Origin of the sequence: Cellulophaga baltica 18, assembly GCF_000468615.2 — a bacterium.
GTDB lineage: Bacteria > Bacteroidota > Bacteroidia > Flavobacteriales > Flavobacteriaceae > Cellulophaga > Cellulophaga baltica.
Genome location: NZ_CP009976.1, coordinates 57,672 through 173,014, shown reverse-complemented (window position 1 = coordinate 173,014; position 115,343 = coordinate 57,672). Strand labels below are relative to the sequence as shown.

79 protein-coding genes, 2 tRNA genes and 1 other RNA gene are annotated in these 115,343 nt (G+C 35.2%); 43 read left to right on the top strand and 39 right to left on the bottom strand.

Annotated features, from left to right (window positions below; translation table 11 throughout):
* Positions 1-414: 414 nt before the first annotated feature.
* A complete protein-coding gene (locus M666_RS00585; protein ID WP_029445396.1) occupies positions 415-8,415 on the top strand; it encodes a SpvB/TcaC N-terminal domain-containing protein in 8,001 nt (2,666 codons plus the stop codon).
* A 242-nt stretch (positions 8,416-8,657) separates the two neighbouring features.
* A complete protein-coding gene (locus M666_RS00580; protein WP_029445397.1) occupies positions 8,658-17,495 on the top strand; it encodes a Tc toxin subunit A-related protein in 8,838 nt (2,945 codons plus the stop codon).
* Between the two features lie 1,552 nt (positions 17,496-19,047).
* Here the strand turns inward: M666_RS00580 and M666_RS00575 are convergent.
* Together M666_RS00575 and ssrA are read right to left on the bottom strand one after the other, a co-directional pair.
* Positions 19,048-20,283, bottom strand: a complete 1,236-nt coding sequence (locus M666_RS00575) for a site-specific integrase (protein WP_029445398.1) — start codon at positions 20,281-20,283, stop codon at positions 19,048-19,050.
* Between the two features lie 234 nt (positions 20,284-20,517).
* Positions 20,518-20,914, bottom strand: a transfer-messenger RNA (tmRNA) gene (ssrA, locus tag M666_RS20155).
* Between the two features lie 163 nt (positions 20,915-21,077).
* On the opposite strand from ssrA, the gene M666_RS00570 reads away from it, so the two are divergent.
* A complete protein-coding gene (locus M666_RS00570) occupies positions 21,078-22,283 on the top strand; it encodes an NAD(P)-dependent oxidoreductase (protein ID WP_029445399.1) in 1,206 nt (401 codons plus the stop codon).
* A gap of 51 nt (positions 22,284-22,334) precedes the next feature.
* Here M666_RS00570 and M666_RS00565 read toward each other — a convergent pair whose 3' ends face one another.
* The 6 genes from M666_RS00565 to M666_RS00535 all read right to left on the bottom strand — a co-directional run bounded on the left by M666_RS00565 (position 22,335) and on the right by M666_RS00535 (position 26,694).
* Positions 22,335-22,733 (bottom strand): ribosomal maturation YjgA family protein, encoded by a 399-nt coding sequence (locus M666_RS00565; protein WP_029445400.1) that lies wholly within the window; start codon positions 22,731-22,733, stop codon positions 22,335-22,337.
* 387 nt (positions 22,734-23,120) lie between these two features.
* The gene (locus M666_RS00555; RefSeq protein ID WP_082007870.1) at positions 23,121-24,503 is read right to left on the bottom strand and encodes a DUF4153 domain-containing protein; all 1,383 of its coding nucleotides are present in this window, start codon (positions 24,501-24,503) and stop codon (positions 23,121-23,123) included.
* A 10-nt stretch (positions 24,504-24,513) separates the two neighbouring features.
* Positions 24,514-24,969, bottom strand: a complete 456-nt coding sequence (locus tag M666_RS00550; protein ID WP_029445403.1) for a Coq4 family protein — start codon at positions 24,967-24,969, stop codon at positions 24,514-24,516.
* Between the two features lie 54 nt (positions 24,970-25,023).
* Positions 25,024-25,263 (bottom strand): winged helix-turn-helix domain-containing protein, encoded by a 240-nt coding sequence (locus M666_RS00545; RefSeq protein WP_262486529.1) that lies wholly within the window; start codon positions 25,261-25,263, stop codon positions 25,024-25,026.
* Positions 25,264-25,319: 56 nt separating this feature from the next.
* A complete protein-coding gene (locus M666_RS00540) occupies positions 25,320-25,943 on the bottom strand; it encodes a hypothetical protein (protein ID WP_029445405.1) in 624 nt (207 codons plus the stop codon).
* 97 nt (positions 25,944-26,040) lie between these two features.
* On the bottom strand, positions 26,041-26,694 hold the full coding sequence (locus tag M666_RS00535) for a DUF1361 domain-containing protein (protein ID WP_029445406.1): 654 nt from the start codon (positions 26,692-26,694) through the stop codon (positions 26,041-26,043).
* 150 nt (positions 26,695-26,844) lie between these two features.
* Between M666_RS00535 and M666_RS00530 the strand changes: the two genes are divergently transcribed.
* Positions 26,845-27,315: a hypothetical protein gene (locus M666_RS00530; protein ID WP_025614085.1), complete on the top strand. Its 471-nt coding sequence runs from the start codon at positions 26,845-26,847 to the stop codon at positions 27,313-27,315.
* Between the two features lie 60 nt (positions 27,316-27,375).
* Here M666_RS00530 and kdsA read toward each other — a convergent pair whose 3' ends face one another.
* Positions 27,376-28,197 (bottom strand): 3-deoxy-8-phosphooctulonate synthase, encoded by an 822-nt coding sequence (gene kdsA / locus M666_RS00525; protein WP_025614086.1) that lies wholly within the window; start codon positions 28,195-28,197, stop codon positions 27,376-27,378.
* Between the two features lie 172 nt (positions 28,198-28,369).
* Between kdsA and typA the strand changes: the two genes are divergently transcribed.
* Complete coding sequence (gene typA / locus M666_RS00520; protein ID WP_024479456.1) at positions 28,370-30,169, top strand: translational GTPase TypA; 1,800 nt, start codon at positions 28,370-28,372, stop codon at positions 30,167-30,169.
* A gap of 109 nt (positions 30,170-30,278) precedes the next feature.
* Positions 30,279-31,181, top strand: a complete 903-nt coding sequence (locus M666_RS00515; protein WP_029445407.1) for a LolA-like protein — start codon at positions 30,279-30,281, stop codon at positions 31,179-31,181.
* Between the two features lie 77 nt (positions 31,182-31,258).
* Here M666_RS00515 and ppgK read toward each other — a convergent pair whose 3' ends face one another.
* From ppgK to M666_RS00500, 3 genes are all read right to left on the bottom strand, one after another.
* A complete protein-coding gene (ppgK, locus tag M666_RS00510) occupies positions 31,259-32,002 on the bottom strand; it encodes a polyphosphate--glucose phosphotransferase (protein WP_029445408.1) in 744 nt (247 codons plus the stop codon).
* Between the two features lie 67 nt (positions 32,003-32,069).
* Positions 32,070-32,885 carry an NUDIX hydrolase gene (locus M666_RS20825; RefSeq protein WP_029445409.1) on the bottom strand — a complete coding sequence of 272 codons (816 nt, stop codon included), beginning with the start codon at positions 32,883-32,885 and terminating at the stop codon, positions 32,070-32,072.
* Positions 32,886-33,007: 122 nt separating this feature from the next.
* On the bottom strand, positions 33,008-33,691 hold the full coding sequence (locus tag M666_RS00500) for a cell division ATP-binding protein FtsE (RefSeq protein ID WP_024479460.1): 684 nt from the start codon (positions 33,689-33,691) through the stop codon (positions 33,008-33,010).
* 196 nt (positions 33,692-33,887) lie between these two features.
* On the opposite strand from M666_RS00500, the gene M666_RS00495 reads away from it, so the two are divergent.
* The 6 genes from M666_RS00495 to M666_RS00470 all read left to right on the top strand — a co-directional run bounded on the left by M666_RS00495 (position 33,888) and on the right by M666_RS00470 (position 42,697).
* Positions 33,888-35,126, top strand: a complete 1,239-nt coding sequence (locus tag M666_RS00495; RefSeq protein WP_029445410.1) for a PAS domain-containing sensor histidine kinase — start codon at positions 33,888-33,890, stop codon at positions 35,124-35,126.
* A gap of 161 nt (positions 35,127-35,287) precedes the next feature.
* The gene (locus tag M666_RS00490; RefSeq protein ID WP_029445411.1) at positions 35,288-38,305 is read left to right on the top strand and encodes a tetratricopeptide repeat protein; all 3,018 of its coding nucleotides are present in this window, start codon (positions 35,288-35,290) and stop codon (positions 38,303-38,305) included.
* Between the two features lie 26 nt (positions 38,306-38,331).
* Positions 38,332-40,086 (top strand): TonB-dependent receptor, encoded by a 1,755-nt coding sequence (locus tag M666_RS00485; RefSeq protein ID WP_029445412.1) that lies wholly within the window; start codon positions 38,332-38,334, stop codon positions 40,084-40,086.
* 158 nt (positions 40,087-40,244) lie between these two features.
* Positions 40,245-41,336 carry an OmpA family protein gene (locus M666_RS19855; RefSeq protein ID WP_151198008.1) on the top strand — a complete coding sequence of 364 codons (1,092 nt, stop codon included), beginning with the start codon at positions 40,245-40,247 and terminating at the stop codon, positions 41,334-41,336.
* Positions 41,337-41,433: 97 nt separating this feature from the next.
* A complete protein-coding gene (locus M666_RS00475) occupies positions 41,434-42,000 on the top strand; it encodes a PepSY domain-containing protein (RefSeq protein WP_029445414.1) in 567 nt (188 codons plus the stop codon).
* A gap of 82 nt (positions 42,001-42,082) precedes the next feature.
* On the top strand, positions 42,083-42,697 hold the full coding sequence (locus M666_RS00470; RefSeq protein WP_025614095.1) for a Fe-S-cluster oxidoreductase: 615 nt from the start codon (positions 42,083-42,085) through the stop codon (positions 42,695-42,697).
* Here M666_RS00470 and M666_RS00465 read toward each other — a convergent pair.
* Positions 42,694-44,331, bottom strand: coding sequence for an ABC-F family ATP-binding cassette domain-containing protein (locus M666_RS00465; protein ID WP_029445415.1), 1,638 nt, complete (start codon positions 44,329-44,331; stop codon positions 42,694-42,696). The two genes, M666_RS00470 and M666_RS00465, sit on opposite strands and share 4 nt — an antisense overlap.
* 73 nt (positions 44,332-44,404) lie before the next feature.
* Positions 44,405-45,889 (bottom strand): malate dehydrogenase (quinone), encoded by a 1,485-nt coding sequence (gene mqo, locus M666_RS00460; RefSeq protein WP_029445416.1) that lies wholly within the window; start codon positions 45,887-45,889, stop codon positions 44,405-44,407.
* A gap of 173 nt (positions 45,890-46,062) precedes the next feature.
* Between mqo and M666_RS00455 the strand changes: the two genes are divergently transcribed.
* A complete protein-coding gene (locus tag M666_RS00455) occupies positions 46,063-47,685 on the top strand; it encodes an amidohydrolase (RefSeq protein WP_029445417.1) in 1,623 nt (540 codons plus the stop codon).
* On the opposite strand, the gene M666_RS00450 is transcribed toward M666_RS00455, so the two are convergent.
* Positions 47,682-49,934, bottom strand: coding sequence for an FUSC family protein (locus M666_RS00450; RefSeq protein WP_029445418.1), 2,253 nt, complete (start codon positions 49,932-49,934; stop codon positions 47,682-47,684). The two genes, M666_RS00455 and M666_RS00450, sit on opposite strands and share 4 nt — an antisense overlap.
* Before the next feature lie 117 nt (positions 49,935-50,051).
* Positions 50,052-50,597 carry a DUF2911 domain-containing protein gene (locus M666_RS00445; protein ID WP_029445419.1) on the bottom strand — a complete coding sequence of 182 codons (546 nt, stop codon included), beginning with the start codon at positions 50,595-50,597 and terminating at the stop codon, positions 50,052-50,054.
* Between the two features lie 245 nt (positions 50,598-50,842).
* Between M666_RS00445 and asnB the strand changes: the two genes are divergently transcribed.
* From asnB to M666_RS00420, 5 genes are all read left to right on the top strand, one after another.
* Positions 50,843-52,516 carry an asparagine synthase B gene (gene asnB, locus M666_RS00440; RefSeq protein ID WP_024479472.1) on the top strand — a complete coding sequence of 558 codons (1,674 nt, stop codon included), beginning with the start codon at positions 50,843-50,845 and terminating at the stop codon, positions 52,514-52,516.
* Between the two features lie 241 nt (positions 52,517-52,757).
* Complete coding sequence (gene gyrB, locus M666_RS00435) at positions 52,758-54,719, top strand: DNA topoisomerase (ATP-hydrolyzing) subunit B (protein ID WP_024479473.1); 1,962 nt, start codon at positions 52,758-52,760, stop codon at positions 54,717-54,719.
* Positions 54,720-54,793: 74 nt separating this feature from the next.
* Positions 54,794-55,807 (top strand): DUF6588 family protein, encoded by a 1,014-nt coding sequence (locus M666_RS00430; protein ID WP_029445420.1) that lies wholly within the window; start codon positions 54,794-54,796, stop codon positions 55,805-55,807.
* A 260-nt stretch (positions 55,808-56,067) separates the two neighbouring features.
* The gene (locus M666_RS00425; protein WP_029445421.1) at positions 56,068-57,864 is read left to right on the top strand and encodes a sensor histidine kinase; all 1,797 of its coding nucleotides are present in this window, start codon (positions 56,068-56,070) and stop codon (positions 57,862-57,864) included.
* Between the two features lie 3 nt (positions 57,865-57,867).
* Positions 57,868-58,278 carry a response regulator gene (locus tag M666_RS00420; protein WP_024479476.1) on the top strand — a complete coding sequence of 137 codons (411 nt, stop codon included), beginning with the start codon at positions 57,868-57,870 and terminating at the stop codon, positions 58,276-58,278.
* A gap of 106 nt (positions 58,279-58,384) precedes the next feature.
* Here the strand turns inward: M666_RS00420 and M666_RS00415 are convergent, their stop codons facing one another.
* Positions 58,385-58,744, bottom strand: coding sequence for a hypothetical protein (locus M666_RS00415; RefSeq protein WP_024479477.1), 360 nt, complete (start codon positions 58,742-58,744; stop codon positions 58,385-58,387).
* 243 nt (positions 58,745-58,987) lie between these two features.
* Here M666_RS00415 and M666_RS00410 point away from each other — a divergent pair, with 243 nt between their 5' ends.
* Together M666_RS00410 and secDF are read left to right on the top strand one after the other, a co-directional pair.
* Positions 58,988-59,914 (top strand): malate dehydrogenase, encoded by a 927-nt coding sequence (locus M666_RS00410; RefSeq protein ID WP_024479478.1) that lies wholly within the window; start codon positions 58,988-58,990, stop codon positions 59,912-59,914.
* Between the two features lie 146 nt (positions 59,915-60,060).
* Positions 60,061-63,054: a protein translocase subunit SecDF gene (secDF, locus tag M666_RS00405; RefSeq protein WP_029445422.1), complete on the top strand. Its 2,994-nt coding sequence runs from the start codon at positions 60,061-60,063 to the stop codon at positions 63,052-63,054.
* Between the two features lie 45 nt (positions 63,055-63,099).
* On the opposite strand, the gene M666_RS00400 is transcribed toward secDF, so the two are convergent.
* From M666_RS00400 to folE, 7 genes are all read right to left on the bottom strand, one after another.
* The gene (locus tag M666_RS00400) at positions 63,100-64,326 is read right to left on the bottom strand and encodes an ATP-binding cassette domain-containing protein (RefSeq protein ID WP_029445423.1); all 1,227 of its coding nucleotides are present in this window, start codon (positions 64,324-64,326) and stop codon (positions 63,100-63,102) included.
* Between the two features lie 18 nt (positions 64,327-64,344).
* Complete coding sequence (locus tag M666_RS00395; RefSeq protein ID WP_029445424.1) at positions 64,345-64,863, bottom strand: GNAT family N-acetyltransferase; 519 nt, start codon at positions 64,861-64,863, stop codon at positions 64,345-64,347.
* A gap of 11 nt (positions 64,864-64,874) precedes the next feature.
* Positions 64,875-65,360 (bottom strand): DUF192 domain-containing protein, encoded by a 486-nt coding sequence (locus M666_RS00390; RefSeq protein WP_029445425.1) that lies wholly within the window; start codon positions 65,358-65,360, stop codon positions 64,875-64,877.
* 5 nt (positions 65,361-65,365) lie between these two features.
* Positions 65,366-66,322 carry a prolipoprotein diacylglyceryl transferase gene (gene lgt / locus M666_RS00385; RefSeq protein WP_029445426.1) on the bottom strand — a complete coding sequence of 319 codons (957 nt, stop codon included), beginning with the start codon at positions 66,320-66,322 and terminating at the stop codon, positions 65,366-65,368.
* Between the two features lie 101 nt (positions 66,323-66,423).
* A complete protein-coding gene (yidD, locus tag M666_RS00380; RefSeq protein ID WP_024479484.1) occupies positions 66,424-66,645 on the bottom strand; it encodes a membrane protein insertion efficiency factor YidD in 222 nt (73 codons plus the stop codon).
* Between the two features lie 534 nt (positions 66,646-67,179).
* Entirely contained in the window at positions 67,180-68,661 is a 1,482-nt protein-coding gene (gene cysS, locus M666_RS00375; RefSeq protein WP_029445427.1) for a cysteine--tRNA ligase, read from the bottom strand.
* Positions 68,662-68,679: 18 nt separating this feature from the next.
* Complete coding sequence (folE, locus tag M666_RS00370) at positions 68,680-69,360, bottom strand: GTP cyclohydrolase I FolE (RefSeq protein WP_029445428.1); 681 nt, start codon at positions 69,358-69,360, stop codon at positions 68,680-68,682.
* 135 nt (positions 69,361-69,495) lie between these two features.
* Here folE and M666_RS00365 point away from each other — a divergent pair, with 135 nt between their 5' ends.
* Both M666_RS00365 and M666_RS00360 read left to right on the top strand, forming a co-directional pair.
* Complete coding sequence (locus tag M666_RS00365; RefSeq protein ID WP_029445429.1) at positions 69,496-71,283, top strand: T9SS type B sorting domain-containing protein; 1,788 nt, start codon at positions 69,496-69,498, stop codon at positions 71,281-71,283.
* Positions 71,284-71,425: 142 nt separating this feature from the next.
* On the top strand, positions 71,426-72,838 hold the full coding sequence (locus M666_RS00360) for a T9SS type B sorting domain-containing protein (protein WP_226989943.1): 1,413 nt from the start codon (positions 71,426-71,428) through the stop codon (positions 72,836-72,838).
* A 50-nt stretch (positions 72,839-72,888) separates the two neighbouring features.
* Here the strand turns inward: M666_RS00360 and M666_RS00355 are convergent, their stop codons facing one another.
* Together M666_RS00355 and M666_RS00350 are read right to left on the bottom strand one after the other, a co-directional pair.
* The gene (locus M666_RS00355; protein ID WP_029445431.1) at positions 72,889-74,397 is read right to left on the bottom strand and encodes an OmpP1/FadL family transporter; all 1,509 of its coding nucleotides are present in this window, start codon (positions 74,395-74,397) and stop codon (positions 72,889-72,891) included.
* A 30-nt stretch (positions 74,398-74,427) separates the two neighbouring features.
* Positions 74,428-75,651 carry a hypothetical protein gene (locus M666_RS00350; RefSeq protein ID WP_029445432.1) on the bottom strand — a complete coding sequence of 408 codons (1,224 nt, stop codon included), beginning with the start codon at positions 75,649-75,651 and terminating at the stop codon, positions 74,428-74,430.
* A gap of 96 nt (positions 75,652-75,747) precedes the next feature.
* Between M666_RS00350 and proS the strand changes: the two genes are divergently transcribed.
* The 4 genes from proS (at position 75,748) to rpsT (ending at position 77,803) form a co-directional block, all read left to right on the top strand.
* Entirely contained in the window at positions 75,748-77,223 is a 1,476-nt protein-coding gene (gene proS / locus M666_RS00345) for a proline--tRNA ligase (RefSeq protein ID WP_025614117.1), read from the top strand.
* Between the two features lie 78 nt (positions 77,224-77,301).
* Positions 77,302-77,373 (top strand) — tRNA-Glu (locus M666_RS00340).
* Positions 77,374-77,429: 56 nt separating this feature from the next.
* Positions 77,430-77,501, top strand: a tRNA-Glu gene (locus tag M666_RS00335).
* Between the two features lie 50 nt (positions 77,502-77,551).
* Positions 77,552-77,803, top strand: coding sequence for a 30S ribosomal protein S20 (rpsT, locus tag M666_RS00330; protein WP_024479492.1), 252 nt, complete (start codon positions 77,552-77,554; stop codon positions 77,801-77,803).
* A gap of 1,931 nt (positions 77,804-79,734) precedes the next feature.
* On the opposite strand, the gene M666_RS19850 is transcribed toward rpsT, so the two are convergent.
* The gene (locus M666_RS19850) at positions 79,735-80,442 is read right to left on the bottom strand and encodes a hypothetical protein (RefSeq protein WP_029445434.1); all 708 of its coding nucleotides are present in this window, start codon (positions 80,440-80,442) and stop codon (positions 79,735-79,737) included.
* Between the two features lie 216 nt (positions 80,443-80,658).
* On the bottom strand, positions 80,659-82,377 hold the full coding sequence (gene rho / locus M666_RS00315) for a transcription termination factor Rho (protein ID WP_029445435.1): 1,719 nt from the start codon (positions 82,375-82,377) through the stop codon (positions 80,659-80,661).
* A 189-nt stretch (positions 82,378-82,566) separates the two neighbouring features.
* Between rho and M666_RS00310 the strand changes: the two genes are divergently transcribed.
* Complete coding sequence (locus M666_RS00310; protein WP_024479498.1) at positions 82,567-82,977, top strand: DUF4293 domain-containing protein; 411 nt, start codon at positions 82,567-82,569, stop codon at positions 82,975-82,977.
* Between the two features lie 249 nt (positions 82,978-83,226).
* Here M666_RS00310 and M666_RS00305 read toward each other — a convergent pair whose 3' ends face one another.
* Positions 83,227-83,724, bottom strand: coding sequence for a metallophosphoesterase family protein (locus M666_RS00305; RefSeq protein WP_025614123.1), 498 nt, complete (start codon positions 83,722-83,724; stop codon positions 83,227-83,229).
* A 129-nt stretch (positions 83,725-83,853) separates the two neighbouring features.
* Here M666_RS00305 and truA point away from each other — a divergent pair, with 129 nt between their 5' ends.
* The gene (gene truA / locus M666_RS00300; RefSeq protein ID WP_029445436.1) at positions 83,854-84,606 is read left to right on the top strand and encodes a tRNA pseudouridine(38-40) synthase TruA; all 753 of its coding nucleotides are present in this window, start codon (positions 83,854-83,856) and stop codon (positions 84,604-84,606) included.
* Positions 84,599-86,365 (top strand): ABC transporter ATP-binding protein, encoded by a 1,767-nt coding sequence (locus M666_RS00295; RefSeq protein WP_024479501.1) that lies wholly within the window; start codon positions 84,599-84,601, stop codon positions 86,363-86,365. The genes truA and M666_RS00295 overlap by 8 nt, the downstream gene beginning before the upstream one ends.
* Here M666_RS00295 and M666_RS00290 read toward each other — a convergent pair.
* Genes M666_RS00290 through folP form a run of 3 tightly spaced genes read right to left on the bottom strand, consistent with a single transcriptional unit; the run spans position 86,362 to position 88,868 of the window.
* Positions 86,362-87,177 (bottom strand): DUF3667 domain-containing protein, encoded by an 816-nt coding sequence (locus M666_RS00290; RefSeq protein WP_029445437.1) that lies wholly within the window; start codon positions 87,175-87,177, stop codon positions 86,362-86,364. The two genes, M666_RS00295 and M666_RS00290, sit on opposite strands and share 4 nt — an antisense overlap.
* Before the next feature lie 27 nt (positions 87,178-87,204).
* Entirely contained in the window at positions 87,205-87,990 is a 786-nt protein-coding gene (locus M666_RS00285) for a diadenylate cyclase (RefSeq protein WP_029445438.1), read from the bottom strand.
* A 44-nt stretch (positions 87,991-88,034) separates the two neighbouring features.
* Positions 88,035-88,868 carry a dihydropteroate synthase gene (gene folP / locus M666_RS00280; RefSeq protein ID WP_029445439.1) on the bottom strand — a complete coding sequence of 278 codons (834 nt, stop codon included), beginning with the start codon at positions 88,866-88,868 and terminating at the stop codon, positions 88,035-88,037.
* A gap of 105 nt (positions 88,869-88,973) precedes the next feature.
* Between folP and M666_RS00275 the strand changes: the two genes are divergently transcribed.
* The 13 genes from M666_RS00275 (at position 88,974) to M666_RS00215 (ending at position 107,790) form a co-directional block, all read left to right on the top strand.
* The gene (locus M666_RS00275) at positions 88,974-89,519 is read left to right on the top strand and encodes a DUF1599 domain-containing protein (RefSeq protein WP_024479505.1); all 546 of its coding nucleotides are present in this window, start codon (positions 88,974-88,976) and stop codon (positions 89,517-89,519) included.
* A 4-nt stretch (positions 89,520-89,523) separates the two neighbouring features.
* Entirely contained in the window at positions 89,524-90,621 is a 1,098-nt protein-coding gene (locus M666_RS00270) for a BT_3928 family protein (protein WP_029445440.1), read from the top strand.
* Positions 90,622-90,680: 59 nt separating this feature from the next.
* On the top strand, positions 90,681-91,430 hold the full coding sequence (tpiA, locus tag M666_RS00265) for a triose-phosphate isomerase (protein WP_024479507.1): 750 nt from the start codon (positions 90,681-90,683) through the stop codon (positions 91,428-91,430).
* A gap of 72 nt (positions 91,431-91,502) precedes the next feature.
* Positions 91,503-92,345, top strand: coding sequence for a 50S ribosomal protein L11 methyltransferase (prmA, locus tag M666_RS00260; RefSeq protein ID WP_029445441.1), 843 nt, complete (start codon positions 91,503-91,505; stop codon positions 92,343-92,345).
* 103 nt (positions 92,346-92,448) lie between these two features.
* Positions 92,449-93,303 carry a M57 family metalloprotease gene (locus M666_RS00255; RefSeq protein ID WP_025614129.1) on the top strand — a complete coding sequence of 285 codons (855 nt, stop codon included), beginning with the start codon at positions 92,449-92,451 and terminating at the stop codon, positions 93,301-93,303.
* A gap of 156 nt (positions 93,304-93,459) precedes the next feature.
* Positions 93,460-93,735 carry an ATP-dependent Clp protease adaptor ClpS gene (locus M666_RS00250; RefSeq protein ID WP_024479510.1) on the top strand — a complete coding sequence of 92 codons (276 nt, stop codon included), beginning with the start codon at positions 93,460-93,462 and terminating at the stop codon, positions 93,733-93,735.
* 64 nt (positions 93,736-93,799) lie between these two features.
* Entirely contained in the window at positions 93,800-96,610 is a 2,811-nt protein-coding gene (locus M666_RS00245) for a helix-turn-helix and ligand-binding sensor domain-containing protein (RefSeq protein ID WP_029445442.1), read from the top strand.
* Positions 96,611-96,838: 228 nt separating this feature from the next.
* Positions 96,839-99,886: a SusC/RagA family TonB-linked outer membrane protein gene (locus M666_RS00240; protein ID WP_029445443.1), complete on the top strand. Its 3,048-nt coding sequence runs from the start codon at positions 96,839-96,841 to the stop codon at positions 99,884-99,886.
* A 4-nt stretch (positions 99,887-99,890) separates the two neighbouring features.
* The gene (locus M666_RS00235; protein ID WP_029445444.1) at positions 99,891-101,369 is read left to right on the top strand and encodes a RagB/SusD family nutrient uptake outer membrane protein; all 1,479 of its coding nucleotides are present in this window, start codon (positions 99,891-99,893) and stop codon (positions 101,367-101,369) included.
* An 18-nt stretch (positions 101,370-101,387) separates the two neighbouring features.
* Positions 101,388-102,986 (top strand): phage tail protein, encoded by a 1,599-nt coding sequence (locus M666_RS19845; RefSeq protein WP_029445445.1) that lies wholly within the window; start codon positions 101,388-101,390, stop codon positions 102,984-102,986.
* 18 nt (positions 102,987-103,004) lie between these two features.
* On the top strand, positions 103,005-104,654 hold the full coding sequence (locus M666_RS00225) for a glycoside hydrolase family 16 protein (RefSeq protein WP_034659465.1): 1,650 nt from the start codon (positions 103,005-103,007) through the stop codon (positions 104,652-104,654).
* Positions 104,655-104,750: 96 nt separating this feature from the next.
* Positions 104,751-107,015: a beta-glucosidase BglX gene (bglX, locus tag M666_RS00220; RefSeq protein ID WP_029445447.1), complete on the top strand. Its 2,265-nt coding sequence runs from the start codon at positions 104,751-104,753 to the stop codon at positions 107,013-107,015.
* A 7-nt stretch (positions 107,016-107,022) separates the two neighbouring features.
* Positions 107,023-107,790 carry a glycoside hydrolase family 16 protein gene (locus M666_RS00215; protein WP_029445448.1) on the top strand — a complete coding sequence of 256 codons (768 nt, stop codon included), beginning with the start codon at positions 107,023-107,025 and terminating at the stop codon, positions 107,788-107,790.
* On the opposite strand, the gene M666_RS00210 is transcribed toward M666_RS00215, so the two are convergent.
* The 6 genes from M666_RS00210 to galK form a co-directional block, all read right to left on the bottom strand.
* A complete protein-coding gene (locus M666_RS00210) occupies positions 107,787-108,839 on the bottom strand; it encodes a Gfo/Idh/MocA family oxidoreductase (protein ID WP_029445449.1) in 1,053 nt (350 codons plus the stop codon). The two genes, M666_RS00215 and M666_RS00210, sit on opposite strands and share 4 nt — an antisense overlap.
* A gap of 54 nt (positions 108,840-108,893) precedes the next feature.
* Positions 108,894-109,307 carry a DUF6691 family protein gene (locus tag M666_RS00205; protein ID WP_025614138.1) on the bottom strand — a complete coding sequence of 138 codons (414 nt, stop codon included), beginning with the start codon at positions 109,305-109,307 and terminating at the stop codon, positions 108,894-108,896.
* A 1-nt stretch (position 109,308) separates the two neighbouring features.
* Positions 109,309-109,866: a YeeE/YedE family protein gene (locus M666_RS00200; protein WP_029445450.1), complete on the bottom strand. Its 558-nt coding sequence runs from the start codon at positions 109,864-109,866 to the stop codon at positions 109,309-109,311.
* A 139-nt stretch (positions 109,867-110,005) separates the two neighbouring features.
* Positions 110,006-111,028, bottom strand: coding sequence for a LacI family DNA-binding transcriptional regulator (locus M666_RS00195; protein ID WP_029445451.1), 1,023 nt, complete (start codon positions 111,026-111,028; stop codon positions 110,006-110,008).
* 18 nt (positions 111,029-111,046) lie between these two features.
* Complete coding sequence (locus M666_RS00190) at positions 111,047-112,087, bottom strand: UDP-glucose--hexose-1-phosphate uridylyltransferase (RefSeq protein WP_024479522.1); 1,041 nt, start codon at positions 112,085-112,087, stop codon at positions 111,047-111,049.
* A gap of 2 nt (positions 112,088-112,089) precedes the next feature.
* On the bottom strand, positions 112,090-113,220 hold the full coding sequence (galK, locus tag M666_RS00185) for a galactokinase (RefSeq protein ID WP_029445452.1): 1,131 nt from the start codon (positions 113,218-113,220) through the stop codon (positions 112,090-112,092).
* 73 nt (positions 113,221-113,293) lie between these two features.
* Between galK and M666_RS00180 the strand changes: the two genes are divergently transcribed.
* The gene (locus tag M666_RS00180; RefSeq protein ID WP_029664859.1) at positions 113,294-113,995 is read left to right on the top strand and encodes an NUDIX hydrolase; all 702 of its coding nucleotides are present in this window, start codon (positions 113,294-113,296) and stop codon (positions 113,993-113,995) included.
* Here the strand turns inward: M666_RS00180 and M666_RS00175 are convergent.
* Entirely contained in the window at positions 113,992-115,323 is a 1,332-nt protein-coding gene (locus M666_RS00175; protein WP_029445453.1) for a sugar MFS transporter, read from the bottom strand. The genes M666_RS00180 and M666_RS00175 overlap by 4 nt on opposite strands.
* Between the last annotated feature and the right edge of the window lie 20 nt (positions 115,324-115,343).

Below are 115,343 nucleotides of genomic sequence, written 5' to 3'. Positions count from 1 at the left end.
ACGCTCACCGAATAGGTGACTTTATAGCTATTGTTTCGAAAACAATTATATTTTAAATAATTTGATGTTTATCCTAGCCATTTGTCACCTTCATATTAAGGTGTTAACTTTTGATAAATATTACAAACATACAGCGAATAAGAAATAAGTGTATTTCATCGAAAATAAAAATTTTTTTATTTTCGATTCAGTATTTTCAGTATATTTATTGTGAGATTCCCCCTTCTTTAGTTAGAATAACACAGATTGCTGAAATTACCTCATTGGATGATTTCCTAATCTGTTTGATTCATTCCCCCTTTTTAAGTTTTTTAGACACAATTCAGAAACAGTCGAATAATCTATTATTTCGCTACGAATTCGACACTTAAATTTAGTTTTCTGTTAAGTCTTTTTTCAATTTATTAAAATGGTATGGTTTTCGGGGACATTGGGATACAGGACCTTCAGTTAGAACATACACTTGATATAAATCCGTCCAATGGAAATGTATCAGGAATGGTCAAAGTTCCATTATCCGAAGGAAGAAATGGGTTTGGGGCTGCTTTGTCCTTACATTATGGTTCATCATCAAGAAATTCTGTTTTTGGAATGGGTTGGAGTTTAAGCGGTCTTCCGTTTATTGCTATTGATACAAAAAAAGGATTACCCAAATATGACGGAACAGACAACTATGCATTTAATGGGGCAAGTTCAGTAGTCCCTCAATTATTCAAGACTGGTAGCACATGGAATCACAAGATTGAAGAGAATGCAGCTTATTGGATTTACTGTTACAGAGCAAAGAATGAGGATGCATATACAAGATTTGAAAAATGGATAAAAAAATCAACCGGTGAGGTTCATTGGCGGACGAGATCAAAAAATAATGTGGTATCAGTTTATGGACTTGAGGCTTCCGGGTTAAACCAAATAGCTGATCCAGAAAATAAGAGCCGAATTTTCATCTGGTTGCTCGAAGCTCAGTATGATAACCTCGGAAATGCAATACAATATATTTACAAACAAGAAAATGGTGACAATATTGATTCTCTTAAATCTTATGAAAGCAATAGATTAAGAAAATTTTCGCGAACTAATTTTGCTCAAAAATATCCAGACAGGATACTTTATGGAAACACAATGCCATTGCAGGCTGATAGACCTTTACCAGCTAATAATAAATGGTTGTTTGAAGTTGTTTTTGATTATGGTGAATACCAAAACAGGCCATATAGTAATAGCCAACCTAATGCAGGAGTAAAATGGCACAAAAGACCAGACCCTTATTCTGTCAATAATTCTGGTTTTGAAATCAGGATCTATAGATTGTGTAAACGGATATTGATGTTTCATCATTTCGATGAATTAGCTGGAAAATCTTTGACTGGAATATTTGAATGCAAATACAACAAAAATCCATCAGGAACTACACTTCGGGGTTTAGCTTATACTGGAATAAGAAGAGATATTAATGCTGGCACCTATACAGAAAAGCAACTTCCTGAACTAACTTTCAAATATTCTGTGCCAACAGTTGGTGTGAGCTTCAATGCAACTATTCAAGAATCGAATGAAAACTTACCTCAAGGTTTTAACCACTTAAAGACTAGGTTAGTCGATTTGTTTGGCGAAGGACTTACTGGAATACTCACCGAATCAGCCAATGCATGGTATTATAAACCCAACTTGGGAGATGGCTTATTTGGCAAACAAGACATAGTCATTGAGAAGCCGTCTCAGGAAATGGGTATCTATTCTCTCGGAGATTTTGATCAGGATGGCAATCTTAATTTATTCTCTTTACAAGGTAGAACAGCAGGTTATTATGAATTTGACAGAGAAAGAGAGAAATGGTCTGGATTCAAAGCATTGCAGAACATTCCTCAGGTTGGTCATTCCAAATTCATGGATGTGGATGGCGATGGCTATCCTGATTTAGTAGTAGAGCGGGAAGATAAGATTATCTGTTACCCTTTTAAAGGCAAAGATGGATTTGAAAAGCCTTACGAATTTGCAAAGCCAATTTCGAATGGTGTTGTTTATGCTCCCACCATAGGAGAAAATCTATCGCTAGATTATTTTCAGGCGGATATGACGGGTGATGGCCTACCTGATCAGGTTAGAATAAAAAACGGAAGAGTTGAGTATTATCCAAATTTAGGGCACGGACATTTTGGCGAAGTTGTTCTCATGGAAGATTCACCAATAATTGATTTTGATAACACTTTTGATGCCAGCAGAATACGCCTCTATGATTTGGATGGCAGTGGTACTTCCGATATATTATATATTGGAAATGGTGAAATACGATACTGGCATAATGCATCTGGTAACAAATTTATATTTGGGGGAAGAATTACAAACCTTCCATATATTGACAATATAAGTTCAGCCATAGTCCTAGATTTTCTTGGACAAGGTACTCCATGCCTGGTTTGGTCGAATTCTTTGAGTTTTTCCCAAAACTCTTCTATTCAATATTTGGAATTGACCAATGGTATCAAACCAAGATTGCTAATTTCTCTCGAAAATGGACTAGGGAAAGAGGAACAGATAGAATATGGTTATTCAGGTAAACATTATTTAGATGCGAAAAAAGCCGGGAATCCTTGGATTTCTAAAATACCATCTCATTTTACAGTAGTAGACAAAAAAATAGTAATCGACCATATCACCAATAGCCGTTTTATTACTGAATTTAAATATCAGGATGGACATTATGATGGCAACGAAAGATCATTTGTGTCCTTTGGTTTGATTGAACAATACGATACTGAACTTTTTGAAAACGCTTCAATCACACATGATAAAGAATACACCCAACCTAGTTGTACCAGAACCTGGTTGCATAATGGTATTTTTGGTTGGGATAGCAGAAGAGCCGGACAGTTTTATAATAAAGATGCAAAACATCAATTATTATCGCCCCAGTCGTTTGAACATATGGATGCTCTGGAATCGAACGATTTTGAACAAGGATACAGAACCCTTGCAGGAAAAGTAATCCGTCAGGAAATTTATGCTACAACGCCTGTTGGCGAATTGGCCGAGCATCCCTATCAGGTTTCTCAGAATTCATACTCAATCAGGAAACTTCAGCATAAACACAAAAAAAACGATTCCTGTTTTTTTGCATACCAAACAGAGGCATTAAGCTATACTTATGAGCAAGAAGCTAATGATCCAAAAATAGCTCATCAGCTATCAGTTTTGGTAAACGAATTTGGGGATATGGAAAAAAGCTTGAATGTTGCTTATTCAAGAAGAAATTCTGCCATTGGAAGCTACCCTGCTCAAAATAGAGATTATATCACCTTAAGCAAGAACACCTATTTAAACAAAAACACCCTTGACAATTATCAAACCGGAATCCTATTTGAAGCTAAAGATTTTGAAGTTAATTTTATAGATAGAAATCCTGATGAAATTATAAGACTCAAAGATGTTCAAGCACTTTTTGACGGTTTGGCAGCCAATGCCATTGAATTTGATCGAGTGCTTTCGTCAGGAGGCGTTTCACAAGCACGACTTATTTCATGGGATAGGTCTTATTTTTGGAACAACAATTTTGATGATGTTTTGCCCCTCGGACAAACAGGTCATATAGTTTTTGCCCACCACGAAGAGACTGCTTGTTTCAATGATAACTTGATTAATCAGGCATTCATTGGAAAGGTTACGACTGTCATGCTTTCCGATAATGATGAAGGAAATTATATTCAAAACGAGGGCTACTGGTGGCAACAAACGGCAGTTAATTACTTCTTGGGAATGGATAAGTTTTTCAACCTCGATAAGGTTGAAAGAGCTGCCGGTAATATCACGACTTACCAATACGATAAGTACAATCTCAATATCATAGAAATTACTGACGCTTTCGGCAATATCACCAAAGGCGAAATTGATTATAATATTGTAGAACCCTTCCGTTTGATTGATCCAAATGATAATGTTTCTGAAGTGCTTTATGATCCTTTGGGAGTGCCTGTTGTCACAACGCATCAAGGTACGGTTTTAGATGATTCCAGTACGTTGCAGAAATATGGGAATAATCTGATTGGTGATTATGCAAAAAGAAATGACGAAAGCATCGTTAATATTCTTGCTAATCCCGCCAACTATCTTCAGCAAGCAGACAGTTTTCTTTTTTACGATGTTGATAGTTGGATAAATCAAGGCAAACCACTTCGCAGCATCAACCTAAACCGTGAAAATTTAGTTCATGACGGAAAAGGAACTATTGACAACAGTTTCAAGATTCAAATTGGGTTAGATTATCAAGATGGATTTGGACGGATCATTCAAAGCAAACAGAAAGTAGAATCAGGTTTAGCCATTCTAAGAAAACCAGATGGAGGTTTAGACTTAGATACAGGAGGTGAACCCATACTTTTGCACAGTAATGAAAGGTGGCTTGTATCTGGGCATGTCGTTTACAACAACAAGATTCAACCAGTACGACAGTTTGAACCTTATTTCTCTACTTTAGCAGATTTTGAAAACGATGAAGTTCTCGAAACTTTTGGGGTGTCTGCACAAAATTATTACGATGCTGTAGGCAGAACCTACCGCACAGATTTTCCAAACAGTACTTTTACTGAAATCAAATTTACGCCGTGGGAAGTTACCTCCTACGACCAGAATGATACGGTTGATCGTTCGTTTTATAAAATATTCAGAGAAATACTTCCAAATGATGCTCCTGAGCGAATGGCTTTGGATAAAAGTTTGGCCCACAAAGAGACACCAGCCATTGTAAAATTTGACCCACTAGGCAGAGAGATTGTCACCCTAGAACGAAACAATGACGGAGCAGAAAGAAGGATTGAAAACCGTTATGATATTAATGGAAACATCGCTGAAATCATTGATGCCAGAAATCTAGAGGCTTTTGAATACAAGCGTGATATGCTAGGCAGACAGCTCTATGAAAAAAGTATGGATGCAGGAGAAAAGTGGGCATTCCACAATAACCTTGACCAAACCATACATTTATGGGACAGTCGCAACATACACCAAAGAACCCGATATGATCATCTGGATCGAGTTACTACTGTACTTGTAGATGGTGCTTTGGGCTTAAATCAAATTACAGAACGATTTGTATATGGCGAAGATGCCTCAGTAGTTCAGGCTAAAGAGAAAAATCTAAGGGGGCAGTTGGTCATTTATTACGATCAGGCTGGTCTCCAAGAATTAAAAATTGCGGCACCAGGTGGCGTACCGCTTTTGGTGGAACGAAAACTATTACATCAATTCACAGCTGAACCCAATTGGAGCAATCCTGCAACAGTTGGCCTTGCTGCAGATACGTACACATCAAAATATAGGTATGATGCTTTGGGACGTCCTGATCAACAAGAACTACCTGACCAAACTACCCGAAAGTTTATTTTTAATCAGGGCGGTGGTGTACAAAAAGTATTGGTTTCCACCGCTGATGAGGAGATGAATGACGTTGAATTACTAAAAAACACCACCTACGATGCCAAAGGGTTAAGACAATCGGCTCTTTTGGGCAATGATGTAGAAACGTCATACAGCTATGACACCGAAACATTCCGCATGAAACGGCTTCGCTCAAGAAAAACAAGCGGAACGCCCCGAACATATCAGGATATATTTTATACCTATGACCCTGTTGGCAACCTCGTCCATTTGGTAGATGAAGCGCAGCAGCCAACATCGCCCAACCCTCATGTATTGCAGGGATTAAATGTATCGTCCCATTCTGAATTTGAATACGATGCCTTATACCAATTGAAAGTGGCCAAAGGCAGAGTGCACCAAGCATTGTTGCAAAACGACTATGCCGACCGCAGCAGGGAAGCAGGAGTACCGGCCAATTGGGGAAAAGGCACAAGACATATCACTTTGAATAACGGTGCCACCGTAGAACGCTTTTCCAGAACTTACCAATACGATGTAGCAGGAAATATAGAAAGCATCAGGCATAGCGGAGTATCACAAAACTGGAACAAACAAATCTGGACTTCCCCAAGCTCAAATCGTTCATTGCCACAAACGGATTTCAATGACGTTGCCATCTCCAATCCAGAAAGCCGGTTCGATGCAAACGGCAACTGTATTTACATGCCGCATCTGAGAAGTCTAGAATGGAACTACCGAAACAATATCTCCAAAGCTGTTGTGATAGACCGTTCTGCTCAAGGAAAACCGAACGATGAGGAATATTATGTGTATGGTGGCGATGGCATGCGGGTGCGAAAAATTACCCAAAGGGTTGTTGATGTGACTAATGACACTGTTGAACTTACCGAAAAAATTTACCTCGATGGTTGTGAAATTAAACGAATTACCAGAGGAGGAATTGAACTCATCAAACGACTCACATCTACGATCACCGATGGAACAAATACCATTGCCAAAATTCACTCCTGGGAAACGGACACGAATGCACGGGAGACGGATGACGTTACAAAGAAAAAAATCCATTACCAATTAGCCAACCATTTAGGCTCGGCTGCTTTGGAGCTGGATGAACAAGGCGCTGTAATTACTTACGAAGAGTATTTCCCCTATGGAGGCACTTCATTTATTGCAGGTAGAAACAAACGGGAAATCGACCTGAAAGATTACCGCTACTCAGGCAAAGAACGGGATGATTTTACAGGCTTGTATTATTTTGGCTATCGCTATTATGCCCATTGGATAGGTGGTTGGATTAATCCTGATCCTATAGGCCCCGAAGATTCCTTGAATTTGTATCTCTATGTGCATAACAACCCTATCAATTTGGTGGATCCGAATGGGTTGCAGAGTACTGAAATTCCAGAAACCGATGTGCCTACTTCTAGATCTTATAATAACATAACTGACGAACAAAGAAGATTACTTGGAGAAAGAAGTATAGAAGCTAGGTCGACACTTACAAACGAATTAAGTGGTCCGTTAACTACGCATTTTGGCAGTGGATATTTTGCATGGCACACTTCAAACGGTAAATGGATATGGTTTCATGGGGCTGAACCAGAAGTTGGAGAAGGGGAAATTGGTCCTTCAATATCACCTACTACTGACAATGATGCCCCAGAGGCTGAGCGAGAAGCACCACCACCAACAGCAGAACCCGAAGTATTAGAACCAGAGATAGAAACTCAGAATCATGAAGGAAACAATGGATCTCGAATACCTGGATCAGGAACTTCATATGCTGGCTCAGAATTAATATTCAGCAACCCAGAAGGTTTTACCCTAGAGGTGCCTAATAACTTTGATGATGATAAACTCAGAATGTACAGAGAAAGGATTCAAACAGATAGAGGTGTTGGAAATCGTTCCGCTTTAAATGCTGATTCTAACATAACTATTACTGATGCAGATGTGGATGCAACATGGCAGCAGTATCAGGAAGTGAATCCAAATGGCTCATTTGACAGGGTTAGAGTCCAACAGGAGTTAGAGGCTGGTAGAGTGCTCAATTCTGATACGGGTAGATTTAGGAATGCCAATCCTACATCCAGAAGTCCAGTGACAGATGATATCAGAGCAAATAATTCGATTTTACAAGAAAACTGGTTAGAAGCGGAAGATGCTGCTGGAAGAACAAGACCTTCAGGTCATCATGTAGATCATGGCGTTGAATTACAACATATAAATAGACCAAATGGGACTGGAGGTGCTGATACTGTCCGCTTCGAAGATCATAGGTTTCAGCAAGATAGCGTGAACACTTCACAAGGCTCAAGTGCAAGGCATACAAGGGAAAGGTCAGTGGCTGCGGGGGCACCAGAAAACGTTCCAGCAGGAGGAGTAGCTAGGAGTCGGGACATAGGCCTATTAAGAAATTCAGAAGGACTAAGAACATTTGGCAGAGGTGCAGGGCATTTATTTACCATTGGAGGTCCAATATTATCCTGGTATGGTGCAAGCCAAATTTCCGACCAGAGAGTTCGATATGCAGCTTATGCAACAGTAGGTGTCGAGAGCCTAGGAGTAGGAACATATTTTTATGGTAGATGGGCATTAAACGGTGCAAATGGCTTTGGTAATGGCCTTCGGGTTATGGGGACTGGTTCAAGATTTATGAGAATTGGTGGAGGTGCAGGTATGATAATTACTTCTGTTTACTCATGGGGGGAACATTTTCAGCAAGAAGAATATGGAGTTCTGGTCGGTGATACTGCTGGTACTGGGCTTGGTTATATGATGCTAACACAAACTGGATCCACGCCATTGGTAGCTTTAACTGGTACAGCTTTAGCAGCAAATTATGCAGGAGATTATGTTGAGTCTAGAGTTACACCTAGATACGGCAGGTCTGCCGGAATAACTGCAGGAACTGGGGTAGGTTTGGGGATTGGTGCTGCAGTTGGCGGAGGATTAGTATTTTTTGGGTTAGTTTCAAACCCTGTAGGCTGGGGGATTCTTGCAGTAGGTGGAATTGCTGGTTTTATAGGGGCCGTTTGGTAATATTTTTAATAGAATAAAACATGACAACATACTTCACTTCCATTCTCCGAACCGCCAAAGACCTTGAAAGTCTTTTTGGTTCTGTAAAGCACAAGCTGCTGAATAATCCTTTCGAGGCTTCAGCAAAATTGGAGGAAGTGATAAATGAATTCAGTAGAGTTAAAATTACTCCAAGCAAGCTTTATTGTTGTATCACAAACCGTTTAACAACAAGCTTCAAAAAATTTTAAAAATAAAATATCATGAATAAGCAAGAACTTCTCCAACTCGAAAAACTGGCATCACTCACGCCAAAGGAAATTGAAAAGCAGAAACCTGCTATGTTTTCAAAGTTGAGTGAACGGGCAAGCATCAGCCTCAAAAATACTATTGTGGCCAAACTGAAGGATGCTTCTCCGGAAATAAAAGCCAGTCTGAAAAAGATTGATTTCAGCCCTGCCAAGCTCGGTAAAGTTGATGTGAAGTCTGCTTTGGCTAAAAACCTCCTTGCCGGACGCATTCCTACGGAAAAGAAAAAGAAGTTGGAAGAGGTTGCTGCAAAACTTCCTAACCTTGGCAAACTGGATGATATCATCCAGCCAGAAATTCCTGTATTTATAAACCCTGCCTTTCAGAATGATTTAATGAAAGCTAAAGTATATCGTTTGAGCGATATAGTCGGCTTGTCCCAAATGAAAACGGATAAAGCCTTGGTCAAAGAATTTAGCCTGAATACTATTTCCAATGCGAAATTGGATGAATTGGTAAAGGATAAAATTCTTACTGAAAAAGAGGCAAATGGAATTGGTCTTGCCTCCAATCTTTATACGCTGTTCGATTCCAGTTTTGAATTAACGGAGCATATAAATAAATCAGGTACAGTTCAGTCCATTGAAGACCTGATTCGTTTAGATAAATCTGCTTGGAAAAAATTGGTAAAAGATTCTAAGGTAGAATTGCCTAAAGACTTGAAGCCAGATGATTATGCCGAAATTCTTTATAAAAAAGTAGAGAACTTATTTCCGGGCGAATCTCTAGTACATCGCATCAGTCAGGTGAAAGCAGATGTTTTAGCAAAAGACCTTGATGCTTTTAAACCCTTATTGGTAAAAAATAAAAAAATATTTGGCAAATCAAGCTTTGATGAATTAGATACAAAAGGGCTTTCGGCTGCTGAAGTTAAAAGTGCCAGAGTGCAATACGAACAATTGGATAGAATCATCAAAGTGAATCCGGGGCTAAAACTCAACGAATTACTGGATGATAAGAATTTAAACCCGACTGATAAGGGTAAAAAGGTAGTTGAAAGAATTGGATTATTAGATAAGTTCATAAAAAACAATGCCGAAGTTAATTATCTGGCAATCAGCTATACCCATGATAGTGAAGATGTAAAAGCACTTAATTTCCAGGGTTTCAAACCTGAAGAAAAAGCAATGGTGCTTAATTCAATAAAAACCTATCAACGGGTTTATTCTTTCACCAATGATATAGAAGACACCGAAACCATTATGGCCGCAGGGTTTCATTCTTCTTTCCATATCACATCGGTTACGCTTCCTGATTTTGTGAAAGCAACAAAATTGGATATAGCTATTGCCACCAAATATTTTGAAAATGCCCACATGGCCATTATTCGCACTACAGGTGTGATGGGTTCTATTTTGGATATTCTTACAGGTAGTTTTGATTGGACAGCCGTGGGTAATTCCAGTCCAGCAATTAAGGATTATCTGAAAGACATTCCCGGCTATCAGGATTTGTTCGGGGATTTGGCATTTTGTGATTGCGAACACTGCCAGTCCATCTATTCTCCTGCTGCCTACTTTGTAGATTTAATGCAGTTTGTGGAACGTTATATTATTTCTAAACATTTTACGGGTACAAAGGCAACTCATGTTTTAAACTTGAAAGTAAGAAGGCCTGATTTGTGGTCATTACCACTTACTTGTGAAAACACCAGTACGCTGGTTCCATACTTGGATATTATCAATGAAATACTCGAATCCTATATTGCAAAAAAGAAGGGGTATGCTGGAGATTTGAATGATCGAAGTTTGGTTGAAGAATTTGTTTATAAAGGAGAAATCGCATTGGAAAAACCAGGAGCCTGGAAAACCAGTGTTCATGCATTTACTCAGCCTTTTAATTTACCATTGGAGACTGTATCAACTTATTTAGGTCATTTTGAAAAAACAAGGGAAGATATAGCTATACTGTTGGGAAAACCACAAGATGAAATTTCAAAAGCAAGACTCAATCTATCAGAAAAAGAGTTTCAGCTAATCACAGTACCTGATAATACTCCTGCATTTATTAATAGAGCGTATGGAATTACATTTACAGTAACCGCCGGTAAAATTACCCCATTTAATGCTCAGCTATTATTAAAACCCATGGGCATTGACCGCAAGGAACTAGGACGGATTTTTAAAAGTCGATTTGCTACCAATAATGGAACGGATAACATTATCATCAAGGGAGAAAAGATAGATGCCACCAGTATTCAAAATGATATAGAAAGAGTTAAGAATCTAACGTATGATGCTCTCGATCGAGTTCATCGTTTTGTGAGGCTCTGGCGTAAAACCAGTTGGAGTATTGAAGAACTAGATTTGATATTGACTCACCTACATCATCCTGGTGTTGCAACTGACATTATTCCTGCAACCATATCGACCATTGGCAACCTTTTAAGACTACAGGATACCTTGAAGGTTTCTGTAGTGGAATTGTGTGCTATTCGGTATAGTATACCTACTTCGGTTTGGGAGGAAAACCAAAAACCTTTGTTTGACATCCTCTTTAATCATGAAGATGTTGTCACCTCGGAAGGTAGTTATCCTAAGGATGCCATAAAATTAATTCATCCTGCTTTGGTAATTGATAGTTCAACGGCCTCAGCAGAATTTTCATCTTCCCGTCTTATGGCCGGATTCAATCGGTCTGACGATGAAGTTTTGGCGTTGATACAAAACCTGACTCTGCCATTAGGAATTGTAAATATTTCTTCTGCAATTGAGAGCGAAAGAGGGTTTAATTTAACGGTAGCCAACCTTTCAGTTTTATACAGACATTCTAAATTCGCAGAGATTCTAAAACTCTCCATTGCAGATTTATTCATAGTTCTTAAACTGATTCCCACAATACCAAACAACCATATTGAGAACATCAACCACATATATGAAGTCATAAATTTTCATCATTGGTGGAAATCATCCTCATTTTCATTGGATGATCTCAATTTTATCGTTGAGAGCAACGACATTTCCATACCGGAGAACTTCAAAACAAAGGAAGAGATCACATCGCTTATACTCGATCAAACCCAAGCATCCAACAGTCTTGTATTTGCAGAAACAGTTTTTTCATCCTTTGATGATATAACAGAAGAGCTATCAAAAGCAATCATCAATGCAAACAACCCTCTAATTGAACCCTCACCTGATGGAACAAATTTTTGGTTAAAACCTTCTTTCAATCCAGCTGCGGCCATAACTATACCAGCCGGAATTACAAGACCCGAACCTGAGATCAGGGCACTATTAACCAAATACCATCCGCAATATTTAATACCATTCCACTTATCAGGTCAGTTGCAGTTATCCGAAGATGCAATCAGTCAAATAATTAGTGCTTTGGGAATAGATTTAGATACTGATTCTTTTGCTTTGGAATTACAAGGCATCACCAGTCCTGCTGTGGCCATTCCTGCATTGGTTGAAAAATTATTACCTCTAAGTATCTTGTTTAGGGATAAGAAGTTCAATACAGAAGCTTTGACCTACATTATTGACCACTTAGCTATATTTGGAATTGCTGATATAGACAACCTTTCCATTGAGAACATTCAAAAACTAACCACCTTCGCGCAATTCATTGTGCTTAATGAAGATGGTAGTCATAATATAGTACCACTAACGGAAGTGTTGGATTCCTTTGTCAATGCTACTCAATACCTAACAGCAGATCAGGTTAAACTTGCTACAGTTCTTCATACAAAGCAAGAACAATTTGCCACCATACATTCTGTAGTGATTTCTTCTACAAATGCCATTCAAGCCCTTGAACATTATAAAGATGTAGTAGAGGTTTGTAATTATATAGGTATTGGCGGAGATGTATTGCCAAAAATTATTTCACTCCAATATAATGAATTAAATGGGGCTACTAATGCCATACTTGCAGCCTTTCGTAGCAAGTACAAATCAGAAAGTGAAAGAAAAGAAAAACTGGAAAAATACCAGGATAAGCTGCGTGGTAGAAAGCGCGCATCTCTTACTACCTACTTGATTCACTCTGGATTTCCTCAATTTGAAAATGAAAATGACTTATTTCATTATTTCCTGATTGATACGGAATTGGAAGGTTGTGCGAGAACTTCCCGACTGGTAGCTGCTACCATGAGTATGCAATTATACATACACCGTATTTTATTGAATCTTGAGCAAGATGATCAAGAACCGGGCACTCTAGGAAGAGTAAATATTGGTATTAACCCTGAGAATCCAAATGACAAAAAGTATAAGCCGATTCCTGCTGATGAATGGGCTTGGAGAAAAAATTACCGGGTTTGGGAAGCAAATAGAAAGGTGTTTCTATATCCTGAAAATTATATTGAACCTGAATTAAGGGATGATAAATCACCCCTATTCGAAGATTTGGAGAATGAATTGCTGCAGCAGGATATCAATGCAGATACGGTCCTTGATGCTTATGCCAAGTACATGAGGGGCTTTGATGAAGTGGCTCATTTAAAAATCGCAGGATCTTATCATGAAAAGGATGTTGAAAGTGAAACGGATGTTTTGCACTTGTTTGGTGTGACAGCAGATGAGCCACCCATTTACTATTATAGAAGAATAGAAAATATTTACTATGCTGAGAAAAACGAAAACCGTGGAATAGTTTGGGGACCTTGGCAAAAAATTAATGTGCAAATCCCCGTTCGTAAAGTTGCACCCATTACGTATAATGGGAGGTTACATGTATTCTGGACTAGGGTTACTACCTTGGCAAATGCAGTTTTTGATAACAACCGCTCCATCTTCACAGGTTATAGCCATAAATTCTCCATTGAGTTTGCAACACTTAAATTAGATGGCACCTGGACTCCACCACAGAAATTGAATTTGAAGGATTGTTATCCGTTTGAGGGGAATGGAGTGGTTCAGGATCCTTTAGCAGATGATTATGAAATTCAGACTTTTAGAGCCCAGCTACCTTCAATATTAAGATCCACTCCTTTCTTTGAAATGTTATCTACATTTCAACCATCATTAAGAACTCCGAGGTATGATACTCAAATACATTGGGCACCAATAGATGAATACACTTTGGATGGATTTTTATGGGATCAAGTATATCCAGCCATTGACAGTGATAACAGGTTGAACCTTACAGGTGCTGGCTTTCAGTTAAGAGCTGCCATTGATTTTTACAATTTGAATATCCAAGATAATGCTGGGCGATTATCTAATATTACCAGTTTTGAAGATCCTGTAATGGAGAGTTTAAGGATAATTACTAAAAAAGCAGGAAAAATAGTGCTACGTAATGGTAATTCGCTGCACCGAGCAACCTCGCCTGGCGTGCAGTTGTTTGATAATTTTGCCTTTGGCTCCTTGGTTGTTAATACAATAAAATCAAATCCTTTATTAACAAGGCATTGGAATCAATGTACATTAGACCAAAGTTTTAATAATATAGAACAGGAGCAAATAGCCTCTCTTCCTGCCAGTAGTTTAGTCCAAATTATTAATGGGGCTTATGGCGATGCTATAATAGATGTACAAGGCGATTTGTTATTGTTACAGGGCACACCAGTTGATGGCAATGGATTTATTTTAAAAAGATTAGGCACTACTCTAAGCGAAACACTGACAAGAACATTATTTACCAGTGGAGTAGAAACAACACTAAGCATAGAAACTCAAAAAGCACTGAAAGAAGCTTCAGCTCCAATATCTATTACTCCTAACAAAATAGAAAATCTTGTAGTTAGGGATAAAATTGATTTTAAAGGCGCTTATGGGAATTATTATCGCGAAATTTTCTTCCACATTCCTTTCCTGCTTGCCAACTATTTAAACAGTCAGGGTAAATATGCTGAAGCTCAGAAATGGTATCATTACATCTTTAACCCTTCTGCGACTGAGGTAATTACATTCCCTGCGGGACTTTCAGCCGCACAGAAGAAAAAAATGGAATTGGACAGAAACTGGCAGTACCTGGAATTCAGGGAAATTAACACCCAAAAATTACGGGATCAGTTGAATGATAAGCAAGCCATTGAAGTATATAAAAAAGATCCATTCAATCCTCATGCTATTGCACGATTGCGGATGAGTGCCTATCAAAAGAGTATCGTTATGAAGTACATTGATAACCTTATTGACTGGGGCGATCAATTGTTCTCTCAGGATACGATGGAATCTGTAAATGAAGCTACTTTGCTTTACATTATTGCCAAAGAAATATTGGGCGATCGTCCTGCTCAAATTGGTGGATGCGGAGAAGGAACAGTCAACCCGAAAACATTTGAGAATATTCAGCCTCTTTTGAACAAAGGCTCTGAGTTCCTAGCTGAATTAGAGAGCTATACTTATGTTAAGACTCCAGGTAAAAAAGTGAGACCAAGTAAAGCTGGAATTTTAGACAACTCATTTATTTATGAGAAATCTAATAAAGTAGCTGCTGAAGTTAAATACAAAAGAGGTGTAACGTACAAAGCAGCAGGTTTAGGAATGACGATGATTCAGCTGGATCAAATGAAGGGGGTAGAAGCAAAATACCTGCCTGAGATACACATCAAACCTGTTGATGATAAGATTACGGGTGCCTTTGCGAAAGGTACAATCCGCGGTTTGGATTGGAAAAAGGACTCCATCTATGTAAAAGATAAGTACCGAATTCCTTCCTTTGGGATTAGTATCATTAAACATGTTTCTCCAGTGTTCTGTGTACCGGGTAATAAAGATTTACTTGATTATTACAACAGAGTGGATGACCGATTATTTAAAATCAGAAATTGCATGAATATGCAGGGTCAGAGAAGGCAGTTGGCATTGTTTGCACCTGAAATTGATCCAAGATTATTGGTGAGAGCAAGAGCAGCGGGACTTTCAATGGATGATATTCTCAATTCAGTCAGTGGCAATCTTCCGCCCTATCGCTTTGCTTACATCCTTGAGAGAGCTAAAGCTTTTACGTCTGTTGTGCAAAGCTTTGGTGCCTCTTTGTTAAGTGCTATTGAAAAGAAAAATGGAGAGGAGTTGACTTTATTGCGAATGACGCAACAGCAGAATATTCTTGAAATGGCCTCCAAGAGTCGAAAATTGGAGATTGATACAGCAAATGAAGGTATTAAATCTTTGAATGATAGAATTGAAGCGATTACTTATCAGATTGGGTATTACGATTCGCTCATTGGTGAAAACAGGAATCTTTGGGAAGTGGCACAGTCTTTTGCAAGACATTCGGCATCAGCTATTTACTTAACTGAATCAGTAATCGACACCCTATCTGCAATTTTGCACGTAATGCCTCAGCTTGGTTCACCTTTTGCAATGAAATATGGAGGTGTCGAGCTTGGTACAAGTACAAGAAGATTTGGGAATGCTATTCATGCAATTGCTCAAGGGTCTGAAGCTATATCCGCTTCAACAGGTCTAGAAGCAGGATTTGACAGAAGATCGGAAGGCTGGAAGCACCAAAAGAAATTACTGCAGTACGAGTTAAAACAAACCGATAAAAACCTCCTAGCATCTGAAATAAGAAGAGACATATTGATTGAATCTGAAAAAATTCATCTAAAAAACATCGAACACAACAAAGATGTGATGGAATTTTATGGTGAGAAATTCTCCAATCTTGGCGTCTACACCTATCTGTCAACCACGATGCAGCGTTTGTTTAAAGAAGCGTATAATAACGCACTTTCTATAGCCAAGTTAGCAGAACAGGCTTATCGTTATGAACGAGACGACAATAATATCTTTATTGACGGCACTTATTTTGAATCATCCCGTGCAGGTTTATTAGCTGGTGAACGTTTACAAATGGCTTTACAAACCATGGAGAGACGTTACCTGGAAACCAATTATAGGAAGAATGAAATTGATCAGGCCTTTTCACTTACGCAAATTGATCCGTCAGCACTCCTGTTACTCAAACAGACAGGAACATGTGATTTTAGTATTCCGGAAGTATTCTTTGATTTGTTCTATCCAGGCCAATACCGTAGGAAAATTCAATCAGTTAGATTGACCATTCCGTCTATTACTGGACCTTATACCAATGTAAGTGCTACCTTGTCATTAACAGGTAGTGAAATACGGATGGAACCTAATTTAGGAGCAGCCGAATTAAAAGAAGTACCCAAATCAAGGACAACCATTATTTCGACAAGTACCGCACAAAATGATGCAGGTGTATTCCAGTTGAATTTCCGGGATGATCGTTACATGCCTTTTGAAGGTGCAGGAGCTATCAGCTCCTGGAAATTATCACTTCCTAAAAACTTCAGGCAGTTTGATTACAGCACAATCAATGATACTATTATCCATGTGAGCTATACTGCTGAGTACGATGAGTTGTTCAGGGATAAAGTGGAAGCACAAAATGATGCGATTGAAGGAACGCTAATAAACATTCTTAAAAACAATTCGCTTTCACGAACATTTAGTTTAAGACAGGAGTTCTCGAATGCTTTCCACCGATTAACAGAACAGCCAGTTAATAATCCAGTCTTAATAAAAATTGAAAATAAGCACTTCCCTCTGTTTTTGAATGGAAGAAATCTTAAGGTATCTAAAGCTAAATTGATTTTGGTTACCTCTGTTGGTCAAACAGTCGCAAGTGTAAATATAAATGTCAATGGGACTTCACAAACTGGATTTGTAAAAGATCCGGCCCTAGGTAATTTATTTGCAAAGGATTTAGGAAATTTGTTCAATGCAGGTATTCTTAGAGATCATACAATTTCAATTATTGTAGGCGGTGATTTAGCACCAACAGCTCCTTTGCCAGGTCATATAAATGCTATTGATACGGAAAAATTAGAAGATATTATTTTATATGTGGAATATAAAATTGGTTAATACGGTGTTTTGGTAAAACATTTGTCATTAAAAAATGTATATATAATAAGTTAAAAAGAATTGGGCCTATTGTTTGAATTACCAACAAATAGCCCTTTTATAATCTTTCTTTTTATACTTAATAAATTTGTTGCTTTTGGTGTTTTTCTAATTAAAAATTCTAAAGTTTAGTTAGAGAAACACAAATTGCATTTAGATATAAACAACATGATATTTATTTTTTATATCTAACGCAGATACTCAGCCACTTTCCTTCATTTTATTTCGAAAAAAGGCATCGTTTTAAAAGTCTTGAACACCATTAATTTTAAGAAGAATAAATTTAATGAAGACCGCTTTGCATTTTGGCTAAATTTACTATTTAGTTGTTTTTTGAAAGATAAACCAAAGAATATCAAAACACATCAAATTATATGTAAGATACTGTATTATAGTAATTTAAGTATTTTAAGCCGTTCTCTCGAATTTTAACCAGTACCGATGATAAGAATACTTTGGAGGACTAAAAATGTCTGAAATCACACTTAAAACTCCCAAAAAGACTATGTCAGAATTAATTTTAAATTGCATTTTTTGAAAAAGAAATAATTATTAAATTAAAAATAAAGCCTGTCAGCCATTTGTATTTTATTTGTTTATGTTTTAAATAGTTTATTTAAAGACACCAGTGCTTGTCCAAATATTGGCCTACTGATGGGACGGTACATGTTCATATATGGGACAGTAGTGTACCAACACTTGTCTTAATTTTGGGATAGTGGGACACTGAGTGGTATGGCTATGGTACTGTTAAGATGGAATATAAAAAACAGAAATCTAATTAATATAAAATGAGTATTTGATTATCCCTTTCACACTTCCCATTCCCGATAACAAAGAGAACCGATTTGTTCCTAGACGGATTGCATAATCAGGCTATGCTTTTTTTATAAATCCTTACTAAGCCCAAATCGGTTGCGTAAAAAGTTATCGAAAAAGTGAAACGTGAAGGCTCTATGAGAAGTAAAAGGAATAATTTACAACCAATTCATTGGCATTTGATGTCAATGATTCCATTCTGTTATACCGAAAAAGTGATAACACTCTGGATATAAAAAATAAAAGATTTTTAATTTCCGTTGCTTGAATTTAATATTGAACCAAGGCGAGGAGCGTTTACATTTTGGAGGGAGCTTTTGCAAGTGAGAAATGTAAAGCAAGAGGGTAACACGCTAAAGCGATGTTATTTTTTTAACTATTTAATTTTCAGCTACTTATGCAACAATAAACTTTCAAATTTTTACAATTTTGCGACAAATCGGCTGGGAACCCCAGTAAACATTATAAAATTTGCGACAAAAATTGTTGCAGTTCATAAATTTAAAATATTAAGTGTCTGATAATTAGTAACTTCAATAATTAGTAGTATGCCAGTAAACTAATTTTTAAGAAGAAACAGTGTGAAGCCCTGTTTTAAGGCAAATTTTTTAGTAAAAAAGAAAATTTTAAATTTAAGGCGGTAGGATGTGCTAGAATTTTGGCACTTAAAACTAGGCAATTGATTTTATTGTTTTTAGAAAGCTTTTGCTTTAAATTGATTGGCGAGTTTGTCCTTTAATAGAGTCATATCCTCACCAATCTTTTTATTAATAATCTTAGCATAATGTTGCGTAGTCCGCAAGTTCTTATGACCTAACATCTTGCCAACGGTTTCGATCGGAACGCCATTAGAAAGGGTTACCGTCGTTGCAAAAGTATGGCGAGCTAAATGGGTGGTCAAATTCTTTTTAATGCCGCAGAGGTCGGCAATTTCTTTTAAATAGGCATTTGCTTTTTGATTACTCAGAACGGGAATTATACATTCATCGATAAGTACTTTGGGGTGATTTTTATATTTTTCTAAAACGGCTAAAGCATTTGGAAGTAAGGGGATGTTAAATTTAGCATTAGTTTTGGTTCGTTTGGCTTCAATCCATAAGTTACCATCAATATTTATAACAAGATTATCAGAAGTTAATTTTTGAATGTCAATATAGGCAAGCCCAGTATAGCAGCAAAAAACAAACATATCTCTGACCATATCCAATCGCTCAATTCGAATTTCTTTTTCTACTAAAGTTGCTAGTTCTATTGCGGAAAGAAACTCTCGTTCTGTATGGTTAAATTGGACTTTATAATTAAAAAATGGGTCTTTGGTTATCCATTCGTTGCCAATCGCAATCCGAATGATCTTTTTGAATAAGTTGATGTATTTTAGAGAAGAATTGTGATTGCATTTTTTAGTAATCTTTAAGAAGTATTCAAACTCTTTAATGAATTTTAAATCTACATCTTGTATGGGAATGTCAGTTTTTCGATATTGCTTATTTAAAAACTCTATAATGTGATTTAGTGTGGTGTAGTATCTTTTCCATGTAGCAATTGCAAATTCAATTCCAACCAATTTTTTCATTTGCTCGTTATGTTCGAAAAATACAGTAACTAACATTTTTGGTTGTATTTGTTTTCCGAGATATTTATCTTTTATATCATTTGCAGTAAAATGTTTGTCTTCATCTAATAAATGATGTTGTATTTTATTCACCTTGTGGCGTATAGTTGCCATGAACTTATTTAATTCTTCAGCCTCAACACCTTTACCCTTAATTTTGTTCATTCTAGCATCCCATTTTTCGGGATCAATCTTTCGGCTTAGGCTTATAGCTGTGCGCATTCCATTAACTGTAATTCTCAAGTAGAGTCCAGCTTTGCCATTCTTGTCAAGCCGTTTGTCTTTTAGATAAAATAGAGTAGAAAATGTATTAGCCATTTTTTGGGTATCGAATTAAGCTAAATAAAGGTAATATAAATTATTGAAATAATTTAATAATTATCTAAAAAACAGATAATTACATGAAAATCGACACCTCTTTTGAATTTGTCGAATAGGTATCGAATAGGTGTCATTTGTTTTGATATTAATTGCCATTAAATGATATGGAATAAAATTAAAAAACCTGTAAATCAGACGTTTACAGGTTTTTAATTTGTTTTGATACTTAAAAAGTGGAGCCGGGGAGAATCGAACTCCCGTCCAAACAAGCAATTACAATGCTTTCTTCATGCTTAGTTTTCATTTGGTTTTCGATGCACAACCGACTGAAAACCGCCTATTGTACACTTAGCTTCTGAAATTTTTGTGATACTACCAAAGCAATAGTACCCTTGTGTTGACATTTCTGGTGCTCCTAATAGAATCGCCGCCAACAAGGGCTATTCCGGAACATCTCGCTTCTCTACCTAGTAGAGACGAGGCTAATCTTACTATAATTCAGATTAAGCGGCAAGAGCGTAATTATTTTCGCCAATTAAAAGTGTGGAAAATGTGATTAACGAGCTGTAGCCCAGCGCTCGGCATGCTTACATCCCAATTGGTCTCGCTGTCAAAACCAGGCGGCCCCTTGGAAAATTTTCAATGAACTAATCCGCTTTCAAAAGAAATTTCTTTTTTCTAGCGGATGGCAAAGGTAGTTCAAAAACTATTCCAAAAAAAGTTTTGCTTGTCATCTTGTCATATGTTACATTTACAACTATTGAATCGGTATAAGTTATAAAATTGTATTTATGAAATTCGGAATCATTAGAGAACGTAAAAATCCGCCAGATAGAAGAGTCGTGCTATCTCCTGACGCATGTCAAAAATTACGAACAAAGTATCCTACGGCAGAAATTGCGGTCGAATCTTCTGCTATCCGAACGTATGCAGACGAAGATTATGAAAAAGCGGGACTTAGCTTAAGTGCCGATATGGAGGAGTGTGATGTTCTTTTAGGGGTTAAAGAAGTGCCGATAGAAGATTTAATTCCGAATAAAAAATACTTTTTCTTTTCCCACACGATAAAAAAGCAACCTTATAATAGAGAACTGTTACGAGCTTTTTTAGATAAAAATATAGAAATGTATGACCATGAAGTCATTACCAATGAAAAGGGACAACGTTTGGTTGCTTTTGGTAGGTATGCCGGGATTGTAGGTGCGTATAATGGTTTTAGAGCCTACGGCCTTAAGTATGATTTGTATGATTTACCCAAAGCAGAGACACTCATAGATCAACAAGCATTAATTGATGCGTTGAATAATATTAAATTACCTGCGATAAAAATACTTTTAACGGGTAAAGGCAGAGTAGGGAATGGAGCAAAAGAAATGTTAGATGCTATGGGGCTTAAAAAAGTAACGGTGGCAAATTACTTGTCTACCTCTTTTGAAGAACCTGTATACTGTCAGATTGATGCTTCAGAATATAATAAGAGAAAGGATGGTGTTCGTGGTAATAAGGCTGAATTTTTTAAGAACCCTGAATTGTATCAAACTAATTTTGTTCGTTTTACAAAGGTGACTGATTTTTTTATTGCGGGTCATTTTTATGGTACGGGGGCCCCTTATCTTTTTACGAGAGAAGATGCAAAAGATGAAGATTTTAGTATAAAAGTTGTGGCAGATGTAAGTTGTGATATTGATGGTCCCGTGGCAACGACCATTAGACCTTCAACCATTGCAGATCCCATATATGGGTATGATCCTCTAACGGAAAAGGAGGTAGATTTTAAATCGACAAACGCTATTGCTGTTATGGCGGTAGATAATTTGCCGTGTGAATTGCCTAGAGATGCTAGTGAAGGTTTTGGGGATGCTTTTCTGAAAAATGTTATTCCCGCATTTTTTAACAACGATAAAAATGGCGTATTAGAGCGTGCAAGAATGACACAAAATGGAAAGCTAACAGAACGTTATGCCTATCTGCAAGATTATGTAGATGGAAAAGAATAGCGGTATCTGATAAAATCTATAGCTATTGTTTAAAATGGGAGGTGGAGAAAGTTATCTTTTTTCACCTCCCATTTTATATGCATTTGATTTTTTGATATCGATAAAAGTTACCGCAAGTACTCCTAACGTATAAGCTACTAAATCCTGAATACTAAAGCTATTGCCAAAAATTAAGTTGGCCCATTTATTTTGATCTAAGCTTACAAGCTGTAAAAACGTGGTGCGTTGTAGAAACTCAACCGTATAAGAGAGAACTAATGTTATAACTGCAATTGATAATGGATTGGTTTTTATAAAGCTTCTGAGAAAACAATAGATAAGTATGACCACGAGAAAATCGCCCACAGTATGTCTTATGAAACCAATTTTTAAATAGTAAGCAATAGCAATCTCAAGAGCTAAAATTGTGCTAAAGGCAATAAAGTGAATGTTATTAAAAGTGAACTTCATGACGCTTATTTTATAATTGTTTTTATGAAAAATTAGTTGAAATAAATTGTCTTTTTTTTCAAGGTAAAGAACTGGGGAAATGATGATTAAAAACCGTGCATGACTTAGATGTAGAGGTAGATTATGCCTATTGTCAAATTAATAATGATGATCAGAAGCGTGCTAATGTTTTCTTCGTAATATTTGTAATTTATTAGGGTGTTAAAAAAAGCAGTGATTAACAGAATTACATTCATAAGACCAGTAATTACTGCAATAATAATTTTCAGCATTAAAATGGCGTCCACGGCCAAATTAATTAAAAAGAAAATTGTATTAATAAGAAAAGAATAGTAGGTGATTCTTACTACAGAACTATTAATTTTAAGGTTGAAATAAGACATCATTTTAATGGTAGATTAAGGAGTAAATGGAATATTCTTGCCAGCTTTTTTCTTTTTCCTGCTGTATAAATCGAAAATATTTAGTAGTAATGCTAGCTTCAAATGCCGTTTCTTTTTTCTCTTCGCTATACTTTTTTAATTGAATACTGTTGGTGTCGCCTAGGTCAATAAGGTATTGAATATCTACATTATCAATATTCTTTAAATTGTAATAAGTAATAGATTTATCCCAAGGAATTGTGGCGCTTACAAATAGCACTGCAAAAATAACAGCAACGTTTGATCGTATTAAATAGATGAAACTTTTGGTTTTTGATACTTTCAAGTAGGTAGTACATAAACCTGCTAGGATACATAGTAAGTATACAAAAACGCCAATTCTTTTATAAGTTAAACCTAAGGTGGCAACGTACATGTAATTTTTATACCACGTAAATAAGACCAGTATAAGATTCATGGCAATCCAGCTATAGCATAAGATCTTAATGTTCTGGCTTTTGGTGTAAAAATTAAGATCGCCTCTAAAGAAATATAATATAATAGCAATAGCGCAGATAATTGACAATAATAGGGCGTAGACTCCTTGATGTACAGATTTTGAGTATTCAGAATTTGTGCAGGTGTTAGCGCCTATCAAGTAGATGAAATCAGTTATTAGAAAGATAAAAAGTAAACTATTTAATGCTATAAATATAATACTGCCAAGGGTGTATTCTTCGGCTAGTTTTTTACTTTGTTCCAATGAAAAATTTGGCGTAGACCTTTTCAGTATATTGCTTTGTTCTGTATCTAAAGTTATTAGGGTCTCTGGGTAATAAGGCCTTAAAATATGTAAGAAAATGAAGTATCCAAATACCGTAAATAGAAGCCATGGAAAGCTTAAGAAATCAAAATTTATTGCAGAAATAAGACTACTGAAAACAGGATTAGACTTTTGATATAATAAAGAGAATAGTATAATTAATCCTATCGTGATACTCAGAGCTTTAAGGATAGTTTTAGTTTTAGAAGATATGGTAGTACTTTTAGGTTCCTCTTTTTTTAAAGAACTATTTAATTGATGAATAGAAGCCAATACCATATTGGTGAGCCCTATGAACCAACTTAAATACAAGGAGTTTTTGGGAGCAATAGTTTTTCCTATATAAATTAGAAATGCTAGAACATGAATAAAAATCTTGAAATTTGTAGGATCTAGAAAGACCATTAATGAAGTAAACAGATAGGCAAGTGCATATTTTATAGTTTCTTTTTGCCCTTTATGCTCAAGGAGTACGAAAGTGATAGTTACTAAAGAAAGAATCACAAGGTTAATTCCCATAGTCTTACTATAAAGTAGTAAACTAAACATTAAAGCGGCTAGAATTGATTTGATATGGATGTTCATAATATAATTTTTAGTGTATAGAGAAGGCTGTTCTGATGTTGTGAATTGGTAGATGTACTAATTTTTGAAAATCTATTTGATAAAACTTAGAGGAGCTCTTGCCTCTTTTATATTCCTGGCGGAACCTATTGAAATGAGAGCAGTAAAAAAGGGTGCCAATGGTGAGAACAGAAAAAAGGTATAAACTTCTTTTTCCATTGCCCCATAAATAATATTGCATACTAATCTCTTCTGGAACTGTGGTTCCTATGTTTGTTAGTACATGATAGATATCATGACTTTCTAATTTGGGTTGTAATTCAAAGCTGTGCTTGGTTAAAAAGTAGTGCAATTCTGCACCTAAAGAGCTGGGAGGTAAGGTTGCTAATTCTTTTACAGTAACTGTCCATGGCTTATTTTTCTTAAAATACTTCTGATATGGTTTTTTGCTAATTTCATAAAGCTGTTCAAATATAAATGCTTTCATAATTCAGATATTAAAAGTGCTTTGAATTTCAAAGTGAATAGATAAAAAAATAGATTAGAATTTCTTGATTAAATTTTCTAGTGCATCAATATGTTTTTTAAATGCTGTTTTTCCTAAAGCAGTAGCAGAATATCTGGTATTTGGCTTTCTTCCTATAAATCGTTTCTCTACCATGATATAATCTTCTTTTTCCAAAGCTTTGGCGTGACTCGCTAAATTTCCGTCTGTAACATCAAGCAATTCTTTAAACATATTAAAATCAGCATATTCATTTACCATGAGTATACTCATCATGCCTAATCTGATGCGATGATCAAATGTCTTGTTTATGTTATTTATAAGTCCCAAATCTATTGTCTATCGTATTTATAATACATAACTATTCCGTAAAGAATATGAAGAAAGCCAAATCCTAAGGCCCAAAAATACAAACCATAACCTATAAATTGTGTAGCTATTAAACCAATAGTAATATTAGCTAGCCCTAAATAACGTACGTCTCCCAAAGTATACTTACTTGCATTTAAGCAAGCTAGGCCATAAAATATTAAGGTAGCAGGAGCAATAAGCCCCATAGTCTGATTTTGTAGTAAAATGAAGCAGAAAAGACCTCCGGTAATAAGCGGCACCATAAAGTTAAAAAGCAAACGCTTAGAAGTCCTGTTCCATATTTTTTCTCCACTCTTTTTTGACTTTTTTCGTGTGAGTACTATTCCTGTAACGATGGAGGCAATCATTACGATCAAGGCAATCATCATTAACTGTTCGGGAGCACCAATACTTAAGAACAGCCTCTGACTATAGGTAGACGTATTTTGAATGTCTGTAATAATTTTATGGGCAAAATAGGCACCAATTAAAGAATAGACTCCGGCTAATATTCCAGATAAACCACTAAGCGAAATAAAACGTGATGATTTATTCATCAAATTTTTGATTTCATGTAGGTCGTCTAAATAGTTTTTTGATTCCATCTTAAAGTACTTTGAAATACAAAGTAAGTATAAATATCTTAATCTTCCTATGTTTATTTTAGAATTTTTACTGCTTATTATAATTGAAGTGAGAAGTTTAGATTGTTTTTCTTTTCAATAAAGGCTTTATAGCTACAAATGAAATCCACATAAAACCTCCAAATATTAGTGTCCACATCCATGTTTCTTTCATGAATAGGGTATGAAAGATGCTGTAGAATAGAATATCGGGTCTAGAAATAATATCCCAAGAATTAAAACGTAGAAATCTACCCAGGAATATTCCGAATCCACCTAGTAGACAAATGCTAAATATAACAAAATGGGTAATTTTGGTGCTGTACTTGTGAGTTAACAGATGAAATATATCTAATAAAGAAATAACACCCATGAGTAAGCCGTTTATGGCAAAAATTAATATGAGTAGAAAATCAAACACCTGAATCCCATAATCATTATCGACATGTTTTAGGTCGGTAATAATGTAGGGGCTATTCGGGATGAATAAAAGCCAAAGAATAATGAAAAGTGCGCTAAGAAATTTAGACGTACTTATTTTTTGACTATATCGTAAAGTTTTAGAGAAAACTACGGGTAGAAAAGCTAAAAATAGATTCCAAAGTAGAAAAGTAAAAAATATTGTTCCCGTATATACTACTCTTCCAAGTAATGTTACCGTACCTAGTATGGTTAGGATCACTAAGATTTTATAGCGTCTATGTTTTTTTATATGTTGGATTATTTCTGTCAATTTTCGGTATAATCTAGTTTAGGTTAAAAACGAAGAATCCTCATTTTTGTTGCACTTTGCTATTGATCTCTCCAATTGTTGAGTAACGGAGGAAGTAGGCAATAAATGAAATTATTTTGAGTTTTTAATAACAAACTTAAAAACTACATAATGAAAAAATTATTTTGGTCCCTTATTTTAGTATTTACAGTCATGAGTTGTTCTAGTGATAAAGATGATTCTAGTACGGATAATATCAGTGATCAGACCCTTACTGGGACAGTAGAAGGGAAAGCTTTTACGGTACAGGGAGGTAAGGCTTTTTTTAGATCAAGTACGAGTACAGAAGAAATTACCATTTACCTAACCAATGAAAATTTTGGTTGCGATTCAGATATCTTTGATTATACGTTAACGGTGAATACTTCTGTCCCTAATATGGTAGGGGTATATACAGACGTTAACATTGTAACTCAAGATGGGAACAACACACCATTTAATAATTTAACAGAAACTATAGTAGAGATTACTGCTGTATCTGACACCGAAATTTCAGGAAAGATGAAACTCAACAAAGAAGGTTCAGAGGCGTTTCCTGAAAGTATTTTTGAAGGTGCTTTTACGGTTTCAATTTGTGAGTAAAGTACTTTACAAATAGCAAATACTAATAGAGGGAAAACAATTTGTTTTCCCTCTATTGTTTTATTTAAGGCCATTCACTGTTTTTCGAATAGCCACCAAATTGGTAAGAAGTTTTTCTAAATGATCTAAATGTAACATGTTGGCACCATCACTTTTTGCAATAGATGGGTCATAATGCGTTTCCATGAAAATACCATCTGCACCGGTAACGATACCTGCACGAGCTATCGTCTCAATCATATCAGGTCTGCCACCGGTAACACCGCTAGTTTGATTAGGTTGTTGTAAGGAATGGGTAACATCTAAAACCACAGGAGCGTATGCTTTCATGGTAGGAATACCTCTAAAATCTACAATCATATCTTTATAGCCAAACATAGTACCACGATCTGTAATAACCACTTGCTCATTGCCAGAATCGGTTACCTTGGTTACTGCATGTTGCATACTTTCCGGACTCATAAATTGCCCTTTTTTTAAATTTACAACTTTTCCTGTATTTGCAGCAGCCACTACTAAATCTGTTTGACGTACTAAAAAAGCTGGGATTTGTAAGACGTCTACATATGCCGCAGCCATAGCAGCATCTGTTACCTCATGAATATCCGTTACGGTAGGAACTTTGAAAGTCTCAGATACTTTTCTCAAAATTTTCAGTGCTTTTTCGTCTCCAATTCCAGAGAAGGAATCTACGCGGCTACGGTTCGCTTTTTTGAAGCTTCCCTTAAAAATATAAGGAATTTGAAGCTTATCTGTAACTTCAACAATACGCTCTGCAATACGCAGCGCCATATCTTCGCCTTCAATAGCACAGGGGCCACATAAAAGGAAGAAATTACCACTATTAGTGTGTTTTATTTGAGGTATCTTATCTAGATTCATTGGTACATATAATTAAGACTACAAAGATAATAGAATTTAGGTCGAATTACTATAGCTAGAACATGCTCAAAATCAGTCAAATAAAAAAATCACAACTTTCAGTTACACTTCAAAAAATAGCAGTACCTTTGCGCAAAATTTAGCAGGGAATAGTTCCTTTAATAAAGTATTTATGTCAGCAACAAAAAATATTGCCATTATTGCCCATGTCGATCACGGTAAGACTACCTTGGTAGATAAGATTATGTATCACTGTCAGTTGTTTAGAGAAAATCAAAACACAGGTGATTTAATATTAGATAATAACGATTTAGAAAGAGAAAGAGGTATTACCATTACTTCTAAAAACGTTTCAGTAGTATATAAAGGTACTAAGATTAATATTATTGACACTCCTGGTCACGCCGATTTTGGTGGTGAAGTAGAGCGTGTATTAAACATGGCAGATGGTGTTTTATTGTTGGTAGATGCTTTTGAAGGCCCAATGCCACAAACACGTTTTGTATTACAGAAAGCAATTGACTTAGGTCTTAAGCCTTGCGTGGTGGTTAATAAAGTAGATAAAGAAAACTGTACTCCTGAAGAAGTTCATGAGAAAGTTTTTGATTTAATGTTTGAATTAGGTGCAGAAGAATGGCAGCTAGATTTTCCTACAGTTTACGGTTCAGCTAAGAATAACTGGATGAGTGAAGATTGGAAAAAACAAACAGAAAATATAGAGCCATTGTTAGATATGGTTATAGAGCATGTTCCAACTTTTGAACCAAAAGAAGGAAATACTCAAATGTTAATTACATCTTTAGATTTCTCTTCTTTTACAGGTCGTATTGCGATTGGTAGATTGTTAAGAGGTGGTTTAAAAGAAGGGCAACAAGTTTCTTTGGTAAAAAGAGATGGTTCTATTGTAAAAACAAAAATTAAAGAGCTTTATACATTCGAAGGTTTAGGAAGACTTAGAGTAGAAGAAGTTAAAACTGGTGATATTTGTGCTATTGTAGGTCTAGAAGGTTTTGAAATTGGTGATACTGTTGCTGATATTGAAAATCCTGAAGGGTTAAAAACAATCGCTATTGATGAACCAACAATGAGTATGTTGTTTACCATTAACGATTCTCCATTTTTTGGTAAAGATGGTAAATTTGTTACTTCTCGTCATATTAAAGATCGTTTATCTCGTGAGTTAGAAAAAAACTTAGCATTACGTGTTAATGATACTAATAGTGCAGATAAGTTTTTAGTATTTGGTAGAGGTGTATTACACTTATCAGTACTTATTGAAACTATGCGTCGTGAAGGGTATGAATTACAAATTGGTCAACCACAAGTAATTATCAAGGAAATTGATGGTGTTAAATGTGAGCCTGTAGAGCAATTGACTATTGATTTACCAGAAGAAGTTTCAGGTAGAGCGGTAGAAATGGTATCTATGCGTAAAGGTGAAATGACGAGTATGGAAGCAAAAGGAAACCGTATGGTTTGTGAGTTTTTAATTCCTTCTCGTGGTATTATCGGTTTAAGAAACCAATTATTAACGGCAACTGCTGGTGAGGCTATTATGTCACACCGTTTCTTAGAGTATCAACCAATGAGAGGTGATATTCCTCAAAGACAAAATGGTTCTCTAGTTTCTATGGAAATGGGAAAATCTATTCCTTATTCTATTGATAAACTACAAGATAGAGGTAAGTTTTTTGTGGAGCCAGGAGAAGATATCTACGAAGGTCAAGTTATCGGAGAAAATTCTAGAGGTGATGATATGACAGTAAACATTACAAAAACTAAAAAAATGTCTAACGTACGTTCTTCTGGAGCAGATGATAAAGCAAAAATTGTACCTGCAATTAAGTTTTCATTAGAAGAAGCTCTAGAATATATTCAAAAAGATGAATATGTTGAGGTAACTCCTAAGTATATTCGTTTAAGAAAAATATACTTAACGGAAAACGAACGTAAGCGTAACAAAATAGCTTAATATTTTAAGCATACTTTTTAATAGAAACCCAAGATGAAAATCTTGGGTTTTTTTATGTAAGGAATTTATAAAAAAATCGACTATCCAATTTAACTTTTAAAATACATCAATGAAATTAGGATTAAATATAGCACTTGTTGCACTATTGTTGTTAATAGGATCATGTAAAGAGCAGCCTAAAAAAATGGAAGCTGTTGCAACGGAAGAGGTTCAGGAACCTGCTTATCATATTCCAGAAACTTGGGTAGCCAATAGAGTAGCAAAAGCAAAAGAAAGATTGAATGCTACAGATGCAGGTAAAATTGTTTGGAGCGCAATGGAGGCTCATGGTGGTTTGGATACATGGTATTCTAATGGTTATTTATCTTTTAGGTTTGATTACCAACCTTTAGATGGTTCTACCCGCAGAAACTCTTATCAGACCATCGATACGTGGAATAATAAGGCTAGGCACACCAGTTATACCGATAGTACGGCAATTTTTGGTTGGGATGGTAAAGAGGCTTGGGTGAAAGCTAAAGACAGTACTGCTTTTGAGTATGATACTAGATTTTGGGCCTTAACACCATTGTACCTCGCCGGACACCCATTTATTTTGGATGGTGAAGGGGTAAGTTTAGAACTATTACCAGAGAAAGAATACAAGGGTAAATTACAAGATGTTGTAAAAGTTACCTTCGGAGAAAATGTAGGAGATGCGCCAGATGATTTTTATATTTTATACTTTGATAAGGATACGCACATAAATAGTGCTACTAGGTATATTGTATCGTACCCGCAGTACTTTCCAAAAGGAGGTCATGCTCCAGAAAAAATTATGGAGATTGTAGATCAAAAAGAAACGAACGGAATTCTTCTTCCAACAGGTTTAAAAACACATTGGTTGGATAAAAATGAAGAGATGGGAGAATACATTACAAAAATTGATATCAGTGATGTTACGTTTGTAGTAGAGGTTCCTGAAGATTATTTTTCGAAGCCAGAAGGTGCTACCGTTGTGCCTGCACAATAAGAAACTTGATTTAAGCTAATAAAAGAAAGCCTCTAATTTTTATAATTAGAGGCTTTTTTATGTTTAATAGACACTTGCTATCGTTTCTTTTTATAGGCTGCGGTAGCGGCACCAATTATTCCAGCATAATTTTGTAGCTCTGCAGGTATTACGCGGGTGTCAATAGTGATATGTTTTTCAAATTCGTCAAAGTATTTTGAGGTTCCACCGCCTATGATTATTAAGTCAGGAGAAACTATTAATTCAACATATTCTAAAAACTTATTGAATCGTTTTCCCCATTTTTTATAACTCAGTTTTTCTTTTTCCTTTACAGAGGCAGCTGCATAGTGTTCAAATTTAGCATGCTTTTTATAAGGAATTTGGCCTAATTCAAAATTAGGTAGAAGCTCTCCATTAAAAAAGGCACCACTTCCTAATCCGGTACCAATAGTAATCATCAATACCAATCCTTTTTCACCTTTTCCTATTCCATAATTCATGGTGGCATAGCCCGCGGCATCCGCATCATTAATTACCGTAACAGGTAATCCTGTGAAATCACTGAAAAGTTCCTCCGCATTTACACCTAGCCATTTTTTACTTAGATTTCCGTGAGCCTTACAAACACCATTTTTAATAATGGTAGGAAAACCACAACCAATAGGACCTTGATAATTAAAATGTTTTACAATTTTTGCAAATACTTCAGCGATCTCTTCTGGCTTTCCTGATTTAGGAGTTTCTATTCTAAAGCGCTCCGTAAGAAGTTCACCAGTTACTGTATTCACGAGTGCCCCTTTTATTCCTGAGCCTCCAATATCAATTCCTAATAAAGTCATTTGTGTGTTTTAATGGTATAGTAAAACAAAAGTAGCGAAAAATTAGTATGCGTTGTTGGCTTTTTATTTACTGCAGTAATTCTTGGTGGTGTAAATAATCAAAAATAATTTTGTCTACTTCAGAGACCAGTTCTTTGTCTTTGTAATTGAGCCAAATTATTTCTTCTATTTCAGAAGCGGCTTTTAACTCCCCAGTGTATTCCGCAAAATAACATGTCATCCGAACTAAGGTACCTGGTTTATGGCTGTCTGCTTGTGCTTCAAAGACCCCTAGAAAGTTTAAGGTTTTTACTAGTAAATCTACCTCTAATTCCTCTTTGATTTCTCGAAGAAGTGCAGCATGATCTGTTTCATTGAGTTCTCTTTTGCCTCCAGGGATGTAATACGTACTTCTCCCAATACTACGAGTGCTTAAGATTTTTTTATCCTTTAGATGAATCCAAGCTATTTTATCTATAATCTGCTCAGTGGGTTCAATATAGTAATCAATAGAGTTTAAGGAATGATCAGGATCTAGCTTATCTAAAATGGTGTCTATAAGTTTTCCAAAACCGGTAAGCGTTCCTAATTGTTTGTTTCTGCCAAGAGCACTAGATATCGTTTCATCTCTATTTCCAAATTTATAGCCTAGTGGGGTTATCCATAGCGTATTAATCAAATGTTGCATGGCAACATTTCCTAATTGATCAATAGAGATGGCAACTTTAAGGCAGTATTCACCAACTCCTTTAAAACCTTTTCTATACAGATTTTGAAAAATTCCATATACAAAACCTAAGGGCAATGTTATGATAGATAAAATGATAGAAACCAAAAATAAAATAATCCCTATAAACGGTTTTATTTTTTTATCGGGCTTAAAATTTTCTTTTTTTAGAATCATTATCAGGTACTAGATGGGGTTAAGTAATGGGTGGTTCAGGCTTTAGGTAGCCCTCTGTTTTATCATTTATAATGATACATTAATTTTATCAAAAGGTATTTCTGGTGTTAGTTTTTAATTGTTTAAACGGCTTTTTGAACCACTTCAAAAACTTTGTTACCATCACATTTAAGAGTTTTAGAAGGGTATTTTAAAATCAAAGCATAATCATGAGTAGCCATCAAAATGGTACGGCCTGTTTTGTTAATCTCTTGTAAAACTTTCATCACCTCTACACTAGTTTGTGGGTCAAGATTTCCAGTAGGTTCATCGGCTAAAATTAATTCTGGATCATTTAGTAATGCTCTAGCTATGGCTATACGCTGCTGTTCACCACCAGAAAGTTCATGAGGAAATTTAAAGCCTTTAGTTTTCATGCCTACTTTGTCTAAAACAGTTTCTACTTGCGTATCCATCTTAGATTTGTCTTTCCATCCTGTAGCTTTTAGAACAAATAGTAAGTTATTATTTATCGTACGGTCTGGAAGTAGTTTAAAATCTTGAAAAACAATACCAAGTTTACGCCTTAAAAAAGGAATGTCATTTTCTTTTAATTTTCTCAAATCAAAATCTACAATGCTCCCAGTACCATGGTTTAAAGGTAGATCTCCATAGAGTGTTTTCATGAAACTACTTTTGCCACTTCCTGTTTTTCCAATGAGATAAATAAATTCACCTTGTTTTATTTCAAGATTAATATCATTTAAAACCAAATTTTCTTTTTGGAAAACAGAAACATCCTTTAGGTGTAATATACTCTCAGCCATATTTTTTAATATTGTTATAAAAGTAATAAGATATCATAGATATTAATGTGGACTATTAAAAAAAATAAGCAAGAAGATGATTTTTCTATGTTTTTACCTGTATATGAATAAGTTAGTAGGTAATTTTGTTAAAACTGTAGGAAAAATAGCTAACTTAGGAGGAAATAATAACCATTAAACCTTTGAACTTTAATACATGGAAGTCAACCACCATAATAGAAGTGTTCAAGATTTACATCAAGAAATAGCACAACTAAGAGAGCAAAATAAGAAACTTCTTTTATTTCATTCTTCAAAACAAGAAATTCAGAGATCTTACGATGAATTATTGTTAAAGTTGAATGCGGAAAGCGAAACCTACACCCATACCATTTTGGATAATATGGGCGATTCTGTTTTTGTAAAAGATGTAAAAAGCAGATTGCTTTTGGTCAACAATGCATTTTGTGAAATGTTCGGAATGTCTAGAAAGGATATTATAGGAAAAACACTAGCGGAAGATGTTGCAGAACAAGAAAAAGAAGCTTTTCTTAAAATAGATAGTGAGGTTTTGAAAAGCGGAATTGAAAACATCAATGAAGAAACCCTAACGATAAATGGTGGAGAGCAGCGGGTTATTTCTACCAGGAAATCTAGATTCATTGATGCATCTGGAGAAAAATATATTATAGGTGCTATTCGGGATATTACCGTGAATAAAAATGCAGAAAAAGCATTATTAAGAAGTGAAAGTGAATTAAGAGAATTAAATATTACTAAGGATAAGCTTTTTTCAATTATCGGGCACGATTTAAGGAGTCCGTTTAATAATATTCTTACATTATCAAATCTCATGGAAGATGCGATTGAAGAGGGAGAAGTTTCGTTGCTAGCAGAGTATGTAGGGTTAATCAAAACCACATCTACATCAACACTAAGTTTGCTTGAGAATTTATTGACTTGGTCTAAGTCACAAAAAGACAAAGCTAATTTGCAAAAGGATAAATTGAATATTAAGGACTTACTTGAAGAGGTACAAGAATTTATTCAACATATGGCAACAACTAAAAACATCATAATAAAAGAACCATTTTTAGATACTGTTGAAGTTTTTTCGGATGAAAAAATGCTTAAAACTATTTTAAGGAACCTATTATCCAATGCCGTAAAGTTTACAAAATCTGGGGGGAGTATTCATGTTTCTGTTACAAAGAATGAAAGTGTCTTAGAATTTAAAGTTTCTGATACGGGCATAGGAATGTGTGAAAAAACAACCAAAAAACTATTTGATGCCGAGACCAATAAATCATGTCGCGGTACCGCAAATGAAATGGGTTCTGGATTTGGATTGGTTCTGTGTAAAGAATTTGTGGAAAAATTAGGAGGTAAAATTTGGGTAGAAAGTGAAATGGGTAAGGGAAGCGATTTTAAATTTTCTTTACCATTATTGGTTTGATTTATCTCTGATGAAAGAGGGCTTTATTTCTGCTATTTATTATTTTTTCTGAGTTCATTTTGAATTAAAATTAAAAGTATCTTCGTTCTCATATACTTTAGGTACACTTTTTGTCGTTGTATCTTATAAACAAAGGTATTTCTTAATTGTTGGAGAACATTATGCAGAAGAAAAAAACCGCGTTATTGCTTAGTTTTATTGGAGCTTTGCATCTTTTAGGCGCTCAAGAATCAAAAATCTACACCCATGATCAAAAAGAGTATCAACAGGCGTTGACACTCTATAATAACGAACAATTTCAAGCTGCTCAGGCAATTTTTGAAAAGGTGAAGTATAGTACAAAAGATCCGGAAACCGAAGCTAATAGTACATATTACGTTGCAAATGCTGCGGTACGACTAAATCAATTAGGGGCTGATAAGTTAATGGAAGATTTTGTAGAAAAATATCCAACCTCTACAAAAAGAAATTCAGCCTATTCCGATGTGGCAGAATACTATTTTGAAACAGGAAAATATCCTTACGCTTTAAAGTGGTATAAAAGAGTTGATCAGAATTCCTTATCGCAAAGCGAAAAAGATAAATTTAACTTTAACTATGGTTATGCTTTATTTTCTTCCAAAAACCCAAAGGAGGCAGAAACCTATTTAAATAAAGTTTCTAATTCTCCGGTATATGGTTCTCAGGCTAAGTATTACTTGGGGTATATTGCCTACCAGCAAGATGATTATGCAGGAGCCAATCAGCGCTTTGATCAAATTACGGATCAAAAAGTCTTAGAAGAAAAATTATCCTACTATCAGGCAGATTTGAATTTCAAATTAGGAAAGTTTGAAGAAGCTATCGCATTGGCTAAACAGCAAATGCAAAGAGCAGACCGTCAAGAAAAGTCAGAATTGAGTAAAATTATAGGAGAGAGTTATTTCAATCTTAATCAATATGAAAATTCTGTTCCATATTTATTAGACTATCAAGGAAAAAGCGGAAAGTTTAGTAATACGGATTATTATTTCTTAGGATATAGCTATTATAAGCAAGGAGATTATACCAATGCTATTCAGCAATTTAATAAGATCATAGGAGGGGCAAATAGCGTTTCTCAAAATGCTTATTATCATTTAGCGGAATGTTACTTAAAGCTAGATAAGAAATCTGAAGCTTTAAATGCTTTTAGAAATGCCTCTCAAATGGAATTTGTTCCTGAAATACAAAAAGATGCTTTTTTAAACTATGCAAGATTAAGTTATGAAATAGGGAATGCTTATGAAAACGTTCCTAATGTCCTGACTAATTATTTAGAGAAGTATCCAAAAGATGAGCATACAGTAGAGATTCAAGAACTACTAGTAGATTCTTATATTACGTCTCGAAATTTTGCTGGAGCCATGGAGCTTTTAGAAAAAAATAAATCTTACGCTAGCAAAGCTACCTATCAAAAGGTTGCTTTTTATAGAGGGGTAGAGTTATTTACTACTACGGATTATGCAGGTGCAATTGTGGTATTCAAAAAATCATTAGATAACGCTGAAGATCCTAAATTTAAAGCGAGGGCTAGTTATTGGAAAGCGGAAGCAGAATATAACAGTAACTTATTTCGAGAAGCGTTGAACAGCTTTTCAGATTTTCAGAAAAATCCTCATGCTAAGTCTACACCAGATTATGCAGATTTTAATTATAGTTTAGGGTATACTAATTTCAAATTGAAAGAGTATACCAATGCAGCAGCAAATTTTGCGTCGTATGTGGGTACAAGCACAGAGGTAAATAAAAAGCATGATGCTTATTTGAGATTAGGAGATAGTTATTTTGCTTCTAGTAAATATTGGCCAGCAATTGAAGCGTACAACCAAGCACTAGAAGGTGAAGGAAGTGAGAAAGATTATGCGGCTTTTCAAAAAGCATTGAGTTATGGTTTTATAGATAGAGTGCCTACTAAAATGGAAGAATTAAATGCTTTTATAGGTAGGTATCCTAAGTCTACGTTGAAAGATGATGTTCTTTTTGAGTTGGGTAATTCTTATGTGAGAGCAAATAAAGAAGAAGAAGGTCTTAAAGTGTATGACAAATTAGTCAGTGAATATAAAGGCAGTTCACTAGTGCCACAAGCTATTGTACGCCAAGGATTGGTATATTATAATTCTAACAGAAGTGAACAGGCATTGACAAAGTTTAAAACTGTAGTGCGTGATTATCCTAACACGCAAGAAGCTGTACAAGCGGTAACGACCGCAAAGCTTATTTATGTAGATTTAGGAAGAGTAAGTGAGTATGCTCAATGGGTACGAGGATTAGATTTCGTAGATGTTACAGATGCTGAACTAGACAATGCAACATTTCAATCTGCAGATCAAAAATATATAGAAGGTAATACAGATCAGGCATTAAAGGGGTATCAAGCTTATCTAAAAGAATTTCCTAAAGGTTTACATACTTTAAAAGCTAGCTTTAATCTAGCGCAGTTATATTTTAGCCAGGGCGATAAAGATAAAGCGCTAGGACATTATAAAAATGTAGTAGATAGAGGAGCAACAGAGTTTGGAGAGCAATCTTTAACAAGGGTCTGTGAAATTTATATTGGCAAGGGTAATTATACAGCTGCATTACCATATCTAGAAAAATTAGAGGCAACAGCTAATATTCAACAGAACATCACCTTTGCACAGTCTAATTTAATGAAGGGATATTTTGCACAAAAAGAATACGCGAAAACAATTTCTTATGCGGAAAAAGTATTGGCATCTTCTAAAATAGACGACCGTATAAAAAGTGATGCACATACAATGATAGCTCGTTCTGCTATTAGAACAAACAATGAGGAGAGAGCAAAGCAAGCATACGCTCAAGTATTGACCATTGCTACAGGAGAATTGGCAGCAGAAGCCTTGTATTATGATGCGTATTTTAAAAATAAGGCAAATGATTTTGAAGCCTCTAACGTTTCTGTTCAAAAATTAGCGAAAGATTATTCGGCCTATAAAGAATGGGGCGGAAAGGGATTAATAATTATGGCTAAGAATTTTGATGCCTTAGGAGATGCATACCAGGCAACATATATTTTAGATAGTGTAGTGGCTAACTTTTCCCAGTATCCAGAAGTAGTTGCCGAAGCAAAGTCGGAAGCCTTCCGTATCAAATCTAAAGAAGCAAAAAGCAATTCCTCTGTAAATCCAGAAAACTAATTATCAAGTTGCAAAAGAGACACCATATGCACAAGTTCATAAAAATAAGTACACTTCTTTTTTTAGGCGTTTTTCAATCTATAACGGCTCAAGAGAAAGATAAGGATAGTATAGGAACAGAAACAGTAACGGTTGTAAAAGCTTACAAGCCTACCGTTTCCGATGCCTTTAAAATTAAATCTGTTCCGCAGATTAATGATTCTATTGTTTTAAAGAAAAAGCCCATAGTTTACAGTATAAATTCTGTTCCTGTGGCGTCCACATTTACTCCGGCAAAAGGTAAGGCGGCAACAGTAGATAAGGTTCCACCTCCAATTTTGTATAATTCATATGCATCACTTGGATTTGGTACTTATGATAATGTCTTAGCAGATTTCTACACGAGTAGAACAATCAGTAGAGATGAGCGTTTAGATATTGGATTAACACATCATTCTTCTAGAGGAGACCTAGATAGTATTGCTTTGAAAAATGCATTTTATGATACCAAATTGATAGCGGCATATTCTAAAGGTGATTCAGACTTAAATTGGGGGGCTAACCTAGGCTTACAGCATCAATTATATAATTGGTATGGAGTACCGGTTGGTGCTTATAGTGATGAAATAGTAAATGGTATAGATGCTAAGCAGAATTATTTCAATGCAGAAATTTCTGGATATGTAAACATGGATAATGCGTATTTAGAAAGAGGAGAAGCACTTATTCGTCGCTTTTGGGATGCTACAAAATCAGGGGAGAATAGAGCTATGCTAAAAGGTGTTGCTCAATTTCCGATAGGCGATGAAAACATCCGGATTAAAGGAAAGTTAGATTACTTGGGCGGCGTGTTTAAGAATGCTAGCTTAAACAGTACGGTAAATACACCAGAAATTAATTATAGCTTATTTCAAGTAGGAGTAGGGCCAAGTATAGAAATTCTTAGAGATGACTTAACCTTGAATTTAGGGGTGAATCTTGTCTTTGGATTAGATTCTGAAAATAGCGATAGTAATTTTTACATCTATCCAGATATCACTGCTAGTTACCGTGTTCTTGATGAAACGGTTATTGCCTATGGAGGTATCCAAGGAGAATTAATTCAGAACTCCTATTATGATTATGTAGAAAGCAACCCATTCGTATCTCCTACACTAACAGTGCAACCAACAGATCAAAAATATAACGCTTACGCAGGGATCAAAGGTCAGTTATTGCCAAGTTTAAGCTATAACTTAAAAGCTTCTTATAAGACAGAAAATAAGAAACCCCTATATAAGTGGAATCCAGAAAATACATTTCGTGATGACGAAAAAGGGTATTATTACAACAATTCTTTTGATGTATTTTATGACGACGTAAAAACATTAGGCATTTTTGCTGAGCTGAATGTGGATATAAAAAGAAATTTTTCTTTGGGTTTAAATGCTGAAGCTTATACCTATTCGACAGAAACAGATAATCCAGCATGGAATTTACCTAAGGTAACAAGTTCTGTATTTCTAGATTATCAAATAGATAAACAATGGTATATGGGAGCGACCTTGTTTTATGTGGGCGAGCGCCAGGATTTACAGGCATCTGTGGTACAAAATGCAAACCCAGTAGATTTTCCATCCACGATAGTTACCCTAAATAGTTATTGGGATACCAATGCACACGTAGGATACAGGTTTAATGAGCAGTTATCAGTGTTTGTAAAAGCAAATAATATAGCAAATTCGAACTATATGAGATGGGCAAATTACCCAGTTCAAGGCTTTCAGCTTTTAGCAGGTGCTACCTATAAGTTTGATTTTTAAATAATTATAATTATATTCGTAGGAAATAGTAAATGTATCCTACAAAAATTTGTAGCTGAAAACATATTTTTTAGCACAATTTAAAAAGTCATTTGTAGAATTCTACGAGTGACTTTTTTTATTTGACAGATATTTTTTTATTCATAAATATTTTAGAAATGAAAACGTTCCCCCCAATCATGTTTTTGTTTTTTATGCTATGTACTTTAGTGGTAAAAAGCCAGAACTTAGTAAAAAATCCAAGTTTTGAATCTAATTATAAATGTCCAGAAAAATTTGGTTCCTTAGATATTGATGCTAAAAATTGGCATAAGCCCACATTAGGGACTACAGATTACTTCAATACCTGTAGTAAAGAATTACCAGTAACTGATAATTTTATTGGCTCTCAATTGCCCTTTGATGGAAATGCATATGCTGGAATGTATTTATATGCTCCTAATGATTACCGAGAATATATTACGGCAGAATTAGAAACCCCTTTGGAGAAAGACAAACTGTATAAGGTTTCTTTTATGGTGAGCTTAGCAGATGATGTAGAGTTTGCTATCAAAGAGTTCGATGTGCTATTATCTCCATCGGTTTTTGAATTGAATACCTCAAAACATTTAGATATTAGGTACTTTTCGCGGTCAGCTCAGGTTAATTTTAAGCGCATGCAATCTCATGAGTATTTAGATAATACAGATTCATGGGTAGAGATATCTGCCAACATTATGGCTAAAGGAGATGAGCAGTTTCTAACTATCGGAAATTTTAGTAATAATAAAGATACATTTACACAAGTAGTTAAGAAAACTTCACGTAAATCTGCGTATTATTTTATAGATATGGTATCTGTTGAGATGATACCTAGTTATACGCCTAATCAGTTATATGTTATAGAAGAATTGCTTTTTGATTTTGACGAAACTAGTATAGAAATAGCGTACAATAAGCAGTTGTCAGATTTAGTAATTTATTTAAAAAGTAATCCTAAATTAAACGTTTACTTGTATGGTCATACAGACGCTATGGGATCTGTAGCCTATAATGATGAGTTATCTGAAAAAAGAGCTGCAACTGTAGCTAAATTTTTAGAAAAATCTGGATTAAGTAAGAATAGGATTTCCTGGAAAGGTTTTGGTTTTAAAAAACCCGTAGTAAGTAATGAAAAAGAAGATGTTCGGTTTAAAAATAGGAGAGTAGAATTTCTACTGGCAGAACCACAAAGTACCTATGCTAAGAATCTGTATGAAGACGGTCAGTAATTTTAATATTTCTTTGTTAAAATCTACAAGATAATATACTTAACTTTCACGACTAATCTAATGTGTAATATACCTTATTTAGTTGCTGTCTGAACGTATGAATCCAAAAACCAAAAGAAAAAAACAAGCTAAAGTATTGCGAATATTTAGAAAAATTCACCGGTTATTGGGGGCTTTTTTATTCTTTTTTTTCTTCTTTATTTCGGTTTCGGGGCTCTTACTAGGTTGGAAAAAAAATAGTGCAGGCGTTCTTCTTGCCGAAACCCAAATAGGGTCTAGCTCAGAATTTTCTGAATGGTTGCCATTAGGTGTGCTTTACGAAAAAGCAGCCAGAGTAATTAAAGATTCTGTCGCGGAAAATAGACCATTAGCCTTAGATCGTGTAGATATCCGAAAAGATAAAGGGGTGATTAAGTTTATCTATGAAGACTATTACGGTTTACAATTAGACGGCGCTACAGGACAGTTACTAGAATTTGGCAAACGCCAATCAGATTTTGTAGAGAACATACATGACGGTTCTGTCTTAGATATTTATTTTAACACTTCAGGAAGTCCTATTAAAATACTGTATACAACAGTGATGAGCATTGCTTTATTGTTTTTTACCATCACGGGTTTTTGGCTTTGGTATGGTCCAAAACGCATGCGTAAATCCGCTTAACTTTTTTTATGTTCCATACGTAAGATTGATGTAATATCAATTGTTTTTTAGTCTACATTTACCTCCTAAATTTTTAACCTTAATGTCTATAATTAAGAAAGTTAGAGCGGTAGATAATCTGTACGCTGGTCTGGATAAAGAAATTGCTTCTTTTCAGGAGAAAACTTCCTTGCATTGCAAGGCTGGTTGTGGTAAATGTTGTACGCATGCCGAAGTAGATGCGTCTCCATTAGAATTTCTTCCTTGGGCATATCATTTATTTGTTAATGGCTTGGCAGGGGAAACTTTAGATACTTTAAAGGCAGGTTCAAGTGCAGTATGCCATATATACCAACCACTTTCGTTAGTAGATAAAAACAATGGTAATGGTAAATGTAGTGACTATATCTACAGAGGTCTTATCTGTAGGTTATTTGGCTATGGTGCTAATCGTGATAAATTTGGTGAAATGCGTTTGGCAACTTGTAAAATAATTAAAGAAGAGCAGGCTCAGAATTTTGATGAAGCAAGAATAAGCATGCAAAAAGGCTTGTATGTTCCGGTTTTTACGGATTACTATATGAAACTTTCTCAAATAGACTTTATTCTAGGCAACCAAATAGTTCCTATAAACAGAGCTTTAATCTTAGCGATAGAGGAGGTATTACAATACTACGCCTACCGCCCATTTCCTAGAGGATTTAAAGATTGTGCTTAATTCTTTAAATCTATTTCTTTTAAATTTTGAATTCTATTACGTTCTAAGAAAGCATCAATACTTTCAAAATGTTCGATAACACGTTTGTCTTTAAATTCAAATACTTTCTGAGAAAGTCCTTGTAAAAAGTCACGGTCATGAGATACTAGAATTAATGTACCATCAAAATCTAATAAAGCTTCTTTAAGAACATCCTTAGATTTCAAATCTAAGTGGTTCGTAGGCTCATCCAGAATTAACAAGTTCACGGGTTCTAATAATAATTTAACCATTGCTAATCTTGTTTTTTCTCCTCCAGAGAGTACGCTTACTTTCTTTTCAACATCTTCTCCTCCAAACATGAACCTTCCTAAGATGTTTTTCATTTGTGTTCGGATGTCTCCTTTAGCAACTTCATCTACCGTTTGAAAAACGGTTAGGTTTTGATCTAATAATGATGCTTGGTTCTGAGCAAAATACCCCACTTTTACATTGTGTCCTAATTGGCACTCTCCTTCAAAATCTATTTCACCCATAATCGCTTTGATCATGGTAGATTTACCTTCACCGTTTCTTCCTACAAAAGAAACTTTTTCTCCACGAGAAATACTCATGTTAGCATCTTTAAACACTACATGTTCTCCGTAAGTTTTGGTCAATGCATTTACGGTAACAGGGTAATCACCAGAACGCTGTGCAGGAGGAAACCTTAAGCGTAATGAAGCATTGTCTATTTCATCAATTTCGATAATTTCTAATTTTTCCAACATGCGCTCTCTAGAAGTAACTTGGTTGGTTTTAGAATACGTGCCTTTAAAACGGTCAATAAATGCTTGGTTGTCTGCAATAAATTTTTGTTGCTCTTGGAACGCTTTTATTTGATGGCTTCTGCGGTCTTCTCGCAATTGTAGGTAGTGAGAGTAGTTTGCTTTATAATCGTAAATGCGCCCCATAGTTACCTCAATGGTTCTATTGGTGATGTTATCAATAAAAGTTTTATCGTGAGATATAACCACAACGGCTTTTGCCTTATTTAAAAGAAAATCTTCTAACCATATGACAGATTCTATGTCTACATGGTTGGTAGGCTCATCTAATAAAATAAGATCTGGCTTTTGTAATAATATTTTAGTCAACTCAATACGCATACGCCAACCACCACTAAATTCGCTCGTTTGACGGTGAAAATCTTCACGTTTAAACCCAAGTCCGGCTAAAGCTTTTTCAACCTCTGCTTCATAGTTAATTTCTTCTAAGGCGTAATATTTTTCACCTAAATCAGATACTTTCTGAATGAGTTTCATGTATTCGTCAGACTCGTAATCTGTTCTAGTTTCTAGCGCAGTATTTAATTCAGCCATTTCTTTTTGCATGGTGAATACTTGAGCGAAAGCCTTAGATGCTTCCTCAAAAACAGTACAATTATCTTCTGTCAATAAATGTTGTGGTAAATAAGCAATGACGGCTTCTTTAGGGTAGCGTATATTGCCACGTGTTGCTTTTTGTACTCCGGCAATAATTTTCATCATGGTAGATTTTCCAGCACCATTTTTTCCCATTAAAGCAATTTTATCCGTTTCATTAATTACAAATGAAACGTCACTAAAAAGGGTGTCGCCACTAAACTCTACTGCAATATTATCTACCGAAATCATACATTATATTTTGAAGCTGCAAAACTAGTTAAAAGCTAGATAATTGCAGCTACCTTTTTTGTAAGCGCTAGCGTTATTTTTCTTCTAGTTTTAATATGGATGTGGTATACGCTCTAATTTGCAGGCATAAATCGCCATTTGCTATAAGAGATTCCCCGTAACTGGGGAATATTTCTTTGAGCTTATTTTGCCATGCTGCTGTTTTCATTTGAATAGGGAAGCATTCGTCTAATACGTTTAACATAATGGAAACTGCTGTTGATGCTCCAGGGGAAGCCCCTAGTAGAGCGGCTAGTGTTTTGTCTGTGCTACTTACAATTTCGGTTCCAAATTTTAATACCCCACCTTCTTTTTTATCTTTTTTGATAATTTGCACCCGTTGCCCCGCAGTAATTAATTCCCAATCTTCAATTTTAGCTTCAGGATAATATTTTAATAAAGCTTCAAAACGCTCTTCTGGAGACTGTACCACTTGCTCAATAAGGTATTTTGTTAAGGAGATGTTTTTTAGTCCAGCAGATAATAAAGGAAATATATTGTGGGCATCTATAGATAGTGGGAGATCAAAATAAGATCCGTTTTTTAAAAATTTTGTCGAGAAGCCGGCATAAGGGCCAAATAATAAAGAACGCTCGCCATTTAGCATTCGCGTATCTAAATGTGGCACAGACATAGGAGGGGAACCTTCTTCGGCTTTGCCATAAACTTTAGCTTCGTGTAATTTTGCAACCTCAGGATTATTGCATTTTAGAAACTGACCGCTGACAGGAAAACCACCAAAACCTTCACCTTCGGGAATTCCAGATTTCTCTAGAAGTTTTAGCGCACCCCCACCAGCACCAATAAATACAAAGTTGGTGTTAATTGTTTTCTCTTGATCTGCATGTAAATCAGTTACTTCAATAGTCCAAGAACCATCTTTTTTTTGTTCAATATCTTCTACTTGATGGCCTAAATGAATGGTAACGCCATCACATGTTTCTAAATAAGAAATCATTTTACGGGTAATAGCTCCAAAATTAACATCCGTACCTATAGGCATTCTGGTAGCTGCAATTTTTTCATCGGCAGTTCTTCCCTTCATCATCAAAGGTATCCATTGCTTAATTTCTTCAAAATCGGTACTGAATTTCATCGCCTTGAAAATATCATACTTTGTCAAGGCTTCGTGCCTTTTTTTTAGGAATTTTATATTTGCATCACCCCAAACAAAACTCATATGATCAATATCATTGATAAATGGAGTATCTGCTTGTATCCGATTGTTTTTTACGAGATATGCCCAAAACTGTTTAGACATTTCAAACTGTTCACTTATTTTTAATGCTTTAGAAATATCAATATCCCCAGCATCATTTTCGGGGGTGTAATTTAATTCACAAAAAGCAGAATGTCCTGTTCCTGCATTATTCCAGGCATCTGAACTTTCTGCCCCTACTGCATCTAGCCTTTCATAGATGCTGATAATTGCATCAGGGATAAGTTGTTTCAATAGTACGCCTAATGTGGCGCTCATGATTCCGGCTCCAATTAAGGTAAAGTTATTTTTTGTGTTCATAGGTAGTGTTTATTGCATTTAAAGTTAAGAAATGGAAAGCAACTTTTAATAGTAACAGTAGAATCATTCTTATAGTATGGGCTATTCGCTTTCTTTTTGGTTAAACAAAAGCGCTTATTTTTATAGAAAATTGTATTTTCAGGCTCAGAATAAATAACCTAATGCGCGCTGTCATGAAAAACCTTTGTATTACTTTTTTTGCACTACTAATTGTGAGTTGTACTCCGTCTAAAGAACAAGTAGATTTAATTGTTTTAAATGGAAACGTTTATACCGTTGATGACTCTTTTTCTAAGACAGAAGCATTCGCTATAAAAGAAGGGAAATTTATTTTCATTGGGACTAATAAAGAAGTGCAGGAATTATACGAAGCAAAAAACATAGTTGACGCGGGAGGAAAAACTGTTGTTCCTGGATTGATAGATGCACATTGTCACTTTTACAGGTTAGGAGAAAACCAACAAGCGGTAGACTTAGTGGGGACATCAAGCTTTTCTGAAGTGTTAGAGCGTGTTCAAGCGTTTCAAACAGAAAATAAAAAGGAGTTTATCTATGGTCGTGGCTGGGATCAGAATGATTGGGAGGTAAAAGAGTTTCCAACAAAAAAGGAGGTAGATGAATTGTATCCTGATACTCCAATTGCTATAGAACGTATTGATGGACATGCATATTTGGTAAACCAGAAAGCTTTGGATTTGGCGGGTATAACAAATGAAACAGTTGCTGTAGGAGGCGAGATAGTTAAAATTAATGGCGCATTAACAGGAGTGCTTGTAGACGGTCCAATGGGCTTAATTGATGCAATTATTCCCAAACCTTCGAAAAAAACCATGATTGCTGCATTGAAAGATGCAGAACGTATTGCTTTTGAAAACGGACTTACCACTGTGAATGATGCCGGCTTGCCTAGAGAAGTTATTGAGTTAATTGATAGCCTTCAGCAATCAGGCGATTTAAAAATTCGTTTATATGCGATGATTGCCAACTATCCGGAGAATTTAGATTATTATTTAACTAAAGGGATTTTAAAAACAGACCGATTAAATGTTAGATCTGTAAAAGTATATGGCGATGGCGCTTTAGGGTCTAGAGGTGCGGTAATGAAAACACCTTATTCAGATAAAGAGCATCATTTTGGAGCAATGGTTACTCCAGTAGATGAGATAGAAAGCTTGGCGCATAGAATAGCTGCTACTGAATTTCAAATGAATACGCATGCTATTGGTGATTCTGCCAATATTGTGGTGTTAAGAGCTTACAAAAAAGCCCTGAAAGGTAAGGAAGACCGGCGTTGGAAAGTAGAACATGCGCAGATATTAAGTACACCAGACTTTGATTATTTTGAAGATGGAATTATCCCTTCGGTACAGCCCACGCACGCAACAAGTGATATGTATTGGGCAGAAGATAGAATAGGGGCAGACCGCATGCCTGGGGCTTATGCCTTCAAAACGCTTTTAGATAAAGCAGGTATGGTAGCGCTAGGTACCGACTTTCCTGTGGAGCAAGTTAGTCCGTTTTATACCTTCTATGCCGCGGTGGCTCGTAAAGATTTGAAAGGGTATCCTGAAGAAGGTTTTCAAATGAATGATGCTCTGACAAGAGAAGAGGCATTAAAAGGAATGACCATCTGGGCTGCTTACAGTAATTTTGAAGAAGACGAGAAAGGAAGCATTGAAGTGGGGAAAATGGCAGATTTTGTTATCCTAGATAAAGATATTATGACGGTTCCTGAAGAGGAGACGCCGAACATTAAGCCAGAACAAGTTTTTATTTCAGGAGAGAAAATGAACTAAGTGTTTTTGTTGTTAAACAATTGGGCATACTTTGTGCTGTTCCTGTAGATATCTTCAGATAAACCCTTAAGCCAGGTGAGTTGGTTGGTGACCAAATGCGCTTCTTGTAATTGTAAGCGCATCTCTAAATCTATCTTGTGCTGACCTTCTTTTATTTGTTGGTCTCTTTGGTTGGATAGTGTCGTAAATGAACTTTTTAAGGCCTCTTCTGCGGTTTCAATTTTTTTATGCTTCTTAATTACAGCTGTTTTATTTTCAGATAAGAGGGTTTCTGCATTTTCCAATTGGTTTTCTATATGGGAAATAAAAGCGTCAAAATTTTCACTAGACGCCGTAGTGGTATGATTTTGAATAAAACTACCCATAGAGGCTAATGCCGATAAGAAGGTATTGTTTAATGAGACAAATTCATAAATAAGTTGCATCTCTTTTTGTTTAGATTTGGGGTCTTGAGTCATGCGTTGAAAAGCAGCATTTAAATTGCTAATAGCTAAGAATGCTTCCTTACGAGCTACTTTGTAATCTAAGTTTTTAATTTCTTTCGTGTGGTAAATTTTGCTGACAGCGGCCAAATAAGCTTTATTTTTCTGAATGGAATTTATAATCACGGGACTCAAATTCATAAACTCCCACGAAGGCCATAGGGTGTAATTAGCAATCACAGCAAGTAAGGCTCCAATAAAAGTATCAAGCACGCGAAATTTAACCACCACTAGGCTATTAGGTTCTAACAGTGCATATACAAATATCACATTTATAGTAATAAATGCAGCGGCAGAGCGATAACTTTGCTGTATCAAGGAAAACGCAATAACTAAAGATACGGCAGCTAGAACCATATATACCACAGTATTACTAGTTATAAAGATAATGGCTAGCGCAAATAGAGCGCCTATGATAGTTCCTATAATTCTATTGATGGCTCTTTCTTTGGTCAAGCCATAGCTTGGCCTCATTAAAACAATTAAAGTAAGCACTATCCAGTACGGATTTTTTATTCCGATGAGCGTACCAAAAGTAAAACCAAAAACAATGGTGATAGTTAGCCTAAGTGCATGGCGGAATATGGGCGACTTAAACGTGAAATGTTGCGCAATAATTTGAAGACTATATTCCTGTGTGGTTATAAATTGAGTAGCTTCTTTATCTTTAAATGATATTTTATCTTTGGTAACATTGTTCATTACCCTTCTTATGGCACGTATTTTTGTTACTTGCTGTTGTTGGTAATCTTGAAGGTTTCTAAGGGTAATGATTCCTTCTCGGCCAGCAGGGAGTTCTACTGACGCAATGTAGTTTTGAATGGTTTTTTCAATTACGGCAAGTCCGTCTAAAAGTTCGTTCTTATTTTGAACTTTTTTCTTATTCATTAAAATTTTTGACAATACCTGCAGGTGATTGCCCATGGTGGTATTCAGCGTTTTAAATTCTTTCAGAACAGAACGGTCTTTAAAAATGACATCTATTTTAGAATAATCTAAGGTATTGGCTAAGGCTAGTTCTAAAATATCAATCAATGAAATAAAAATTAAAACTCTTTTTTCATCAAAATGAGATCTTCCTATTTGTTTTCTTTCGCTTAAAAGAAGTTCTCTTAAAATTTCGTGCTTCTCATTAAGCTCTGTTTGTAGTTTTAAAGTTTTTATTAATAGCTGATCTCTTTTTTCTTTTTCTATTAATAATTTACCCCTAACTTTTAGATAGCTGCCGGTTATGCGTAAAGTTTCTGAAAGTAATTGATCTTCATCTTTTTTAGGTGCTATCCAATGAGATAGGCATAATACTAATAGAAACCAGAGTCCGCCGATACCAATAAGGCCCACATAGGCCCAGATACCAATAGTGGTATTTCTACTCACGAGACTCAAGACAATGGCTAGTAAGCCGCAAAAAGCAATCAAAGACCCGCGAAAACCATACGCCGAGATTAAGGAAATAAAAAAAGATAAGATGGCTATGGTAAGGAGTAAAACTGCAAAATTCTGCTTGGCGTATGATACAATTAATGTTACAGCCATAGTGAGCACAATACTAATAAGTGTACTATAGATTTTTCGTCTTAAAGTACCGGGAATATTACCAGGAATATTGAGAAATACGCCTATAGCTATAGGAATGGCATAAGAAATATGGCCAAAAAAGTTGAAAATGATTAGAGGTGTTATTACGGCCACCGTCTGCAGCACTCCTTTGTAAAAATTGGAACTTTTAAGAAATAATAGAATGTCTTTTAGAAATTCCTTAACCATACATCAAAGATAGTTTGTATTTGTTATGATATATGGAAGATACTGCGAAAAATTAGGAAAAAAAATAAGCCTGAAGTAAAAACTTCAGGCGCTATAGTGTCAATCGTAATTTGAAAATTACATAGTAGCTGCAACTGGTACGGCAACTCTAACAGTTCCCCATCCAATAACTAAATCAGCACTTTTATCACCTTCTTTAAATGCCATAGAAAAAGCATCTAAAGATTCGGTACCCTTGCTAACTGCTCCTTTTACACGAACAACATCTGCGCTTTCATCATAAGAATAAGCACCCCATTGGTTTAATTTACTGTTTAAAATAACAGTCCATTCATTAGCTCCAGGGATGGTAAATAGAGAATATGTTCCGGCTTTTACTTCAGATCCACCAAAAGTTACATCTGTATAAAAAGTTACTTCCACAGCTTCATTCGCACCAGTTCTCCATACGGCACCAGCAGGAGCTAATTCTGCAATAGAACGCCCTTTTAATTGTGGTCTGCTATAGCTAACTTTAGCTACCTTCTCAGATACTTTGTAACTTGTAGGGTACGCAGCTACATCCATCGGACTCTTGTCTAATCCGCTAAATTTTTGAGCACTTGCTGTAGTACTAAATACTAAACATACTACTACGGCTGTAAGGGTAAGAATTTTTTTCATAATCATAAGGTTTTAATTTGAAACATGTACTAGAGTATATCTCTTAGTAATGGGGTACTAAAGTCGGGCAATTTTTCTAAACTTACAAAAAAAGAGAAATTAGAGTTGAAAATTCTGTTATAGTTTCATTTTAGTATTATTTTATAACTTAAAGTTTCATATTGTTACCTTTTTTTAATTTATGGTTTTTTTATTAAACCAATTCATGCATCTTTGCTTTAAAATTGCTTATAATATAGAATAATATGTGTGGAATAGTATGTGCATTTGATGTAAAAGAGAGTACTGAGGACTTAAGGCCACAGTTACTAGAGATGTCTAAAAAGATTAGACATAGAGGACCGGACTGGAGTGGAATATTTGCTAATGATAAAGCAATATTAGCGCACGAGCGTTTGTCTATTGTAGACCCAGCTTCTGGAAAGCAACCTTTATTCAGTAAAGATAATAAGTTGGTACTTGCTGCTAATGGCGAGATATATAATCATAGAGAGTTAAGAAAGCAGTTTGTAGGGAAGTATGATTTCCAAACAGAATCTGATTGTGAAGTAATATTGGCCTTATACCAAGAAAAAGGTGTGAGCTTTCTTGATGAAATGAACGGAATTTTTGGTTTTGCCATATACGATGCTGAAAAAGATGAATATTTTATCGCTAGAGATCATATGGGGATCATTCCTTTATATATGGGCTGGGATAAGAATGGTACTTTTTACGTAGCCTCTGAGCTAAAAGCCTTAGAAGGTATTTGTACTAAAATAGAACTTTTTCCTCCAGGGCACTATATGCATAGTTCTGATGGAGAGTTAAAGCAATGGTATACGCGTGATTGGATGGAATATGATGCGGTTAAGGATAACGAGACTAGCATAAAGGAAATTAAAGAAGCTTTAGAAGCAGCGGTGCATAGACAATTAATGTCTGATGTACCTTACGGGGTGTTACTTTCAGGAGGTTTAGATTCTTCGGTAACTTCTGCAATTGCTAAGAAATATGCTCAAAAAAGAATAGAGTCTGATGACGTTGCGGATGCTTGGTACCCACAATTGCACTCTTTTTCTGTAGGACTAGAAGGTTCTCCAGATTTAGCGGCGGCACAAAAAGTTGCGGATCATATTAAAACCATACATCATGAAATAAAATTCACGATTCAAGAAGGCTTGGATGCTATTAAAGACGTGGTGTATAACTTAGAAACATATGATGTAACTACTATTAGAGCTTCTACTCCTATGTACTTAATGTCTAGGGTTATTAAATCTATGGGGGTTAAAATGGTATTATCCGGAGAAGGGGCAGATGAATTGTTCGGAGGGTATTTATATTTTCATAAAGCACCAAATGCTAAAGAGTTTCACGAAGAAACTGTTCGTAAACTAAGCAAGCTTCATATGTATGATTGTTTGCGTGCGAACAAATCATTAGCTGCTTGGGGTATAGAAGGTCGTGTTCCTTTCTTAGATAAAGAATTTATGGATGTTGCGATGCGTATTAACCCTCAAGATAAAATGATTAACGGAGAGCGCATGGAGAAATGGGTTGTTCGTAAAGCTTTTGAAGATATGATTCCAGAAAGTGTAGCTTGGAGACAAAAAGAACAGTTCTCTGATGGCGTAGGGTATAGCTGGATTGATACTTTGAAAGAAGTAGTAGCCGAGGAAGTTTCTGATGAACAATTGGCAAATGCTAAATTCAGATTCCCGTTACAGACACCAACATCAAAGGAAGAATTTTATTACCGTGCAATTTTTGAATCACATTTCCCTTCAGATGCAGCGGCGCTTTGTGTGCCACAAGAGGCTTCTGTAGCGTGTAGTACTAAAATTGCATTAGAATGGGATGAAGCGTTCAAGAATATGAACGATCCATCTGGTAGAGCAGTAGCCAACGTGCATTCAGATGCTTACGTAAAAGCTTAAATATTGTAAATAAGAATTACCACTGTTTTCAGTTTTAATTATAATTAGTCGAAAAGAAGCACCCTATTAGGGTGCTTCTTTAGTATTGAAAACTACTGATTTTTTCAAAAGGAGTCGCCTAGCGCATTTTCCACAATTATTGTTGATAACTTACTGTTGTCATTTTGTTATAAAACCCTATTTCCATTACGTATTGCTTATATTTGTAAGATTGCTAAATTTATATTGAAACCATTAATTTATGAGCGAAGAAGCAAATAAAGACGAGCAAAAAAAGAATAATTACTCAGCGGATAGTATTCAGGCCCTAGAGGGTATGGAACATGTACGTATGCGTCCTTCCATGTATATTGGAGATGTAGGAGTTAGAGGTTTACATCACTTGGTATACGAGGTTGTAGATAACTCTATTGATGAAGCAATGGGTGGACATTGTGATACGATAAGTGTTGCAATTAATGAAGATAACTCTATTACGGTTAGAGATAACGGTCGTGGTATTCCGGTAGATATTCACAAGAAAGAAGGCGTATCGGCATTACAAGTTGTAATGACCAAGATTGGTGCTGGTGGTAAGTTTGATAAGGATTCTTATAAAGTATCTGGTGGTTTACACGGGGTAGGTGTATCGTGTGTGAATGCATTATCTACACATTTAAAGGCTACCGTATTCCGTAATGGTACTATTTACGAACAAGAATACGAAAAAGGAAAAGCACTTTACCCAGTAAAAAGTATTGGAGAAACAGAGATTAGAGGTACAGAAGTTACCTTCTATCCAGATGAAACTATCTTTACGCAGACTACAGAGTTTAGCTATGAAACGCTTTCCAATAGAATGCGTGAGCTTTCTTACTTGAACAAGGGTGTTGCTATTACAATGACAGATAAGCGTCAGAAAGATAAAGACAGTCCTAGTGGTTTCCTAGAAGAGCGTTTCTTTTCAGAAGAAGGGCTAAAAGAATTTATAAAATTCCTAGACGGAAATCGTGAGCCATTAATTAATGGCGTGATTTCTATGGAAGGTGAGAAAAATGGTATTCCTGTTGAGGTAGCGATGGTCTACAATACATCGTATACAGAGAATCTGCATTCTTATGTGAATAATATTAACACTCATGAGGGTGGAACACACTTATCTGGTTTTAGAAGAGGATTAACAAGTACTTTAAAAAAGTATGCGGATGCTTCTGGAATGTTAGATAAATTGAAGTTCGAGATTCAAGGAGATGATTTTAGAGAGGGATTAACAGCTATTATATCTGTAAAAGTTGGTGAGCCACAATTTGAGGGTCAGACGAAAACTAAATTAGGAAACCGTGAGGTTTCTGCTGCGGTTAGTCAGGCGGTTTCAGAAATGTTATCAGATTACTTAGAAGAAAATCCTGATGATGCTAAAGTGATTGTACAGAAAGTTGTTCTTGCTGCTACTGCGCGTCATGCTGCTACCAAAGCGCGTGAAATGGTACAGCGTAAAACAGTAATGAGTATTGGTGGTTTACCTGGTAAACTATCAGATTGTTCTGATCAAGACCCTGTAAATTGCGAAGTATTCCTAGTAGAGGGAGATTCGGCGGGTGGTACGGCTAAACAAGGTCGTGACCGTATGTTTCAGGCTATTCTGCCATTAAGAGGTAAGATTCTTAATGTGGAAAAAGCAATGACGCACAAGGTTTTTGAAAATGAAGAAATTAAAAACATCTATACTGCCTTAGGGGTTACTATAGGTACTGAAGAAGATAGTAAGGCGCTTAACTTAGACAAGCTTCGTTACCATAAGGTAGTGATTATGTGTGATGCGGATGTCGATGGTAGCCATATTGAAACTCTTATTTTAACATTCTTCTTTAGATATATGCGAGAGTTGATAGAAGGTGGTCATGTTTACATTGCTACACCTCCATTATACTTAGTTAAAAAAGGAACTAAAAAACGTTACGCTTGGAATGATAAAGAGCGTGATGAGATAGCAGAAAGCTTTAATGGTAGTGTTGGTATACAACGTTACAAAGGTCTTGGAGAGATGAACGCAGAACAACTGTGGGATACAACCATGAATCCGGAGTTTAGAACATTAAGACAAGTAACTATTGATAATGCGACAGAAACAGATCGTGTTTTCTCTATGTTGATGGGCGATGAGGTTCCACCAAGAAGAGAATTTATAGAGAAAAATGCTGTATATGCGAACATTGATGCATAGAAAACAGTAATTACACAACAAAAACTCGCACTTAAAGTGCGAGTTTTTTAGTTTTAGGGCAAATACAAAAAATCATGAAATATATTTTTCTATTTGTCAGTTTTATTATGTGTGCAACAGGAGCAGCACAATCTAATTTTAATGATATTTTTGCTGCAGGAGTTGCAGATGCAGAACGTTTTACAAATGCCTATATGGCGCCACTATCAGAAGGTATGGTGTATAGTATTTCTAACGGATGGTATAATTCTGGAGAAGCTAAGCCGCTTGGTGGTTTTGAGATTTCAATAATAGGAAACATGGCTTCTTTTAAAAATAAAGAAGATAAAAAGACTTTCGTATTAAATACTGCGGATTATGATAATTTACAGTTTGTAGATGGGAGTGTTTCTAAAATAGTCTCTTCAGGCCTTGGGGATTTAGAAGGAATCAGAGTGTTTGTAGAAGGAGAGATTGCTCCGGGAGTAACAAGTAGAGAAGAGTTTGAGTTGCCAACAGGTTTGGCCTCCGAAAACATTAACTTTGTTCCTTCCGCATTTTTACAAGTTAGTGTAGGTCTAATTAAAGGTACTGAGATTAAAGCTCGTTTTCTTCCTAAGATAAATACCGATGATGTGGCTGTAGGTTTTTATGGTGTTGGTTTGCAACATGAATTCACAAGCTTATTACCAGCAGAGAAAATTTGGCCAGTAGCAATATCAGGAGTTATAGGGTACACACATTTAACAGGGACGTATAACTTTACAGATACGGATCTTATTGCAGGAGATAATCAGGAGATTGATGCAAAAATAAATTCATGGAATTTTCAAGCAGTAGTTTCTACAAAATTACCAATTATTAATTTTTATGGTGGTTTAGGGTATATCTCAGGGAATTCTAAGACAGATGTTCTAGGTACATATATTGTACAGCAAGGACCCTTTCAGCAAACTATTGAAGATCCATTTACTTTAACTAAAAAAGTTTCGGGAGCTACAGCAAACATAGGAACAAAATTAAAACTTGGTTTTTTTAGGTTGCATGCAGATTATACGATCGCGCAATTTAATAGTTTATCTGTAGGAGTGAACTTTGGGTTTAGGTAAGTAAAAGAAAATTAAAATATATAAATAAGGGTTGTCTATATACTATAGGCGACCCTTATTTTTTTTATTGGTTTTGTGGTGGTATTTCCTTTATGAGTGTAAAAGTGTTCTAAGAATTAATGCTTTAAATTTAAGTGATAAATCTTATTATTTATATTCTATTTTTTCTTATTTTAGTAGGAAAATATGTACTAATTATTTATATTTTCATATAGCTGTAGCGTTGTGAATATCGTATGTGTTAATTTATTACGATCAATATGTGGAAAAAAGTTCTTAAAATATTTGCGATCTTATACTTTCCTATATTAATTCTAACCTTTGTATTAATTTTTTACCAGAAAGAAGAGCAGCTTTCGGGTTTGGTTCAGGTGGAGGAAAGAGGAGCTGCCTATAAAAAGAATTATTTATTAGACTTGTATACTTCCTTAGTATTCAGTACCCAATATTGGAGTGAAATTGATTATCCTAAAGATTTTGATCCTTTAGGTGAACACTCAAAATTTATCGATAATTATATTGAAATTATTAATGGGTTTCAAGATTATGATCAATTTCGTTTTTTAGACCTTGAAGGAAAAGAATTTTTTCGGTACCAAAGGGAAGATGATAAAAATATGGTGTTTGGGCCATTACAGAATAAAGAAAACAGGTCCTATGTTCAAAGTGGTTTAGCGCTTATACGCGGTGAAATATTTCTATCAGCTATTGATTTGAATAGAGAGAATGGTGTTTTAGAAACCCCTTACAAGCCGGTTGTTCGTGGGGTGGCACCCATCTTTAATACTTTAAATGAGAAAATTGGTATTGTGGTGATTAATTACAGAATGAGCCGAATTTTAAATCAATTAAAAGCGCAAATCACCAACGGTAATTTTTATTTAACAGATGCCAATTTCAATATCATCACTTCCAATACAAGGCCTTATGATTTAGGGTATGAGATTCAAAAATCAGGAAAAGCCGTACTAGAGAATTATAGTTTAACTCATTTACCCTTAAAAAAAGCCATTGATACAAATTTTGTAGATCAAGAGAGTGTGTGGACTTTTAAAGTTTTTGATTTTAAAAAAGACTTCATTTCAAAAGAAGGAATTTTCAGTACAATTCCAATTATTATTACCCCCACAGATTGGGTTATTGTTCAAGAAATCTCACCAGAATTTCTAGGTACTTGGTTTTTGCCTCTGTATAAAGATTTCCTTATTTTTAATTTTTTTGCTGTTATAGCGCTGCTTATTCTTTCGTATTATTTTATTAAGTCCAGGAAGCAACAAGAGCAGTTTTATGTGGCCCTTGAAGCTAAAAATAAAGCATTATTGGGGAGTAAAGCGCAATTAGAAAAAAATAACTACCAGATACAAGATATTAATAAAAGTCTTTCAATTAAAAATGATCAGCTAAAGGAGTTTAATTATTTAGTGTCACATAATTTAAGGTCTCCGGTGACTAGTTTGTCTGTTATTATAGATATGCTAAAAGAAGAGAAAGAGCCGGATAAAATTAAAGCGTTACTGCCTAAAATGGCTACTGTTTCCAATAGTATTTATGAATTAACAGAAGATATTAGGGCGTATATGGCCATACTCGATCAAAATGAAATCAAGGTTGAATTTTTGAATGTTCCTAAATTGATAGCGCTGGTTAAAAATGAATTTTCAGACTTAATGCTCGGTGAACAAAATCTCAAGGTGCTTGTTGATTTTAAGGAATGGGAAGCGGTAAGTTTTTCAAAGTTGTACTTAAAGAGTATTCTTCAAAATTTCATTTCAAATGCAATAAAGTATCGAGATACAGAAAAAAGTGAATCTTATGTGTTATTTGAAGGTAAGATAGAAAATGGAGCCAAGGTTTTGTATGTTAGAGATAATGGTGTCGGTATTAATTTAGAACGTCATGGTGCTAATGTATTTAAGCTCTATAAGCGTTTTCATAGAAATATATCAGGAAAAGGGGTAGGGCTGTTTCTAGTAAAATCACAACTAGAGGCATTAAATGCTCAAATAAGTGTAGATAGCAAAGAAGGGCTCGGTACTTCTTTTAAAATTAATTTTTAAGCAATGAAAAAAGGAAACATTTTATTGGTAGATGATGATGAAATTTATCTGTATTTGGTAAAAAAAATACTCAGTAAAATTTCTGAACGAATAGCGATAAGTTCTTTTACGGATGGGGAGCAGGCAATTAATTTCATCACGAACCAAACAGAGGTTCATCAGGAAGTTCCTGAAGTTATTCTATTAGATGTAAATATGCCATTCTTAGATGGCTGGGGTTTTTTAGTAGAATTTGAAAAGTTGAAGCCTAAATTAGAAAAATCGATTAGAATTTACTTGGTAACTTCTTCTGCTTTACCTTCAGATAAGCAAAAAGCCAAGGAGTTTCAAGAATTAACGGGTTATTTTGTTAAGCCGATTACAGAGGATAACCTAAAAAATATTCTCACAGAAGTATATGAAACCAATTTCTAAAAAGATAATAGTTTCCTCTAATATTAGGGACTGATTTGCTAAATAGGGGAAAGAAAATTATATACATAAGCTAGCGTTAAAACCAGCTTATGCATGTATTTTAAGTTTACTGTCTCTCCGCCAGAATAGCACCGTCTGTTTCTTGTAATGTAGATTGTACTAATATTACAATATCATCTGGCATGTCTGTTCCTGGATATGAAATGGTATATGTTTCGTCGGTTTTCTTCCAACTAAAATCAGTTTGTACCGTAAGACCTTTGTTTTCGTATTGGTGATACCTTCCTAAGTAAGCATCATTAAAAATCCATTCAGATTCTGTCTTAATAATTTTTTGATTTACGGAATTGCTTTCAATGGTATTGGTCCATATGCCAATAACGGGATCATTGTTAACAGTTGTTTTAGAGCAACTTGCAAAAAGTAACATAGCACAAAGCGCTATGAAAGGGGAGTGCTTTTTCATAGTAAGTAGGTTTAATTTGGGACGATAAACATACTAAAGATGACTGGTTTTTTTATATTTTTTTCGACCAACGGTAAAATTTTGTAGGAAAATTCGTCAAGATGCACTTTTCTTTAACATTTGTAAGTCGGTTTTTAAGTAAAAAAACTAACAAAATTCAATTTTAAAAGTCAATGTTTAGGCTATATTTTCTATTAAATTTCAGTATTTTTGGAGCAATTAAATCAATATAAAAAAAATAAAATGAAAGTTACAGTCGTAGGAGCAGGTGCTGTTGGTGCAAGTTGTGCTGAGTACATCGCCATAAAGAATTTTGCATCAGAAGTAGTATTGTTAGATATTAAAGAAGGATTTGCAGAAGGTAAAGCAATGGATTTAATGCAAACAGCTTCTTTAAATGGTTTCGATACAAAAATAACTGGTATTACTAATGATTATTCTGCAACAGCAGGTAGTGATGTTGCGGTAATTACTTCAGGGATTCCTCGTAAGCCAGGAATGACTAGAGAAGAATTAATAGGGATCAATGCAGGTATAGTTAAGACGGTTTCTTCTAATCTTATTAAATATTCACCAAACGTTATCCTTATTGTTGTTAGTAACCCAATGGACACCATGACATATTTGGTGCACAAAACTACAGGATTGGCTAAAAATAAGATTATTGGTATGGGCGGTGCTTTAGATAGTGCTCGTTTCAAATATAGATTAGCAGAAGCATTAGAATCACCTATTTCTGATGTAGACGGAATGGTTATTGGTGGTCATAGTGATACTGGTATGGTTCCATTAACAGGCCATGCAACACGTAATAGTATCAAAGTTTCAGAATTTTTATCTGAAGATAGATTAACTCAAGTAGCAGAAGATACTAAGGTAGGTGGAGCAACATTAACTAAATTATTAGGAACTAGTGCTTGGTATGCGCCAGGAGCAGCTGTTTCTAGTATGGTTCAGGCAATTGCTTGTGATCAAAAGAAAATGTTCCCATGTTCTGCTTATTTAGAAGGGGAATATGATTTATCTGACCTTTGTATTGGAGTTCCGGTAATTTTAGGAAAAGATGGTATTGAGAAAATAGTAAATATTCCTTTAAGTGATGCTGATAAAGCTAAAATGCAGGAAAGTGCAGCAGGCGTTAAGAAGACTAACGATTTATTAGAGCTATAATTTGCGCTAGTAATTAAATAAAACAAGGGCAGTTGTCGGTTTGATAACTGCCCTTGTTTATAAAAGCAAAAAATATTGTCAATTCCTTACTTAAATGATATATTTGCACGCTTACAAAAAAAAACCAGAAATTAATATAGTAACTAATGCAGAATAAAGGACTTATAAAGCTTTTCGCTTTTTTGTTTGGATTGGTAAGTATTTATCAATTGTCTTACACGTTCATAACGAACAATGTTGAAAAGAAAGCAGCAACCTATGCTACTAACAGTATTTCTAGTACTGAAACTGATTATTTAGATCAAAGAAAAGATTTAGAGGTCAAGTATTTAGACTCTATTGGAGAGGAATCTATAATGGGATTTACTTCCTATAATGATGCTAAAAAGAAAGAGCTAAATAAAGGTTTGGATTTAAAAGGTGGTATAAATGTTACCCTTCAAATATCTGTAAAAGATATTTTAAAAGGTTTAGCAAATAATACAACAAATGCAGAATTCAACAAAGCAATAGCAAACGCAGATGCCGCTTCAAAAAGCAGTAGCGATACGTATGTTGATTTATTTTTTCAAGAATTTGACAAAATAAAAGACGTAAAGAAAGATTTAAAATTAGCATCTCCTGAAATTTTTGCGAATAAAGGTTTAAGCGATGTTATCAACTTTCAAATGACCGATGATCAGGTGAAGCCTATCATCAGAACTAAAATAGATGAATCTATTATTTCAGCATTTGAAGTACTAAGAGAACGTATTGATGGTTTTGGGGTTACACAACCTAACATCCAAAGAGAAGGAACATCAGGTCGTATTTTAGTAGAATTACCTGGAGCAAAAGATATCGCGCGTGCTCAAGAATTACTTTCTAGTACGGCGCAATTGGAGTTTTGGGAAACGTACAGACCAGATAATCAAAACTTGAGTCAGTTTTTGTTTGCAGCAAACGAAAAACTTAAAACTCTTGTAGAGGTAGATGAACCAGCAACGGTTACGAAGCCAGAGTCAGAGATAGATTCTCTTTTATCGGATGTAGCTCAAGATTCTATTGATTTTGCTAGTGAGGTAAATCCTTTAATTAGCTTATTGATTCCTGCTGATCCAGGAGGGCAAGCTTTCGTAAGAGCTTCAACTCAAGATACCGCACAGATTTCTGCTTATTTAAAAATGCCAGAAATTAGAAGATTGGTTCCTAAAGAATTACAATTTGTAAAATTCTTATGGGAAAGACCAACTGAAGGTGCGGAAATAGTTGGTTTGTATGCAATACAATCTAACAGAGCAGGTGTGCCAAGAATTAGTGGAGATGTAGTTAGTGATGCTCGTGATGATTTTGATCCTCGCAACAGACCTGCGGTAACTATGAGTATGAATACCAAAGGGGCTAAAGAATGGCAGAAACTTACTAATGATGCAAACCTTAATGGTACCGGTATCGCAATTGTTTTAGATAACAAAGTATACACTGCTCCTGGAGTAACTCAAGTTGGAGGTATATCTGGTGGTCGTTCGGAAATAACAGGTGCATTTACTATAAATGAAACTAAAGATATTGCAAACGTTTTAAGAGCAGGTAAGTTACCAGCGAAAGCAGAAATTATAGCATCAGAAATTGTTGGTCCATCTTTAGGGCAAGAAGCAATTGATAGTGGTTTTAATTCTTTCGCTATAGCCATGGTTTTTGTTTTAGTTTGGATGATCTTCTATTATGGTAGAGCTGGTGCTTTTGCTGATATTGCATTATTATTCAACATACTTTTAATCTTTGGTGTATTAACAAGTATCAAGGCGGTATTAACATTACCTGGTATTGCAGGTATTGTGTTAACTATTGGTATGTCTGTTGATGCAAACGTTCTTATTTTTGAACGTATTAAAGAAGAAATTGCTAAGGGTAAAGGGAAGTCATTGGCTATTGCAGATGGTTTTAGTAATGCACTATCTTCTATTTTAGATGCGAACATTACTACAGGTTTAACCGCAGTTATCCTATTTGTTTTTGGTTCTGGACCAATTAAAGGTTTTGCTACAACATTAATCGTAGGTATTTTAACCTCATTATTCACGGCTATTTTTATAACTCGTTTATTAATTGAGTGGTACTTAGCTTCAAAAGATAGAAAATTAGAATTTTCTACAGGAGTAACTAAAAACTTATTCAAGAACGTACATATTAATTTCTTAGGGAAAAGAAAAATTGCGTACATCGCTTCTACGGTATTAGTAGTAGTTGGTTTATATTCTTTATTTTTTGGTCCTGGATTACAGCAAGGTGTAGATTTCGTAGGAGGTCGTTCATACCAAGTTCGTTTTGAGCAGCCTGTGAATCCATCAGAAATGGCTACAGAATTAAATGGTGTCTTTGGTAGTGGTACAAATGTTAAAACTTATGGTGAGGATAATCAAGTAATGATTACAACACCTTACAAGGTAAATGTAGAAGGTATAGAAGTTGATACTGAAATTCAGAATAAATTATTTACAACCTTACAGAAGTACTTCCCTGATGGAACAACATTTGCAGATTTCTCTGTAGCAAATGATGATAAAGCTATTGGTATCATGTCTTCTAAAAAAGTAGGTCCTACCATTGCTGATGATATTAAAAACAATGCTTTTTGGGCTATTATTGGGTCTTTAGCGGTTGTGTTCTTATATATTTTATTCCGTTTCCGTAAATGGCAATTCTCTTTAGGAGCGGTTACTGCTGTATTCCATGATGTATTAATTGTACTTGGTATCTTCTCTATTTTTGGTAAAATCATGCCTTTTAATATGGAAATAGATCAAGCCTTTATAGCAGCGATACTAACGGTAATTGGATATTCACTGAATGATACCGTGGTAGTTTTTGACCGTATTCGTGAGATTATTGCGGAAAGAGGTTGGAGTGCTGGAGAGAATACGAACTTAGCTTTAAATAGTACTTTGGGAAGAACTTTGAATACATCTTTAACCACTGTTATTGTACTTCTTGCAATCTTTGCTTTCGGTGGAGATTCCTTAAGAGGATTTATGTTTGCTATGATTATTGGGGTAGTAGTAGGTACCTACTCTTCATTATTTATCGCAACACCTGTTATGTTTGATACTTTAAAGAATAGTACTCAAGAAGGTGTTGTTGAGACAGAAGAAGTAAAATAAATACTATTTGTATATATAGAAAAAGCCGCTAATTAGCGGCTTTTTTTAGTTTATAATAGTTCCTACAGAGCCATTGGGGTCTTTCGTGAGGATGTATTTTTGTTTCGGAGTAAGTCCGTATTCCTCTCGGTGAGAGACAAAAATAATAGCAGTGGTGGACTCTGCTGCAATTTTATTAGTCAAAGCAACAAACAGTGCTGCGCTCTCATCATCTAAATTCTCTGTAGGTTCATCTAAAATTAACACCAAAGGGTGTTTGATCATGGCTCTTGCAATCATTACCAAGCGTTGTTCACCAACAGGGAGCTCTGTGAAGATAGCTTCTGCTTTATGATTCATTTTAAGCACTTCTAGCCATTCCTCCGCAATTAAGGACTGACTTTCTGTTGGAAGTTTGTAAAGGCCTATAGAGTCATTTAAACCTGATATAAGCATGTTTTTTACTGTATGAGTGCGTTTAAAATTATGAGTCAAGGTGGGTGCGTAGTAGCCTATTCTTTTTTTAATATCCCAAATGGTTTCGCCACTACCTTTTTTCTTTCCGAATAAATAGAGTTCTTGGTTATATCCTTTACTATTTTCTCCTGTAATTAAAGATAGTAAGGTAGTTTTTCCACTACCATTCTTTCCTATCAATTGCCAAAACGAACCTTTTTTAATTTCCCAAGTAATGTTTTGTAATATAGGTTTCTGTTCAAAATGTACATTTATATTTTTTAGACTTATTAATACGTCTCCTTCGTAATCTAACTTTTTAAATGGTTTAGGAAGCGCTCTAGTAAAAGGATTTTCTAAATTGAATTCCGTTTCTTTGCCTATTCGCTGTAGATTTCCATGGAGTAGAAGTTCATATCTATTCTTGATGAAAGCTAAGGCATCTGCTTTTCTGCTTAAGATGACTATAAATAATTTGGTAGCAGTATGTTCTAAAATAGTAGTTTTTAAGTCTGCAACAGATTCTTGATCTAAATTATCAAAGGGATTGTCTAAAACTAGAAAATCAGCATCAGCTGCTAAAAGGTAATTTAATACAATTTTTCGCTGTTCTCCGCTAGACATTGATTTTAAACTCTGTGTTGTGTTTTTTGTGGCAATCTTCAGTTCGTGTACTTCTTCCTCGAAAATCAATTCTTCAATCTTGGACTTAGAAAGAACATCTCCTTTGAGGTTTTGTATAGCATCTAAATCTAAAGGATTTTGAGGGTCAAGAAGCTTAGATATTAAGCTTTTTATTGGGCTATTGTTTTGAGTGAAGATAAGAGTATGAGACATGCTTCAATAAAATTTGAATTATAGGTTTATTCTAAAAATATAGACAGGATTGCCATGGTAGGTAGTTTCAAAATCTAGCGTCAACCCGTTTCTTTGGGCTACTTTTTGGGAGGGAATATTGTCTTTGTGGATGATGCTGATTAGAGAGCTGCATAAATTGTTAGAAATGGCGTAGTCTACACATGCTTTTGCTGCTTCTGTGGCATAACCCATGTTCCAGTGTTTAGGAAGTAGGGAATAGGCTATTTCAATTTCTTTTTTTTCGTGTATTTCTTGTACAAGTAATCCTGCTAAGCCAAGAAACGTTTTCGTTTGCTTGTGAATCAGTGCGAGTTTTCCGCCAAGATTGTGCTCATACCTATACAGTGTACGTTCAAAATCTGCCTTACACGCTTTTATGGGGTTCTCAGGTAAACCTTCCCAAAATTCCGAAGTTCGTTTATCTTCATGAAAAGGAAGCCATACGTTAAAATCACTGGGTTGTAATTTTCTAAATAATAATCGGTCAGACGTGCTATTATTCAGTAAGTAATCCATTTAAATGCTGTTTATAGTTCTTTATAAACAATGCTATCTTTAACTTCTAGAAGATATTTTTCTGCTAATCCTGCATTTATTTCTAGCACATATTTTATAGGTACCTGTGATGATAATCCTTCTTCATTAAAGGGAATAGCATTTTCTTGAAAACTAGCAATTTTCAAATGCTCATCGATATAAATAATATCTAATGGAATTGCTGTATTTTTCATGTAGAAAGAATGCATGGCTACATCGGGAAATATAAATAACATCCCTCTAGTTGGTTTCATGGTATTGCGGTACATGAGTCCGGTTTCAGTTTCGTAATCTGTAGCGGCTATCTCTATATCAAAAGAGGCAATAATAGAATCTGTTTTCGCTTTATAAATCGTTAATTCTCCTTCTTTTTTAAACGCAATTGCGGCAGTTTCTATGGCTTGCTTTGGTTCTTCTTTACAAGAGCTTAGAAAACCAAGAATTATGCAGCTAAGGATTGCTAAGGCATTTTTCATGGGTCTTATGATTTTGTTGGTCTAAACATGAAATAGAGTCCTATAAGAACAAACGGAATACTGAGCCATTGTCCGATAGATAACAGCTCCATAGATTCATCAAGCGAATTTTGACGTTCTTTTACAAATTCAACAAAGAAACGTATAGACCATAAAAGCACTAAAAATGTACCAAATAAGAATCCTGGCTTATCTTTTTTATCTGTTTTCCAGTAGAAATAGTATAATATAATGAAAACAAATATATAGCAAACTCCCTCGTATAATTGGGCTGGATGGCGGTAAGGTATCGCTTCTAAAATAGCTGCGAATTTAGGATTGTTTTCAATAAGACTGTAGGCTACACTAGGCGTTTTGGCATTGGTAAGTTGCATTGCTTTGTAAGCAGGAAGATCGTCAGAATTACGAACAAATTTGGTAGCAAATACAAACGATTTCTCTACGGTTTTACCAACAATTTCTGAGTTGAAAAAATTCCCCAAACGTACAAAAAATGCACCAATAGCTACAGGGATTACAATTCGGTCTAATATCCAAATTACTTTAAAGCCTGGGTGTTTACGTACATATAAGTACATGGCTATAATAATTCCTATAGCGGCACCATGACTTGCAAGTCCTGTAAAACCAGTGAATTCATATCCTTTGATAAAGCCAAGTATGGCCTCATTAGGGTTTGCTTTAATGGGTAATAATATCTCTAAAAGATTGTTTTTGTAATAGGGCCAGTCATAAAAAAATACATGTCCTAAACGGGCGCCTAGCATTGTTGCAAGAACGGTATATATGAAAAGAGAGTCTAATTGCTCAACAGTTTTTTTCTCTTTTAAAAAAATCTTTTTCATAAGGTACCAGCCCAAAGCGAAGGCGGCAATCCATAAAAGATTATAATATTTAATTTGAATAAACCCAATTTTGAATAGCGTGTCGTTTGGGTTCCAAGTAATACCTAAAAAGTACATTTACAAATATTTTGAAGGGCTAAGATAAGAAAATTGACGCTAGACAGCGTGAAGCATGGTAAAGAAATTAGAAATTTATACGATTGAAATAAAACTCCTATTTAAGGCACGGGGTCATAACCTTTTCCTCCCCAAGGGTGGCAACTAAAAATTCTTTTTATTCCAAGCCAACCTCCTTTAAAAAGGCCGTGTTTTCTTAAAGCTTCTAGGGTGTATTGTGAGCACGTAGGGCTGTAGCGGCAACTAGCTGGGGTAAGTGGTGATATGACCAATTGATAGAAGCGGACTAAAAAAACAAAAGGTGCAATGAGTATTTTTTTCATGAAGATGAAATTACCCTCAAAAATACGCTTTTCTACAGGAATTATAAAACCTGCGCGTTCCTAGGTTCAGGGTTATAGTAATTTTTATTATGAACTAATAGAAGAGGAATTTGATGCTAACTGTTCAAGTCCTTTCTGTAATGCAACAATGAGATTTGAATATCAAGGCGTAAGTTAATGGCGTTTCTAAAGATAAATTAGAGTGACAACCTTCTATAATGGCACTAATTGTTGGATTGTGTTTCCAGTGTTTAAGCTTATTGTTAAGTGAGAGAAATTGTAAGGTGCTAGTATTTCTAATGCGGTATTATATTTCTCTTTTTTTTAAACGAGCTAGGTCTATATCCTGTTCAATTTTGTACTAACGAACGTGTAAAATTTAGCCGTACATTTTCTTTAGAATAGGGGTGAAAAACGTAAAGATGTTTATAGGAGGTTTGGTTTTGATAACAGATTCTACTTGAATCATGTATTCAAAACCAAACATTATATTTTTTTAGGAGCATTAGCGCCAAAACTGCGACGCAATTTAAGTTAAGAGATGCTAAAAGTAGTACCTTCTTTACCGTCTTTTAATTGAATGCCTAGTGCTGCTAATTGGTCTCTTATAATATCAGAAGTAGCAAAATCTTTATTGTCTCTTGCTTCTTTTCTGAGTTGTATTAATAAGGCCACCACTCCAGATAATTTATCAGAATCGGAATTGGCATCATTTTTATCCTCTAGACCTAAAATGTCAAATATGAAGGCGTTGAAGGTTTCTTTTAAAAGTGTTTTGTCGGCTTCAGAGATAGCTTCTTTCTTTTCTTTGATAGCATTAATATGCTTTACAGCTTCAAATAAATGAGCAATAAGGGTTGGCGTATTAAAGTCATCATTCATGGCATCGTAACATTTCTGTTGCCATGTGGTAAAATCAAAATCAGAACTAGCTCCTGTTTCTAATTTATCAATAGCGCTTAAAGCTTCCATTAGTTTCTGAAATCCTTTTTCAGAAGCTAGCAGTGCGTCATTGCTTAAATCTAAGATACTCGTGTAGTGCGCTTGCATCATAAAAAAACGTACTACCGTAGGGGTAAAAGCTTTTGAAAGAATGCTATTATTACCAGAGAAAATTTCGTCTGGTAAAATATTATTACCAGTAGATTTTGCCATTTTTTTACCATTCATGGTAAGCATATTAGCGTGCAACCAATAATTTACAGGCGATGCGCCATTGCTGGCTTCAGCTTGTGCAATTTCACATTCATGATGCGGGAATTTTAAATCCATTCCGCCTCCATGAATATCAAAAGTTTCGCCCAAATATTTAGTGCTCATCGCAGTACATTCTAGGTGCCAACCAGGAAAACCATCTCCCCAAGGAGAAGGCCATCTCATAATATGTTGCGGTTCTGCCTTTTTCCAAAGGGCAAAATCTTGCGGACTATGCTTGTCGTCTTGAGCAGCTAATTCACGAGTATTCGCAATCATATCTTCTAACTTACGGCCACTTAATTTGCCATAGTTATGGGTTTCATTAAATTTTGGAACATCAAAATAAACAGAACCATTAACCTCGTAAGCAAAACCTTTGTTGAGAATCTCTTTTATAATTTCTATCTGCTCAATAATATGACCAGTAGCTGTAGGCTCTATACTTGGAGGTAAAAAATTAAATTTTTGTAAAATAGTATGGAAGTCAACCGTATATCGTTGTACTACTTCCATAGGTTCAATACGTTCTAAGCGTGCTTTTTTTGCAATTTTATCCTCGCCATCATCTGCATCGTTCTCTAAATGCCCTGCATCTGTGATATTACGAACATAACGTACTTTATAACCCAGGTGCTTAAAGTATCTAAAAATCATATCAAAAGACATAAATGTTCTACAGTTTCCTAAGTGTACATTGCTGTATACTGTGGGACCGCAAACATACATTCCTATGGCACCTTCATGTATAGGTGTAAATAGCTCTTTTTGTCCAGATAATGAATTGTAAACTTTTAAATGCTGAGTTTTATATAATTGCATGCTTTGATTGAAAAATAATTAAAACCTTGTTTCTAATTTGATAAAATTTAAAAACTCTCTACGCGTAGCTTCTTCTTTGAATTTTCCACCATATTCTGCAGTAACTGTGCTGCTTTCAATATCGCGAATACCTCTAGAATTTACACAAAGGTGTTTTGCGTCAATAACGCAAGCTACATCCTCTGTGTTCAAGACTTTTTGTAATTCTCTTACAATCTGAATATTTAAACGTTCTTGTACTTGTGGTCTTTTTGCAAAATAATCTACAATTCGATTCATTTTAGAAAGTCCAACAACACTACCGTTTGAGATATAAGCAACATGAGCTCTACCAACAATTGGTAAGAAATGATGCTCACAAGTACTATAAAGTGTTATGTTTTTTTCAACCAACATCTCACCATATTTGTATTTGTTGTCAAATGTTGAGGATTTCGGTTTTCTGTTAGGGTGTAAGCCTGCAAATATTTCGTTAACAAACATTTTTGCCACTCGGTTAGGAGTGCCCTTTAAACTATCATCAGTAAGGTCTAAGCCTAAAGTTTCCATGATTTCAGAAACATTTGCCTTAATCTTTACTATTTTTTCTTCATCACTCAATTCAAAAGCATTGGCAAGTAATGGAGTATCTTCAGAAGTAGAAACATGATTGTCTCCAATTTCATCAAATTGATCTTCTAATGTGCTGTCAATTTTCATTTATTATCATCTCTTAAATGCTGCAAAGATATACATTATCTACTATTTAATAGCAAGTTTAGCTTGTTACACAACATTAATTAGCACAGGCTTTGTCGCGTGTTTAGTTTTATACTTACTAATGAAGTATCTCTAATGAGATTTATTATATTATTTTTTTTATTTTCTAATTTTACCATTGCGCAAATCTCTCCAGATTGTTCAACGGCTATTCCTATTTGTAATAATACACCGGTGAATAGCGGGACAAATAGTTTTGGGGTAGATGATTTTGCAGGAGTCAGTGAGTCTGGTTGTTTAGAGCGTACCGCTTCAGGATCTATAGAATCAAATTCGGCATGGTATCGCTTTAGAACTTCGGCATCAGGGCAGTTAGGATTTAATATCAGTACAGCTACGGATGAAGACTGGGATTTTGCATTATACAAAACAGATGACTGTTCCAATTTAGGAGATCCGTTGCGTTGTAATTTTTTAGATAATGGCGATCAAAATAGTTTTCTAGGAGTAGGAGAGGACCCTACGGGAGCTACAGATAATATACAATATGAAGATTGGCTTTCTGTAGTGCCAGGCGAAGAATATTACCTGTTAATTAATAATTTTTCAAATGTAAATTCAGGTTTTTCAATCCAATTTTCGGGTGATATTTTTGTAACAAATCCCTATGATGCTTTAGATTGTACTATTATAAGTAATCTTTTAGGTCCGCCTATAGCGGCTTGTGAATCAGATTTTGTACAATTAGATGCTACTAGCACTGGTGCCTTAAGTTATGAATGGTATCGGGATGATGGTAGTGGTTATACGCAAATTGTAGGAGCCACAACTGCTATTTTAAATGTGTTGGATTCGTCTAATTATCGGGTGGTAGTTACGAGAGCTGCAGACAATATTATTAGTGATGTTCAAGTGTCTTTTTCTGCAAGGCCTGTAGCTAATACTGTGATGGATAAATTTTTCTGTTTTGATGAAGCGGTTTTTGATTTAAGTACCGTTGATGTAGAAGTTTTAGGGTCTCAAAATCCAGATGATTTTTTAATCACCTACCATGCAACATTTTCTGATGCTGTTACGGGGTTTAATGCTCTAGAAAATAATCATGTAAAATCAGCAGGTACAGAAACAATTTATATTAGAATTTCGTCACTAGCAAATCCTAATTGTTATGATGCTTCTCAAGATTTTCAATTGATAGTATCTGAGGGAATAGTGCAAGATTTTCCAGCAACGGTCTACTTGTGTGAGGCTATTTCTTCTGCTAGTATTGGTGATGATACTCCAAATTCAAATTTCACGTATTTGTGGAGTACAGGTGAAAGTACTGCAACTATAAACGTGGCAGCGGCAGGAATTTATGAACTTACGGTAAGTATCACGGTTGGTACGCTAACCTGTACAGAGGTTTTTGATGTGACTTTGGTTATTTCAAAATCACCCAGCATTACAACAGTAGTTGTTGATGATTTACAGGTAAATAATACAGTTTTGGTTCACACAGAATTGGATGGCAACTATGAATATCAGATAGATGAGGAACCTTTTCAGATGAGCTCACAATTTACCAATGTTTTACCAGGTATGCATACGGTTACTGTGAATGATTTAGAAGGTTGTGGCACGGATTCTGAAACCATTATAGTGGTTGGGTTTAAGCGATTTTTCAGCCCTAATGGCGATGGGATTAATGATGAGTGGTCTGTAGAAGGCTTAGAAACATTAGACAGTCCGGTACTGCTAATTTTTGATCGCTATGGAAAATTATTACAACAGCTAGATCCTACACAAACAGCATGGGATGGTTTATATAAAGGAATCCAAATGCCTGCTTCAGATTATTGGTTTCAACTAAGTTACTTAGAAACCGATGGTAGTAGGGTTGTTGCAAAATATATAAACAATCACTTTTCTTTAAAGCGATAGCGCTAAATAACACAGGTATTTCATCGATTAAATGCAAATAATAGCGGCTAAATATACTAAACTGACCGTATATTAAGTTAATACCCCATATCACACACACCATCACACACAAATGAGACTATTTTTAAGCGTGCTTTGTTTTATGTTGTTTTTGACAACTTTTGCTCAAAATTCACCAGATTGTAGAACGGCAATTCCCGTATGTGCAGATATACCTTACTTGGGTCTTGCAGACGGATTAGGGGATATAGAGGATTTTGATCCCGAAGTAATTTTACAAACGGGATGTTTAGAAAAGGGTAGCGTAAGTTCTGCTAATATTGAAAATAACACTTCTTGGTTTGTTTTTAGAGCAGGTACGGGTGGTCAAGTTGGTTTTGATATTGAAGCCCTTTCTGATACTGCTGAGTGGGATTTTGCGGTGTATGGTCCTGATGTAGATTGTGAGGCTATCTCTAACGGCACAGCGCAACCAATACGTTGTAATTATGAAGTGAATACAACACGTTTTACAGGCTTAGGCGTAAATCCAGAAAATGGTGATGAAGGGAGACCTAATCAAACCCAGAGCTTGAATACCTATGATGAGTACCTAAATGTTACGGCGGGGGAGGTCTATTATATTCTAATTAACAACTTTAATACAAATTTTGATGATGATCCCGAGCCTTTTGAGCTTACGTTCACAGGGGGCTCTGTAAGTGAAAACCAAGATACGGCATTAGATTGTACCTTAAGGGATGAATTTTTAGGATTGGACATTGCTGCCTGTGAAGGTGACGCGGATATTACATTAAGTGCCTTACGCTCTCCTGCAGGTCCAGATATAGCATCTATAGTTTGGTCTGTAGATTATGATGATGATGGCGTAATTGATGACGCTAATTTATTGAGTGGTCCTCCAGCAACTGCGGCAGAATTAGTGATTCCTGCTCAAGTTGCAAACTCAGGGCGTTACTTTGTGACAATAACAACGGTTTCAGGGACACCTCCAACTATTGTTGATGTAGGCGGAATTTTAATTACCGTTTTCGGGCCTCCAGTTTTGCAAGAGGTAATTGTTTTAAATTCTAACCTAACGAATGCTCCTGATCAAAATAATATAGAAATAGTTGTAGAGGATCTAAGAGGTAATGGTTCTTATGAATATGCCATTAATGACGGGCCGTTTAGAGACGTTCCTATATTTTATGATGTTCCTCCGGGGATAAACACGGTAATCATTAATGATAAGAATGGTTGTGGTATAACAGAACCTATAGAGTTTTTAGTGATAGGGTATCCAAAGTTTTTTACACCCAATGGAGATTTAATAAATGATACTTGGAATATTAAAGGAATTGATGATCCTAGCATCATAGATCCTGTGGTGTTTATCTTTGATCGCTATGGTAAATTGTTAAAACAATTAGATGTAAATAGCGCTTGGGATGGTACTTATGTTGGTAGAACAATGCCAGGCTCTGATTATTGGTTCAGATTTGAATACGCAGGTACAGAAAATGGAGTAGTAGTTGCAAAGCTGTTGCAGAATCACTTTACTTTAAAAAGATAAAAGACCCGCTTTAGGGCGAGTCTTTTAATATGCTTTACATGATATTTTTCTTAGAAGTTCACCGTATAGGATAGCGTAACATTGGTGTTTGTTCTATCGATATTTAAATTGGCGGTAGGATCAGTACTTAAAATAGTACGACTTCTATCTTGTGAGAATGAGTTTACTGCTAAATCTAATCTGCTAGGACCAAAATTGTATCCAAGACCACCCGAAATTCCATTTAAATCTCCTATCAAGTTATTTTCGTAAGGACTTTGCTCGTAACGGTATCCTGCTCTCAAGCTTACTTGTTTGATTCTGTACTCACCACCTAATCTAATAGAGGAAACAGCTTTTAATTGTTCTGAAATAAATTCATTTTCAGTTAAAAAATTTGGATCAGAATCAGGTCTCAATTCTGCCTTAGACATATCTTGGTAACCGTAATCTAAACTTAATAAACCATCTTTTCCAAAAACCAAGGCTAAACTACCTGTTACTTTTCCTGGAGTTTTAATGGTGTATTTATCGTAGGTATTTATTACATTAAAATTGATAAAGCCTATATCTTGATCGGCTATATCTGAATTAATACGTTGAGAAAATTCATCTGAAATGCGGTACCATGTAGGAGATTGGTAACTACCACCAACTCTTACGTTGTTGTTTACTTTTGCAATTGCACCTAAGCTAAATGAAAAAGCATTTCCGCGGCTGCTTAATAGATTGTCAAATGTGGTGAATTGCACATCAGAATCTGCATTATAGCCGTTTTCTGTAAGTTCAGTAAGTTGATCCAAAAATATACTGTGCACGTTAATAGAGGCTCCTATATATAAATTGTCTTGATACTGAGAGGCCATGTTAAACGTGTATTTATCATTGTATCCTGTGCTTATTTGACGATAATTTTGAGTAACCGAATTGTATTCACTTGTAGAAATATAGTCAGTATTGTTGTCGTTGTCTGGGTCTACAGCATCTATGGCGCCACCAAAAATTCCTAAAAAGGCTTGTTGGTCTCTAAAGCCTAGGCTAGAACCAATATCTAAGTAGGCAGATTCTATAAATTCTCCATCTTGCAATTTTAAAGGGCCAAGAGGTAGGCCTTGTGCGAAACTCAAGAAGTAGTTGTCAATACCCTGTGTGGTATTGTAATTTACATTGATGTAATTGTCAAAGCTCTGTACTTTGTCAAAATTTAAGCCAATGCTAAATTTTTTCCAATTTGCATCAGGGTTACTATTATTAAATACAAATACGCCTCCAATTTGATTAATGTCAAAATTATTCTCTGTAGAATTGAAAGAGTTATTTCCAGTATAGAACGTATTGTTTTTTACGTGGAAATTAGTTCCAGAAAGGGTAAACTGACTGTTGTTAAAAACGGCCGATCCCGCAGGGTTGATATTTAAGGATGATAAATCTCCTCCTAGAGCTCCAAAAGCACCACTCATTGCTTGAAATCTTGCGGTACCTTGTAAGTTATCTGTACTGTATCTTAAAACGTCATCAATATTTTGTGCATTCATAGCTGCGCATGCCGCTACCATGACCAAAGTAATATACTTTTTCATATCAATCTTAATTAAAATTTAAATCTTAGCTTAATTTCCTCTACCACTACTTCTGCTACTGCTAGATGATGATCTAGAAGAGCTACCGCTGCTTCTTGAAGAAGAAGAGCTGCTACTTCTAGAAGAACTGCCTGAAGATCTATAACTTCCGCCACTACTAGATCTACTGCTAGAGCTTCTAGTGGTTGTAGGAGAGCTGCTTCTAGAGCTAGAACTTCTTGTTGTTGGGCTACTGCTTCTTGAGTTGCTACTAGAAGACCTGCTTGTTGAAGGTGTATATGTTCTTGAAGAAGATCTGCTGTAGGTACTTCTATTATTATTATTATTATTTGGACTGCTTGAGCTTCCTCTGTAGGTAGAGCTTGTTCTAGCGCTTCTGCTGGAGCTTGGAGATACTCTTGTGCTTCTTGAAGTTCTGTAACTAGAGTTTCTATTGGTGCTTGATCCAGTTCTGTACGAAGAACTTCTGGAAGTTGCTGCGTTGCTTCTACTTCTGCTAGTAGAATAATTTGATCTAGAGCTAGATAAGGCAGATCTACTTCTTAAAGCTGAGTTGCTATATAGGCTAGATCTGTAGTTACCTCTTCTGCCATACGATCGTGCATAGCTTCTGTTGCCGTAATTATTGTAGCGGTTGTGGTAGTTATTGTAGTATGGAGCGTAAAAACCTCCGCCATAAAAACCTGCACCATAGAAACCTCCACCGTAAAATCCATTATAACCGTAGCCGCCGCCCCAGCCCCAATTATTCCAACGATTGTAGCCCCACGGTCTGTTCCAATAGCCATAATTATTATAATAACCGTTCCAGCCCCAGTTATTCCAACCGTAGCCACCGCCCCAGCCCCAATTGTTATTATTGTAATAGTTTATAGATACACTTGTTGGATTTTCTCCCCATCCGCCATAACCGTCATAGTTGTTATAATCATCATTATAATAACTATCTTCGTAAGCCATGTCAGTACTGTCCTGTGCTTGGCTATAATACCCATCTATATCTGTGAAAATCTCATCATCTAAGATTTCCTGATATTCATCGGCCTTTTGTCCAAAGTAATTGGCATAAGGATTATTTGTTTGCTGAACCGGTGCAGAAGGTCTTTCAGTATATTGTACGGTTTCGTTAGCATAAATACCATCGTTATCATAATATGAAGATTGTTGGTATGAGCCACAAGACACTAAAAATAATGCTAAAATTGGCACTAAGATAGCTGCTCTGACTTTTAGGAGGGGTGCTGGATGTATCATCTATTAGAAATTTAATTGTTGAACACTGTAAAAATAGTTAGTTTTACCGAACTATTTTTTAAATAAAGGTACAAGATTTGTGCCAAACTAAGTGCTATGAGTAAAAACTTAACGAAAAGAAGCGAGGATTATTCTAAATGGTATAATGAACTTGTTGTAAAAGCCGATTTAGCTGAAAATTCGGGAGTTAGAGGTTGTATGGTGATTAAACCTTATGGATATGCCATATGGGAAAAAATGCAAGCAGCTTTAGATACCATGTTTAAAGAAACAGGTCATGAGAATGCCTATTTTCCTTTATTTATACCTAAATCATATCTAAGTAAAGAGGCGAGTCATGTAGAGGGCTTTGCAAAAGAATGTGCTGTGGTTACGCATTACCGACTTAAAATGGCGGAAGATGGAAGCGGAATTATTGTAGACCCTGATGCTAAGTTAGAGGAAGAGCTTATTGTAAGACCAACTTCTGAAACTATTATATGGGATACCTACAGAAAATGGATTCAGTCTTACAGAGATTTACCGATATTAATCAATCAATGGGCTAATGTAGTGCGTTGGGAAATGCGTACACGTTTATTTTTACGTACGGCAGAATTTTTATGGCAAGAAGGGCATACCGCCCATGCCACAAAAAATGAAGCTGTAGCAGAAGCAGAGCAAATGATGAATATCTATGCGGAATTTGCTGAGAATCATATGGCTGTTCCTGTAATAAAAGGTTTAAAGACAGAAACAGAGCGTTTTGCAGGTGCTATAGAAACGTATTGTATTGAAGCCTTAATGCAAGATGGGAAAGCCTTGCAAGCAGGTACGTCTCACTTCTTAGGTCAGAATTTTGCAAAGGCATTTGATGTGAAGTTTACTTCTAAAGAAGGAAAACAAGAATTAGTTTGGGCTACTTCATGGGGAGTTTCTACCAGATTAATGGGGGCGTTAGTGATGACGCATAGTGATGATAAAGGTTTGGTACTTCCTCCAAAATTAGCACCAATACAGGTTGTTATTGTTCCTATTTATAAGGGTGATGACCAGTTAGATGCTATTTCTGAGCGAATTGCGCCACTTGTAAAAGAATTACGTGCAAAAGGAGTTTCTGTTAAATACGACAATAGAGACACGTATAAGCCAGGATTTAAGTTTGCGGAGTATGAACTTAAGGGTGTGCCTATTCGTTTGGCTATTGGACAGCGAGACATGGATAATGGAACTTTTGAAGTTGCCCGAAGAGATACTTTAGAAAAAGAAACGGTTCAGGCAGATGAAATTGTAGCTAAAATTGAATTCTTACTAGAAGATATTCAGAAGAATATTTTCAAAAAAGCATTAGATTATAGAGAGAATCACATCACAGAAGTAGAAAATTACGATGAATTTAAAGAAATTTTAGAAAATAAAGGAGGTTTTATTTCTGCGCATTGGGATGGTACTCCTGAAACGGAAGAGCGAATTAAAAATGAGACAAAGGCAACAATACGTTGTATTCCGATAGATGTAAAGCCGGAAAATGGAGTTTGTATTCTTACTGGAAAACCTTCAAAAAACCGAGTGCTTTTTGCAAAAGCGTATTAATTTTTCAAAAAAATATAATTAGCTATTGCAATAGTAAAAAATAGTTGTATTTTTGCATCCGCAATTACGCAATGTGTTGGTCCGTTCGTCTAGGGGTTAGGACGCCAGGTTTTCATCCTGGTAACAGGGGTTCGATTCCCCTACGGACTACAAAATGCTTTTAAATAGATTGCTCTATTTTTTGGCGTTAAGTTCAAATATATTATGGTCCGTTCGTCTAGGGGTTAGGACGCCAGGTTTTCATCCTGGTAACAGGGGTTCGATTCCCCTACGGACTACTTAAAAAAATTAAGGATTGAAAATCCTAAATAAATAAATTAGAAAAGAAATGGCAAATCACAAGTCAGCGTTAAAGAGAATTAGAAGAAACGAAGCAGCGCGTATACGTAATAAATATCAGCACAAAACAATGCGTAATGTATTGAAGAAGATTCGTTCTGAAGAAGATAAGAAAGCTGCTGAAACTTTATTTCCTACTGTTGTAAGTATGATTGATAGATTAGCTAAGCGTAACATTATACACGCTAACAAAGCTTCTAATCTTAAAAGTAAATTATCTAAGCAAATTGCAGCTCTATAAGTTTTTGTAGAAATTTGCTATACAGAATATATAAAGCGCTTCATCACTTGATGAGGCGCTTTTATTTTTATAAAAATCTTCATTAAAGAGTCCTAGTCCTAAATATCTTTTTAGTACTAAGGTTTGTCTATTTTAGTGGTCCGTACTTTGACTCAAAATAGTATTGTTTTCTTATTCCTTTATTAAGGGCTGTTTATTGCGCTTCTAGGTGACAAAAGCGTAAAATCGCACAGTTATATATCAATCGTTTCTAAAGCTGCTTAGCGTTGCGTGTACATGCCTAGTGCAGCATAGGGTCTGTGATGAACTTTCATTTAAATTCCTGCTTCATAATCTTTTTTTTATATTAGAAACAATGGTCATGGGAGTGTGCTCGTATTTTGATGTAGGACTAATGGGTTTGTTTAAATAGATAGGTTGAGGTATTTGGTTTTAAGCTCAAATAAGCAACTTAACGGCGTTATTATCTTATTACGAGAATATATGGGGGAGAGGTTATTTGAATGAAGTGAGGTTATCTCGGTTTGGGTTTCATGACGATAAAGCCGATAATAAAGCAACAGTACATTGTAAATGATGCTGCTTTGTGAACAGGAGCAATTTGATAATATAAGGCAACGTTTTCCCTTGTAATATGGCTATATATAATATTAATTGGAAAGTAGACTAATTCGTAGATGATTAGCCCTAGACTTATCCAGAAAAGCAGTCTTTTGAAAAGCAATGGATTTTTTCTGTTTTCTAAAATGAAATTTACGGATATAAAAATAAGTAAGAGCGAAGCGTAGGTGTAAGAGAATAACTGCCTTTCCGTTATGATGCTTTTGAAATAGGCATTTATAAACGCTATGATTAAATAAGCTATTCCTCCATAAGCTATAATATTTTTTATTTTTTTACTGGAGGTGTAATGCCAAAAGATATAATAAAAGTAGCTAAAAAATATAAGTGAATAGGCGTAATATATAATGTAGTTGTAGTCGGAATATAACCCGGTGATAAACGGATTTAAATTTGGGTCTATTCTGATGATCAAACCTAGTAGTTCTGTTAATAAAATATAGGTTAACATAACGGGGAGAAACCGCAATTTACTTTCAAAATACTTTTTGTAGTTGACAATAGAAGCTCCTATTGTAAGTACGTAAAGTATTAAATAGTGATCCGAGAATATTTCTTTAAACAAATTACGGGGGCTTAATATGTTTAATATAGTGAAATTAATGATTAGATTATACTTTTAATTTTCCTTTCATTTGAATGAAGCCATAGATGAAAAATATGTACATTATATCAACAAGAATAATGTGAAGGCGTCTAACGTTATGATAAATTTCAATATTTTGAAAACTTGTGTTTGAATAGTAAATAATAATTGGTATAAACCCTGAGTAAAATATTAGTAATCCGATGCTTAACCAAAAAACCAAGCTATGTTTAGAAAATTTAGTTCTTAGAATTTTATTGTCTAATCTAAAATAGATTGAGATAATATATATTAATATTATACTTCCTGTTATATACATCAATATTAAAGAATCTAATACTGGATTTTGAAAAAATATATTAATTATACATATGAGCACATAAATAAATGAAATAAATTTTATTTTTCTTCTTTTTGATTTTATAAAACTCCAATAAACAAAGAAAAAGTAACCGAAGAAAATAAAATTATATGCGTTATATAGTGCTTGGCTATGATCTGAATAAAACCCCGATATTATAGGATTAAAATCAGGGTTGTATTTTATAAATGTACCTAACGATTCATTGAGCAAAGTGTACATAAAAAGTATAGGTAAATATTTCAATGATGTATCGAAATATTTATTATAATTATATAAAGAGACAAAAGTAGTTAGGCAATATAGGGGTAAAAAAGAATTTTCTAATATTTTGTCAAGAATATCAATCATAATTGACTGATGTTAATTAAAATCAGATCCCTTCGGTGGTGGAGGGGACATTTGAATAGTGTTCATAATCAAACTTTCTTCAGCAAACATTAGGGGTGCTGTTGTTGCGGGTAAGAAAGAGGCATAAGATTTATTCGTTTTCTTATGAGTGTCTCCCATTTTACTGTCTAAGATTCCCGGATAGTCTCGGATCAATGCAGCTTCTTTCTTGCCGTCACCTAAATCTTTAATATAAAAACCCATATTCATAGCGTCAACTTTCATTGTTGGAAGGATGAAAAATGAATTTTGGCGCGGGTGTTTTACTTTTTTATGATCAGGAAAATCTTTTTTGTCTGGGTAGGTAGAAAAATAAAAACGTAAGGTTTCTACTTTTACTCCAGCCTCTTTAGCTTCTTGCTCTACATAGGCAATATAGTTTTTTACCGTTTCTATATCATAATCGCCATAACGAGAAGCAATAAATTTAGAACCATCTTCTAAAGGATCTTCTATTTTTTCTATTAATTGAGCTCTTTTTTTAGTGTAATTGTCGTAATCTTGTTTTGCTTCTGTAATGCTTATAATTTGCTCAGGAGCTTTTACTTCTTTTGTTTTTTCTTCCTGTAACTCTTTGTGTGCAGGTTCCGTGTCAGGGGTGGTTGGTTTCTTTTCGGAATTACAGCTTACAATTAATGAGAAGGCAACGAATAGCAATCCCAAGTTTTTTTTACGTTTCATCGGTTATGATTTTTAGTGTTGTGAAATTAGTTGCATGTGAGCCGTAGAGGGGATTGTGCTTTTTATGCTTTGTAAATATATTTGAAATAATTGATAAATAGAACTCTAATGGCTTTATTTCGTAATGATACGCTAATGAAGAACCAGTTTTAAGGCCATTAAAAAAGCCCAATGAAATTTTCATTGGGCTTTTTGTATTTGAAATTAGAGTTAATTTTATTGACTCATCGTCATTAAAAACTCTTCATTGTTTTTTGTTTGTTTAATGCGTTGCTCAATAAACTCCATCGCTTCTATTGGGTTCATATCGGCTAAATACTTGCGCATAATCCACATACGTTGTATCGTAGCTTCATCTAACAATAAATCATCTCTACGTGTACTAGAAGAGGTAAGATCTATAGCAGGGAATATTCTACGATTAGCAATCTTACGATCTAATTGTAGTTCCATGTTACCGGTACCTTTGAATTCTTCAAAAATAACCTCGTCCATTTTAGAACCTGTTTCCGTTAAAGCAGTTGCAATAATAGATAGCGATCCGCCACCTTCTATATTACGAGCAGCTCCAAAGAAACGTTTTGGTTTATGTAGAGCATTGGCATCTACACCACCACTTAATACTTTTCCAGAAGGCGGTTGTACCGTGTTGTAAGCACGCGCTAAACGTGTTATAGAGTCTAAGAGGATAACAACATCATGACCACATTCTACTAGTCTTTTGGCTTTTTCTAAGACGATATTAGCAACTCTAACGTGTTCTGTAGGTTCTTTGTCAAAAGTAGAAGCAACAACTTCTCCGCGAACGTTACGTTGCATGTCTGTAACTTCTTCAGGACGTTCATCAATTAATAATATAATTTGATATACTTCTGGGTGGTTTGCTGCAATACCATTTGCGATATCTTTAAGCAACATTGTTTTACCAGATTTAGGTTGCGATACGATCATACCTCTTTGTCCTTTTCCAATTGGAGAGAATAAATCAATAATACGTGTAGATATGGTACCTTGTCTTTCTGATAAATTAAATTTTTCTTGAGGGAATAAGGGTGTTAAATGCTCAAAAGCGACACGATCACGTACAACTTGTGGATCAATACCATTTATCTTATTCACTTTTATTAAAGGAAAATACTTTTCACCTTCTTTTGGTGGGCGGACATTTCCTAAAACGGTATCTCCAGTTTTTAAACCAAACAAACGGATTTGTGATTGTGATACATAAATATCATCTGGAGATGATAAGTAGTTGTAATCTGAAGAACGTAAGAAGCCGTAGCCATCTTGCATAATATCGAGAACACCTTCACTAGCAATAATACTATCAAATTCGTATTCTGGTTCCTTATACCTGTTCTTTAAATCTTTGTCAAAATTATTATTCTTCTCCTGTTTTGGTCTAGGATTAGGTTTGTTTTGATTTGGATTACTATTGTTATTGTTCTGGTTGTTGTGAACAGGCGTCTTTTTTTGAAACTCTTTTTTCTGACTAGCAACAGGAGCCTTCGTATTTTTTGGATGCGGAACTCTTGCTTCTTTTGGAGTACTCTCTTTACTAGGAGTAGCTTCTGTTTTAGCAGGTGCATCTTTTGCCGCAACAGGCCTTGGATTAGGCTTGTTAGGTCTTGCTGGTTTTTTCGGAGCGCTGTCTGTTGGTTTTTCAACAACAGGTTCTTCCTTTTTATCAGTTTTAGCCGTGATTCTAGGTTTTTTAGGTCTAGGAGCCTTTGCTGGCTTAGGTTTTTCTGCTACTTCGGGAGTAGTACTACTTATTGCAGCTTGTACAACTTTAGGGTTGGCAGCTTGCACGTCTAAAATTTGATAAACTAAGTCTAGTTTTTTTAAGGTTTTGTACTTTGGTACATTTAAACCATTGGCTATTTCCTGAAGCTCAGGAAGCTTTTTTGATTTTAAATCTGAAATTTCAAACATTAATAATTGAATAAATTATACGTCTCTATAAAATGAAGTGTATTGTAATCTTGAAAATTAACGGAACGATGTCCTAAATATTGGTGAGTGTTATGGTACTGTGAGACAATATTACAAATTATTTTCAATATTTCATTGATATTTCTTAAAAAGACGCTTATTTTGCAGTCTTAAATTATAATTTAGAGAATGATTCAAAGAATCCAAACATTATATTTACTTATAGTAATACTTTTAACGGCAGCTTTACCGTTCTGGGTAAACCTATGGTCAGATGTTAAAGGAAAAGAAATTTTTGCTAAAGATGATATTCTTATCTCAGGCGCTTTCTTCGTTTCTGCAATATTGGCTTTGATAGCTATAGTGTTATACAAAAAAAGACAAAACCAATTTGTGGTAAACAGATTGAATATGATATTGAACCTTTTTTTACTAGGATTTTTCGTTTATCGATCGCTAAACTTATCTGGAGAGATTTCGGTTTCTGAGAAGGGTATTGGGATGCTGATTCCTATTTTTTCTATCGTTTTTTTAGTCTTGGCCAACAAGGCAATTAGGAAGGATGAGGATCTTGTAAAATCTGTTGATCGCTTACGTTAAACCTAACATCTTAGTAGTATTAGTGCGTGAACCCGGGGTAGTGCCCGGGTTTTTTATGCTTTAAAATTATGGGTGTCGATGTTTGCTTCTAGCAGTTTCTATCCTTAGTGCTATAGGTAAATGTGCTGATTTGGTTCGTACATATTTCACGCTTTCTATGGTAAACTACTTAGAGTTTGTAACTATGAGTAATACTAAACATATGTGTTCATTTACTGTAATAGTCGTTAGAAAGTATTTTAGTAGCTATTAGCCTCTTTTTCCTAATTCAATAATTTCTAAATCTTTAATCTCTTTACCATCTATTACAAATTGTAACATGGTCCGTACTTGATGAAAACCATGGGTGCCACATGCGCCAGGATTCATATGTAAAAGATTTAATTTCTTATCCCACATTACTTTTAAAATATGAGAATGGCCACTAATAAATAGTTTTGGAGGATTATTTTTAATTTCTTCTCGTATTCTAGGGTTGTATTTGTTTGGGTAACCGCCAATATGCGTCATCCAAACGTCTACCTCTTCACACATAAACCTATTGTCTAGTGGAAACTCCATTTGCGCTAAATGATCATCAATATTCCCATAGACCACTCTAGTTGGTTTTATTTTTTTTAGTTTGTCAGTAACCTCTAAGGTGCCAATATCACCAGCATGCCAAATCTCATCTGCTTTTTTTGCATACTTAAGTATCGTGTCGTCTATGTGGCTATGTGTGTCTGAAAGTAAAAGTATTCGGGTCATTCGTTAAGTTTCTTAATAAATTAAAAAGCATGCAAGTGCGCTTCTGTAGTTGTGATACCTGTAAAGGGGTGAAGAAGTAATATCGTATTTCTTTAGTACCTTTGTAATTCACAAAAATAGCATATTTCATTGAGGTATTTTATTCGTTTTTCCTACTTTGGCAAACAGTATCATGGGTGGCAAAAGCAACCTAATGCCATTACAGTACAAGGGGTATTAGAAGATGCTTTGTCAAAACTATTATCACAAGAAATTATTTTAATGGGAGCGGGTAGAACAGATGCGGGAGTGCATGCAAAAGAATTGTATGCGCATTTTGATTTTGGAGAAATACCTCAGAAAGACAACTTTGTATTTCGATTGAATAGTTTTTTGCCTAAAGATATAGCTGTACAAGATGTTTTTTTAGTGCCAGAAGAAGCACATGCCAGATTTAATGCAGTCTCTAGGACGTATGAATATTGGATTGTACAAGATAAAAATCCATTTTTAATACATCATGCACACTTTATCAAGTATCCTTTAGATGTAAAAAAAATGAATGAAGCCGCCTTACTTTTATTAGACCATACAGATTTTGAGTGTTTTTCTAAAAGCAATACAGAGGTAAATACCTTTAATTGTGATATTACACATGCAGCATGGCGACTTGATGGTGGAGTTCTAATTTTTACTATTACCGCAGATCGGTTTTTGAGGAATATGGTGCGTGCTGTTGTAGGTACCTTGCTTGATGTTGGATTAGGAAAGATAAATATCTCCAGTGTTAAAGCTATATTAAAAAGTAAAGATAGGAGTAATGCAGGGGCTTCAGCACCCGCAAAAGGCTTATATTTGACCTCAGTTTTATACCCAGAAAACATTGTAAAAATCCATGGATAATAAATCAGGAAAAGCATTTGATTTTGTCTTATTTAAAAGATTAGTAAACTATACGAAGCCTTATCGTGTTACTTTCTACGGGGTGGCAATAGCGGCAATATTACTTTCAGGTTTTGCTGTGATGACAGCAATCATTGTTGGTAATATCGTGGATGAGGCTATCACAGAAAAAAACAGTCAGAAATTGTTATATATGACTATGGCCATGCTAGCGGTGCTTATTGGGCAAGTGGTAAGTCAGTTAGGTTTTAACTACTATGCCAATTGGTTAGGAGAATCTGTTATTAAAGATGTAAGAATAGATTTGTTTAAGCGTATGCTAGGCTTTAAGATGAAATATTTTGATAACTCTTCTATTGGTGTTTTGGTTACTAGAGCTGTTGCAGATATGCAACGAATAGGAGAAATCTTTAGTCAAGGCTTTTTTGTGATTGTAGCAGATTTGCTTAAAATGATTGTGGTAGCAGGGGTTATGTTATATCAGAGCTGGAAACTGGCTTTAATAGTTTTTGCTTTAATGCCCATCATCGCTTATGCTACACGGATGTTTCAAAAAGCAATGAAGATTGCATTTACAGAAGTTAGGGCAGAGGTTTCTAATTTAAATTCTTTTGTTCAAGAACGTATAACAGGGATGAAAATAGTACAGCTGTTTAATCGTGAAGAAATTGAAAAAGAGAAGTTTAGAGAGATTAATGAAAAGCATCAAAATGCATGGTTAAAAACAGTGTGGTATAATTCTATTTTCTTTCCTATTGCAGAGATTGTATCTTCCATAGCAATTGGTTTAATTGTTTGGTACGGCGGATTGTTGAATATCGCTAATGTGGGGCCTAGTGAGTACGGGGCTATTTTTGCTTTTATTCTGCTATCAGATATGTTGTTTAGGCCTCTGCGTCAAATTGCAGATAAGTTTAATACTTTACAAATGGGTATGGTAGCGGCTAATAGAGTTTTTAAAATTTTAGATACGGAAAGTCAAATTGAAGATTCGGGCACTATTGAGCAAACAGATATCAAAGGGGCAATTGATTTTAAAGATGTTCGGTTTGGGTATTTAGAAGATGAAGAAGTATTGCATGGCATATCTTTTAGCGTAAAAGCAGGAGAAACCGTAGCTATTGTAGGTGCTACAGGTGCTGGAAAATCTACAATTATCAATCTATTAAATAGGTTTTACGAGATCAACTCAGGAGAAATAGCTATTGATGGTGTTTCTATTAAAGATTTTAAACTAGCATCACTTCGCTCTAAAATAGCGGTAGTATTACAAGATGTTTTTCTCTTTGCAGATACTATTGCCAATAATATTTCACTTAAAAATACAGCCATAACAACAGCGCAGATAGAGGCTGCTGCTAGAGAGATTGGGGTGCATGAATTTATAGCAAGTTTACCAGAAGGATACAATTACAATGTAAAAGAGCGTGGAACGATGCTATCTAGCGGGCAAAGGCAGCTCATAGCATTTTTAAGGGCATATGTAAGCAATCCTAGTATTCTTGTGTTAGATGAAGCAACGTCTTCTGTAGACACCTATTCTGAGCAATTGATACAGAAAGCCACAGATAAAATTACGGAAGGGAGAACTTCAATCATTATAGCGCACAGATTAGCAACGATTAAAAAAGCAGACAAAATTATTGTTATGGATGCTGGTAAAATTGTTGAAATAGGTTCGCACAAAGAACTACTTAAAAAAGGAGGATATTACAACAATCTTTACGAGGCACAATTTTCAATAGAAGAAGCGGTTTAGTACAACATTGCCTGTGCATTTTTAAGGTTTTTGAAAGTATCTGTAAAGAGTGCTAAGTAAATAGCTGCACAAATAATTATCCCTATAAATAGTATTCCGAAAATTACTAGGAACAATAAAAGCTTTAAAAGTATTTGTTTAAATGATAATTGGAATGTCTTTTTATATACATAAGAAAAATACAAAACTAAGGTAATGGCATTGCTCATAGATACATAGTATATCCATTGGCTATTCCATATGCTCATTATATATAAAATGTTGACTAAAATAGACATTTGAGAATAAGCGTATATGTTTATTACAAAATGCTCACTAAGATTAAACTGCTTTTTGTTATAGAAAACTACTCTTGAAATCAAAGAAAGAAAAGGGAGCATTGCCATGTAGAAAATGCTTTGATATTCAATTGAAATGTCCTGAAACTTTTTTCCAAATTCCATTCCAAGTTTCTGAGATTCGTCAGCGTTATCAGTGGCCATTTGTGTAAATTGAAAATCCATGGCTGTAGGAAAAAATTTTTGAACAAGAAAAAAGAAAATACCTCCAAGAAAAACGGCTATGGTGAAATAGGAGATAGGATTCATATATTTTTTTCTGACTCCCTTGATATAACCTACAATGACGACATCAGGGGCTATGAATAGCTTTCCAAAAGTGCGAATAAAGGTGTTGTCAATATTTAAATAGCGTTGAGCAAAATCACCAAATAAATTTTTTATAGTCAATCTATTTCTAATCACTTTCGCGCCACAATCACCGCAAAAATTATGATTTTCTTCTAAAGTAAGGGTGCAGTTTTTGCATTCCATAGTGGTTGGTTGATGTTTTTTTAAGCCCTACATCAGATCTTCTTTGATCATGCTAGAGAGCTCAGTCAGGTCGTTGTAAAGAACAAATTCCCCATTTTTAATATAAGTGATCATGCCGGTTTCTTCACTAACAACAATAGCAAGGGAGTCTGTTTTTTCAGTAATACCAACAGCAGCTCGGTGTCTTAGTCCAAAGCGTAATGGAATATTACGTTCGTTAGAAACAGGCAGTATTACTCGTGTTGCAACAATATAATTACCTTCAATTACGGCAGCACCATCATGCAATGGGCTGTTTTTGTAAAATATGCTTTCAATAATAGGTTGGGTAATTTCAATCTGCATTTTATCACCACTAGTTTTTACGAAATCTAAGGAATTACTTCTTTTGATGATGATAATAGCGCCAGTTTTAGAGGAACTCATTTTATCGCAAGCGCTTATTAAAGAATCTACATCGGTACCTATACTGGTAACTTCTTGTTTTAAAAATTTAAAGTGCTTGATGAAATTACGTTTATTGGCAAAATTGGTAGAACCAATCATCAGTAAAAACTTTCTTATTTCTTGTTGAAAAACAATAATCAATGCAATTAAACCCACTTGCATAAATCCGCCAATTACACTAGAAATCATTTTCATTTCTAAGAGCTCTGTAAGTTTCCAGAAACCCCAGACTAAAACAATACCAATAAAAATATTGATCGCCACAGTGCCGCGAACCAATTTGTATATGTAGTATAACAGCGTAGCGACAAGTAATATGTCTATTAAATCTGTTATTTTAAAATCTAGAAAGCTTAAAAAATCCAAGTGTAAGGGTTTTTGTAAAATTAGGAAAAATTGATGAACAAAATCTAGGTATTTAGATACTTTAATTGCTGTACTATAGCAATGCATTCCGAGGCTTCTTTTACGTCATGAACTCGTAAGATGTTGGCACCCTTTAATAGGGCAATGGTGTTTAAACTAGTAGTTCCGTTTAGTGCATTTTTAGCATCTGTTTTTAGAATTTTGTAAATCATAGATTTTCTACTAATACCTACGAGTAGCGGTTTCTTTGTGTTTTTTAGCAATTCTAATTTTTGCATCAACTCATAATTTTGCGCTATAGTTTTAGAAAAACCAAAGCCAGGATCTATGATTAGATCGTTAATTTTTTTATCATGTGCGGTAGCTATTTTTTCTGAAAAATAGCTCAGTATATCTGTGAGCAGATTGGTATAATTGGTATTTTGTTGCATGTCTTGAGGAGTACCCTTCATATGCATCATTATATAAGGTACTTGGTGTTTTGCCACCACCGACATCATGTTAAGATCTAAATTTCCGGCAGAAATATCATTAATTAAGGCAGCTCCTCCTTGGATACAGGCTTCAGCTACCTTACTTCTAAACGTATCTATAGAGATTTTGCATTCAGGAAATTCTTTAAGTACCAAGGTCACAATAGGAATAATTCTTTTCAATTCTTCTTCTTCATTCACCTGTAATGCGCCTGGTCTAGAACTATATGCACCAATATCAATAAAAGTAGCCCCATCAACCAGCATTTTTTGGACTTGATTGATAATTTCAGTTTCATTTTTGTACTTTCCTCCATCATAAAAAGAATCAGGGGTGCAGTTAAGGACTCCCATTATTTTTGGATCTGTAATATCTATAAGATCTCCCTTACAATTTATGGTCATTTTATTGAGAATTAGTCAAGAATTGCGATAGCACAGCAAGTTTAAACCACTATACTTGAACAATTAAAAATTTTGAACGAAATTTACACAAATTAGAAAGAATACATGCAGAAAACCTCAGAACAATACGATGCTGTAATAGAAATATGTCGCGCTTTGTTTTCTAAAAAGATGAAAGATTATGGTAGTGCATGGCGAATTTTACGATTGCCATCGTTAACAGATCAGATTTTTATTAAGGCACAACGCATCCGTAGTCTTCAAGAGAACGAAGTGCGAAAGGTAGAAGAAGGAGAACAATCTGAGTTTATAGGAATAATCAATTATTCTATAATGGCATTAATCCAAATTGAAAAGGGAATTGCAGATCAACCAGATTTAAGTGTTGAAGAAGCGGTATCTTTATTTGATACTCATGTGAATATAACAAAAACCTTGATGGAAAATAAGAATCATGATTATGGAGAAGCGTGGCGAGAAATGCGCGTAAGCTCCTTAACAGATTTAATTTTGCAGAAATTATTACGCGTGAAACAAATTGAAGACAATAAAGGAAAAACTTTAGTGAGTGAAGGTATTGATGCTAATTACCAAGATATGGTGAATTATGCTGTATTTGCCATGATACACTTAACATCAAATTCTAAATAGTAGCATGAAGTACTTAGTTGGTTTCAGTAGAGTAGTTGTAGGAATATTATTTATAATTAGTGGTTTTATTAAGTTGAATGATCCTGTGGGGTTTTCATTTAAGCTAGAAGAATATTTTAGCTTTGGAGTTCTTAACATGCCCCTCTTTGAGCCGCATGCTTTAAAGATTGCCATTTTTGTGGTAATCGTAGAGGTCTTACTAGGTGTTTTATTGCTTATAGGATTTAGGCAAAGATTTACCATATTCAGTTTGTTAGCAATGATTATTGGTTTTACTTTTCTAACCTTTTATTCTGCATATTTTAATAAAGTAACAGATTGTGGTTGTTTTGGAGATGCCTTAAAATTAACTCCTTGGGAATCCTTTACGAAAGATGTTATTTTGCTAATCTTAATCGTGATAATACTTATAGGGAAACGTTATGTGCTGCCTATTTTTAGTCCTAGTTTCAATAGAATCATTACAGGGGTATCACTAGCAGCATGTGTAATTTTCGTCTATTATGTACTTAATCATTTACCAGCGATAGATTTTAGACCCTATAAAATTGGTGCAAACATAGAAGAAGGCATGTCTGTTCCAGAAGATGCTCCAAAAGCTATATTTGATTATGCTTGGAAGTTCAAAGTAAATGGAGAAGAAAAAGTAATTGTCACTCAAGGAGATTATCCAACGGTAGAAGGGGAGTTTATAGATGTAGAAACTACAGAAGTACAGGCCGGATATGAACCTCCAATTCATGATTTCACCATAGAAAAAGATGGTGTAGATCATGCCTCAGATTTATTACAGGAGCCTAAACTGGTTGTCGTTATTGCCTATGATCTGAATAAGAGTTCCTACAGTGCTTTTGAAGAGGTAAAGGAGCTTACGGATAAGGCAGTAAAAGCGGGCTATAAAGTTATTGGAATGTCAGCATCTAATGAAGATTATACCACCAAATTGCTTAAAGAATATAAGTTAAATTTTGATTTTTACTTTACAGATCAAACTACCTTAAAAACTATTGTACGTTCAAATCCGGGAGTACTTGTTTTAAATAAAGGAACCATCACACAGAAAGTACATTATAACGATTTAGATGCAATAGAATTAGAGTAATACTTAGCGTGCGATAAAAAGAATATAATTAGTCATTAAATAATTGAAAATAGAACAAAATGAGAAGTAAGATAGTTGCAGGGAATTGGAAAATGAACAAGAACGGTGCGGAAACAGAAGCATTATTAGCAGAGCTTTCTGCAAAATTACCAGATACTACAGCAGAAGTAATGGTTGCTCCAACTTTTGTAAACCTTGTTGGTGCAGTGCGTAGTTTAGAATCTTCAACTATTGAAGTTATAGCGCAAAATATGCATTATGCAGAAAACGGCGCATTTACAGGAGAAATTTCTGCAGATATGTTGTTGAATGTAGGTGTAGATACAGTTCTTATTGGACATTCAGAACGAAGAGCCTATTTTGGTGAAACTGATGCTATTTTAGCAAAGAAAGTAGTTGCTGCTTTAGCAAAAAACATGCGTATCATTTTTTGTTTTGGTGAAGAGTTAGAAGACCGTAAATCTGATAATCATTTTAATGTTGTGGCAAGTCAGCTTAAAAATGCCTTATTTTCTTTAGAAGCGAGTGCTTGGAAAAATATTGTTTTAGCATACGAGCCAGTGTGGGCTATTGGAACGGGAGAAACTGCTTCTCCAGAACAAGCTCAAGAAATGCATGCATTTATTCGTAAAACAATTACGGAAGCGTTTGATGCAACAATAGCAAATAACGTGTCTATTTTATATGGCGGTAGTGTTAAGCCAAATAATGCTGTAGAGATTTTTTCTAAACCAGATGTAGATGGTGGCCTTATTGGTGGAGCGGCTTTAGTAGCAGATGATTTTGTTGCGATTATCAAAGCAATCTAACTAATAAGCAGCATAAACAGATCGTAAAACACAAGGGCATTCTTTTAGGATGCCTTTTTATATTATTAAAATATGGAAAAAGAAAATAATTACATAGAATACACTTTCAAGGTAGTACCGATAGATCCGGCTTCAGATATCCTCATTGCAGAATTAGGCGAAGTGCTTTTTGAAAGCTTCTTGGAAACAGAGGAGGGTGTTTTGGCTTACATTAGAAAAGAAGATTGGTCAGCGGGTATTCTCAATGATTTGTCAATTTTGGAAAATGATAATTTTAAAATTACTTATGATTTTAAAGAAATTGAACAAGAAAATTGGAATGCCACTTGGGAACAAAACTTTAATCCAATTCAAGTAGATGAACGCTGTGTAGTACGTGCGCCATTTCATGAAAAACCTGTAGTAGAATATGATATAGTAATTGAACCAAAAATGAGTTTTGGAACAGGGCACCATGAAACTACTCACATGATGTTGCAACATATATTAAACACAAATTTTAAAGGAAAACGTGTGTTAGATATGGGGAGCGGTACAGGGGTTCTAGCTATACTAGCAGCAAAAAGAGAGGCGCGTACTATTGATGCTATAGATATAGATAATTGGTGCTATTTAAATGCCTTAGAAAATGTGGAACGTAACGACTGTAATCATATAAATGTATATGAAGGTGATGTAAATCTTCTAAAGGAGAAGCAGTATGATCTTATTATAGCAAATATTAATAGAAATATTTTATTGGGGGATATTCCAGAATACTCAAAATGTTTAGAAGTGGGTGGCACCTTATTTCTAAGCGGATTCTATTCCGAAGACCTTCCGACAATAACGAGTAAATGTGAAGAACATAACTTAAAATTTGTCTCTAATTTGAATAGAAATAATTGGATTGCTGCCGTTTATCGAAAATGTTAAAATTTTAATAAAATTATCGTTGATTTGTCATATATTGTCGGTGTAATGTATTTATTTTAAGATATGGTTGTATATTTTTTAAACTTATTTAACACATTTAATTATGAAAAAACGCGATTTAACTATTATTGCTATGCTACTTTTAGTGGTGGCTAGCTCATGTGAAAAAGAAAAAGAAAACGATCTTCAAATGCCAGAGGCAAGTGTAGAGAATGTTGATCAAGAAAAGCTATTAGTTACCGATGAGGTAGTGAGTGTTTTTAAGAACAACTACTATAATGTTGACGAAGTTAGTGTTGTAGACTTTATGCTTCCTGACGGTTCTATGGAAGAGCGTTTTCAATTAGAAAATGATATATTATTTTCTGCAGAGCAATTTAAAAGTTTAGCAGAAGTTGATATTAAAAGCGCTAAAAATTACCATACCAGTAATTTAGTTAGCCCAAGAACTTTAACAATTATCGGGTACACGGGAGGACAAAACGCCCTATCTAGTATAGAACGTACTGCATTGCAATATGCTGTTAATAACTACAATGCTTTAAATTTAAGTATTCGTTTTACATTAACATTTGGTACATCTTATCAAGATAAAGATATGGTGGTATATTTAAATCCTAATGAATCAGGTGCTGGAGGTTCAGCAGGTTTTCCTAGTAATGGAAATCCTAATAAATTTGTTCAGATTTACGGTTTAAGTAATTATGACGTAAATGTTATTGAGCATGTAATAACACACGAGATTGGTCATTCTGTTGGTTTCAGACATACAGATTGGTTTAGTCGTCAAAGTTGTGGACAAAATACAAATGAAGGAACTGCAGGAGTAGGTGCAATACCAGTACCAGGAACTCCAGAGGCTTATGATCCTACATCTATTATGTTGGCATGTTTTAGCTCAAACGAAGATGGTGAGTTTAATAACAATGACATTACAGCATTAAACTATCTTTATTAATTAACTAGTTCTTAAGTAAATACATTACAATTTAAAGGTATTCTAATTATTAGAATACCTTTTTTTATACCTTTCTGTGAATGATTATTGGCTATTTTTTAAATAATTTTTAGAGCCGACTTATTAGAATTTGTATCTTAGTGCAAAAATAGATCTATGAGTACGAAGGAAAAGATCTTAGAAGATTTGCTTTTAGAAGAAGAAACAAAGAGACAAAACGAAATTGTCTTATTTAATGATGATGTAAATACCTTTGATCATGTTATAGAAACTTTAATAGGGGTTTGTGATCATACGCCTGAGCAGGCAGAACAATGTTCTATTATAGTGCATCATAACGGAAAATGTACGGTAAAAACTGGTGATTATGAGGATCTTAAGCCTCGGTGCACTAAATTATTACAAGCGGGTCTTAGTGCAGAAATTGTATAAGGACTCTTTCTAATTAGAACATTATCCTTAATTTCCACGACGGCTAGGACTTAAATTATCGCTTTTGAGATATATACAATGCATCACTATATTCTTTTTTACCATAATTAGTCTTGCGCAAGAATTACCTCCCATACATAATTTTTCTCCTACAGCTTACAATGCGGGTAATCAAAATTGGAGCATTTCACAATCAGATGAAAAGTATATCTATGTAGGTAATAACTATGGGTTATTAGCATATAATGGAGCGTCCTGGAAAACGTATGCTTCACCCAATGGCTCTCATATACGTGCAGTTAACGTTGTTGGTGATCGTATTTTTACGGGATGTTACATGGAGTTTGGTTTTTGGTTTAAAGATGATTTTGGAGATTTAACCTATGAATCTTTGAATCCGAAATTATCGACACCCATGATTGAGGATGAGGAGTTTTGGAATATCATTACCTTAGATTCTTATGTTCTCTTCCAGTCCTTGCAGCGCATCTATATTTATAATTTGAAAACGGAAAGTTTTAGCGTGGTCGCTTCCGAGAGTACCAGGGCCAGAATTTTTAAAAACAAATCTGGGGTCTATTTTCAAAAATCAGGAAAGGGACTTTATAAAATTGAAGGAGGGAAAACACTTTTAGCATCTGATCATGGTATTTTGAAATCTAATTTTATAATTGGCATGTTCGATACTTCTTTTGGTACCTTGGTACTTACGGAGAAAGAAGGTTTTTTTCTTTTAAAAGAGGGCGGTGGGGTAGAGAAGTGGAATACGTCTATTAGTAAAGAGTTACAAGAACTCAATATATATAGTAGCGCTCAATTAAAAAACGGTAGCTTTATTTTAGGGACCATTTCAGATGGAGTATACCATGTTAGTAAGTCTGGAGAACTATTAGAAAAAATCAATCAGAAAAAAGGATTGAATGACAATACGATACTTTCTATTTTTGAAGACCTAGACGGCAATGTTTGGTTGGGTTTAAATAACGGTATTAGTGTATTGAATTTTAGCGCTCCTTTCAAAGAATATATCGATACCGTCGGGAAATTAGGAGTGGTTTATACGGCTGCAATTTATGAAGATCACCTATACTTGGGAACTAATCAAGGATTGTTTTATAAACAGAAATCCGGGAATAATGATTTTAAGATTGTGCCGAATACAAACGGTCAAGTTTGGTTTTTAAAAGAAATAGATGGTATTCTTTTTTGTGGTCATAATGCAGGAACTTTTTCTGTAGCGGGTAACCAGGCGACACAAATAGCAACCTTTCCTGGAGCTTGGGATATAAAAAAAATTCCAGGCAATGATTCACTTTTGTTACAGGGTAATTACAACGGACTCAGTATTCTTAAAAAAGAAGGTTCTCAATGGATATTTAGAAATAAAATTGAAGGATTTGATATTTCTAGTCGGTTTTTTGAATTTACCCAAAGTGAAGATATTCTTGTTAATCATGAGTTCAAAGGGGTCTTTAGGCTAACCCTAGATCCTTCTTTTTCTAAAGTTGTTAATGTGGTTGATGCTCCAGTATTAGGTACAGGTGCAAGCTTAGTTGCTTATGAAAAAACTATTTTACATGCTTCAAATAATGGGGTGTTACGTTTTAATGAGAAAAACAAAAACCTAGAAAAAGATTCGCTACTCACCAATCTTTTATTTGAAGCTGAAGAACGTTTAATTGGTATTATAGTTCCAGATGTCAGTGATGACTTATTATGGGCTTTTACGGATAAAAATATTATAGCCTTAGCGGCTAATAAATTTAATGGGCAACCAGAGGTAAAGAAAATAGCAATTCCAAGCTCGTTTAGGAGAAGTTTGGGGGTATTAGGTTTTGAGAACATTAAAAAAATAGGAATAAATACCTATCTAATTGGGATTTCTAATGGATACATCACACTAAATCTTGATAAATTAAGGATTAAGAAGTTTGATATAGGTTTAACAGATGTAGCTAATAAGAATAGCGATTCCATTACGTTACAAAAGGTTTCTTTAAAGAGTATTGATCATACTTTTAAGTATACCTTTAATAATGTATACTTTGAATATAGTGTTCCAAGTTTCGAAAAATACACAGAGGTAAATTATCAATTTCAATTAATAGGCTTATCAGAAGTATGGAGTTCTTGGTCTGAAACTTCTAAAGTTGCTTTTGAAAATCTGCCTTTTGGAGAGTATACCTTTAAAGTAAGGGCAAAAGTTGGTAATGAATTAAGTGAAAATATAGCGAGTTATACCTTTGAGATTTTAAGGCCTTGGTATGTCTCCAATTTAGCAATTTTGATATACGTACTAGTTTTTATTGCTTTAGGGTATTTTGTACATAGGTTGTATCGTAGGTATTATAGAAAGCAACAAGAACAGCTTTTAAAAGAGAATGAGAAGAAGCTAAAGCGAAAGAAAATTAAAGCAGAAAAGAAGCTTATTCAGATTAAAAATGAAAAATTAAATCAAGAAATAGATAATAAAAGTAGAGAGCTTGCCATATCTACAATGAGTATTATCAAAAAGAATGAATTTCTAAATGCTATTAAAACACAATTGCAAGAGAGTAAAACGCCACAACAAGTAAATTCCGTAATTAAAACTATTGATAGGAATATAAATAATGAGGATGATTGGAAATTTTTTGAAGATGCATTTAATAATGCGGACAAAGAATTCTTAAAAAAAATTAAAAGTATACATCCAGATTTAACCCCCAATGATTTAAGGTTGTGCGCTTATCTTCGATTGAATTTATCTTCCAAAGAAATTGCTCCATTGTTAAATATCTCCGTAAGAAGTGTGGAGGTAAAACGCTACCGATTACGTAAAAAAATGGAGCTACCACACGAAATGGGCTTAACAGATTACATCATTAAGCTCTAAGGAACACTACACGTATTTTTTACACTACAACATTACCCATACAAGAGGGGTTTTTAAGACTTCATTAGTATAAAACTATCTTAAGATGGGTAAGGGCTCAAGGCTTACTCTCATTGCTTATATCTCTATTTATGGGATTTTAATTACGATATGTATATTTTTTGTTGTGGTCTGTTATTATAATGATAAAATATGTCTTTATAAATTCGGAATTCTAAAACTCAACATATGAAAAACATATTTTTGTTGCTCGCAGCAATTTTTTTAACCACAACCTCTTGGGCTCAAGATTTTACAGTAAATGGTACTGTAAAGGATGGGAGTATAAATGATGTTTTGCCTGGAGTAAATGTGGTTGTGAAAAATCAAACACGAGGAACTACAACAGATTTTGATGGTAATTTTACTATCGATAAATTAAAAGTAGGAGATGTACTTGTGGTTTCATACATAGGGTATACTACCAAAGAAATCGCAATTAAAGATTCTAATTTTATTACTATTTCTTTAACCGAAGATGTCAGTGCTTTAAATGAGGTGGTAGTTATTGGGTATGGTACTCAAACTAAGAAAGAAATTACAGGAGCTGTAACAGTAATTGGAGCAGAAACTATTGAGCAATTAAAGCCAACTCGTATAGAGCAAGCGCTACAAGGGCAAGTTGCAGGGGTAAATATTACCTCTCAATCTGGTTCTCCGGGTAGTGCATCTAATATTAGGATAAGGGGTGTATCTACAAATGGAAATAACAACCCTTTAATTTTGGTAGATGGTAATGTTATTGAGGATTTAAGTGTTGTAAACCCTGGAGATATTGAAAGTATCAATGTATTGAAAGATGCTACGGCAGGTATTTACGGAGTAAGGGCTGCAAATGGCGTTATTTTGATAACAACAAAAACAGGAAAGAAATCAACCCCGCTACAATTTTCTTATGATACTTATGGAGGTTTTCAAGAAACGACCAGAAGGTTACCTTTATTAAATGCTACGGAATATGGAGTTATTAAAAATGAGGCGGCTGCGGCAAACGGAGAGGCCATTCCATATCCAAATTTAGCACTATTGGGAACAGGTACAGATTGGCAAGATGAGGTCTTTCAAAAAGCGCCTATTTTCAATCATAACTTAACCATTAGTGGAGGTACAGAGAAATCTAGGTATTCTTTTGGCTCTTCCGTTCTTACGCAAGACGGTATTGTCGGAGGATCTAAAGCTAATTTTACGAGGTATAATACAAGATTGAATTTTAATACGGAACTGTTAGACGGTTTAAATTTTAAAGCCAACTTAATCTATACGGGAACATTAAGAAAGACCCTTGCCGAGGGTGGCTTGGGTTCTGTTTTGTTTAATGCACTTAATATTTCACCAATACTTAGTGTTACAGATACAGATGGAAGTTTCACAAGAGCTCTTGGGCATCCAATTGAGGTGATAAACCCATTAGCGCAGTTGCAAAACACTTTTAACAGAACAAAAATTGATAAAATTAGTGGGGTACTCGGTTTAGATTATTCTTTTTTAAACAATTTCAAAGTAACATCTAACTATCAGTGGAACTATTCAGAAGTAGATTATTCTGCCTATTTCCCAATTTCAGATTTTGGAAATGTTGGCAATAATACGGTATTTGACAGAACAAATGCCGCCTACGGAGTATCTAATAAGTTTTATAGAGATTATACTTTTGATGCTTTTATAGATTATGATAAGGTTTTCAATGAGGTTCATGATTTGAAAATTACACTAGGTACTTCAATTTTTAAAACTACTGCAGACGAGTATGGCGGAACTTATGAAGGTGTTACTAATACGACATTATCTGATCCTAGCTTGGAAACGGCCACGGTATTCAATGACTCTTTTGTAGCGCGTTCAAATAGATTATACGATTCTAGGTTACTCTCTTATTTTGCTAGAATGCAGTATAACTATAAAGGAAAATATTTGCTTTCTGCAGTAGTTAGACGAGATGGTTCAACAGCATTTGGTCCAGATAATAAATTTGGATATTTTCCTTCCGGTTCATTAGGTTGGGTAGTATCTGATGAGGATTTTTTCAAGGAGAATAGTGTGATTAATTTTGTGAAACTGAGAGCATCTTATGGAGTCTTAGGTAATGATAGAATACCTGGATTTGGCTTTGTTTCTTTATTATCAGGTGAGGGCACTTATGTGTTTGATAATGAGTTAGTATTTGGACAAGCGGTAGGTAGAGTTTCTAATCCGGAAATACAATGGGAAGAACAAACTACCTTAGATATTGGATTGGATGCAAAACTCTTTAATAATACAATTAATATTACTGCAGACTACTTTAATAAGCAAACAGATAATTTGTTGCTAGTTGTAGAATCTTCTGGAATTTTAGGAACCTCTGCGCCTGGTGCAGGAAACCCTATTGCTAATGCAGGTTCTGTACGTAACAGTGGTTTTGAGTTTGCTATCGGTTATGAAACACCGTACTCGGAAAATTTTAGATTCGGAATCAATTATAATTTCACGTATTTAGAAAATGAAGTATTAAGTGTTGAAAATGGTATAGGCTATGAACAAGGTGGAAGCTTTGGAATTGGTCAATCTGGCGTTTCTCGCATGGAAGCAGGTCTGCCTATAGGGTATTTTTATGGACTTAAGACCGATGGAATTTTTCAAAATCAAGCAGAAATAGATGCACATCCAAGTCAAATAGGTCTTGGTTCTGAAGCAGCTCCCGGAGATATTCGCTTCGTAGATGTAAATGGTGATGGCAGCATAGATTTTGATGACAGTACCAATCTTGGAAATCCGATTCCTGATTTTACAATGGGATTAAACGTTTCATTTGATTACAAAAAATTTGATTTTCAGACGTACATCTTTGCATCCATTGGAAATGATATTGTTAGAAATTATGACAGAAATAATCCAATAACAAATCAATCTGTGTATGCTTTAAATAGATGGACAGGAGAAGGAAGCACCAATGAATATCCAAGAGTAACAAACGGAGCAACTTCTAATATTTTGTTTTCAGATTTTTATGTAGAAGATGGCTCGTTTGTCAGAGCACAAAATATGCAATTAGGATATTCTTTAAATAGTGAGGGTATCAAGGATATTGGAATCAGCAAATTACGATTGTATGTATCTGCCAGTAATGTTTTTACTTTTTCTAAATATAAAGGATTTGATCCATCAGCATCTTCTGGAGATCCAATAGGTTCCGGATTTGATTCAGGATTTTACCCCGTACCACGTACCTACTTATTAGGTTTAAACCTTAAATTTTAATGTAATGATGATAAAAAACACTTTTTTAAAACACGTTATTGCGTTTGCCAGTATTACGATATTTTCTATATCCTGTAGTGATGACTTTGTAAATGTTGAATCAGAAGATGAAAACTCAGAAGATTTTTTCAATTCAGAAGAAGATTATCAATCCGCATTAACGGGGGCTTATGATTTACTTCAATCTACATATCTTAATGTATTGTTAGGGGAAATTGCTTCAGATAATACTTTGGCAGGTGGTGAAAGTGCTACAGATGTAATTGGAATACAACAGATAGATGATATGTTGCACACCTCTTTAAATGTACAGTTAGAAAGTATCTGGGGATGGATGTTTGCTGGCGTTAATCGTGCCAACTATGTTTTGGAGTTTAAAGATAAAACTGATTTTACAGGAAAAGAAGCACTTTTAGCAGAAGCTACCTTTTTAAGGGCTTATTACTATTTTGAGCTAGTGAAATGGTTCGGAGATGTTCCTTTAGCTGTAGATCAACGATTATTATTTGGCGATCAGTATTTGGTGGGAAGAACACCTGTTGCTGAGATATATGCACAAATTGAAATTGATTTACAATATGCAGTAGACAATTTACCGTATACCCAAGCACAAAAAGGTAGAATTACCAAAGGAGCAGCTCAGGCACTCTTGGGAAAAGCATATCTATATCAGGATAAATTTGCTGAAGCAGCAAGCGTTTTAGAAGATTTAATAAATAATGGCCCTTATGATCTTCTAGAAGATTATAGTACCATGTTTGAATTAGATAATGAAAATAATATAGAATCGGTTTTTGAAGTACAGTATACGGATAAAGAAGGAGCTGGCTTTGAGTGCTTACAGTGCAGTGAAGGTAATGTTGCTGTAGGGTTTAATGGAATTAGAAATTATGCTGGTCCTAGTTTTGAATCAGGGTTTAGTTTCAATATCCCAACTCAAGAAGTCTACGATGCATTTGAAGCGGGTGATACCCGTAGAGATATTGCCATATTAAATATAGATGCATGGGCAGAAGAAACCGGTGCAACTTTTGGAACGGGTAATGAGCATACGGGATTTTTTAACAGAAAATACCTTCCAAGGTTAGATGCTGCCGAAGATTCTAATACAGGAGATGCCAACCTTACAAACCCAAATAATTATAGAGCAATACGTTTTGCGGATGTCTTATTAATGGCAGCCGAAGCATTAAATAGAGGAAGCATAAGCGACTCACGTGCGCTTATATATCTAAATAGGGTACGAGAAAGAGCAAATTTAGATGACGTGACCACAACAGGTTCTAGTTTAACGACAGCTATCTACCAAGAGAGAAGAGTAGAATTAGTAGGGGAGGGGCATCGCTTTTTTGATTTAGTAAGAACAGGAAGAGCAGCTGAAGAAATTGATGGATTTCAATCAGGAAAGCATGAATTATTTCCTATTCCATCTATAGAAATAGAATTGTCAGGAAACCGTTGGGAGCAAAATCCAGGATATTAATAAAAAAAAATTGTAAAAATGAAGATTATAAAAAATTTAGTTATTTGCTTTTTAAGCATAATCGCAATTACTGCTTGTACGGATGATGAAGTTTCCTATGCATTTAAAGATGTATCTGCTCCTTCTAATGTTGCAGCGGTATTTGATATATCTAATGACGATACGGGTACGGTAACACTTACGCCTACAGCAGAAGATGTAACAAGTTTTCAAGTATATTTTGGAGACTTAGAAGATGAAACGCCTACAGATGTTGCTCCAGGTGAAGCGGCTTCGCATGTATATGAAGAAGGAGATTATATCATAAGAATTATCGCTTTGAGTGCCTCAGGTCTTACGAGTGAACTTAATAAAAGCATCTCAGTTTCTTTTACACCACCGTCAAATTTATCAGCAGATATTATTGTTAGTAATAATTATGATGTAACTGTTACTCCTTCTGCCGAGGATGCAACTGTTTTTGATGTTTATTTTGGTGAAGCTTTGGAAGAAGAGGCAACTACGATTATGGCAGGCGAAGCGGCTACATATACTTATGCAGCTGCAGGAGAGTACACTATTAGAGTTGTCGCTAAAGGCGCTAGTGCCACCACTATTGAATATGAAGATACTGTGAGTATAAGTGACCCTGTTTCTGCTACTTTAGAAGATTTTATAGGTACTTGGGTACTTGCTTCTGAAGCAGGTTCTTTTGGAGTAGGCCCTGCTATTGGTGATGTTAGTTGGTTTTCATTAGATGCACAAGGGATTGTAGATAGAGCATGTTTTATTGATGACGAGTATGTTTTTGGATCAGGAGGTAGCTTTAATACGATTTTAGGTTCAGAAACCTGGATTGAAGCTTGGCAAGGAGGTACAGATTCTTGTGGAGCTCCTGTAGCACCACATGATGGTTCTAGTGCAGCATCTTATAGTTATGATGATGCCTCTAGTACAATTACCATAACAGGAACTGGAGCATTTATAGCTTTGGCTAAAGGAACTAATGACGGAGAATTAAGCACACCTGCTGATGCTCCAAATTCTATTACGTACAATGTTTCTCTAGCGGAAGATAAAAACACGATGAATGTGTATTTAGAAACAAGTGAGGGTGTCTTCTGGCAGTTTAAATTAGTGAAAAAAGTGGAAGCTCCAATTGTGGGTACATGGAGAATAGCATCTGAGGCAGGTTCTTTCGGAGTGGGCCCAGCTATTGGCGATGTGAGTTGGTTTTCTTTGGATGATCAAGGTATTATAGATCGTGCTTGCTTAATAGATGATGAATATATCTTTGGATCTGATAATAGTTATTCTGTAAATCTAGGGACGGAAACTTGGATTGAAGGCTGGCAAGGTGGTTCTGATTCTTGCGGAACTCCAGTAGCGCCTCATGATGGTACTACATCTGCTACTTATGCTTATAATGAGTCTGCAGGTACTATTACTATAAATGGTATAGGAGCATATATTGCACTTGCGAAAGGAACAAATACAGGCGAATTAGCGGCTCCAGGAGATGCGCCAAGTTCAATTGTCTACAATGCTACATTTATTGATAATAATACGATGAGTGTGGTGATTGAGACAGGAACAGGTTCTGGTGTTTTTTGGCAATTCAAACTTGTAAAAGATTAATAAGAAAAAGCTATTATTATGAAAAATATAAAAATAATTCTATTAGGTGTTTTTGGCTTACTCTTGTTAGGTTGTCAAGAAGATGAACCCGATTTAGATGTTATAGTAGCGCCATCTAACTTGCAAGTTTCTGTTGAGTTAGTGGGTGCAGATGCAGACAATCCAAATGGGGATGGTAGTGGTACTGTAAATTTAACAGCTACAGCAGATGATGCTATCTCTTATCAGTTTGTATATAACGGGAATAGAGAGGCGATACCTTCAGGATCTAAAACCTATAATTTTAGTACCACAGGTTTAAATAATTATTCAGTTGCAGTCATTGCAGTAGGTGCCGCAGGGTTGTCTACAAGCTATATATTAGATCTAGAGGTTTTTGCCTCGTATTCAGCTCCAGAAGATTTGTTGCAAATGTTGGTGGCAGATGGGACTAGAACATGGCGAATTAAAGCAGAATCAGGCGGGCATTTTGGACTTGGGCCTGTAGGAGGAAATATTCCTGCAGAATGGTACAGTGCAACAGCAAATGAAAAATCTGCTACCGGTATGTATGATGATCGTTATATTTTTAATAGCGATGGTAGTTTTACCCATATTACAAATAGCGTGAATGATGATCCATCTGTAGATACTAGCGGAACTATTTTTGGGAGAGTTAATTTAGTTGATGAACTTGGTGCTCATAATGAAGAGGCCAACGGATCGGATATTGAAAACTATCCTTATGCTGATTATTCAAACCAATGGACTCTTTCTGCTCCTGACGGTTTAGAAACCCTTAGTTTGGGAGGTACTGCTTTTTTAGGATATTACACAGGAGGAGACCATAACTACAGAATTTTTAGTAGAACCGCAAATGAAATGATTCTTACCACTGCTGATGGTAATAATGAATTTAACTGGTGGTTTATTTTAACAGCTGATGATGAAGGTGTAGTGCAGGAACCTTCCTCTGTAGATGTTACGTATACAAATTTAATGTGGTCTGATGATTTTGATGTGGATGGAACACCTAATGCTGCCAATTGGACCTATGACATCGGCGCTGGAGGCTGGGGTAATAATGAATCTCAGTACTATACTAATAGCACTGATAATGCTGTTGTTTCTGACGGTACTCTAAAAATTACAGCGAAAGCAGAAACCTTCAGTGGAAGCAATTATACTTCTGCGCGTTTAAAATCTCAAGGACTTTTTGATTTTACATACGGAAGGGTAGATATAAGAGCTAAGTTGCCGCAGGCTGGTGGTACATGGCCAGCCTTGTGGATGTTAGGATCCAACTTTGAAACCGTAGGATGGCCTAATAGCGGAGAAATAGATATCATGGAGCATGTTGGAAATAATTTAAACGTGGTACAATCTGCTATTCATACGCTCTCTAGTTCTGGAAATACGATAAATAAGGGGGAAACCACAGCAACTAATGTCGCTTCAGAGTTTCACGTTTATTCTGTGAACTGGTCTGAAAATGAAATATCTTTCTTAATAGACGATGTTATTTTTTACACGTATAATCCCGCGGTAAAAGATGATCAAACTTGGCCTTTTGATGAAAGTCAGTTCTTAATTATGAATATTGCTATGGGAGGTACACTAGGAGGAACAATAGATTCAGCTTTTACTGAAGATACTATGGAGATAGATTATGTGAGAGTGTACCAATAGTTGAGTTTTAATGCTGGAGTAATTGAGAATTCATAGCTCAATTACTCCTTTTTTTAGTTAAATAAAATACTGTACTATTATAATAAATTAGAACACATGAATTTCAAAGTGATTATTTGTATCGGATTGTTTTGCAATCTAGGCCTGAGTCAAGGAAAAAAGTCAAGTATTGATCAGAAGGTAGATTCGCTACTTTCTATAATGACACTCCAAGAAAAAATTGGTCAGATGAATCAATATAATGGGTTCTGGAATGTTACGGGTCCCGTACCTAAAGACGGCGATGCAGCCAATAAATACGAGCATCTTAAAACCGGCTTGGTAGGGTCTATGTTAAACGTTACTGGGGTTAAGGAAGTTCGTAAAGTTCAAAAAATAGCAGTAGAAGAAACACGGTTAGGGATACCGTTAATTATAGGTTTTGATGTAATACACGGCTATAAAACTATTAGCCCTATTCCTTTAGCAGAAGCTGCAAGTTGGGATCTTGAAGCCATAAGAAAATCATCGGAAGTTGCCGCATCAGAAGCCGCCGCCAGTGGTATTAATTGGACTTTTGCTCCTATGGTAGATATTTCTCGTGATGCACGATGGGGTAGAGTGATGGAAGGAGCAGGTGAGGATCCCTATTTAGGTAGTAAGATTGCTTACGCGCGTGTCAAAGGATTTCAAGGTGATAATCTAGCTTCACCCTTGACCATTGCAGCTACCGCAAAACACTTTGCAGGCTATGGTTTTTCAGAATCGGGCAGAGATTACAATACTGTAGACGTCGGGACATCAACCTTATACAATATTATTTTCCCACCTTTTCAAGCAGCAATTAAAGCAGATGTAAAAACTTTTATGAATTCTTTTAATGAGTTAAATGGTATTCCTGCAACGGGAAATGCATTTTTGCAACGCGATGTATTAAAAAAGGAATGGGATTACAAAGGTTTCATGGTTTCGGATTGGGGCTCTATTAACGAAATGGTTGCTCACGGCTATGCAAAAGACGGAAAGCAAGCAGCAAATTTGGCACTGAATGCTGGTTCTGATATGGATATGGAATCTTATGTGTATGTAAAATATATAGAAGAATTAGTAGCAGAAGGTAAGGTAGATATAGCTAAGATTGATGATGCGGTAAAAAGAATATTGCGTGTTAAGTTTGAATTAGGTCTTTTTGATGATCCTTATTTATATTGCAATACCTCACGAGAAAAAGAGGTAATAGGAAGTAAAGAAAATACAGCGGCAGTATTAGATATTGCTAAGAAGTCTATTGTTCTTTTAAAGAATGAAGGTCAGCTTCTTCCTTTAAAAAAGAAAGGTCTAAAAATGGCTTTAATTGGTCCGTTAGCCGCCGATAAAAATAGTCCTTTAGGTAGCTGGAGAATTGCAGGCGATGATAATACGGCAGTTTCTGTGTTAGAAGGCTTAAAAAAGTATACAGGGAATACTTTAGAACATCAAAAAGGCATAAACTTAACAACAGGAGAGAACAAGTTTATTTTAGAAACGAAGATTAATACTACGGATAGAACTGGAATAAAGGAGGCCGTAGCGGCTGCTAAAAATAAAGATGTTGTAATTATGGTGCTGGGAGAATACGGCTTTCAAACAGGAGAAGCACGTAGCAGAACATCTTTAGATCTCCCGGGCTTACAAGAGGAGTTATTAAAAGAAGTATACGCGGTAAATAAAAATATTGTTTTAGTATTAATGAACGGTAGACCGTTGACAATTAATTGGGCACAAGAACATATCCCAACAATAGTAGAAGCTTGGCATTTAGGCACTCAAAGTGGTAATGCTATTGCTGAGGTACTGTATGGTGCGTACAACCCAAGTGGTAAACTACCGATGACATTCCCTAAAAATGTAGGTCAAATTCCTATTTATTACAATTACAAAAATACAGGACGTCCAACAAGTCCTGGAGGAGATGTTGTTTTTTGGTCGCATTATAGTGATGTGAGTAATGCTCCTTTATACCCGTTTGGTCATGGTTTGAGTTATACTACATTTGAATATAGCAACTTGAGCTTAAGTGCACCAACAATGAAAGAAGAAGAGTCAATTACGGTCTCTTTTACCTTGAAAAATACTGGGAAATACGAGGGTAAAGAAGTAGCGCAGTTGTATATACGAGATCTTTTTGCTAGCGTAACTAGACCTGTAAAAGAGTTAAAAGATTTTAAAATGGTTTCTCTAAAACCCAATGAATCTAAAACGGTGACTTTTAAAATTGATAAAGAGAAACTTCAATTTTATACGGCGAATAACCGATGGGAAACAGAGGCAGGAGATTTTAACGTATTTATAGGAGGTAGTTCTGAGACACAATTAACATCAGATTTTTCGGTAGTAGAATAATATATTTATGAATAATTATATCCGTATTACTATTTTATGCCTGTCTCTCTTTGTGCAAAGTTGCGCGAATAAAAGGGCATTGGTATGGGAAGAAAATTTTGATGGGACTGCTTTAGATGCGAAAGCTTGGAATTATGAATTAGGAGATGGCTGTCCGGAATTATGTGGTTGGGGTAATAATGAAAAGCAAATCTATACACAAACCAACCATACGCTTAAAGATGGTTTTTTGCATATTAATATTAAAAAGGAAGATGAAAAATATACTTCTACCCGGATAACAACAAAAGGGAAAAAAGAATTTAAATATGGAAGAATAGAAACAAGGGCAAAGTTGCCTTTGGCTAAAGGTTTGTGGCCAGCATTTTGGATGTTAGGCTCAAATATTTCTGAAGTAGGTTGGCCTTTGTGTGGAGAGATAGATATACTTGAATACATTGGTAGAAAACCAAATACCATATTTACAACACTTCATTTTGACGAAAAGTTTGGAGATAATGGATATTCCAAAACCACAGAAATCGAAGGAATAGAAGTGGGTTTTCACACGTATGCCGTAGAATGGTCACCTGATAAAATTGCGTTTTTTGTAGATGATGCTAAGATGTTTGAATACAAGCCTGATCACAAAACACCACAAAATTGGCCATTTAATCAACCTTTTTATGTGATTTTGAATACAGCAGTAGGGGGTAATTTAGGAGGAAATGATATTGATGATGACCTATTTCCTCAAGATTTTGTGATTGACTATATTAAGGTCTATAAAAACTAATCAAATCTTAAAGGTACCACCCTTTTCTCTAGGTTACTTTGGAGTGCTGCTTCAATGACACGGATTACTTCCATTCCTTCTTCTGCACTTACAGGAACAGGTTTGTCTGTTCTTATAGCATCATAGATAGCATCATAATACAACATATAATCACCTTTTAAAGAGGTGATTTTTTCTTTTACTACTACCCCGTTTTTTTCGGTATGTAAAATTCCTTTATCGGCTTCGGGTTCTATTCCCCAATGCATAGAATTTGGTATTTTTCCTGCTTGTAAATCTTGCTCTTGCACATCTGCTTTTGTTTTTATAAAAGAACCTTTTGTGCCATGTAAGATGTTTTCAGGCAAAGGTTCACGAACAAAATAACTAGATTTGAGAATGATTCTGTGTGCTGGATAAAAGAGCTTCAAATCAAAATAATCACCTACTTGCGAGTTTGGTCTAAACGCAGCAATATCAGCAAACACGGCATCAGGAGTGCCAAATAATTGTAGCGCTTGGTCTATCAGATGCGACCCTAAATCATATAAGCTTCCAACGGCTCCGGTAGGTACCTCCTTATGCACTTTTTCACTTAATTCTGGCTTATATCTATCGTAATGAAATTCTGCTTCTACGATAGTGCCAAGTACACCACTATCTAAGACCTCTTTTAAACTTAGGAAATCACTGTCATAACGTCTGTTATGATAAACAGCAATCGTTACTTTTTTTTGTTTTGCTAACGCTATTAATTCTTCTGCTTCCGCAACAGTGGCAGTGAATGGTTTTTCAACAATTAGGTTTTTACCAGCAAGAATAGTTTTTTTAGCAAATTCATAGTGGGTAATATTAGGAGTGTTTATCACTACTAATTCTATAGCATCATCCGAGAGTAAATCTTCGAGAGATCTAAACGTTTTTACTAGCGGGTATTTCTCTTGCGCTAAGTTTTTTGTTCGCTCTAAGACACCATACAAGCTAAACTTTGGATTTGCGGCTATAAACGGGGCGTGAAAAACAAGGCCACTCATCCCAAAAGAACATAAGGCAGTAGTAATTGGTTGCATTTCAAAAAAATTATGAATTACCTAAAATATTTTTTTCCTAAAAAAGTGTACTAGTTATTGGGGTAGTTTGTTTTTTATCAATCCATAGACAAAAGTGCCTAACATGGCCGATAAAATAACAATAACCATAGCAAACACTCCAGTTCCTAAAAGCATATACATGGGTCCAGGACATGCGCCTCCCAGTGCCCATCCTAATCCAAAAATAACACCGCCAATACTATTAGCTTTATAATTTTTGGCTTTCTGAGGAACGACAATGGCTTCACCGTCAATACTTTTTATATGGTATTTTTTGATGATTTGTAAAGCGATGATACCAATTAATACCGCAGAACCAATAATTCCATACATATGAAACGACTGAAATTTAAACATTTCAAAGATTCTATACCAAGAAACAGCTTCAGATTTCACTAAAACTATTCCGAAGAATATACCGACAAATAAAAATTTTAAAAATTTCATATTAAAAAATTATTGGGAATAGTACATATATCATAAATAAGCCTCCAGCAAAAAAGCCAATCACGGCAACTAAAGAAGGGAGCTGTAAGTTGCTTAAACCTGTAATAGCATGACCAGATGTGCAACCACCGGCGTAGCGTGTGCCAAAGCCTACTAAAAAGCCTGAAATGATAAGGATGGATAAGCTTTTAAATGTAAATATATTTTCTAGGCTAAATAATTCGGGAGGTAATAGAGTTGCTCCAATATTTGAAAACCCTAAAGCCTGTAAATCTGTTATGGTAGCTTCACTAAGAGCCATAGTACTGTCATTTGATAAAAGATTTGCGGCAATAAAGCCCCCTATCATGGTTCCTAAAACTACCGTTAAGTTCCATTTTTGCGTTTTCCAATCAAATTTGAAAAAGTCGGCATATTTTCCGGCACCACCAATGGTACATAAGGTTCTAAGGTTAGAAGACATTCCAAAAGTCTTACCAAATAGAATTAGAATAAGCATGGTGACAGCTATAAGTGGTCCAGCAACATACCAGGGCCAAGGATCTAATAAAAAATTCATTTTCATATTGTTTTCAGCCTACAAAAGTACCTAAAATGAATGCTAATTAAAGAACATTCAGTTTTAATTAACGAATAGCACTAACGCTTAATGCATGGGGCTATAGATTACTTTTTCAAAAGCTGATTAAATCAAGAAATTAACTAGCGAAGTGGGTAGATTTTCTCAAAATTAATTCTGAAGGTAATACAATGGTTTGGGGTGCTGTAGTTTCGTTAGATTCAATACGTTGAATTAATGTGGCTGCTGCAATTTTCCCTAATTCTGTTTCATGTTGATCTACCACACTTAAAGGCGGATTGCTGTTATTGGAAAGAATCCCATCTGTAAAACCAATCACTGCCAAGTTTTCAGGAACTTTATAGCCTTTAGAAATGGCAAGGTTCATAGCGTAAATAGCAGATAATTCATCGGCAGCTACAATACCATCAATAATGTTTGTTTCCAAATATTGATTAAGGGTTGTAGTAAATTCAGGATAGTCCGTAAAATTTAGAACCTCAGGAGCTATTGCTCCTTTAAAAGATTCAGCAATAGCCTGTCTATAGCCTTTTTCTCTTTCGTTTCCTACGTTGGTGCCTGAAATAGGGGAAACAAAAAGTATCTTTTTATGATTAGAATCAATTAGTATTTGTGTGGCATTATAAGCAGATTCAAAATCATTGATGGTTACTTTATCACAATGAACCTTATCAGAAGTTCTATCAAACATAACTACAGGCAGGCCTTGTTCAATAGCATCATTTATTTCCTCGTAGAAATTGTTAGACTGCGTTTCTTTTGATAAAGAAATAAGAAAGCCATCTACGCATCCAGAATTAAATAACTCGATGCTTTTGGTTTCCTTTTCATAGGATTCATCAGAAATACATGTTATAATACTGTACCCTTTTTTAGACACTTCTTTTTCAATTCCTAGTAATACTTTAGCGAAATAATGTGCCAAAATATTTGGAATGATAACGCCAATAGTTTTTGTCTTTTGAGACTTAAGGCTTCTCGCCGTTGCATTAGGGCGGTAGTTATACTGCTTGGCAAGGGCTTTTATTTTTTTCTTTGTTTTGGTACTTATTTCTCGATTATCAGATAGTGCTTTAGAAATGGTAGAAACAGAGAATTCAGATATGAGTGCTAATTCTTTTAGGGTTATTTTTTTACTCATATCATATTTACAAATTAGTTAAAGCTTACTATAGTGTACATTACCTAATTCTCTTAAACTTTGAGCCGCTTGCTCAGCGGTAATGTCTCTTTGAGCATCAGCAAACATTTCATACCCAACCATAAATTTTTTCACGGTGGCAGACCTTAATAATGGCGGGTAAAATGACATATGAAAATGCCATTCGTCGTTATTTTTTTGATCTGTTGGTGCTTGATGTATTCCTGCAGAATATGGAAAACTTGTGCTAAAAAGATTATCGTATTTAATGGTGAGTTCTTTAACAGTTTTAGCAAAATCTGTTTTTTCTACCTCCGTCATTAAAGTGATATTTTGAAGATGTCTTTTTGGAACTATCATAGTTTCATAAGGCCAAATTGCCCAAAATGGAACCAAGGCTACAAAGTGCTCATTTTCAATTACAATACGCTCTTTAAGTTTTAATTCTTGCTCAATATAAGATAAAAGTAAACTTTTTTTGTTTTTGTTCCAATAATCCCCTAGATTTTTTGATTTTTTCGCAATTTCTTGAGGAATTGACTCTTGCGCCCATATCTGCCCATGCGGATGTGGATTGCTGCAGCCCATAGTATCTCCTTTATTTTCAAATATTTGTACGTGATTAACATAAGGTAATTCGCCGAGTTCTTTGTACTCTTTTTGCCAAAGACTAATTACAGCTTCAATGTCCTGTTCTTCCATTAAAGGTAAAGTCAAAGAGTGATTTGGAGAAAAACAAACCACTTTACATAATCCTCTTTCAGATTTAGCTTGTAATAAATTTTCATCTACGCTTCCAGAAGGAGTATCTGATAGTAATGCAGAAAAATCATTAACGAAAGAATATGCCGTAGTATAATCAGGATTTTTACCGCCACCCATCCTAGTGTTGGTAGGGCAGAGGTAGCAACTTTTATCATAAGTTGCTGTCAAAGGAATAAAAGGCTTTTCAACTTTCCCTTGCCACGGTCGTTTTGTTCTGTGCGGAGAAACTAATACCCATTCTCCGGTTAATATATTGTATCTTCTATGTGGGTTTTCGTTAAAAACTGTATCCATAATTATAATGTTTTAAGCATAGTTCCATGATCTGGCATGGCAATGTATGCGTCTAATTCAATATTAAATTTTGTTTTGTAAGCGATAGCCACTTCAGTGATATAATTTTCAATGGCATCTTTATGAATTAAATTGATGGTACAACCACCAAAACCACCTCCCATCATTCTCGAGCCAAGTATAAATTCTTTAGTACGAGAATATTCAACCATAAAATCTAATTCAGGACAGCTCACCTCGTATTTATGCTGAAGGCCGTCGTGAGACCCGTACATCAATACTCCAAAAGAGGTTAAATCTCCTTGGGTAAGGGCTTCGGAGGCTTTCAAAACCCGGTCATTTTCTTCTATAATATAGTTACATCGATTAAAAACAGTGGTACTAATGGTGTCTTTTACGGCAGTCAACATCTCTTGATCTGCATCTCTTAAAGATGCCACGTATGGGTATAAGGTCTTCATCGCTTCTACACCCGTAAGACATTCCTGTAGCCTTGTATTGTATTCACTATCTGCCAAACTATGGGAGATGTTTGTATTTAATAGAAGTAATTTATAATCTCCCAAATTTAGAGGGATGTATTCTGATGCTAAACTTCTGCAATCTAATTTAATGACGTATCCAGACTTACTCATTACAGAAGCATATTGATCCATAATGCCACATTTGGTGCCTACGTAATTATGTTCTGCAGCACGCGATAAATTTACAATTTGAGATTTTGATAGTCCCAAATCAAACAATTCATTAAGACCAAAAGCTAAGCCGCATTCTAAAGCAGCAGAAGAACTTAAGCCAGAACCAATAGGCAACGAACTGTTTAAAACGCAATCAAAACCGCTAAGTTTATCGGTGAGTAATTGTATTTCATGTAAAACGCCTAAAATGTAATTTTCCCAGCTTTGTTTGCTAGGTTCAATTTTGTCTAATGAAAAAGTAACTGATTTTTCATTATCTAAACTATACACATTGCAATTAGAGCTGTTATTTTTTCGTAATTTCAGCGTGATTTTTTTATCAATTGCTGTGGGCAATACAAAGCCAAGGTTGTAATCTGTGTGTTCGCCTATTAAGTTGATACGGCCTGGCGATTCAACAACTAAGTCCGGAGTAAAATTGATAAAAAAGCTCATAAGTCATAATTAGAAGCACAAATATAATAAATGTAATTATTACATTTATTATATTTGATTAAAAAGAATTCATTTGGAAGAGAGTAGATACGCTGTAGCGTCTAAATTATATGTAGCGGTAGATTGTATAATTTTTGGTTTTGATGATGGAGAACTAAAATTATTAGTCTTTAATAGGCAATTGGAGCCTTTAAAAGGTATGTGGTCATTGATAGGCAGTTTTGTTTTAGCCAACGAGTCTGCAGAAGCTGCGGGCAAGAGAGTGCTTCAAGAATTTACAGGCTTGGATGATATTTTTATGGAAGAACTAAAAACCTATTCTGAAGTAGAAAGAGATCCCGGTGCTCGTTGTATTTCTATAGGGCAATATGCTTTAATACGATTAACGGAAAAGAATACCAATTTAGCCGCACAATATGGAGCCAAATGGTTTGAGGTTTCAAAACTACCAGATCTAGTTTTAGACCATAATATAATGGTGAAAGATGCTTTGCATCGCTTAAGAAATGTTGCTCAATTTTATCCTATCGGATTAGAATTGTTACCAAAAAAGTTTACTATTCCGCAATTACAACGCTTGTATGAAGAGTTATTTCAGAAGAAAATGGATACCAGAAACTTTAGAAAAAAACTTCTTTCGCTCAATATTCTTATACAATTAAAGGAAAAAGATAAATCGGGCTCTAAAAAAGGAGCTTTTTTATATGAGTTTGATTATACCAAATATAGAAAGCTAAAAAATAAAGGTTTTAGCTTTTCACTATTCAAAATTTAATTTTTCTTACTCCCTGTTTTATGGCCCCAAAAAGCATAATAGAGAATAAATAAATAACAAGGAACCAATATCCAGTAACCAAAGGTTGCTGCTTGAGCAGTAGCAGAAGCTTCGGTGATAGCAGAGGCTATATAGGTTTCTTTTTTATTATCTACTAATGATCCGTATAGTAAAGGTAAGATTGCGCCTCCAGATATAGCCATGATTAATAATGCAGAACCTCGTTCTGTGAATTTTCCTAATCCGGTTAATGCTAAAGGCCAGATGGCAGGCCAAACTAAAGCATTTGCAATTCCTAAAGCAGCTACAAAAAGAACGGAAATAAAACCAGAGGTACTTACAATGCATAATGAGAATACAATACCTAAAATAGCACTTATACGAAGTGCAAAAGCCTGACTGATAATTTTAGGGATGAGGGCAACACCAAGCCCATAAGTGGCTACCATAGCCATAAGCGTAAAGAGCGTAAAGAATTTAGCGCGTTCTACAGGAATATCTAAGGCTATACCATAAGCTATAATAGTGTCTCCTGCGATAACCTCTACACCAACATATAAGAATAAAGCAAACACACCTAACCACAAATGTGGAAATTGAAAAATACTCGTTTTTGTTTTGTGACCTACTTTAGGAACTTCTATAGGCTGTGCAGTTACATTCGGTAAAGGAGCTTTTAAAATCAGTAGCCCTAATATAAAAAGTACGATGGCCATAATAACGTACGGCATGACCACACTATCTGCCATAGTGTTAAGTAAAGTTATTTTTTCTTCGGCACCCACGGTGGCTAATTGCTCTTTAATGCCTCCTATTCCAGATAATAGGATAGCTCCAAAAATAACAGAGCCCAATCCGCCAGCTACTTTATTGGCAATTCCCATAATTGCAATTCGCTTAGCGGCACTATTTATAGGACCTAATATTGTTATGTAGGGGTTAGAGGCCGTTTGTAAAAGTGTCATCCCTGCGCCTTGTATAAAAATTCCAGCTAAGAAAATCCAATAGGTTCTGGCTGCTGCTGCAGGAATAAAAACCAAAGCGCCCACGGCCATAACGATCAATCCAAGAGACATCCCTTTTTTATACCCAATCTTTTTTAAGATATAAGAAGCGGGTAATGCCATGACCACAAATGAAATATAAGATGCTGAAGCCACTAAATAAGATTGTGTATCTGTCAGTTCATTAATGGTTTTCATAAATGGAATTAAAGCTCCATTGATCCAGGTAACAAACCCAAAAATGAAAAATAGCCCTGCAATAATGGCAATAGGAACTAGCGTGTTATTTTTTGAGGTATTTGATTCAGTTTGGTTTGTGGTCATATCAGAAGTAAGTTTTTCTC

Coding starts and splice junctions, on each gene's coding strand:
- M666_RS00495 (WP_029445410.1), top strand. CDS start 33,888: ATGGAAGTCAACCACCATAATAGAAGTGTTCAAGATTTACATCAAGAA.
- folP (WP_029445439.1), bottom strand. CDS start 88,868: ATGACCATAAATTGTAAGGGAGATCTTATAGATATTACAGATCCAAAA.
- M666_RS00570 (WP_029445399.1), top strand. CDS start 21,078: ATGAAATTCGGAATCATTAGAGAACGTAAAAATCCGCCAGATAGAAGA.
- kdsA (WP_025614086.1), bottom strand. CDS start 28,197: ATGAATCTAGATAAGATACCTCAAATAAAACACACTAATAGTGGTAAT.
- M666_RS00585 (WP_029445396.1), top strand. CDS start 415: ATGGTTTTCGGGGACATTGGGATACAGGACCTTCAGTTAGAACATACA.
- folE (WP_029445428.1), bottom strand. CDS start 69,360: ATGAAAATTGACAGCACATTAGAAGATCAATTTGATGAAATTGGAGAC.
- M666_RS20825 (WP_029445409.1), bottom strand. CDS start 32,885: ATGATTCTAAAAAAAGAAAATTTTAAGCCCGATAAAAAAATAAAACCG.
- M666_RS00415 (WP_024479477.1), bottom strand. CDS start 58,744: ATGAAAAAGCACTCCCCTTTCATAGCGCTTTGTGCTATGTTACTTTTT.
- M666_RS00420 (WP_024479476.1), top strand. CDS start 57,868: ATGAAAAAAGGAAACATTTTATTGGTAGATGATGATGAAATTTATCTG.
- M666_RS00350 (WP_029445432.1), bottom strand. CDS start 75,651: ATGATACATCCAGCACCCCTCCTAAAAGTCAGAGCAGCTATCTTAGTG.
- M666_RS00255 (WP_025614129.1), top strand. CDS start 92,449: ATGAAAAAACGCGATTTAACTATTATTGCTATGCTACTTTTAGTGGTG.
- tpiA (WP_024479507.1), top strand. CDS start 90,681: ATGAGAAGTAAGATAGTTGCAGGGAATTGGAAAATGAACAAGAACGGT.
- M666_RS00305 (WP_025614123.1), bottom strand. CDS start 83,724: ATGACCCGAATACTTTTACTTTCAGACACACATAGCCACATAGACGAC.
- M666_RS00455 (WP_029445417.1), top strand. CDS start 46,063: ATGAAAAACCTTTGTATTACTTTTTTTGCACTACTAATTGTGAGTTGT.
- secDF (WP_029445422.1), top strand. CDS start 60,061: ATGCAGAATAAAGGACTTATAAAGCTTTTCGCTTTTTTGTTTGGATTG.
- M666_RS00400 (WP_029445423.1), bottom strand. CDS start 64,326: ATGTCTCATACTCTTATCTTCACTCAAAACAATAGCCCAATAAAAAGC.
- M666_RS00485 (WP_029445412.1), top strand. CDS start 38,332: ATGCACAAGTTCATAAAAATAAGTACACTTCTTTTTTTAGGCGTTTTT.
- M666_RS00360 (WP_226989943.1), top strand. CDS start 71,426: ATGTTGTTTTTGACAACTTTTGCTCAAAATTCACCAGATTGTAGAACG.
- M666_RS00410 (WP_024479478.1), top strand. CDS start 58,988: ATGAAAGTTACAGTCGTAGGAGCAGGTGCTGTTGGTGCAAGTTGTGCT.
- M666_RS00450 (WP_029445418.1), bottom strand. CDS start 49,934: ATGGTTAAGGAATTTCTAAAAGACATTCTATTATTTCTTAAAAGTTCC.
- rho (WP_029445435.1), bottom strand. CDS start 82,377: ATGTTTGAAATTTCAGATTTAAAATCAAAAAAGCTTCCTGAGCTTCAG.
- ppgK (WP_029445408.1), bottom strand. CDS start 32,002: ATGACTTTATTAGGAATTGATATTGGAGGCTCAGGAATAAAAGGGGCA.
- M666_RS19850 (WP_029445434.1), bottom strand. CDS start 80,442: ATGAAACGTAAAAAAAACTTGGGATTGCTATTCGTTGCCTTCTCATTA.
- M666_RS00310 (WP_024479498.1), top strand. CDS start 82,567: ATGATTCAAAGAATCCAAACATTATATTTACTTATAGTAATACTTTTA.
- M666_RS19855 (WP_151198008.1), top strand. CDS start 40,245: ATGAAAACGTTCCCCCCAATCATGTTTTTGTTTTTTATGCTATGTACT.
- M666_RS00275 (WP_024479505.1), top strand. CDS start 88,974: ATGCAGAAAACCTCAGAACAATACGATGCTGTAATAGAAATATGTCGC.
- M666_RS00565 (WP_029445400.1), bottom strand. CDS start 22,733: ATGAAGTTCACTTTTAATAACATTCACTTTATTGCCTTTAGCACAATT.
- M666_RS00545 (WP_262486529.1), bottom strand. CDS start 25,263: ATGATGAGTATACTCATGGTAAATGAATATGCTGATTTTAATATGTTT.
- M666_RS00200 (WP_029445450.1), bottom strand. CDS start 109,866: ATGAATTTTTTATTAGATCCTTGGCCCTGGTATGTTGCTGGACCACTT.
- galK (WP_029445452.1), bottom strand. CDS start 113,220: ATGAGCTTTTTTATCAATTTTACTCCGGACTTAGTTGTTGAATCGCCA.
- prmA (WP_029445441.1), top strand. CDS start 91,503: ATGGAAAAAGAAAATAATTACATAGAATACACTTTCAAGGTAGTACCG.
- M666_RS00295 (WP_024479501.1), top strand. CDS start 84,599: ATGGATAATAAATCAGGAAAAGCATTTGATTTTGTCTTATTTAAAAGA.
- M666_RS00490 (WP_029445411.1), top strand. CDS start 35,288: ATGCAGAAGAAAAAAACCGCGTTATTGCTTAGTTTTATTGGAGCTTTG.
- M666_RS00555 (WP_082007870.1), bottom strand. CDS start 24,503: ATGAACATCCATATCAAATCAATTCTAGCCGCTTTAATGTTTAGTTTA.
- asnB (WP_024479472.1), top strand. CDS start 50,843: ATGTGTGGAATAGTATGTGCATTTGATGTAAAAGAGAGTACTGAGGAC.
- cysS (WP_029445427.1), bottom strand. CDS start 68,661: ATGCAATTATATAAAACTCAGCATTTAAAAGTTTACAATTCATTATCT.
- M666_RS00470 (WP_025614095.1), top strand. CDS start 42,083: ATGTCTATAATTAAGAAAGTTAGAGCGGTAGATAATCTGTACGCTGGT.
- typA (WP_024479456.1), top strand. CDS start 28,370: ATGTCAGCAACAAAAAATATTGCCATTATTGCCCATGTCGATCACGGT.
- M666_RS00365 (WP_029445429.1), top strand. CDS start 69,496: ATGAGATTTATTATATTATTTTTTTTATTTTCTAATTTTACCATTGCG.
- M666_RS00215 (WP_029445448.1), top strand. CDS start 107,023: ATGAATAATTATATCCGTATTACTATTTTATGCCTGTCTCTCTTTGTG.
- M666_RS00430 (WP_029445420.1), top strand. CDS start 54,794: ATGAAATATATTTTTCTATTTGTCAGTTTTATTATGTGTGCAACAGGA.
- proS (WP_025614117.1), top strand. CDS start 75,748: ATGAGTAAAAACTTAACGAAAAGAAGCGAGGATTATTCTAAATGGTAT.
- M666_RS00210 (WP_029445449.1), bottom strand. CDS start 108,839: ATGCAACCAATTACTACTGCCTTATGTTCTTTTGGGATGAGTGGCCTT.
- mqo (WP_029445416.1), bottom strand. CDS start 45,889: ATGAACACAAAAAATAACTTTACCTTAATTGGAGCCGGAATCATGAGC.
- M666_RS00195 (WP_029445451.1), bottom strand. CDS start 111,028: ATGAGTAAAAAAATAACCCTAAAAGAATTAGCACTCATATCTGAATTC.
- M666_RS00515 (WP_029445407.1), top strand. CDS start 30,279: ATGAAATTAGGATTAAATATAGCACTTGTTGCACTATTGTTGTTAATA.
- M666_RS00465 (WP_029445415.1), bottom strand. CDS start 44,331: ATGATTTCGGTAGATAATATTGCAGTAGAGTTTAGTGGCGACACCCTT.
- M666_RS19845 (WP_029445445.1), top strand. CDS start 101,388: ATGAAGATTATAAAAAATTTAGTTATTTGCTTTTTAAGCATAATCGCA.
- M666_RS00575 (WP_029445398.1), bottom strand. CDS start 20,283: ATGGCTAATACATTTTCTACTCTATTTTATCTAAAAGACAAACGGCTT.
- M666_RS00425 (WP_029445421.1), top strand. CDS start 56,068: ATGTGGAAAAAAGTTCTTAAAATATTTGCGATCTTATACTTTCCTATA.
- M666_RS00240 (WP_029445443.1), top strand. CDS start 96,839: ATGAAAAACATATTTTTGTTGCTCGCAGCAATTTTTTTAACCACAACC.
- yidD (WP_024479484.1), bottom strand. CDS start 66,645: ATGAAAAAAATACTCATTGCACCTTTTGTTTTTTTAGTCCGCTTCTAT.
- lgt (WP_029445426.1), bottom strand. CDS start 66,322: ATGTACTTTTTAGGTATTACTTGGAACCCAAACGACACGCTATTCAAA.
- M666_RS00225 (WP_034659465.1), top strand. CDS start 103,005: ATGAAAAATATAAAAATAATTCTATTAGGTGTTTTTGGCTTACTCTTG.
- M666_RS00355 (WP_029445431.1), bottom strand. CDS start 74,397: ATGAAAAAGTATATTACTTTGGTCATGGTAGCGGCATGCGCAGCTATG.
- M666_RS00500 (WP_024479460.1), bottom strand. CDS start 33,691: ATGGCTGAGAGTATATTACACCTAAAGGATGTTTCTGTTTTCCAAAAA.
- gyrB (WP_024479473.1), top strand. CDS start 52,758: ATGAGCGAAGAAGCAAATAAAGACGAGCAAAAAAAGAATAATTACTCA.
- M666_RS00395 (WP_029445424.1), bottom strand. CDS start 64,863: ATGGATTACTTACTGAATAATAGCACGTCTGACCGATTATTATTTAGA.
- M666_RS00270 (WP_029445440.1), top strand. CDS start 89,524: ATGAAGTACTTAGTTGGTTTCAGTAGAGTAGTTGTAGGAATATTATTT.
- M666_RS00235 (WP_029445444.1), top strand. CDS start 99,891: ATGATGATAAAAAACACTTTTTTAAAACACGTTATTGCGTTTGCCAGT.
- M666_RS00205 (WP_025614138.1), bottom strand. CDS start 109,307: ATGAAATTTTTAAAATTTTTATTTGTCGGTATATTCTTCGGAATAGTT.
- M666_RS00475 (WP_029445414.1), top strand. CDS start 41,434: ATGAATCCAAAAACCAAAAGAAAAAAACAAGCTAAAGTATTGCGAATA.
- M666_RS00390 (WP_029445425.1), bottom strand. CDS start 65,360: ATGAAAAATGCCTTAGCAATCCTTAGCTGCATAATTCTTGGTTTTCTA.
- M666_RS00530 (WP_025614085.1), top strand. CDS start 26,845: ATGAAAAAATTATTTTGGTCCCTTATTTTAGTATTTACAGTCATGAGT.
- M666_RS00290 (WP_029445437.1), bottom strand. CDS start 87,177: ATGGAATGCAAAAACTGCACCCTTACTTTAGAAGAAAATCATAATTTT.
- M666_RS00190 (WP_024479522.1), bottom strand. CDS start 112,087: ATGGATACAGTTTTTAACGAAAACCCACATAGAAGATACAATATATTA.
- M666_RS00550 (WP_029445403.1), bottom strand. CDS start 24,969: ATGAAAGCATTTATATTTGAACAGCTTTATGAAATTAGCAAAAAACCA.
- bglX (WP_029445447.1), top strand. CDS start 104,751: ATGAATTTCAAAGTGATTATTTGTATCGGATTGTTTTGCAATCTAGGC.
- rpsT (WP_024479492.1), top strand. CDS start 77,552: ATGGCAAATCACAAGTCAGCGTTAAAGAGAATTAGAAGAAACGAAGCA.
- M666_RS00580 (WP_029445397.1), top strand. CDS start 8,658: ATGAATAAGCAAGAACTTCTCCAACTCGAAAAACTGGCATCACTCACG.
- M666_RS00540 (WP_029445405.1), bottom strand. CDS start 25,943: ATGGAATCAAAAAACTATTTAGACGACCTACATGAAATCAAAAATTTG.
- M666_RS00175 (WP_029445453.1), bottom strand. CDS start 115,323: ATGACCACAAACCAAACTGAATCAAATACCTCAAAAAATAACACGCTA.
- M666_RS00445 (WP_029445419.1), bottom strand. CDS start 50,597: ATGAAAAAAATTCTTACCCTTACAGCCGTAGTAGTATGTTTAGTATTT.
- M666_RS00250 (WP_024479510.1), top strand. CDS start 93,460: ATGAGTACGAAGGAAAAGATCTTAGAAGATTTGCTTTTAGAAGAAGAA.